Source organism: Tardiphaga sp. 215_C5_N2_1 (genome assembly GCF_052076055.1).
Classification (GTDB): Bacteria; Pseudomonadota; Alphaproteobacteria; order Rhizobiales; family Xanthobacteraceae; genus Tardiphaga; species Tardiphaga robiniae.
The window spans coordinates 1,929,934-2,043,208 of record NZ_CP197240.1 but is presented as its reverse complement, the minus strand read 5'-3'; the positions used below and the strand labels follow the sequence as shown (position 1 = coordinate 2,043,208).

Genomic DNA, 113,275 nt, shown 5'->3' with positions numbered 1-113,275 from the left:
ATCGACCCAGTGGATGTCCTCGATCAGGATGAGCAAGGGCGTCAACCGTTCCTGCGAGAAGACGAGCGTCTTCATGGCGTCGATGACTTTGTTGCGTCTTTCGGATGGCTCAAGCTTTTTCCAGTCTTCGTCCTCGCTGTTGAGATCCAGGAGCGAGAGGATGGCCGGAAGATGTGGGGGCAGATTTGGATCGAGGCGGGCAACACGGGTGCTGGTCCGGCTGGCAGCTGAGGCGGGGCTATCCTCGGCGCGTACGCCGAAGAGCTCACGTATCAACGTGCTGACGGGATAGTAGCTGGAGTTCGCGCGTTGAGAAGCGCAGGTCGTCTGCAGGACGAGCCATTCTTCTGGAACGCTGGCGATGAACTCATGGACCAGACGCGATTTGCCGATCCCGGCAGGGCCGACAATGGTCACCGCGCGTCCGTGTCCCGCAGCGGCGTTATCCAGCAGTTTCTTGAGGAAATCTAATTCTGTCCGACGTCCGATCAGCGGACTGAGGCCGCCGGATGAGCGAGCCTGCCAGCGGGTGCGCGGCCGCATCGACACCAGTTCATAGGTCTCCACCGGCTCGGCGACCCCTTTGGCTTGTTCGGGCCCGAGCTGCAATGCGCTGATGAAGCCCTTCGCGAGTTGGAAGGTGTCGGACGACAATTTGATCGAGCCAGGGGAGGCAAGCGCTTCCATTCGGGCGGCGAGGTGAACCGTTTTTCCAACGGCGTCATAGTTCATCGCCAGATTGTTGCCGATCGAATGAATGATGACCTGTCCGGAATTCAGGCCAATTCTGATACTGATCGAGCGCTGATGCAGACGATTGAATTCGATGATCGCATTTCTCGCAGCCAGTGCTGCGCGGCAGGCCTGGACGGCGTGGTCTTCGCTCGCAATGGGAGCGCCGAAGAGCGCCATAATGCCGTCACCGCGCGTCTGATTGACCAACCCATCGTGCTCATGCACGGCGTCCATCAGCCGCTTGAGCACTGGGCCAATAACTTCCAGCGCTTCTTCTGGGTCCAACTGGTCGATGAGTTCGGTCGACCGCTGGATGTCGGCAAACAGGACGGTGACACGTTTGCGCTCGCCCAGCATGGATGTGCCGGACCGCATGATACGCTCAGCGAGTTCTGGCGGGATTTGCGATTGCAGGAATGAGAGTGCATGAACGCCAAGCGCAGTTGGAGCAGCCCTTGGCCGCCCGCAGCCACCGCAAAAGCGTGCATCCAATTGCATCGTGAACCCGCAATACGCGCATTGGTTCGCGGAATCGTCCAATAGGTTGTGCCCTTCTTTGGATGCCACCTTTCACCCTTTCCGGCGGAGCAAGCAATCTATCCAATTGCGCGATCATGGCAATGTCGGGAGCTATGTCTCAGGCCAGGGTGAGCGCGGTGTGATCTGGAAAGCGTCGGCCAGTTGCGCCTAGTACCAAATCGGACGGTTCGCCCGATTTGGATGGGGACAGCGCAATAGGCGCGCCATGCTGCAAGCGTCGACGAACATATGAGTGACAGCAATTGGCGCAAGGCGGACGCCCCACAGCGACGGCTCACAGGGATGCAAAATCCGGAGGGGCGATCTCGCCGGTCCGATGGCAGGCGATGAAGTGCTCCTCGGCCTCGACCTGAAGGATCGGCAATTCGTCACGGCACCGCTCCACCACGAACGGGCAGCGCTGCACGAAGCGGCAGCCGGGCGGTGGATCCACCGGACTCGGTGGATCGCCCGTGACCAGATAGTCCTTCTTCAGCCGGTCGCGCAGCGGGCCGGGCGGTGCGGCGGCTGATATCAGCGACCAGCTATAGGGATGCGAGGGTGCCGAGAAGAACACCTGCGCCGGCGCCTGTTCGACGATGCGTCCGAGATACATCACCGCAATCTCGTCGCAGAAATGCTGGATCACGCCGAGATCGTGCGAGATGAAGATATAGGTCAGGCCGCGCTCGCGCTGCAGCTTCTTCAGCAGGTTCAGGATCTGCGCCTGGATAGCGACGTCGAGTGCCGAGACGGCTTCGTCGCAGACGATCAGGTCGGGTTCGGGCGCCATCGCGCGTGCGATGCAGAGGCGCTGGCGCTGGCCGCCGGAAAACTGATGCGGAAACAGATCAGCCGCCTGCGGCGGCAGGCCGACTTCCTCCAGAAGCTGTTTGACCCGGACCTCGCGCTCGCGTGGCGAGCCGATGCCGAGCAGATCGAGCGGTTCGCGGATCAGATCGCCCGCGCGGCGCCGCGGATCCAGTGCCGAGAACGGATCCTGGAACACGATCTGGAATTTGCTGCGCGCCAGCCGCAGTTTCTCGCCGCGGAAGTCTGCGATGTTCTCGCCGCCGAACACGATCTGGCCGGAGGTCATCGGGATCAGCCGCATCACCGCCTGCGCGGTGGTTGATTTGCCGGAGCCGCTTTCGCCGACGATGCCGAAGGTGGTGCCGCGGCGGACGCGAAAACTCACGCCGTCGACCGCGTGGACCTTCGAGGGTGGACCGAACATGCCGCGGCGTCCGGCCGGGAAGTGCACCACGAGATCGTTGACGTCGAGCAGGACGTCTGCGGGCGCAGATATATTCAAGCCATCGCTCACGGTGTGATCTCCTGATGACGCCAGCACGATACGGCGGCACCGGCATCGATGCGATCGAGCGGCGGCTGCGGCTGTGCGCGACAGATCGCGCCGGCAAAGGCACAGCGCGGCAGGAAAGCGCAGTCCGGCCCGCGTGCGCCGAGCGGCGGCACCATACCCGGGATTTCGTCGAGCTCGGCCGAGGCATGGTTGCTCATGCGGCCGAGCTGCAGATGCGGCACGCAGGCCATCAGCCCGCGCGTATAGGGATGCCGCGCACGGGCGATGATCTCGTGTGCGGCGCCCTGTTCGATGCAGCGGCCGGCATAGAGCACGGCGACATCGTCGGCGAGTTCGGCGACGGCGCCGAGATCATGGGTGATCAGCACGATGGCCGTGTCGGTGTCGTCCTGCAATTCGCTGAGCAGGTCGAAGATCTGCGCCTGCACGGTGACGTCGAGCGCGGTGGTCGGCTCGTCTGCGATCAGAAGCTTCGGCTTGCAGGCCAGCGCCATGGCGATCATCACACGTTGCCGCATGCCGCCGGACAATTGATGCGGATAGGCATCGACGCGTTTGTCAGCCGCGGGGATCTGCACCGCCTTGAGAAACTGTATCGCTTGCGCATGGGCATCGCGGCGGCTCAGTCCGCGGTGCTGACGCAGCACCTCGCCGATCTGGTCACCGACCGTGTAGAGCGGGTTGAGCGCCGTCATCGGCTCCTGGAAGATCATCGACATCTTGTCGCCGCGCAGGCTGCGCAACTCCTTGGGTGATGCCGATAGAACCTCGACGCCATCCAGCAGAATGCTGCCGGAGGTGACGCGAAAGTCTTCGGGCAACAGCTGCATGATCGCGAGCGCGGTCATGCTTTTGCCGCAGCCGGACTCGCCGACCAGCGCCATGGTCTTGCCTTGCGCGACGTCGAATGACAGATGCTCAAGCACCGGCACCATGCCCTTGGTGCCGTTCATCGAGACGCTGAGATCCTTGACGGAGAGAACGGGGGGCATCGCTCAGCCTCGCTTCCGCAGGCGCGGATTGATGGCGTCATTGACGCCGTCGCCGATCAGGCTGATGGCGAGCACCGCGATGAAGATTGCAGCACCGGGAAACGCCACGGTCCACCAGGCATTGAGCACATAATTGCGGTTCTGCCCAAGCATAAGGCCCCAGCTCATGGTGTTGGGATCGCCGAGGCCGAGGAAACTCAATCCGCCTTCGAACAGGATGGCCACGCCGATCGCGAGCGTCGCTGAGACGATGATCGGCGGCAGCGCATTGGGCAGCACGACGCGCAGGATGAGGTGACCATTGCCCGCGCCGGCGGCGCGCGATGCCTTGACGAAATCGAGATTGCGCAAGCGCAGGAACTCCGCGCGGGTCAGGCGCGCGGCAGACGGCCAGCTCACCACGCCAATCGCGATGGTCACGGTGGTCAGCGTCTGCCCGAACAGAGTGACCAGTACCATGGCAAACAGCAGCGGTGGCAGGATCTGGAAGAACTCGGTGATCTTGGTCAGTGCCGTGTCGATGGGGCCGCCGAAGAAGCCGGCCAGCGAACCGATGGTGACGCCGATCACGATGGTGATGATCGCTGCCACGCCGCCGACAGTCAGCGTGGCACGGCCGCCCTGCAGCAGCCCCGCCAGGATATCGCGGCCGAGATAGTCGGTGCCGAGCCAGGTGTCCGCATCCGGCGGCGTGAAGGGCGCGCCGGCAATGTCGAGCGGATCGACGCCGTAGATCGACGGCCCGAACAAGGTGGCGAGCATCAGAAACAGCAGCACAACCGCGCCGACGACGCCCGCCGGGCTGCGGGCAAACTGGCGCAGCGCGGCCATCGTGGGCGACGCCGCGGCGCTCACGGGCAGCGCGGTCCTATCGGGCTTGATGGCGGTGGATTCGATTGTGGTCATCGGGCCCCCGAACGGATGCGCGGATCGACCAGGCGATAGACCAGATCGGTGATGATATTGGCGGCCATGACCAAGACTGCCGAGAAGAACAGCACGGCGAGCAGGGTCGGATAATCTCGGCGCAGAATGGATTCGAACACCAGCCGTCCCATGCCGGGCCAACTGAACACCGTCTCGACCAGCACGGCGCCCGCGAACAGATGGCCGAATTGCAGCCCGGCGACAGTGACAATCGGGATCAGCGTGTTGCGCAGCGCATGTTTGCCGATCACGATAAATTCTGGCAGGCCCTTGGCGCGGGCGGTCCGCACGTAGTCAGCCGTCAGCGCATCGATCATGTTGACACGGGCGAGCCGGCTATATTGCGCGATGAAGACGAGTGCGAGCGTGGTCGCGGGCAGCGCGAGATGCTGCAATATATCCACGACATGCGCGAAGCCGACCTTGGGCCGCGCGACGTCGGTCATGCCCGTCACCGGCAGGATCGGCCACACCGATCCGAACAGCAGCAGCAACATCAGCCCGGTCCAGAACACCGGCGCGGCATAGCCCGCAAGCGAGATGATGGTGACGCCCTGGCTGAACAGCCCGTTCGGCTTGCGGGCGCTGACGACGCCGAGCAGCGTGCCGATCACCACCGAGATCGCCAGCGCCGACAGCACCAGATACAGCGTCGCCGGAATGCGCTGGGCGATCAGGCCGGTCACGGGGGCATTGAAATAATAGGAATAGCCGAAGTCGCCGGTGGCGACGCTGCCGAGATAGGTGAAGAGCTGTTCGAGCAGGCTCTTGTCGAGGCCGTATTTGACCCGCAGTGCAGCGATGACGTCGGCCGACGCACCGCCCATCTCGCCCGCGATCACTAGAACGGGATCGCCGGGCGCAGCATGGATCAGGCAGAAATTGAGGACCAGCACGGCGATAAGGAGGCCAACTGCATTGGCCACCTGACGCAGAATGTGAAGAGCGAGGTTCATGGTGCTGGACCGTCAGAGTGAGCCGAAGACCATCAGGTCTTCGGCGGCACTTCCCAATAAAGCTCGTCGAGCGGCGACATCATGCCCCAGATCGACGTCGGCAGACCGCCGAGGCCCTTGCCGAAGGCGTTGCGATAGGGCGCTCCGTTGATGAAATAGATCGGCACGTCGTTAACGACGATCTTCTGGAATTCCGAATACAATGCCTTGCGCTTCTCGGGCGACGTCTCCTGCGCGCCTGCGGCGAGCAGCTCGTCGACCTTCGGGTTGCTGTATTGCTGGGTGTTCGACCAGATGATGCCCTTGCGGATGTTGCTCGAAAGGTACGTGCGGTTGACGCCGATCACCGGATCGCCCCAGTTGAACACGTTGTCCATCGTCAGGTCAAAATCCCAATTCGAGACCCGCTGCGCCCAGGTCGGGAAGTCCGGCGCGGCACGGACTTCCAGATTGATGCCGACGCGCTTGAGCTGCGAGCGCAGATATTCGGCGACATTGCGCTGCTGTTCCTCGTCACCGGGGATGTAGTCGATGGTGAGGCTCATGCGCGTGCCGTCGGCAGCCTTCGGATAGCCGGCGTCGTCGAGTAGCTTCGCCGACTTCGCGAGATCGAGCTTGTACATCTCGACGCCGGGCTCCAGCAGCAGCGATCCCGGGGCGATCGGGCTGGTGGCGGTCTTCGCCTTGCCGCCCATCAGCTTGCCGGTGATGAATTCGCGGTTGGCGGCAAAGGCGATGGCTTGGCGCACGCGCACGTCATCGAGCGGCTTCTTCTTGGTGTTGAAGGCGAGCCAGTTGATCGGGCCGACGCCGGCAAAGCCCTTGTCGGTGATGGTGACGTTCGGCATCTTCTCGATGCGCTCGATGTCGCGAGTGTTTGAGACGAACGGCAGCACGTTGACGTCGCCGCGCTCAAGCGAGACCACAGCGGCATTGGAATCCGATACCAGCTTGACGACGATCTTGTCGAGCTTGGGCTTGCCGGTGATGAAGAACTTGTCGAACTTCTCCAGCGTGTAATATTCGCCCTGCTTGTATTCGGTGAGGCGATAGGGGCCTGAGCCGACCGGCTTCAGATTGGCGGGATGCGCCTTGATGTCCTGGCCGTCGCCATAGACGTGTTTCGGCAGGATCGGCATCAGTGCAGGCGACATCGCCAAAAGCAGCGCCGGGTGCGGATGCTTCAGGCGGATGATAGCGGTGAGCGGGTCGGGCGTATCGACCTTATCGACGGCGGCCAGCATGCTCTGAAATGGATGGTTCGCCTTGATGGTCATGATCGAAAAGGCGACGTCCTCGGACGTGACCGGCTTGCCATCGTGGAACAGGGCATTGTCGACCAGCTTTAGCGTCACCGAGAGGCCGTCCGGCGCGACCTCCCATGACTTTGCGAGATAAGGCTGCGGATTCCAGTTGTCGTCATAGCGCAGCGGACTGGCGAAGATTTGCGTGGACGGCATCGCGGTGGCGAGGCCGGACTGCACGGCGCCGTTGAAGTGGCGTGGCACCTGCGTCGAGGCGATCACCAGCGTGCCGCCGTCGGCGGCAAGTGCCGGCTTGACGCTTGGCGCGATGGCGGTTGCGACGAGGGCAAGGCCCAGAGCGCAGGCCAGAAGAGACGCTTTCAGCGAACGGGGTCGTCGTGACCAGATCGAAGACATCTTGTCGGTCCTTCTCTCAGAGGGTGAATGCAGCGTGCCGACGGTTGAGGTCCGCCGTTGTCGGGTGTGTTTGTGAAACCTGGATCAGCGCGCCATCGAGAATGGCATCAAGCGCGGCGGCATCGGGCAGAGCGTCGGTGCCGACGCCGACCAGCATGATGTCGTTTTGAGCCGTCATATCGGCGGGAGCGGGTGTCAGCGCCCAGTCTTGCCCGACCATCTGCAGCAGCGCTGGCGACGCATCACCGGCGATCCGGCATTGTCCTTTGAGGCGCAAAAGCTGCGGCGGCAATGCGGCTAGTGCTGCTGTAAGCTGGCCACGATCGAACGTGCCGCTGCGCCGATACGACCAGCGGTGGAACGCGCTTTCATGATCGACGCTGTCGTTCACGGCGGTCGCGGCAAAGCGCGATGTCGCTTTGACCTCGCCGTCCGGCAGGACCGGCAGCGTATCTTCCGTCGTCTCGATGATCTGGATGTCGGGACGCAGCGCCGCGACCGTGGCGCGGGCCGCATCGGCGGCGGTGCGGTTTAGCAGGTCTACCTTGTTGAGCAGCACGAGACTGCAGCGATCGAACTGGCCGCGCACGGTGTCGCCGACGTGACTGTCGATCAGCAGTTTTGAAATGCGGGATGCATCCGCGACCACGATCACAGCATTCAGGCGCAGGCTCGGCTCCACCAGTGCGATCTCGGCGATGCGCCAGGGATCACCGACGCCCGACGCTTCGATGATGATGTGATCGAACGGGATGGCGTCGTCGAGGATCCGGCCCAGCGTATCCAGAAAGCCGCCGCCGATGCTGCAGCAGACGCAGCCATTGGTCAGCGTCATGGTGGTGCCGTCGTGCTGGGCAATCAGGCCGGCGTCGATGTTCACCGCGCCGAAGTCGTTGACCAGCACGGCATAGCGGGCGGAGCCGGTGCGAAGGAGGTGATTCAGATAGGTCGTCTTGCCGGCGCCGAGAAAGCCGCCGACCACCGTCACGGGAATTTTCGCTGATGACGCTGCCGTCATGCCCGTGGCGCCTCCCGCACGTGGCCACCGACCACGGTACCCCAGATGGCAATATCCTTGAGCTTCTCCGGCGCGACTTCAAGCGGATCTTCATCAAGTACCGCGAAGTCCGCATATTTGCCGGCCTCGATGCTGCCGACGATGTGATCGAGCTTCAGCGTATAGGCGGCGTTGATCGTGATCGCGGCAAGCGCCTGTTCGACGGTCAGCGCTTCGGTCTCCTTGCCGAGCACACGTCCGCTCGACGACACGCGGTTGACGGCACACCAGGCGGTGAACAGCGGGCTCAGGGGCGTCACCGGGGCGTCGGAATGGATTGCGAAGGGAACGCCGACGCGCAGCGCGGTACCGGTGGCGTCGAGTCTGTTGGCGCGTTCCGGACCCATGGTCAGCTCGTAATGCGAGTCACCCCAGTAATAGATGTGATTGGAAAACAAGTTGACACACATGCCGAGCGATTTCATGCGCTTGAACTGCGCAGCATCCGCCATCTGGCAATGCTGCAGCGTATGGCGGTGATCGGGCCGCGGCTTTGCGATCTGCGCGGCCTCGACGGCATCGAGCGCCACTTCGGTGGCTTCGTCGCCATTGGTGTGGATGTGCAGCTGGATGCCCGCATTGTGGTAAGCTGCAACGATGGACGGCAGTTCTTCCGGCGCGATGTACCACAACCCGTTGGGCGCTCCGTTGTGATAGCCCGGCCAGCGCAGCCGCGCGGTAAAGCCCTGAATCGAGCCGTCGACCACCAGCTTGACGATGCCATAGTGAAGCTTGTCATTGTTCGACGCCTTCAGTGTCTTGATCTTCTCGACGCCCTGTTCCGGGCTGTGCGACACCGAGGCCATGGCCGGGACCAGGCGCACCGAGAAATCATCGCGCCGACTTGCGGCGCGATAGACCTCGATGGTCAGGTCAGCAAGATCGTTGTGCAGGTCGGTGATGGTAGTCACGCCCTGAATGCACGACGATGCCGCGTAGCGGTTGACGTCATCGGCTGTGAGATTGCCAGACAGGGGATTAGTGCCGAGCACGCGGAACACGCGAAACCGAGCGGCAATGCCCTGGACTTCGCCGGATGGTTCGCCGTCCTTGCCCATCACCACGCCGGAAATATTGGTGGTGCGATCGAGCTCGGCGCGCTGCAGCACGATAGTGTTGACGTTGCTGATGTGGAACGATGCATGCACGACCATGATCGGCCGCGTGGTCGATACGCGGTCGAGATCCTGCCGCGTCAGGGACACGCTGCCGATATGCAGGGGATCGAAGCCCCAGGCGAAGAGCGGTGCCTCGGCATCGGTCATCGCTGCCTCGGCTTCCTGCAGCCGCGCGACGATGGCATCGATATCCGGCAGGCCCTGGACGAGTTTGCCTTCGGGCGAGCGGCGGTCGAAGGCGCCGACATAAGGCAGCGACCACATCATGCCTTCCATGATGTGGCTGTGGCCTTCAACGAAGCCGGGCAGCAGCACCTTGTCCTTGAAACGGTCGTCGACCTTGGCGCCGCTGGTAGCGACGATCTCGTCGAAGCTGCCGACTGCGACGATCCGGCCGTTCTGCACTGCGACATGCGTGGCGGATGGGCGTGACGGGTTCATGGTCACGATCTTGCGGGCCGAAAAAACAATCGTATCCTGGCTCAATGGACCACCCTCAAAATTCCGTCATCGAAGCGTGAGGCCTCGCATCGCTCCGAGCCAGCGCCAGATCGGATGCACGAATGGGGCCAGTCCCGCGGTGCCGACGGTCCACCTTGGCGCGGCTTTTGCTTAGTATCCTGTTAGGCCCGAAGACGGGTGCGGCTTTGGTTTCGGGATGAGTGTGGAGGGCGCGATGGGTAATCCCGGAGGTTCAGTGAAAGCCGCCCGTGCAGACGGGCGTCCTGCAGCGTCTGGCATTGGGGATGCGCTGTTCTGGGGATCGCTGTTCCAGGGGCTGGACCGGCGCGGTCCCTTCCTGCAGCTCCAGATCCGCCAGTTGATCTGTACCGCCATCGAAGAAGGCCGTCTGGCGCTTGGTGTGCGCATGCCGTCGAGCCGCGAACTGGCCACACTGCTCGAAGTGTCGCGTAATACCGTCGTGATCGCCTATGAGCAGCTGGTCGACCAGAATTTCCTCATTTCGCGCGAACGCAGCGGCTTCTTCGTGGCCGGCCTCCCCAAGCATCTCGGCACCCAGCGCGACGACCGCGCGGCGCCCGACGAGGCCGGCGCCGCGCGCTGGGCCGGGCGCTTCGCAGTGCGGCCGTCGGCCAACCGGAACATCGTCAAGCCGCTCAACTGGCAGGACTATCCGTATCCCTTCATCTTCGGGCAGTTCGATCCAAGCCTGTTTCCGACCAATGACTGGCGCGAAAGTGCGCGCGCCGCACTTAGCGTGCCCGAGATCAACAACTGGGCCCGCGATCTGATCGACGAGGACGATCCGGCGCTGATCGAGCAGCTCCGGCTGCAGGTGTTGCCGCGCCGCGGCGTTCGCGCGCGGCCGGACGAGATCATGATGACCATCGGCGCCCAGCATGCGCTGTATCTGATCGCCCGATTGTTCGTGAAGCAGGGCACCCGGGTCGGCATGGAAGATCCCGGCTATCCCGACGCCCGCAACATTTTCGGTATGCAGACCGACAATATCGTGCCGCTCGCAGTCGACGGCGAGGGCATGGTGCCCGATGCGAACTTCGAGAGCTGCGATCTCGCTTACGTCACCGCAGGTCATCAATGCCCGACCACGGTGGCGATGCCCGAGCAGCGCCGTCTCGAAGTGCTGCGCAAGGCAGAGGAGAGCGACATCATCCTGATCGAGGACGATTATGAGAGCGAGCTGATCTCGGAGGGGCCGGCACTGCCGCCGCTAATGAGCCTCGATCGCAACGACCGCGTGCTTTATGTCGGCAGCCTGTCGAAGGCGCTCGCGCCCGGCCTACGGCTCGGCTATGTCGCCGCACCAGCGCCGGTGATCCGTGAATTGCGCGCGCTGCGGCGCCTAATGCTGCGGCATCCACCGCTCAACAACCAGCGCGTTGCGGCGCTGTTCATCGGCCTTGGCCATTACCGCTCGCATCTGCAGCGCGTCTCACGCGTGCTACTGGAGCGCGCACGCATTCTCGATCAGTTGCTGCCCAAGCATCTCGCCGGTTGCGATTTCGTGCGCGGCGTCGGCAGCACCAGCTATTGGGTGACATGTCCGGCGGCCTGCGATGCCACCGAACTTGCCACGGCCGCGTTGGCAGAAGGCGTGGTGATCGAGCCGGGCGACGTATTCTCGATGACGAAAGGTACCCATGCCAATTGCTTCCGGCTTGGCTTCTCGTCGATCCGCAATGACCGGATCGAACCGGGCATTGAACGTCTCGGTCGCATCATCGCACGCATGAGCTGACGCGGCTCAGGTCAGCTCGCTCACGCCCTTGACGGCGCTGACGAGGGCAATCGCGCCGAGGCTGATGATCGAGACCTGGCGATGCATCGCGTCGTTGCCGCGCCGGAATGCGATTTCGCCGAGTCTGGTGCCGAGCCACATCACCGGCAGGCCGAGCAACGACAGGCCGATGGTGTGAGCGTTCAACAAGCCCACGCTGACGAAAGTGATCGTTGCCGTGATCGAGGTCATCAGGAAGAACACCATCAGCGACGCGCGCGTTGCCAGGCGTGGCAGCGGAACCGACATATAGTAAGCGATCACCGGCGGTCCGGGCATCGCGGCGAGCCCGTTGAACAGGCCGGAGAAGAAACCGGCGATCGACGTCACAGGGCGTGGCGGGATCACGGGCAACGCGAAGCCGCGGCCCAGCGCGAACACCGCCAGCAGCGTGACCGAACTGATAATCAGACGCGAGATCGCCGCCGGGATTTCCGTCAGGATCAGGGTTCCCAGCGGCGATCCGATCAGTGCGCCGATCATCAGCCAGCGCAGCGACGGCCAGTCGCAGCTCCGCGATGCTGTGCGGAAATCGAGCAGGCTGCCGGCAAGCTGCAGTCCGATCGCCACCGGCACGGCCTCGGTCGGCGCCATGAACAGGCCGAGCAGTGGCACGGCCGCAAGGGCAAAACCAAAGCCGGTAAAGCCGCGCAGCACCGCGGCGACGAAGATCGAGGCAATCGACAGCAAAACCAGTTTTGGCGTTAGCGCGGCACCGAGATCGCCGATCGCGATCGTCAGGTCATGCATGTCGCGTCGGTCCGTCGCTTCGTCATGCCGCCACCATGGCGACATCCGCCAGCCCGGGGAGGGCCAGCCCGCGTCAATCTTTGGGCCAGATCGCCGGCGTGAACCGCTCGGCTCTGGACGGGTGCTTCGCCGCAACTGGCCCTAATCGCGCGGCACGGCCGCTGGCAATTTCGCGGCCATGGCTGGCCACCGTGCCGGCCGTTGTTGAAATGATCGAGAGAGTCTTGCAATGTCCGAGCAGCAGACCCAGCGCCACCAGCTTCTCGTTACGCTATTCGAGGCGTTCAACCGTCACGACGTTGACGGCGTCATGGCCTGCATGACCGATGACGTGGTGTTCGATACTGCCGTCGGTTCGGAACTGTACGGCAACCGCATCACCGGCACCGCCGATGTCAAGGAGGCCTTCGAGAAGGTCTGGGGCGGGATGCCGGATGTGAGCTGGACCTGTACATCGCACAGCGTGTTCGGCGACCGCGGCCTATCTGAATGGATTTTCCGCGGTACAGCAGCCAACGGCACGCGGATCGAGGCCGAGGGGTGCGATCTCTTCACGTTCAAGGGCGACAAGCTCTCGCGCAAGAGCGCATTCCGCAAGGACCGCCCGCCGCTACCGGCTCAGTCTTGATCGCACCGTGATAGAGGCCGCGCCGATGTCGATTGCTCCCTACGATCAGCACTACGATCCCCTGGTGTCCCCCGGTCCCGGCACCCACCGCGACTACGCCCCGACTTATTGGGCCGCCACGGCAGGAACACCGCCGGACGATGATGGCCCGATCTCCGGCGACGTCGATGCCGACGTCGCGATCGTCGGCTCGGGCTATACCGGGCTCGCTTGTGCGATTTTTCTGGCGCGCGAATTCGGCATCAAGGCCGTGGTGCTGGAAGCCAATCGCGTCGCCTGGGGCTGCAGCACACGCAATGGCGGGCAGGGCCAGAACGCGTCGGGCCGGCTGTCGCGTTCGCAGTGGATCGCGCGCTGGGGCCGCGATGTGGCGCTGCGGCTGCACGCGGAAATCCAGGACGGCTTCGAGACCTTCGAGGATCTGATCAAGACCGGAAATATCGATTGTGAACCGCAGCGCGGCGGCCACCTCTATCTCGCGCATCGCCAGCGGATGTTCGAGAAGATCGCAGCCGAGTCGAAAGTCCAGAACGAGGTGTTCGGCTACAAGACACGCGTGCTGTCCGCCGAGGACGTACGCCGCGACTATGTGAACGAGGCAGAATGTGTCGGCGCTGTACATGAGCCGCTGGGCACTGGTGTCCATCCTGCCAAACTCGCTTTCGGCTATCTGCGCATGGTGCGCGAACTCGGCTCCAAGGTGCATCCCGGCAGTCCGGTGCTGGAGATCACGACGCGCAATAGTGTGCATCATCTGCGCACGCCCAGCGGCACCGTGCGCGCCCGCGCGGTTGGCATCGCTACCGGCGCCTATACGTCGCTCGGCCTGACGTCGATGCTGCGTGGCCGCTGCATGCCGATTATGTCCAACTCGATTGTGACGCGGCCGCTTACCGAAGCAGAGCTGGAGGCGACCGGCTTCAAGACCACCGAAGTCATCACCGACACCCGCACGCTGCGCTTCTATTATCGCCGGCTGCCCGACAACCGTGTGCAAATCGGTAGCCGCAGCGCCATCACCGGCGCGGACGCTGCAAATCCGCGGCATCTGCAGCTCCTGATCGACGGGCTGCACCGCAAGTTCCCGGCGCTCAAGGGAATCCAGATCGACTATTCCTGGTGGGGCTGGGTCGATGTCAGCCACGACATGATGCCGCGTATCTTCCGGCCCGATCCTTCGCAAACTCTGTTCTATGCGCTGGGCTACGGTGGCAATGGCGTGTCTTATTCGGCGCAGGCCGGCCGTCGCATGGCCGAGATGATCGCGGGCAAGAACTTCAAGGGGCAGGACCTACCGATCTTCACGTCGCCGCTGCCGACGCATCCGTTCTCGCCGTTCCGGCGTATCGGGCAACGCATGCTTTACAAGCTCTACCAATCGCGCGACGAAGCCGCGTAGGTCTTTCTAGCGGTCGCCCAGACGTTGATTGTGAGCTCATAGATCACGGGGCACGCAGGAACAATCGATGTCCGCTGTTGGCGCAAAACCGCCATCCAGGCGTATCGTTCTCAATCTTAGCTTGGTCCAGATCATGTTAGATGAGGCAGCGCTTCGAACTCTGTATGCGTGCATCCAAATCTCGTGTGCAGCAGCGACGATCTGCACAGAAATTGGTCTTGAAGACAGAAGTAGTCTAGGGCGATCTATGCGTGCACGTCCTTGGGAGGCCACCGGGCAACCACCCGCCGTCTCGCCATCCACGTTGCGCAAGCGCAGTCGGTGTCGAAACCGGCTGCGTTTTTATTAGAACTGAGCTCATGCAAGCCCGTCGACGAATTTTCGGACAAATTGACGGCGGCTGTCATGTTACTAGTAGCGACCACCGGTGCTTCGTTCAACATCACGGGCGTGCTCGCCGGCAGGCCGAGAGTGTTTCGCACGAAGTTGATGCGGTCGCGATTGCATCGGGAGCGGCCCTTCGCTGCGCGATCACGTGACAGGGGCAGTCTGCCACTCGGGTGATCAGGTTAGCACGTCTGAGGCGAGAATAGTCACGCGAACGCGTCCCGGGGGGAAGCCGCCGTCAATTCGACTTGGTGGCCCGCGGCCCTAGTCGTTCTCGCGATGCGAAGGGGAGGCAGAGGATCCATTCTCAGGCGACCAAATCGCTTGATACGTGTTTCGCGCGCCGCCTTCGGATTGAGGATGGCTCGCGTCGTACTCGGCTGCGATAAGATGGCCGTAGGACCATTCAAGCACCCGTGAAACATTGAGCTTCCACGATGACCAGTTTGGCGAGCGCATGTCGCGTTCCATTCGGTTGGCGGTTGAAGCATCCAACGAGTGCAAGCAAAGGATATGCCACTACTTCCTAGTGTTGCTCCCAGTGCCCATATAGAGAAGCACTTTCCCTCGTGTATTTACCCACTGCTGGCCGCGAAAGGCGCCAGTGTTCTTCGGAATTGCGTGCGCGCCGCACAGTGCAAGCGCTGTCTTTGCGCAGCAATCACGGCGTGGGTCGTCGAGAAAGAACTCGACAGCATGTGAAGTTTGTGTACGGCCAACTCGGTTGAGGCGCCAGCTCCGTCGGGAATTCAACCGAAGCCTCTGTAGAAACAGCGGGCAACGCACGTCGGCTCCGGTTTAAAAGCGCGCCGATCGATGCACGCAATACGCCAGACAAACCGGTTGCGTCGCACAGGCGCCCGCGATCGCTTAACGGCTCATTTGGATCTCCTTCACGACCACGTCACCATTGATCACGACGGGCTCGCCGTCGAGCAACAACGAGCAATTGCGCATCGGAATGTCCAGGTGGCAGGCGGTGTCGTTGGGGCCGCCCAGCTCGCTATTCGGGCCTGTCGAGAACATGACGTTGCCATAGAAGCTGCGCGGCTCCATTCCCATTCCGCCGGGGAATTCGCCCGGCACGAAGTTGTGCCACCTGGCTTGCGGGTTCATACCCCAGCCGACGTGGCTCATGCCGAAGCCGCGCTTGTCGTTGAACGAAGCCATATAGGCTTTGACGATTTCGGCCTCGAGCCCGCCACGGATGTCGGTGACCCAGCCCTTCTCGATGGTGTAGGTGATCGGTTCACGAACCATGATGTTCTGCGGAAGCAGGATATCGCCGGTCGCGACTACAATCTGGCCATCGACCCCGTCATCGTCTCCGCCGGTGAAGACGAAGCCCGAGGGCCAATGATCCCAACGGCCGGGCGTGTCGTTGCAGGCGTATTCCGCTATCGTATTGTAAGTATTTAGCTTGTAGGTCACGTCGGTACCGCTAGGCGACGTGATGCGCATCATCTTCGCCTTGTCGAGAAGGCCAGCGGCAATTTCGACCTTCTCGCGCAATTCCGGATAGGGGAGCATTCGGGCAAGCAACGCCGGCGGCTCGACTGCGGTGAGGATGCGAGTGCCGGCGGCTTGGATCGCAAACTGTTCGGGCGAGAACAGCAGGAAAATGCAGTCGATCAGCATGTCGCAATTCTTCAGCGCTTCGACTGCATCGGGCAGAGCGGCCAGGCCGGTCACGCCGACGTTCCAGCCCGCGGTCGGCATCGGCGCGGGAAGGCGCATGTGATACATCCTGGCGCCGAGACGCTGGCCCGCGGCCATGAAAGCGTCGGCATATGACAGGCGATCGCTACCCTGAGTCAGAACGACAAGACGCTCGCCTTCGCGAACCCCGGACATCTTGAGCTGATGCAGGCAGATTTCAGTGAAGCTGGCGTGATCCATCACTCTTCCTCTCGTTTAAATCTGAACTCGGCTTCTCGCAGCCTTCTTTTTATGGATACCAACAGCCTTCGTCGGCTCGCGGCACATGCCGCCGGTGATGAAGGCGACAGTCTCGGCCATCAATCTGGAGCCGTCTTTCGGATCGTACGACTCGGGCACCATGTCCTCCATGCGGTTCGTATCGGATAGAGCGTAAAGATAAGTGCCGATCATGAGCGTCATCCGCCAATGCACGTCGAGCCGTGAAAGATGTGGCAACGCCTTGTGCAGCGCATCGATATAGAGATGCGTGGACTCGTCATAAGCCGTCTTGCGCAGCTCGTAAGAGAGGTTGGGTGGTTCGGTATGCAGCCTGGCGTGGAGCCGCAAGAAGGCGGGCCCTTGCTCGGTCGCACGGAGGTCCAGGACCGGCCGAAGGAAGGCTTCGACGATGGCGACGACGTCCGTTGCCTTTCCATCGGTCTGCAATCTCGCCAAGCTTTCGATCCGCGCATCTGCGATCGGCGTCGCACGTCGAAGAAATGTTTCGCTGAAGAGGTCGAACTTCGAGCCGAAGTAGTAAGTGATCAGCGCCTGTGTCACTCCGGCGAGCACGGAAATCTCCCGTAGCGTGGTGCCCGCATATCCCTGATTGGCAAACACGACCTCGGCGGCATCCATTATGCCCTCGCGCATCGCTCCCTTGCCGCCTTCGGGCCGCCCAGGACGTTTGATCGGTGGCTCAGCGGACAAGACGCCTCGCCGGCCGGACACGCGGTTCATGCTGGCCTCCTCATGAATCCGATGCCGTGGCAGCAATTCGAGCACAAAGGCGCACAAAATCGGTGCAGCCGATGTGGCGAAGATAGAAAAGATAGCATTGTGGACCCCTGAGGCGTCGATGCCGATGCCGTTTCCCGCCGTTTCATGGGATGGCACGAGGATTGCTACCAGAAATTATATAGCCGGCCAACCAAACAATTATATGGCCGGCTAATTAATGTAACTAGCTGCGGCCAATCTTGAGGAGCATCAATGTCCGTCACGACCTTATCGGCCCAGCGGCCGATCACCGCGCAGGATGGCTGTCAGGATCCGGTTTTGCTCAACGACTGGCATGTCGTCGGCTATTCCTCCGATTTCGCCTCCGACAAAATCCATCCCGTTCGCTTGCTCGAGCGCGACTTGATCGTCTGGCGCTCGGCAAACGGCGATATCCATGCCTGGGAAGACCTCTGCATTCATCGCGGCGCCCGGCTGTCGAGAGGCTGGATCAAGAACGATCGCGTCGTTTGCCCCTATCACGGCTGGGAGTATGACCGCGGCGGTCGCTGCACCCTCATGCCTGCTGCTCCCGACGAGACGCCGATGAAAAAGGCGCGCGCCTTCCCCTATCAGGCAGTCGAGCGCTATGGCTTCGTGTGGGTATGTCTCGGCGAGCCGACGGCCGACATACCGGTGTTCCCGCAATGGGATGATCCGAGCTTTCTGAAGGTCCATAGCGGCCCCTATATGTATTCGGCCAATGGCTTTCGCTCGATCGAAAACTTCATCGATGCCAGCCACTTCCCGTTCGTCCATGCCGGCCTGAACGGCGTCATGGACAATCCGGATCGGCTTGAGCCCTATGACGTGTATGAGGTCGATACCGGCCTCTGCTCGTCGGAAATAAAGGTGTTTCAGCCGTGGGGCGATGCGCGCGGCATTCCGCTGATGGCGTTCTACACCTATCACACGTTCCGTCCGCTGGTGGCCTACTTCTCGAAGCGAACCCAGCAGGCGGACAAGTCGGGCAATATCGTTTCCGACAAGTCCGATATCTTCGGCACCTTCTTCGTCTGCCAACCGGTCGATGAGAAAACGACTATCGCGCGCGTTTGCGCAGCGATGAACGTGAATCCGCATCCCGATCCGAAAGTCGTGCGTGATCGGGCGGACGTGGTCTTCAATCAGGATCGCGAGATCGTCGAGTCGCAGCGACCGGAGCGCATTCCAACGGAGCTGCGCTACGAGTTGCATCACCGAACGGATCTGATGGGGCAACGCTACCGGAGCTGGCTGCGCGCCAAGGGCATCACCTATGGCGTCATCTGACCTCGGTTTGAGGTTGCGGCTGGTCGAAGTGCGATACGGAGCGCCGGGGATCAATCTCTACCGGCTTGCTTCGTTCGACGGCGCGACGCTGCCGGCTTTCGAGCCCGGCGCTCACCTCGATCTCGAGGTGGCGCCCGGACTGATGCGGCAATACTCGCTGCTTTGGCCGCAGCCAGCTTCGGACTGCTACGAGATCGCGGTGCAGGAGGCGTTCGACGGAAGAGGGGGCTCGCGTGCCTGGCATCGGCAGTCGGTCGCAGGGGACATCTATCAGAGTTCGATCCCGCGCAATCATTTCCCGCTCGGCGCTACCAATGAGACGACACGTTACCTGTTCGCTGGCGGCATCGGCATCACGCCGATCGTCTCGATGTATCGCAAGCTTGTCGCCGATGGTCAGCCGGTACAGCTGCACTATTGGACGCGCAGCCCCGAAGCGACCCTATTTCATGCCGAGCTTGCCGCCATCGCCGACGGTAGCGTGCGGATTCATCACACCAGTGGACCAGCGCCACGTCTCGCCGATGTCCTTGCGGATACGCCCATGGAGGCGCCGCTGTATTGTTGCGGGCCGACGCGCATGATCGATGCCTTCGACGAACTGACTGAGCGGCGTTCGATCGACCTCGTGCATCGCGAGCGTTTTGCCGTGGCGCCGGCGGATACCGGCCCCGCGGGCAGCTTCACCGTTCGTCTGGCGCGCTCGGGGCGCACGCTCGATGTCGGGGCACAGGAGACAGTGCTCAGCGCCTGCCTCGCTGCCGGAATCGATCTCTCCTACTCATGCGAGGAAGGCGTCTGCGGTGCTTGCGAAGTCCGCGTTCTCTCGGGGCGCGTTGATCATCGCGACCAAGTGATTGCGCCCGCGGCGAGAGCGTCTTCCAACACGATGATGGCCTGCTGCTCGCGCGGGCTGACCACACTCGAGCTGGACCTTTAATTCACGTGACGTCCTGTGATCGGAGACAACATGAAACATAATTTCCAAGTAGCCATCATTGGCGGCGGTATCGGCGGCGCGGCACTGGCCCGCAGTCTGGACCGGCTCGGTATCGACTATCACATGTTCGAACGCGCTTCGGCTTTGAGCCAAGTGGGTGCCGGCGTGCAGATGACGCCCAACGCCGTCAAGGTGCTTGAAGCGCTCGGCCTAGGACCGGATTTGATCGCAACGGGCTTCCTGCCGGAGGCTATGGTGGGTTGGAATTGGCAGAGCGGCGAAGAGCTGTTTCGTACGCCGCTCCGTGAAGTATGTCCTCGTGTTTTCGGGGCCGAATTCTACCACGTTCATCGCGCCGACCTGCACACCATGTTGGCGAAAGATATCGCACCTGAGCGCGTCACGTTCGGTGTGTCCTGCACTGGGCTGCGTCAGCAGGCCGGGCGCACAATCGCTTGCTTTGACGACGGCAGCGAATATGCGGCCGATCTGGTGGTCGGCGCGGATGGCGTTCGTTCGGCTGTTCGTGCTGCGCTCTGGGGACAGGAGCCGGCCAGCTACACAGGCCATATGTGCTGGCGCGCGCTGGTTCCGGTCGAACAGTTTCCACTGCCTTTCGTCACGCCGACGTCTGCCTTCTGGATGGGACCGAAGGGGCACGTGGTGACCTATTACGTCAAGGGTGGCGCAATGGTGAACATCGTTGCCGTCAATGAGAATCACGATTGGGTCGAGGAGTCCTGGACCATCAAGAGCAGCCGGCAGGAACTGCTCGATGGGTTCGCGGGCTGGAACGACAACCTGATCCGTCTGTTCGAGCTCACCAATCCCGATCAGATCTACAAGTGGGGGCTGTTCGATCGCGATCCGATGCAACGCTGGTCGCGCGGTAATGCCACGCTGCTCGGCGATGCCGCGCATCCGATGCTGCCTTTCCTGTCGCAGGGCGCAGCCATGGCAGTCGAAGACGGCTATGTTCTCGCGCAGGCACTGAGCCATTTCGGCCCTGGCGATCTCGGCGCGGCGCTCGATGCCTATGAGGCCGAGCGCCGTCCGCGCACCACGCGTGTTCAGCTCGAGGCACGTGAGCGTGGCCGCACATATCATTTGTCTTCTCCCGAAGAATCGAAAGCGCGCGACCTCGCATTCAAGCTCGAGCAGGCGAAGAACCCCAACGCGGTCGGGATCAAGGCTGAGTGGGTCTACCAATACGACGCTCGCACCTGCCGTGATCGCTTCGGTAAATCCCCAGCCCTGAGCGCTGCTTCCTGAGCTGCGCCCAGTCAGACGGCATGCTCCAGATCGGCATTTGCCTGTTCGGCACGGTCGATCGTCGGGAGCCGCCACCACGTTGTTCCAAGCAACCACAAGCGTTTCACGATTGCATCACCCACCGGAGAAGGTAAGTCATGACCAAGCAAGTGAGTTTTAGACACGTCCTACTGTCTGGCCTGGCGACGATTGCCATTGGAGCCTCGGTCCCGGCCAGGGCCGAAGACACCATCAAGATTGGCGAGATCAACAGTTACAAGTCCCAGCCGGTCTTCACCGACGGCTACAAGAAGGGCATGATGCTCGCCATTGATCAGATCAACGCCAAGGGCGGTGTGGCCGGGCGCAAGCTCGAGCTCATCACCCGCGATGACAATGCCAATCCGGGCGAAGCGATCCGCCAGGCAGAAGATCTGGTCACCCGCGAAAAGGTCGACATCCTTGCCGGCGCCTTCTACGCGCACATCGGTACGGCATTGACCGACTATGCGAAGCAGAAGAAGCGCTTCATGCTGATCACCGAGGCGCTGAGCGATAACATCGTCTGGGCCGTCGGCAACAAGTACACATTCCGCCTCGACTCCTCGACCTATATGCTGGTTTCTTCGCTGGTCGACGAAGCGGTGAAATTGAAGAAGAAGCGCTGGGCACTGATCTATCCGAACTATGAATTCGGGACGTCGGCCGCATCAGCCTTCAAGAGGTTGATGAAGGAGAAGCAGCCGGACGTCGAGTTCATCGCCGAACAGGCGCCGCCGTTCAACAAGATCGATGCTGGAAGCGTGATCCAGGCGCTCTCCGACGCCAAGCCCGAGGCCACGTTCAACGCATTGTTCGGCTCCGATCTCGCTCAGTTCATCCGCGAGGGCAATACGCGCGGGTATCTCGGCGACCAGATGCCGGTGTTCAGCATCATCACCGGTCAGCCTGAATATCTCGAACCGCTGCGCGATGAGATCCCCAAGAACTGGATGGTGACCGGTTATCCCTGGTACAGCATCAAGACGCCAGCCCATCAGGAATTCCTGACCGAGTACCAGAAGAAGTACGGCAAGGAGAATCTGCGGTTCGGTTCGATCATCGGCTATTCCACGATCAAGGCCATCGAGGCGGGTGTCGCGGCATCCGGCGGAAAGACCGACAGCGATTCGCTCGTAGCGGCGTTCGAAGGGCTCCAGTTTGATACGCCGGACGGCAAGACGAGCTTCCGCAAGATCGATCACCAGGCGACCTGGGGACTCTATGTCGGCAAGCTTGCCGTCGAGGACGGCAAGGGCGTGATGGTCGACTACCATTACGCGCCGGGCGAAAAATTGCTGCCGTCGGACGACGAAGTGCGCAAGCTGCGTCCTGCCGACTAACCTGATGCCGGGCGCCCTCCTGTCGAGGGCGCCCGGTCGCGTTTGGATGCCACATCTGTCCCGAGCGAGACTGCCATGGATCTGTCTGCCCTCTTGGCTCAACTATTGAACGGCTTGGCCGGGGCGTCGTCCCTGTTCCTGGTAGCGACCGGCCTGTCGCTGATTTTTGGCGTCACCCGGATCGTCAATTTTGCCCATGGCTCGTTCTTCATGCTTGGCATGTATGTGAGCTATTCATTGATCGAACGTATCGGCGTGGGGCCGTGGCGAGCGGTTGGCTTTTGGGGCGCGCTTGTGCTCGCAGCACTGGCTGTCGGACTGCTCGGCGCGCTGGTGGAAATTCTGCTGCTGCGTCGGATCTACAAGGCGCCCGAGCTGTTTCAGCTGCTCGCGACATTCGCGCTGGTGCTCGTCTTTAACGATGCCGCGCTATGGATCTGGGGGCCGGAGGATTTGCTCGGTCGTCGTGCACCAGGACTGGAGGGCGCTATCCAGCTCTTCGGTCGTGCCTATCCGAGCTACAATCTGTTCCTGATCGTGATCGGCCCTGCGATTTTCGGCCTGCTCTGGATGCTGCTGACCAAGACGCGCTGGGGCGTCATGGTGCGTGCGGCAACACACGACCGCGAGATGCTGGGCGCGCTCGGCGTCAATCAGGCGTGGCTGTTCACCGGCGTGTTTGCACTCGGCTGCATGCTGGCGGGACTCGGCGGAGCGGTCCAGCTTCCGCGTCAGCCGGCGAGTCTCACCGTCGATATCTCGACGATCGGTGATGCGTTCGTCGTCGTGGTGGTGGGCGGCATGGGCTCCATCCCCGGTGCCTTTCTGGCGTCGCTCCTGATCGCCGAGGTGAAGGCGATTTGTATCGGCATCGGTACGGTTCATCTCGCGGGGATCGAGATCTCGTTCTCCAAGCTCACTCTGGTGGTCGAATTCCTGATCATGGCGGTAGTCCTTGTGATCCGGCCGTGGGGGCTGTTGGGGCGACCGCAAGCGACCAGTCGTAACTCGGCGCCGGTCGAAGCACCGTTGAAGCCGGGTTCCAACTGGTTTCGCATGACGGTCATCGGCGTTTTCCTGTTGATGGCGGTGTTGCCTATGCTCGATCAATCGCTACCCTATGCGGTGGTGCTCGGTCAGGACATTCTGGTCGCGGCGCTGTTCGCGGTCAGTTTGCATTTCATGATGGGACCGGGCGGGATGCATTCGTTCGGACATTCCGCCTATTACGGCCTTGGCGCCTACGGCGCTGCCATCCTGGTCAAACTGGCATTCATGCCCATGCCGCTCGCGATGCTGGTCGCTCCCCTGGTGGCTGGTCTTGGCGCCTTGCTGTTCGGCTGGTTCTGCGTCCGGCTGTCGGGCGTCTATCTCGCGATGCTCACGCTCGCCTTCTCGCAGATCGTCTGGTCGGTCGTGTTTCAATGGGATGCGGTCACCGGCGGCTCCAACGGCATGGTGGGCATCTGGCCGGCCGAGTGGCTGAGCGGAACGCGCTACTACTACCTCACCCTCATACTGGTCGGGCTCTCGGCCTACGCGCTGCGGCGGTTCGTTTTTGCGCCGTTCGGTTATGCGATGAGGGCCGGACGGGATTCATCGCTGCGTGCCGAGGCCATCGGTATCGATGTGAAGCTCGTGCAGTGGCTGGCCTTCACGATCGCCGGCGTGTTCGGGGGATTGGCCGGCACGCTCTACATCTTCTCCAAGGGCAGCGTTTCGCCGGATGTGATCTCGGTCAGCAAATCGGTCGACGGGCTCGTCATGGTTCTCTTGGGCGGCATCCAGTCACTCACGGGGCCTGTGATCGGTGCGGCGGTGTTCGGCGTGCTGCAGGACTGGGTGATGCGCGCCACGGATTACTGGCGGGCCTTGTTCGGCGGCATTATTCTGTTTCTGGTGCTCGCCTTCCCGGAGGGACTGGCGGGTATCTCGCGCCAGATCGAAACCTTATGGCAGCTGTATCGTCCAGCCGTGGGCGTTGTCCGACGGGAGAAGCTGACATGAGTGGCGCGCTGCTCGAGGTCCGCGATCTCCATATGGCCTTCGGCGGCGTCCGTGCCGTCGATGGAATCACCTTCGATCTTCGTCCGGGCGAGTTGCTGGCGCTGATCGGCCCGAACGGCGCCGGAAAATCCACCACCTTCAATATGGTCAACGGCCAGTTGCGCGCCTCGGGCGGCTCCGTGCGTCTGGCCGAGCAGGAGCTGGTCGGAATGAAGCCACGCGCGATCTGGCGCCTGGGCGTCGGACGCACATTCCAGATCGCTGCCACATTCGCATCCTTCACGGTCGTCGAGAACGTGCAAATGGCGGTGATGTCCCATCAGCAGCAGATCTTTTCGCTGTGGCGTTCCGCCGCAAGCCGTTATCGCGATGAGGCGCTGATGCTGCTCGAGCAGGTCGGCATGGACGCGCAGGCTGACCGAGCTTGCAGCGAACTGGCTTATGGCGACATCAAGCGCGTCGAGCTCGCCATGGCCCTGGCGAACAATCCCAGGCTGCTGCTGATGGACGAGCCGACCGCCGGGATGGCGCCACGCGAACGCAACGAATTGATGGCTTTGACCAAGCGGCTGGTGATCGAGCGCGGCATGGCCGTGCTGTTCACCGAGCACAGCATGGATGTCGTCTTCGCCCATGCCGACCGCATCATCGTGCTCGCCCGCGGCAAATTGATAGCGGAAGGGGACGCAGACGAAATCCGCAGTCATCCCAAGGTCAAGGAAGTCTATTTCGGCAACGGCCTGACTTTCGAACATCCGCCGGAACTGGCCGTCGCGGCAAGGATACCCGCATGACTGCATTCGTGAATCCGATCCTGCTCGACGTCTCCGGCCTGAACGCCTGGTATGGCGCAGCTCACATCCTATTCGACGTTGCGCTCAACGTGCGCCGTGGCGAAGTCATATCGCTGATGGGGCGCAACGGCGCCGGCAAATCCACTACGCTCAAGGCTATCATGGGCCTGCTGTCGCGGAGCGAGGGGCAGATCAATTTCCTGGGGCAGGACATCGCTGGCAAGGCGCCTTTCCAGGTGGCGCGCATGGGGCTTGGGTTCGTGCCCGAGGATCGGCGTATCTTTCCTGATTTGACGGTGACCGAGAATCTGGAAACCGGCAGGCAGGCGCCGCGGCAGTGGGCGGATGGAAGTGCCGCACTCAACTGGACGCCCGACGCGCTCTACGAGCTCTTTCCCAATCTCGGCCGCATGCAGGATCGGCGCGGCGGCCAGATGAGCGGCGGCGAACAGCAGATGCTCACGGTGGCCCGTACGTTGATGGGCAATCCGCTACTGGTCCTGCTCGACGAACCGTCGGAAGGCGTCGCGCCGGTGATCGTCGAGCAGATGGCGCATATGATCCTGTCGCTCAAGGCACGCGGAGCAAGTATCCTGCTGTCTGAGCAGAATTTTCATTTTGCGCGCCTGGTATCGGACCGGGCTTACGTGCTCGAGAAAGGCCAGATCGTGTATGAAGGGTCGATGCAGGATCTGGCGCACAACGACGAGATACAGCGCGCCTACCTCAGCGTCTGACGCTCGAAACTCTTGTGGCGCGATTCGAAGCAGGTTCGTCCGTGGACCGCGCATGCAGGTCTTTTCGACCGGTTCGGCGCTGACCGATCGGTCCGGTGCAGAAGCTTCAACTCGGCCGCCAGCCGCAGACTGCGCTTGCCTGTCAGTGCCGTAGCTTCCCAAGCCGCGCCGATGGCGTCACAGCGACCGGAAAAGCCGATGCTGACTTCGTGACCGCCGAAGATAAAGGCACATCTCGCCGTGACGTCGGCTTTTGGCGCAAAGCGGCCATTTTCTCGTTCGGGCGACGTGTCACAGGGAAACAAGACGTGTCACAGGGAAACAAAATCTGGTCGATAGATCTCGCCGGTCCGGTGGCACGCGACGAAGTGCTCGTCGGACTGGATATTCAGGATCGGCAAGTCGTCGCGGCAGTGCGCGACGACGAAGCGGCAGCCAGGCGGTGGATCCATCGGGTTCCGCGGATCGCCCTTGACCAGATAGTCCTTCTTCAGCGGGCCGGGCGGTGCGGTGGCTGGTATCAGCGACCAGCTATAGGGATGCGAGGGGGCCGAGAAGAACACCTGCGCGGGCGCCTGTTCGACGATGCGGCCGAGATACATCACCGCAATCTCGTCGCAGAAATGCTGGTTGACGCCGAGATCGTGCAAGATGAAGATATAGGTTAGCCCGTGTTCGCGCTGCAGCTTCAGTATGCAATCACCCCAACAGATTTCAATGAGATTGTGTTCGCTGCGTACTTATTCGGCACTGAGTTAGCAGCGAAGCTGCCTTCTGGGCTCGAATAATATAGCCGGCCGTCGAACCGACCAAGATGGCGGCACGAAAATCCCGCCGAGCATTCGCGTCTCGATAGCTTGCCGCGACTCCCTATCCGATCAATAAACGGGGCGTATTGTCCAAAGCGAGCTTGAATTCTCCATGACTGAACAACGTTATTTCCCGGCCGGCGGAAACGCTTGGGACAAGGTCGATCCGCAGCAGGCTGGTTACGCGCCGGACAAGCTCGCTGCAGCGGTGGCGTTTGCGCAGGCGAATGAAACGCCGTGGCCGCGTGGCTTTTATTACGACGACGGCCGCTATGCGCCGAATGTGGACTGGAATGAAACCGGGCCATGGAGCGCGGTGCTGGGTCCCGTGCGTGAGCGCGGCGGGTCGGCGGGCCTAGTGCTGCAGAATGGTCGCATGCTGGCGTCGTGGGGCGAGATCGCGCGGGCGGACATGACCTTCTCCATCGCCAAGAGCTATCTCGCCGTGCTGACGGGACTGGCTGTTGATGACGAGCTGATCGGGGATATCGACGAGCCGGTGGCCAAGCGCGTGCCCGGGCCGCTGTTTGCGGATGTGCATAACGCCAGGGTTACCTGGCGGCATCTGCTGGAGCAGACCAGCGAATGGCGCGGCGAGTTGTTCGGCAAGCCGGACCAGATCGATCACAACCGTCTGGTCGCGCCGAATGCCGACAACAGCCGCAAGGGCGAGCTGCGCGAGCTGCAAACGCCGGGCAGCTTCTACGAATATAACGATGTGCGCGTGAACCTGCTGTCGCTCTGCCTGCTGAACCTGTTCAAGCACCCGCTGCCGGAGGTGCTGCGTGCGCGCATCATGGATCCGATCGGCGCGTCCAGGGACTGGGAGTGGGTCGGCTATGACAATTCCTTCGTCGAGATCGACGGACGGCGGATGCAGTCGGTGCCGGGCGGCGGCCATTGGGGCGGCGGCATGTTCATCGGCGCCGAGGACCACGCGCGCTTCGGCCTGTTGATGGCGCGGGGCGGCGACTGGAATGGCCAGCGACTGCTCTCGCAGAGCTGGGTCGATGCGATGTGGACGCAGTCGTCCCAGCAGCCGAATTACGGCTTCCTGTGGTGGTTGAACCGCGGGCCGCATGCCAACAAGAGCGCGCCGGACACCGCCGTCTATGCGCTCGGCGCCGGCGGCAACATGATCTGGATCGACCGCGACGCCGAGATGATCGCGGTGACGCGTTGGCTGCCGAGCGCGAAGGCGCCGGAGTTCATCCGGCAGCTGATCGCGGCGCGGAGCTAGGACGCTTCCGTTCGGACGTGGAGCTTTAAAGCTCGCACCTTGGCGGTGCCGCGCAAGGGAGGCAACGCAGGCGGGGGTGTTGCGGGATAGCGCATTCTTCCGCTTCCGGATGAGCCGCTGCTCGGCTTCCGCGTCGCTTTATCTCAAGCCGATTCCGGTCGTGAGATAAACGGCGATCAGGAAGGCGCAACCTGCCAGTGGCAGCGCAATCAAACGTAAAATTTGTGCTTCCGAAATCATCTGAGGCACCTATGTCGGCAGCTTCGATGGGAAGATGGCAGTTTATGCTTAATGCGCGGTAAATAGCTCTCCGGCCAGTCGTTGTGTCCGGCATCGAGCAGGGCCCGTATCAACCCGTCATCTCGTCCAGCAGTGCCTGCGCCAGTCCCTTCTGCGCATCCGGCCGTCCGCGATTGCGCGCCGCCTGTTCAGCGCGAAGGCGCCGGAGTTTATCCGTCAGCTGATCGCGGCGCGGATCTAGGACGCTCCCATTCAGAACGCAGACGTCGCCTCCCATGCAACGGATTGCACGGGGCCGCGTTGGCATGCACAGGGAGGCACCAGCATGAATGTTCGCAAGCCAGCGGAGCGGGCCCCGGAAGGTCCGGGCGAAAAGCCGGACCCGCTCACGATTCTCGGAGATCACCCCGCTCCGGAGGATCAGTTCGGCGGCGGCGACATCTGCTCGCCGGAGGCAGAGCCTCCGACCGACGACGACAAGCCACTCGACTGATCCTCCTGTGCGATGCGGATATCGCACCGTCAGGCTAGTTTACATCGGCGGCACGACGCCATTGGTGCCGGCGACCACGTTGCCGGTGGTGAGCGTTCCGTCATCCGCCTTCTGCGACGGCACGAACACCGTCATGCCGGGCTTCAGGTCAGCCTGCGCGGCAGCCGCAAAGGTCACGACTGTCGTGTCATCCGCGACCGAGATGGTCTTTTCCTTGCCGTGGAAGGTCACCGTGATGTTGCGGCCGTCGACGTCCTTGACGGCGTTGGTGACGGTGGCGTTGGTCATGGTGCTGTTCGGCTTCAGATCCCAGGGATAGCTGCCTTCGCCGGTGCCCTTCATGCCCGCCGGAAAGATCAGGACCTCAAGGGCGCCGTCGCCGCCGCGGGACTTGGGCAGCGAGGCGATGCCGACGAAGTCGCCGGGCTTGATGTCGTTGAGCGAGGCCTTGGCCACGCCGGTGACTTTCCAGTTGTCGTTCAGCTTGATCGCGGTCGAATTGCCCTCGCGGGTTTTGACCGTCAGCTTCGCGCCGTCGACACTCTCGACCGTGCCGCGCACGCGAACCGTCTCGGCTGCGCTTGCGGCGGAAATGGTGGCTGCACTCAGCAGGGCAATGCCCAGCCCGGTGACTGCCGCATAAAACGCTCTCATATTTCGTCCTTTCACGTAACGCTTTGGCGTGGTGCCGTGAGAGTTACGTTCGGGGATCGCGATGATTACGTGGGCGAGGATCACGGTGCGGTGATCGGGAACACTGGTGCGCTCTCGCAGCCTCGTTCCATGTGCCATGTGATTATCGGAACGATTTTGCCTTGCGCTGCTTGCTCAGGTCGGAGAGGTTCGAACTATGACCATCATGTCAAAGAAAGCTGCGCTGCTCATCCTGGCTGCCGTTGCTGAACTCGCGCTCGCTGACGCGGCATCTGCCCGAGGCGGTGGCAGCAGCTTCATGAACTCGCCGGGCTATCAGCGCCGGCTGCAGGAATCGCGCGGCTACGTCACAAACCAATCGGGCTCACTCGTGTCGCAGCCGGCTGCGCCTGCGCCAGTCCAGCACTCACGCAAATCGCGGCGCCGATAGCCGGTGGCGGGGAGGGCGTCAGCCCCTGGATATAAACGTAGACTCGCGCGACGAAGGGACGGGAATACTCATCGATCATGTCGGCTGTTGGTCGTGAGCGGGGTCGCGCATTCGCCATCACGAACCGGCATGGCGCTTAGCTTCCGGCGCAGGCCCTGCGATGGTTCCCATCTCGTCCAGCAGCGCCTGGGCCAGTCCCTTCTGCGTATCGGGCAGGCCGCGATTGCGCGCTGCCTGTTCCAGCGCGAAGGTCGCTTCCATGTGAATGCGGAAATGCGCGGCGTTCTGTTCGACGCCGGTGCCCTCAGGCACGTCGCCGAACACCACGTCGTGGCAGCGCGCCACCGAGCGCGAGGTGAAGGCGCGGCAGGTCAGCGGGCGGACCTCATAGACCGTGCAGCGATTGTCCGATCCGAGCAGCGCGCAGCGCATGCGAAGTTTCATGACGTCGGGGGCATCGCGCGCGGCAGCCGCGGCGACTTCGAGGCGGGTGCGCAGTGCCGCCTGTTCGTCCGGCGTGAAATGCGCGGCGATATGCTGCGCCATCACAATCGCCGTGCCGGGGGGCACCTGGACATAGAGATGACAGCAGGCCGCGCAGCCGCTGGTGCAGGCATTGCCCGGCTGGTTCGGGATGTTGTCGCGAATGGCTGCGGTGGCGGCATCCGCGATGGCGGTCGCGTCGCGCGCGGCGTCGGCGATGCTGTCCGCCTGTTCGAAGGCGACGCCATAGGCGGCGCGCAGATTGCCGAAAATGCCTTCATAGCGGCCGGACAGCGAGCGCATCAGCGTGCCCACTTCCGCAATGTTGTCCGACACGAAGTCGATGGCGTCCTGTGCGCTCATGATGCGGTCCCGATCCGCTCCCGTCCTACGCCGCGAATCGGCGGGACGTCACGAGCAATCTGAAGCGGAACCGGGCTTTACCGTTCAGGCGCGCGCTTTCGCTTTGGCCGGTTCCTTCTGCGCGGCCTTGGCCGGTTTCCCCGTCAGCGCCATGACCGCGACTGCAACCACGCGGTCGGTGATCGCCTGCACATCGTTGAGGTCGCACAGCCCGTCGGATATGCGCGTCAGGCGTTCGCTGTCGCGGATGGTCTGGTGCGCCATGGCCAGCGCAAAATGCAGCGCCCAGAAGATATCCGCGGGGTCCTGATCGGGCAGGGACCGGCGCATCGCCGCGGCGAAGCGCTTGAGGTGATCGACCTCGCGGTTCTTGATCTTGCGGATCGGCGGCACGGATTCGATCGAGGCGCGGATCATGAAGCGCGCGGCGTCCGAGCGCTGTTTCTCGGGGCCGAGGCAGCCGCGCAGCGTCGGGCCGACGAGGGCGGCAAAGATCGCATGGATGTCGGCGCGGCCGTCGCCGGCTTCCTCCGCCGCCTTCAATTCGCGCAGGCGCTCGCGATTGGTGGCGAGGCTGCGCGTCACGAACAGTTCGGCGATCAGCTCGTCCTTGCTGCCGAAATGATAATTTACCGCCGCGAGATTGACGTCCGCTGCGGCGACGATGTCACGCATGGTCACATCCGCAAAGCCGCGTTCGGCATAGAGCCGTTCGGCTGCGGTGATGATCGCCGTCCGTGTGTGGTCTGCTGCCATGCGATCGTCCTGATCAAAACGGTCCTTTTGCAACATGGCCCCATGCGATTGGCGCGGATCGGGGTCATTGCATTTCAAACGCGTGTATGAAACTATCGTTTGAGCGTCGGGAAATGTCAATGTGCGCCTGATGGCATATTGCATCTGCTCAACGCCATCGCCCCCGCGCGGATCTGTGCCGCATCAGCAGAGACAAATTTGCTCTTGCGGTGATCCAGCGACGGGACAACAGTGCCGCCAACAATTCTAAAAAACGCGAGGATCGCCCCATGGATTTCAATATGTCGGACCGCCAGCGCGAATGGCTCGAGCGCGTGTCCTCCTTCATGACCAAGCATGTCCGCCCCGCCGTGCCGATCTATCGTCAGCAGGACGAAGCGGGCGAGCGCTGGAAGGTGATCCCGATCGTCGAGGAATTGAAGAAGAAGGCGAAGGCCGAAGGCCTGTGGAACATGTTCATGCCGCCGTCGTCGCATGAAGACGACGAATTCCACGGCGCGGGACTGAGCAATCTGGAATATGCGCTGCTCGCCGAACAGATGGGCCATATCGGCTGGGCCTCGGAAGTGTTCAACTGCTCGGCGCCTGACACCGGCAATATGGAAGTGTTCATGCGCTACGGCTCGAAAGAGCATAAGCAGAAGTGGCTGAAGCCGCTGATGAACGGCGAGATACGCTCCGCCTTCCTGATGACCGAGCCGGATGTCGCATCGTCGGACGCGACCAATATCGAGACCTCGATCAAGCGTGACGGCGACGAATACGTCATCAACGGCACCAAGTGGTGGTCGTCGGGCATGGGCGATCCGCGCTGCGCCGTCATGATCGTGATGGGCAAGACCGATCCGAGCGCGGCGAAGCACCAGCAGCAGTCGCAGATCCTGGTGCCGCGCGATGCCAAGGGTGTGACGATCGAGAAGATGCTGCCGGTGTTCGGCTTCGACGATGCACCGCATGGCCATGCGCGGGTGAAGCTGGACAATGTCCGCGTTCCCGCCAGCAACATCCTGCTCGGCGAAGGCCGCGGCTTCGAGATCGCGCAGGGCCGTCTCGGTCCCGGCCGCATCCATCATTGCATGCGCACCATCGGCAAGGCCGAAGAGGCGCTGGAGAAGATGGTGCGCCGGCTGTCGTCGCGCACCGCCTTCGGCAAGAAGATCATCGAATATTCGATCTGGGAGCAGCGCATTGCTGAAGCCCGCACCGATATCGAGATGAACCGTCTGCTCTGCCTCAAGGCCGCCGACATGATGGACAAGGTCGGCAACAAGACCGCCCAGCTCGAAATCGCGATGATCAAGGTCTCCGGCCCCAACATGGCGCTGAAGATCATCGACAATGCGATCCAGGCTTACGGTGCCGCCGGCGTGTCCGACGATGCGGGTCTCGCCCGTGACTACGCGTCGATGCGCACCATGCGTCTCGCCGACGGTCCGGACGAGGTGCACAACCGTGCCATTGCGCGGCTCGAACTGCGCAAGTATGCCAATGAGTCGAAGCACTAAGAAACGCTAAGCGGAGACTGACGTGACCGATGGTGTGAAGCGCGACGACGAGTATAACGGCACGAGGCCAGTGGAGGAGCGGCATCGCTTCGACGAGATGAGCCTCGAAGCCTGGATGCGCGAGCATGTGGAAGGCTATGAGGGACCGCTGACCGTCCTGCAATTCAAGGGCGGACAAAGCAACCCGACCTATCGGCTGAATACGCCGAAGCAATCCTACGTGATGCGGCGCAAGCCGTTCGGCAAGCTTTTGCCATCGGCGCACGCCGTCGATCGCGAATACAAGGTGATCGCGGCATTGGGCAAGCAGGGCTTCCCGGTCGCCAAGGCCTACGCACTCTGCACCGATGACAATGTCATCGGTTCGGCGTTCTACATCATGTCGATGGAAGACGGCCGGATCTTCTGGGATCCGGCGCTGCCAACGGTGCCGAAGGAAGATCGCCGCGCGATCTTCACGGCGAAGATCGAGACGCTGGCGCAACTGCACAGCTACGATCCCGAAAAAATCGGGCTCGGCGACTTCGGCCGTCCCGGTAATTACTTTTCCCGTCAGGTCGATCGCTGGACCAAGCAGTACCGCGCCTCGGAGACGCAGCTCATTCCGGAAATGGAACGGCTGATCGAATGGCTGCCGACGTCGGTTCCAGAGCAGGAGCGGGTGTCGGTGGTGCATGGTGACTACCGCATCGACAACATGGTGTTCCATACGACGCAGCCGAAGGTGCAGGCGGTGCTCGACTGGGAACTGTCGACATTGGGCGATCCGATGGCCGACTTCACTTATCTTTTGATGCAGTGGATCATGCCGGGCCTCGACGGGCTCGACTTCAAGGCGCTCAACATCCCGACCATGGACGAGGCCGCCAAAATCTATTGCGACAAGGCCGGCCGCAAGAGCGTGCCGGATCTGAACTGGTACTATTGCTACAACCTGTTCCGGCTCACCGGCATTCTGCAGGGCATTGCCGGTCGTGTTCGCGATGGCACCGCGTCGTCCGCCAAGGCGATGGAATCCGCCAAGCGCACGGTGCCGCTGGCGCAGGCGTCGTGGAAATATGCGCAGCTCGCGGGCGCGAAATAAACGATTGAAGAGGCGCGACCGACTGGGGATCGCGCCTCTTTCATGATCGCTTCAGAGATGCCCCGCCAAGAGGGCCGGCCGCAGCAAGTGCTGCTGCGTCGATCGACCTGGAAACGCACTTGTCTTTCTCTCCCAGTCTTCGCGGCAGCGTGCTGATGGCCACGGCCATGGCCGGCTTCAGCCTCAACGACGCGCTCACGAAATTCCTGACGCTGCACATGAACTTCGGCCAGGTGATGCTGGTGCGCGGTCTGTTCGCCGTCGTGCTGATCGGCGCGCTCGCCACCCAGCGGAAGGCCCTGCGTCCGCTGCGCATCCTGTTCGTGCCGTCTGTGGCGCTGCGCGTATTCGGCGAGATCGGCGGCACCGTGACTTTTCTGGCGTCGCTCGCACATCTGCCCCTTGCGAACGTATCGTCGATCTTTCAATCGTTGCCACTCGCGATCACGCTCGGTGCGGCACTCATCTTCGGTGAGCAGGTGGGCTGGCGGCGCTGGCTGGCGATCGCCGCGGGCTTCGTCGGCGTTCTCATTGTGGTCCGGCCCGGCGTGGAAGGATTCAACCAGTTTTCGCTGCTGGCGCTGTTGTCGGTCGCGTTCTGTACCGTGCGCGATCTCGCGACCAAGCGCATTCCGACCGAAATCCCTTCACTGTTCGTCACGTTTTTGACGACGATCGTCGTGACGATCGTTGGCGCCATCCTGCTCGTTCCGCTGGGCGGCTGGACACCGCCATCGAACGGCGCGTTGGCGCTGTTATTGCTCGCCGCTGTGCTGGTGCTGATTGGATATCAGTGTGTGATCCTGGCGTTGCGCGCCGGCGATATCTCCGCTGTTGCGCCGTTCCGGTACTCGCAACTGCTGTGGGCCATGTTGCTTGGCTACCTCGTGTTCGGCGATGTGCCGGACGGCCCGATGGTTCTCGGCGCGTCGGTGATCGTGCTGTCCGGTCTTTATGCGTTCCATCGCGAGCGTGTTCGCAACCGGTTGCCGGCGGCCAGTGCGCCGAGCATGCCGCCGGATGGGTTGTAGGCTTGGCGCCCGGCCATCAGTCCGGCGCGCAGTGAATGGCAGGGACGCGTGAGCCATCTGGCTCGCACGTCCGTCTTCGTGCACATGAGGCGCAATCATTTGGCCTGAGTCTTGCTCTGTTCGGAGCCTGTCTGCTCCGACCGTAACTCACTCAGGATTGTTTTGCCTCTCTCTCCCAATCTACGCGGCAGCCTGCTGATGGCTGTCTCCATGGCAAGTTTCAGCGTCAACGACGCGATCGCTAAATTTCTCACCGTGCAGATGCATTTCAGCCAGGTGATGATGCTGCGCGGGCTGTTTGCCAGCGTGATGATCGGTGCGCTGGCGGTGCATCAGGGCGCGCTACGGCCGCTGCGGTTGCTGTTCGTGCCGTCGGTGGCGCTGCGTATCTCCGGGGAGATCGGCGGCTCGGCGCTGTTCCTAGTCGCGGTCAGCGCGCTGCCGCTCGCCAATGTGACCGCCATCGTTCAATCGCTGCCGCTGGTGATGACCTGCGGCGCCGTGCTGATCCTGGGCGAGCCGGTGGGGTGGCGCCGATGGTTGGCGATTGCCGCGGGCTTCATTGGCGTGCTGATCATCGTGCGGCCGGGCGCCGAGGGGTTCAGCCAGTTCACTTTGGTGGCGCTGCTATCGGTGTTGTTCTACGCCACGCGCGATCTCGTCACCAAACGCATCCCGGCCGAAATTCCCACGCTGTTCGTGACCTTTCTCACCGCCGTTGCGGTGACCCTGGCAGGGGCAGTGTTCACCCTGCTGCACGGGGACTGGACTGCGCTATCGTTTTATTCGCTCGCTTTGCTGGCGCTGGCGGCGGTGATGACGCTGATCGGATTCCAGTGCGTCATCCTCGCATTGCGCGTCGGTGACGTCTCATCGGTCGCGCCGATGCGCTATTCGCAGATGCTCTACGCGATGCTGCTGGGCTATCTGGTCTTCGGTGACGTGCCCGACGCCATGATGGTGCTCGGCGCGAGCGTGATCGTACTGTCCGGCATCTACACGTTCCACCGCGAGCGCGTCCGCGACCGTTTGCTGGCGACGAATTCGTCGAACGCTCCGCCTGACGGATTGTAACTGTCTGCGTTATTTCTTGACCGCCATCCGATACGCAGCGATGGCATGGCGCCGCAATCATAGGTAGCGTTCTATGGGGACGCATTGAGCGCGGCGGTGGGGAAATGCAAACGCATGCGATGGCCGAGACCGATCCGGCTGACGAGACGTCGTTGCGCTATATGGGCTGGCGGATTGTTGCCGCCCTGTTTCTGGTCCAGATCTCGATCTTCGGTTTCGGCCTGTACGGGCAGGGCATCTATGTCGCCGAACTCCGCCGCCTCAACGATTGGCCGACCGGGTTAATCGCAACGGGAAGTACGCTCTGCCTCGTACTGGGCTCCCTGCTATCGATGTTCGTCAGCGATCTGTTGCGCTGGATCGGGCCGCGCAGCCTGGTCCTTGCGGGTATCGCCGCGCTTGCGACAGGTCTTGTGTTGCTGGCATCGGCGGACTCCCTGCTGCATCTCTATGCGGGCTTTGTCGTGCTCGCGCTGGCCTGGGTCGGCCTCGGGACGATCACCGCTGCGGCGATCGTCGGTGCGTGGTTCGACCGCAAGCGCGGCCTGGCGATCAGTCTCACCTTCACCGGGGCGACGTTCAGTGGCATCTTGTTGATGCCCGGTCTGGTCCTGCTGGTCGAAGCGACCGGATTTCGTCACGCGCTGGATATCGCCGCCGCCGTGTTGGCGATCGTGCTCGTGCCGGTCGTGGCAATCATGGTTCGATTCCCGCGCGCAGGGGAACGGCGGATTGCCGAAGCTGTGCATGCGGCTCCGCCATTGTCACGTGCAGACCTCCTGCGCGATCCCGGGTTCTGGAGCTTGACCGCACCATTCGCGTTCGCGATCCTGGTGCAGGTTGCGTTCATCGTGCATCAGATATCGATCCTGACGCCGGTAATCGGATTTCAGTCGGCGGGCGGCGCGGTCTCGCTCACAACGGCCATGTCGCTGGTCGGGCGCATTACGCTTGGTCTCGTTGCCGACCGCGTCGACCCACGCCGCGCTGCCGCGGTATCGATCTTCAGCCAGGCTGCGGCACTGAGCGTATTGGGATTCTCGACCAGCACGACCGGGCTATTCCTTGCCTGTGCGGTGTTCGGCTTTTCGATGGGCAATCTGATCACGCTGCCGGCGCTAATCGTTCAGCGCGAATTCCCGTCGAACGCGTTCAGCGTTGTGCTCGGGCTGTCCATCGGGATTGCCGGCGTGATCAATGCCTGTGGGCCGGCAACCATGGGGCTTCTGCGCGACCTTACGGGCGGCTACGCGACACCGATTTTCATCGGCGTCGCCATTCAGGTGGCCTCGGCGCTTGCCGTATTGGCCGCACCGCGAGGAGGCCATGCAGCAGTTGTTCTGGATCGCAGGATGAGTTGAGCGAAGCCAAACCCATCCCGCGTTCCGTCTTAGATTGGTTTGCCCGCGTAAGGCATCGACGCCGTGAGGCCGCCGTCCACCGGGATCGCCTGGCCATTCACATAGGACGCTTCGTCGCTCGCCAGAAACAATCCCATCGCCGCGAGTTCATGCGGTTGGCCGGCGCGCTTCAGCGGATTGAGCTGGCCGATCTTGCCCTGCGTGCCGCGCTCCTTGGCATTGTCGAAGATCGGCTTGGTCATGCCGGTCTCGATCAGGCCGGGGCACACCGCATTGATGCGCACGCCGGTGCCGGAGAGCGAATAGGCCGTGGTCTGCACCAGGCTGATGACGCCGGCCTTGCTCGACGCATAGGGATGGCCGGAGGCGCCGGACTTCAGGCCTGCGACAGAGGCGGTGAGGACGATGGAGCCGTGCCCCTGTTTCACCATATGCGGCATGGAATGCTTGATTGCGAGGAACGGCCCGATCAGATTGATGCGCAGGATCTCTTGCCATTGCTCGACGGTCTGCTCTAGCAGCGGCACGAGGCCGCCTGATATGCCGGCATTGGCCCAGATCGCGTCGAGCTTGCCGTATTTTGACAGTGCCTTCTCGACATAGGCTTTCACATCGCTCTCGGAACCGGCATCCGCCGTGATCGCTTCAATGGTGCCGCCGGCATCGCTCACAAGTTTGGCTGTCTCATGCACGCTCTCGCTGCGGTCGACGATGATGAGCTTCGCGCCTTCCAGCGAGAACAATTGCGCTGCGGCGCGGCCGATGCCGCTACCTGCGCCGGTGATGATGACGGATTTGCCTGCGAGGCGGCCCATAACTCTCTCCCTGTATGTTTTTTGTGCGGCGTGCCGCCATATGGAATTCAATGATGCGTGCCAAGCTGCGAAGATGCTTGAGGCGCTTCGCGCTCTGACGTAGGACGGATGAAACAGTATTGAAGGGTGGTCACGATGTCCAACGCCGAGAAACCGTTCGTGGCGCAGCATACAGTCCCTCAAGGCGTGACGGCGACGCGGTGGTGGTGGGTGCGACACGCCCCGGTGCGGAGTGACGGCGGCAACATCTATGGCCAGAAGGACATGGACTGCGACTGCAGCGACCGCGTGGTGTTCGATGCGGTCGGCAAGATCCTGCCGCGCAATGCTGTCTGGGTCGCCAGCAATCTCAAGCGCACACATCAGACGGCGAGTGCGATCTGGGCCGCGGGATTTCCGAAGCCCGACGCGATGCCGCATGAAGCGGATTTCGCCGAACAGCATCTCGGCGACTGGCAGGGCATGAACCGCGCCGCGTTCTTCGCCAGCCGTCCCATCAATGTCGGCAGCTATTGGTTCGCGCCGATCGACGAGCCATCGCCGAATGGCGAAAGCTTCATGGATCTCTACAACCGCGTCCGCCGTGGCATCGAACGCATCAATGCCGAGCACGCCGGCAAGGATATCATTGCGGTCGCGCATGGCGGCACGATCAAGGCGGCCATCGGTCTTGCGCTCAACGATCAGCCGGATCGCGGCCTCGCTTTCACCATCGACAACTGCTCGGTGACGCGGCTCGATCATCTCGCCAGCGACGGCCACAGTGGCTGGCGCATTCCGATGGTCAACCAGCAGCCATGGATCGCCGATCCGTCGCATGCAGCGATGCATCAGCCGGCGGGGCCGGAAGTGACGCCGACGAAACTGGCTTAGTCATAGCCGTCATTGCGAGGAGCCTCTTGGCGACGAAGCAATCCAGTTCTTTTCGTCAACAAGAAGGACTGGATTGCTTCGTCGCTTCGCTCCTCGCAATGACGGAGGAAAACTCAAACAGAAAAAAACTAGGGAGAAACACACATGAACCTGTTCGACATGACCGGAAAAGTTGCCGTCATTACCGGCTCGACGCGTGGCATCGGCCGCGCCATTGCCGAGCGCATGGCGGAGCACGGCGCCAAGGTGGTGATCTCGTCGCGCAAGCAGGATGTCTGCGACGAGGTGGCGAAGGAGATCAACGCCCAGTTAGGCAAGGGGACTGCGGTGGCGATCGCCGCGAACATCTCCAGCAAGGAGAACCTGCAGAACCTCGTCGACGAGAGCAAGAAGGCGTTCGGCAAGATCGACGTGCTGGTGTGTAACGCTGCGTCGAATCCGTATTACGGGCCGCTGGCTGGTATCTCCGACGATCAGTTCCGCAAGATTCTCGACAACAACATCGTCGCCAACAACTGGCTGACCAGCATGGTCGTGCCGGACATGATCGAACGCAAGGATGGCTCGGTGATCATCGTGTCGTCGATCGGCGGGTTGAAAGGCTCGACGATCCTGGGCGCCTATGCGATCTCGAAAGCCGCCGACATGCAGCTCGCGCGCAATCTCGCCTGCGAATACGGCAAGTTCAATGTCCGTGTGAACTGCATCGCGCCCGGCCTCATCAAGACCGACTTTGCGAAAGCGCTGTGGGACAATCCGGAGAACCTCAAGGCCTCCACCGCACGCTCGCCGCTGCTGCGCATCGGCATCCCCGATGAAATCGCAGGCGCTGCAGTGTTCCTGGGATCTGCAGCCGGGAATTTCATGACCGGCCAGACCATGGTGATCGACGGCGGCGCGACGATTAGCTGAGATCAATCTCGTCATTCCGGGGCGAGGACGCCGCAAGGCGGCGGCCGCGAACCCGGAACCTCGACATGGGAGTCTCCGACAGCGCCAGGCCATGTCGGGATTCCGGGTTCGTGTCCGGCAATTGCCGGCCACGCCCCGGAATGACGACTACGTCGTCACTCCACAGCCGCGTAGACCAAACTCCGGATCAGTGTCCTGAAATACTCCCGCTGCCCCGGCCCCTGCGACATGAACACTGCGAACAGTTCTTCCTGCGGATCGATCCAGAAGAACGTGCCGGCGACGCCGCTCCAGAAGAATTGCCCCTTCGATCCCGCATAAGGCGCGTGACCATCGTCCGTGCGCACGGCGAAGCCGAGGCCGAAGCTGTGGCCGGGCGGCACGAGATGTGTCTCCAGCTTCACATTGGGGCTGAGGTGATTGGACGCCATCAGGTGCAGCGTGCGGCTGCCGATCACTCTGACGCCGTCCAGCGTGCCGCCATTGAGCAGCATCTGGCAGAAGCGCGCATAGTCCATGGTCTTTGATACCAGTCCGCCGCCGCCGGATTCCATCTTCGGAATTTCGAGCGGATCGAACAGCGCGACTTTCTCGCCGGTCCAGGGATCGGTGGGGAAGGGGTGCGCGATGCGATCCTTGTTGGATGCCGCGGTGTGGAAGCCGGTCTCCGCCATCTGCAGCGGTGCAAGAATATTCTCGGTGAGATAGCTGCCCAGCGACTTGCCGGACACGACCTCGATGACGCGGCCGAGAATATCGGTGGAGCGGCTGTAGTTCCACTCGCTGCCGGGCTGGCAGATCAGCGGCAGGCCGGCAACGATTGTCGCGTGTTCTTCATTGGTGATGTTGCGATTGCGCAGATTCGACTTCTGGTACATCCGCTGCACCATGCCGTTGCCGGTGATCTCATAGGAGATGCCCGAGGTGTGGCGCAGCAGGTCCTGGATCGTGATCGGGCGCAGCGGCAGCGCCAGTTCGAGCGCGCCATTGCGCTCGACGCCGACCTTGGTCTCGGTGAATGCGGGGATGTATTTCGCCAGCGGGTCGTTCAGCAGGATGTGGCCGTTCTCGACCAGCTGCATGATGCCCAGCGAGACGATCGGCTTGGTCATCGAGAAGATGCGGAACAGGCTGTCCTTCGACATCGCAGTGGCGCCGTCCGGGGTCTGCTTACCGAAGGCCTCGAAATAGCCGATCTGGCCGCGGCGGGAGACCAGCATGGTGACGCCCGGCGTGGTGCCCTTGTCGATCTCGCGCTTGAACGCGTCCGACATGATTTGAAGACGGTTTGATGACAATCCCAGCGTTTCCGGCTGGGCCTGCGGCAGCTCGGGGGTCTCGAGGGAAATGGCGTGTTTTGCGGCAGTTTGGGCGTTCATGTGGGCTCCCGATAGTGCTTTGATTGATCTTGTCATTTGCCGACTTACATAGGGGGCTCGCCGGCATGGTTGGACGAGCTTGGCCCAGAAGTTCGGGCTTGAACAGGGCCGTTTTCCCTTGTAACCAGCCGCCGGTTTGGTGCTGCGCACGGGCGTGGCTTAACAGGTGGATCTATGGCCAAAGCAAAATTTGAACGTAACAAGCCGCACTGCAATATTGGTACGATCGGTCACGTTGACCACGGCAAGACGTCGCTGACGGCGGCGATCACGAAGGTGCTGGCAGAGACGGGCGGTGCCACGTTCACCGCTTACGACCAGATCGACAAGGCGCCCGAGGAAAAGGCCCGCGGCATCACCATTTCGACCGCGCATGTCGAATACGAGACCGCCAACCGCCACTACGCCCACGTCGATTGCCCCGGCCACGCCGACTATGTGAAGAACATGATCACCGGCGCCGCGCAGATGGACGGTGGCATCCTGGTTGTGTCGGCCGCTGACGGCCCGATGCCGCAGACCCGCGAGCACATCCTGCTCGCCCGCCAGGTCGGCGTGCCCGCCCTGGTCGTGTTCCTGAACAAGTGCGACATGGTCGACGATCCGGAGCTGCTCGAACTCGTGGAAATGGAAGTCCGTGAATTGCTCTCGAAGTACGACTTCCCGGGCGATGACATTCCGATCATCAAGGGTTCGGCGCTGGCCGCTCTCGAAAACTTGGATCAGAAGCTCGGTCACGACGCCATTCTCGAACTGATGAAGAATGTCGACAGCTACATCCCGCAGCCGGAGCGTCCGGTTGACCAGCCGTTCCTGATGCCGGTGGAAGACGTGTTCTCGATCTCGGGCCGTGGCACGGTCGTGACCGGCCGCGTCGAGCGCGGCATCGTCAAGGTCGGCGAGGAAATCGAAATCGTCGGTATCCGCGCCACGCAGAAGACGATCTGCACCGGCGTTGAAATGTTCCGCAAGCTGCTCGATCAGGGCCAGGCCGGCGACAACATCGGCGCACTGCTGCGCGGCACCAAGCGTGAAGACGTCGAGCGCGGCCAGGTGCTGTGCAAGCCGGGTTCGGTGAAGCCGCACACCAAGTTCAAGGCCGAGGCCTACATTCTGACCAAGGAAGAGGGTGGCCGTCACACGCCGTTCTTCACCAACTACCGTCCGCAGTTCTACTTCCGCACCACCGACGTGACCGGTGTGGTGCATCTGCCGGAAGGCACCGAAATGGTGATGCCGGGCGACAACATCGCCATGGAAGTGCACCTGATCGTGCCGATCGCGATGGAAGAGAAGCTGCGCTTCGCCATCCGTGAAGGCGGCCGCACGGTTGGAGCCGGAGTGGTTGCATCGATCATTGAATGATCGACGCAACAACTCCGAAAGGTCCAACCGAAAGAAAATATGCCCAAGTGCGGTATACCGCACTTGGCTGCGGTGCAGGCGTCGTCGCTAGCATCATCGAGTAATCGATACAGGCGGCGGGCAGGGGACAGTTCCCTTGCCCGCCGTTTTGATTCCGGCGGGATTTGATTTCGGAGGGGGCGCTTCGCCTCTTGCAAATCAGGCGTCGCATATGCTTCAAACGGCGCGGAAATGACGGTGCGCCGTTTTCCTGTAGGGGTGTAGCTCAGTTGGTAGAGTACCGGTCTCCAAAACCGGTTGTCGTAGGTTCGAGCCCTACCGCCCCTGCCATTTTAAGCCTTTGAAATATCTATATATTTTAGCCTGAGCGCGCTTTGCAGGCGGGCCTCCGATTGCCCCTTCAGCTGAACTGCCGCTTTTGCGGCGCGGCCACCACGCGGTCGCGGCCGGTATCCTTGGCTCTGTAGAGCGCGAGGTCGGCGCGCGCCAAAATGTCTTCCGGCGTATCGTTGGGCCTGATGGCGCTGATCCCGGCGGATATCGTCAGAGTCAGATCCTGCGCAATCGCTGACCAGTTCAGTTCCGTGATCAGGCCGCGCAATCGATCCAGCGTCTGGATCGCAAGATCAATGTCGGTGTCCGGCAGGATCAGCAGAAACTCCTCGCCGCCCTGACGGCCGAACCTGTCGATAGTGCGGATATTGGCGAAGACCGAGATGGCAAAGGCGCGCAGCACTTCGTCGCCGACGGGATGACCAAAGCAGTCGTTGATCTTCTTGAAGTGATCGAGGTCGATGATCGCGATGCAGCAGGTTGTGGCGTTGCGCTGAGCCTTGGCGATCTCGTCGTTCAGGCACTTCATGATGTAGCGCCGGTTCAATGCGCCGGTGAGTTCGTCCAGTTGGGCGAGTTCCTCGATCCGCGCATTGGCGGCCGCGAGGTCGTTGCTGCGACGATACAGCAGTTCACGCATCGAGCTGCCGTAGAGGCCGGCGCTGGCACAGCGGCCAAGTGCGCTGACGAAACAGGCCAGCGCCAGAGCGCGCTCTGTCGCGGTTGCCATGGGAATGCCGATCGGCTTGTCGGTCATCAGGAAAAGCAGTGCGAGGCCCAGCGTTGCGGTCGACCAGACGATGCCGGTCTGGCGCGCGCTCATGCGGAGTGCGGCGAAGCCGAGCACGACGAAAATGATGGAGATGAAGTAGAAGCCGATCTGCGGCACGAGATAGATCGCGCCGATCTGGACGATGATGCTGACGATGGAGAGAGGGACCGTGAGGTACGGGTCCTTGAAACGGTCGTTGACCTGGATCTCCGAGAGATAGGCAGCGATGCCGACCACAGCGAGCCTGATGGCCAGATACACGACCCCCGTCGCCACGGTGGTCACGCCGATCACGGCGTAGAGCAGCAGGATCGCGGCATCGATCAGATAGCTCGACGCCTGCGCGATATAGGCGGTTCGCCGCCGCGCGATCCGCAATGCCGAATCCTTGCGGAGGTCCCTCGTGGAGGCGTCGGTTCCCTCGGACAGGGTGGTGATGCTGGTCATTCGCTGATGCCCGTCGCATTGCCGATCAAACAAGCAATCTGCCGATCAAAACATTTAGGTCTGCTAATACATCCACTTACTGGAGTACCTGGGTAGCTTCTCGCGTTTTAGTCTGGCCGCGGGGTTAATGGAATCTGACGATCCGCGGGGCAATTGGCTTAATGGGCTGATGGCCATGTCCGACATCGGCTTTGCCAATCATGCGCGATCGTGCTGCTCCCCGCGTTTCCGTTGCGCTGCGTCCCTGCGGCGTGCGGTCGCGGCGATGAACCTGGCTTGCCGCGCGCGCGACACACCCGTTGGGAATTCAGCTGGAAGTCGAGAATGAAATTACTTGTGACGTTCGTCGTGGGGGCCACGACGTTGCTGTTGTCGTCCTTTGGACATTTGTCATTGAGTCATGGTGCTTATGCCGCCGATCTGCTCTGGCAGGTGGAAAGTCCATTTCGCTTCTTCAAGAATGCCGCATCCTTCGCGATGTATGAGCGCGGCTATCCCGCTGCGCGCAACGAGATGGTGCTGCCGCCCGCCGATGTGGTGTGGCGCACCGAGCGGCGGCTGAACGATCCCGATTGCCGCGACATGACCAGCCCGACCAGTTGCGCAGACACCGCGCGGGCGCGCTACGATCGCTCGCGTCTCGGCTGGGCATCGCAGACCATCGACGCCGTCTGTTACGACAGCCGGCAGGGCCGCTATCTCGCGAGTTGCGACCGGCGTTATTCGTGGGGCACGGCCAAGGAAGATTACGTGCTGCCGGATGCGCATACGGTGCTGATCCGGCTGTCGCCCGAGCGCATTGCCGAAGCCGGCGCATATGATTGCGTGTGGAGCTGGACGCCGCGGCGGCCGGGCAGCAGGACCGAGACCACAACGCAATCCTGCGCGACACCGCTCAAGATCACGCGCCTGCCTTATGCCGTCGATCGCAGCCTGTCCGGTGCATCGGTCCAGGTCAAATTGCCCGACGGTCGTACGTTGAACGACCCGCAGGTCGTCGTCGAGGATCTGTTCATCGTGGCGCTCGGCGATTCCTTTGCCTCGGGCGAAAGCAATCCGGACGTTCCGGTGACATTCAGCGCCGTCCGCGAGATGGTCTACGATCCCACCCTGATGCGCGAGGAGATGGCGACGCGCAGCACCGCCAAGTCGCTGCAGAAACTGACCCCCGCTGCACCGGTGGGAAGTTTCGACTACAAGAACCTGCCACGGCGCAAGCTCGCCGACGAGGAGCAGGAGCTTTATTTCCCGCTCGCATCGGCGCAGTTCGACAAGGCGTTCAATGCCGCCAATCCGCGCTGGCTCAGCCCCGATTGCCACCGCTCGCAATACGGCTATCCGTTTCGCGTCGGGCTGCAACTCAGTTTGGAAAATCCGCACCGGTCGATCACGCTGGTCAGCCTGGCCTGTACCGGCTCCGAGGTGACCGAAGGTCTGTTCCTCGAGAAGAAGGCGCGTGAGGGCGCGGGCAACGCGATGGTGCGTTCGCAGCTCGATCAACTCGCCGATCTGATCTGCAAAAGCCCCGCGGGCCGCACGCAGCGTGCGACCTACAATCTGCCGACCTATGCCAGCGGCAGCGTGCAGGTCGCCAATATGCCGGTGACAAAATCCTGGTGTGCGCCGAATGAGCGCAAGCGTCCGATCGACACACTGCTGCTGTCGATCGGCGGCAACGATGTCGGCTTCTCGCCGCTGATGGTCTATGCGATGACCGAATCCGCCGGCGATCTCGCACCGATCGCGAACCTGCTCGGCAAGCAGATCCGGTTCTCGCCGCAAGTTTCGCGCGCTTACATGGAGCAGCTCGACGAGCGCATGGTGGCGCTCCGCGATGCCTTGCGCGACGGTTTTGGCGTGGCGCCCGCGAAGGTCCTGCAGACGGCTTACGAGCCGATCCAGTTCGACGAGACGGGCGCGCTGTGCGGCGCGCAGCCGACGCTCGGCCTCGACGTCCACAAGAAGCTGGTGCTGTCGCGCGAACGGCTGGCCGAGACGGTGAGCTTTCTGAACGATTTCTTCGCCCGGACCGCTTGCATCACCAACGGACGGGGCGGGGGCTGCCCGGCGCTGGCCACCGGCGCCGGAACCGGCTTCCAGCTCATCACCGATCACCAGAGCGAATTCGCCAAACGCGGGCTCTGTGCGCGCGATCCGAAGCGGCCGCAGGCGGACGGCGAGGCGATGGCGATGCCGCGACGCTGGATCGGCAAGGAGGAGTTTACGCCGTATTCCCCGGCGGCCTATCTGCCCTATGCGTCCCGCTGGCGCCTGTTCCGGACCCCGAATGACGCGTTTCTGACCGCAAACGTCCATTCGCCGGGCTTTACCCAGTTCGACATCCTGCAGCCGGTCTATGCGGCCATGTATAGCGGCGCGGTGCATCCTACCGCAGAGGGCCACGCCATCGTCGCCGATCATGTCGTCCGGCACGTCCGTGCCGCGGTCGGCAAACCGTCGCCGGGGGTGGGCGGACGCTGATCCAGGTGGTATCCGGTGGCGGGAAGGGTTCCCGCCGGTCCGGCCCGGATACCTTGACCTTTGGTCCGGTCCGAAGTAGGAAGCTGCACTCGCTGTCGGCCCGGTGACCGGATATCCGACGCGGCAAATCCCCGAACGAACGAGCCCGCTTGGCGGCTCATCCTTGAATAAAGGGTTGGGCGCAAGAGGGCTGTTCGGATTCTGAAACCAATTCAATCGTCTCACGACGGATGCGGATCACATAACGATGGCGTTCAGCCCGTTCAAATTCCTGCAGGAAGTGCGCACCGAGACCAACAAGGTCACGTGGCCCTCGCGACGCGAGACGACCATCACGACCATCATGGTTTTCGTCATGGTGGCGTTGTCGTCGATCTTCTTTTTTGCGGCGGATCAGGTCATCCGCTACCTCGTCGCCTTTTTGCTCACGATGCACTGACGGAACAGAATTATGAGCATGCGCTGGTACATCGTTCACGCCTATTCGAATTTCGAAAAGAAGGTGATGGAGTCGATCAAGGAACAGGCCAAGCAGCGTGGCCTGGAAGACCTGTTCGAACAGATTCTGGTTCCGGTCGAGAAGGTCACTGAAATACGTCGCGGTCGCAAGATGGACGCCGAGCGCAAGTTCTTCCCGGGCTACGTGCTGGTGAAGATGCAGCTCACCGACGAAGCGTTTCATCTGATCAAGAATACCCCGAAGGTCACGGGCTTCCTCGGCGCGGAAAACAAGCCGATGCCGATTTCGGAAGCTGAAGCCATGCGCATTCTGCACCAGGTGCAGGAAGGTGTGGAGCGCCCGAAGGCGTCGGTGTCGTTCGAGATCGGCGAGAACGTGAAGGTGGCCGATGGTCCGTTCGCGTCGTTCTCCGGCGTCGTCGAGGAAATCGACGAAGCACGCTCGCGCGTGAAGGTCGCAGTGTCGATCTTCGGCCGCGCCACGCCGGTCGAACTGGAATTCGGTCAGGTCGAAAAGGTCTGATCGCAATAGCGCGAGGTTCGCCTCGCGTTTCTAAGGCCGTGGGAGGAAGAGGGCGGTTGCCAACCGCTTGTCGACCGAACCACGAAACCTGAAACAGCCGGTCGATGACCGGCACAACAGGAGTGACACATGGCAAAGAAAGTGACCGGATACCTGAAGCTTCAGGTGCCGGCCGGTGCGGCGAACCCTTCGCCCCCGATCGGTCCCGCGCTTGGTCAGCGCGGTTTGAACATCATGGAATTCTGCAAAGCGTTCAACGCGCAGACGCAGAAGGAAGAAAAGAACACCCCAATCCCGGTGGTGATCACGATCTATGCCGATCGTTCGTTCACCTTCGCCCTCAAGACCCCCCCGATGTCCTTCTTCATCAAGAAGGCCGCCAAGCTCACCTCCGGCTCCAAGCTGCCGGGTCGTGACAAGGCCGGCGCGGTGACCAAAGCGCAGGTGCGCGAGATCGCCGAAGCGAAGATGAAGGATCTGAATTGCGACACCATTGAATCGGCCATGAAGATGGTTGAGGGCTCTGCCCGTTCGATGGGTGTCGAGGTCGCGGGGTAAACGGTCATGGCAATTGGAAAACGTTTGAAGAAGGCCCGTGAGGGCATCGACCGCGAGAAGCTCTATCCGGTCGCCGAGGCCATCAAGATGGTCAAGGAACGCGCCAAGTCGAAGTTCGATGAGACCATCGAAATTTCGCTGAATCTCGGCGTCGATCCGCGTCACGCCGACCAGATGGTCCGTGGCGTCGTCACCCTGCCGAACGGCACCGGCCGTACGCTTCGCGTCGGCGTGTTCGCCCGTGGCCCGAAGGCTGAAGAAGCCAAGGCTGCCGGTGCAGACGTCGTCGGTGCAGAAGACCTGTTCGAGAAGGTTCAGGCCGGTCAGATCGATTTCGATCGCTGTATCGCAACCCCCGACATGATGCCGCTGGTCGGTCGCCTTGGTAAGGTGCTCGGTCCGCGCGGCATGATGCCGAACCCGAAGATCGGCACCGTGACCATGGACGTCACCGGCGCAGTCAAGGGTGCCAAGGGCGGTTCGGTCGAGTTCCGCGTCGAGAAGGCCGGCATCGTGCAGGCTGGTATCGGCAAGGCATCTTTCTCGGAAGAGAAGCTCGTCGAAAACATCAAGGCTCTGGTCGATGCCGTCTCCAAGGCGAAGCCGGCTGGCGCGAAGGGCACCTATCTGCAGCGCGTTGCTGTGTCTTCGACCATGGGCCCCGGCGTCAAGGTTGAGACGGGCACCGTGCTCGGCTAAGCCGGAACAAGGCTTGCAAGAAACCAGGGCGGAATCGGGCAACCGGTTCCGCCCTTTCTTTTGTCTTCCGCTCTTTCACCCAGCAGGAATGTCCCGATGGCCGAGAAGGTTCTGATCTATTCGCGTTTCCCAAAGTCCCAGATGGTGCGCATCGGCGAGCACTTCGATCTTCTAGACGCTGCAGGCAAGCCACCGCTGCAGACCTTTTCCGCTGACCAACTGAAAGACGTGCGCGCGCTGATCACCGCGGGCGGTCAGGTGCTCAAGGCAGACGTGATGGACATGATGCCGGCGCTCGGCGCCATCATCTGCTACGGCACCGGCTATGACGGCGTCGACTTCAAGGCTGCGGCCGAGCGCAAGATCGTGGTCGGCAACAGCCCGGGCGCGAATGCGGCCTCGGTCGCCGATCTGGCACTCACGCTGATGCTCGCGGTGACGCGGCGCTTGCTGCCTGCGGATCAGTATTTGCGCGAGGGTGGCTGGTCGTCGGCAAAGCCGTCGCCGCTGATGTCGCCGCAGCCCGGCAATCCCGGCCGCAGAGTGGGCGTCTATGGCATGGGCGAGATCGGCCGCAAGATCGCATCGCGCGTCGCGGCCTTCGAATGCGATGTCGCCTATCACAGCCGCAGCAAGCATGATGTGCCGTATCGCTATGAGCCAAGCCTCGAAGCGCTGGTCGAATGGTGCGACGTGCTGATGATCGCCGTGCGGGCAGGGGCCGATACCAACCGCATCATCGATGCCGCGATGCTGAAGAAGCTCGGCGCCAATGGCGTCGTCGTGAACATCTCGCGCGGCTCGGTGATCGATCAGGCTGCGCTGACAGCGGCGCTGACGGACAAGACCATCGCCGGCGCCGGCCTCGACGTGTTCGAGAAGGAGCCCCACGCGCCCGACGCACTCACGGCTTTGCCGAATGTCGTGCTGACGCCGCATATCGGTGGTCACACGCTCGATTCGCACACGGCGATGCAGGACTGCGTCATTGCCAATCTCGACGCGTTTTACGCGGGCAAGGGGCTGCCCTACGCGGTGGCGGTTTAGGGCAGCTATTCGGTGATCTGAAAGCTGGTGAACAGGTCAACCACGCTCTGAGGCGCGTTGTCGTTGAAGAACAGCTTCAGATTCCGGTCAGTCTCCGCGGCAACAGACGCGCTGCGGGGAAAGAGCTCCGTTTCATAAGCGACAAGCGCGGCTTCCACATCGTCTGGATGAGCGGCGAGAGCGAGCCCAAGTTCAGCACCGTCGAACATTGCGAGATTGGCGCCTTCGCCGGCGAATGGTGACATCAGGTGCGCGGCATCGCCGAGCAGCGTGACGCCGGCTACGCGATCCCATCGGTGTTCGATCGGCAGCGCATAGATCGGGCGAAGCACAGGGGCGGCCTGACTGTTGGTGATGAGCGCTGTCAGTTCCGGAGCCCAGTCGTCGAATTCTGCGGCGATGCGGGCGAGGGCATTCGTCCAGTTCGAGAAGTCGATGCGGGCAATCCAGTCCTCCGGCCTGTTCAGGGCCACGTAGCCCTGCAGTGTTCCATCGGCGTGTCGGTGCGCAAAGATTCCCTGGCCCGGTGCAATCGCCATCAGCGTGCCGCCGCCAACCGCTTCCGCGCTGGCCTTGTGACGGGTGTCGGCGTTGAAAAGAAACGTCTCGATGAATGACGTGCCGACATAGACAGGCTTCGCTGTTGAAAGAAGCGGACGAACGCGTGACCACGCGCCGTCGGCACCTATGAGGAGATCGGTCGTTGCCGTTGAGCCGTGGGAGAACGTCAATGCGTGCCGCCCGCCGCCGAGTGGAGACACGGAGGTGAGTTTGTGTCCCCAACGGATCGTGTCGGCAGGAAGGGAATCGAGCAGAATCTGGCGAAGCTCTCCTCGATCCACCTCAGGTCGACTGCCGTTGCCCGCGTCAGGCCTGTCAAACAGCAGCTTGCCGTCCTTGTCGCGTATGCGCTTGGCATCGGCACCGACGATGACGATGTCGCGGAAAGCTTCGAACAATCCCGCCGCCTTAAGTGCGAGCTGCCCGTTGTATTCGTGAATATCGAGCAGGCCTCCTTGTGCCCGCGAGTCGGCGGAGGCTTCAGCTTCATAGATCGTCGCTGCGATACCGTGAACATGGAGCACGCGGGCAAGTGTCAGGCCGCCGAGCCCCGCGCCGACAATCGCCACATGAGTATTCATCTCGCCACCTTTGCAGTCACAGGCGGGCCCGGGACATTCTCCAAGGCCTCAATGGAATGGCATTCCATTCTATTGGAACGGTGTTCCATTTATGTCAAGGTGGGGGCATGGCCAAGAAAACTCGCAGCAGCCCACGACGCGAAGACTCGCTCACCCGGGATCGCATCATCGAAGCGTCGATCGCGATTCTGGACGGCAGCGGGGAAGATGGTCTGACATTCCGCGCTCTGTCGGAGCGGCTCGCCACGGGCCCCGGGGCTATTTATTGGCACGTGCCCAACAAGGGCGAGCTGCTGACCGCCGCCTGCGACGCCATCATCGCCCGCGCGATGAACGCGCCCCTGGTCGTCGCGACGCCTCAGGCCATCATTCGCACCCTCGCGCTGGGCATGTTCGACGCGATCGACGCGCATCCGTGGGTTGGGTCGGCGCTCACACGGGCTCCCGGGCAGTTGCCCATGGTGCGAATACTCGAACGCATCGGCCGGCAGGTTCGCGCCCTTGGCGTGCCGGACGAGGAACAGTGGGCGACGGTGGGTGCGTTGCTGAACTACATCCTTGGCGTCGGTGCGCAGAACGCGGCCAATGGGCAGCTCGGCCGGACGCGAGGAATCGACAGGTCTGACTTTCTGGACGCGGTCGCAACCACCTGGTCTCAGCTCGATCCGGACGCGTATGCATTCACCCGCAGCATGGCTGCACATTTGCGGGGGCACGACGACCGCAGGGACTTTCTCGCCGGAATCGATCTCATCCTGAGCGGCATCGAAGCGTCGCGGCGCCTCTGAAAAGCTGACGACTGGTCTGAAGGGCCGTTTCGCAAGAACCAATTTCGTTCCCGCGCGGTACAAAAATAATTGAATGGGTTATTCCGCAATGCGGATGTAGATGTCGGCTGTTTAGAACAACTCGAATGTAGGCGTACATTCGACGACATAGGACATCAGCGATGGCTGCGTTCACTCTCAAGATCAACGGTCAGGCCCGTCAGGTCGACGTCGATCCCAACACACCTCTGCTCTGGGCAATTCGAGATGGGGCCGGTCTCACCGGCACCAAATATGGCTGCGGGGTCGCGCAATGCGGCGCTTGCACGGTCTATGTGGACGGCCAGACCGTCCGCTCGTGTTCAATGCCCGTCTCGGCCATCGGCACCAGCGAAATCACTACCATCGAAGGGCTCGACTCCAAGGAAGCCAAGGCAGTGCAGGCGGCCTGGGTCGCGCTTGACGTGCCGCAATGTGGCTACTGTCAATCCGGCCAGGTGATGAGCGCCACCGCGCTGCTCAGCGTCAATCCGACCCCCACCGACAACGATATCGATCTGGCGATGAACGGCAACATCTGCCGCTGCGCCACCTATGTCCGCATCCGCGCCGCCATTCATGGCGCCGCCAAATCTCTGGAGGGTTGAGCCATGACCGTTCATGACACCAAACTCTCCCGTCGTACGCTGCTCAAGGGCAGCGCTGGCCTCGTGCTCGGCGCTTACGTTGCCCGTGCCGACAAGTTGTTCGCGCAGGCGGCGGCAAAGCCGTCAGTCAATATCGCGCCGAACACCTTCCTGATCATCAAGCCCGACAGCACCGTCACGGTGCTGTGCAAGGGCATCGAATTCGGGCAGGGACCGTTCACCGGCATGGCGACTTTGGTCGCCGAAGAACTCGACGCGGACTGGGCGCAGATGCGTGCCGATCACGCGCCGTCAAATCCGCAGCTGTACAAGAATCTGGCGTTCGGCATGCAGGGCACCGGTGGCTCGACCGCCATCGCCAATTCCTACATTCAGATGCGACAGGTCGGCGCCGCCGCGCGCCAGATGCTGGTCGCGGCTGCTGCCGATGCGTGGCAGGTGCCGGCAGGCGAGATCACTGTCGATAATGGTGTGATCAAGCATGCGTCAGGCCATGAAGGTCGCTTCGGCGAGTTCGCCGACAAAGCGATGGCCATGCCGGTGCCGGCTGATCCGAAGCTGAAGGACCCGTCGCAGTTCAGGTTGATCGGCAAGGAAGGCGTCGTGAAACGCCTCGACAGCGCCGACAAGACCAATGGCAAGGCCTTCTACACGCTCGATATCAACGAACCGGACATGCTCACGGTGGTCGTGGCGCGTTCGCCGAAATTCGGCGGCAAGGTCGCATCCTTCGATGCGACGGCTGCGAAAGCCGTGGCTGGTGTCGTCGACGTCAAACAGGTGTCGAACGGCGTCGCTGTCTATGCCAAGGGTTTCTGGCCCGCGAAGATGGGCCGCGACGCGCTGAAGATCACCTGGGATGACAGCAAGGCGGAGAAACGTGGCAGTGCCGAACTGCTGCAGCAATTCCGTGGGCTGTCTAAGACGGCCGGCAAACTCGTCAAGGCCGAGGGCAAGTTCGAAGAGTCTATGGCCAAAGGTGGCCGCGTGATCGAGGTTGAATACGTCTTCCCGTATCTGGCCCATGCCGCGATGGAACCGCTCAACGCCTATCTGAAATGGGACGGCGACACCGCCTATGCGCGCTACGGCTGCCAGTTTCCGACGCCGGACCATATGGCGATCTCCAAGGTGCTCGGGCTGCCGATCGAGAAGGTGAAGATCGACGTTCTTCTGGCCGGCGGCAGCTTCGGCCGCCGCGCACAGCAGAGCACGCATCAGGCCATCGAGCTCGCCGAAGTCGCGAAAGCGATCGGACCGGGCAAGCCGGTCAAGCTGGTGTGGACGCGCGAGGACGATATGCGCGGTGGCTATTATCGGCCGTATTGCATCCACCGCATGCGCGGTGCGGTGCGCGACGGCAAGATCGAGGCGTGGAGCGACACCATTGTCTCGCAGTCGATCATGAAGGGCTCCTTCTTCGAGTCCATGATGTTCAAGGACGGCCTGGACCCGACGTCCTATGAAGGCTCGAACGAAATCCCGTACGACGTCGAGAACTTCCGCTGCGACATGCATCAGGTTGATGTCGGCGTGCCCGTGTTGTGGTGGCGCTCGGTGGGCCACACCCACACCGGTTATGTTGTCGAAGCCTTTGTCGATGAACTGCTCGAGGCCGCCGGCAAGGATCCGATCGAAGGCCGGCTTGAACTCCTGAGCAAGAAACCGCGCCATGCGGGCGCGCTGAAGGCCGTCGCCGAACTCGCCGACTGGAAGAACTACAAGGTGCCGGCAGGCCGGGCTCGCGGCGTTGCGGTGGTCGAGAGCTTCAATACCTTCGTCGCGCAGGTGGTCGAACTCTCCATGACCGACGATGGTCCGAAGGTGCACAAAGTGTGGTGCGCGGTGGATTGCGGCGTCGCCGTGAACCCCGACATCATCCGCGCGCAGATGGAAGGTGGCATCGGCTTCGGCCTCGGTCACATCCTCTATGCGGAACAGACGCTGGATGCCGGCGCGCCGGTGTCCGGCAATTTCGACACCTATCGTTCGCTGCGCATCAACGAGATGCCGGAGATCGAAGTGGTCATCGTGAAATCGACCGAGAAGCCATCGGGCGTCGGCGAACCGGGCGTGCCTCCGCTCGGGCCTGCCGTTGCCAACGCGCTGGCGAAACTCGGAGTGGGAAGACCGCGGCAGTTGCCGATCGTACCAGGAGCCTCAGCATGAGCTTGTTTAAGAACTCGATGTTGGCACTGGTCGCCGGCGGTCTCGCGGCGAGTCTCCTCGCATTCGCGGAGCCGAGCTTCCAGGAGGCCGATGCAGCGGTCAGCAATCCGACCAAGCTGCAGTCGGTCTCGGCCTTCGCCAAGATCAAGAACAAGAACGAGCGTGCGGTGGCGCTGTTTACGGAGGCCGGCAAGGTCATCCAGTCGCCGCGCTGCATGAATTGCCATCCGGCCACCGAACGCCCGACCCAGACCGACCGCATGCGGCCGCATATCCCGCTGGTCGTGCGCGGCGAGGGCGGTGTCGGCGCGGCCGGTGGTCTCGCTTGTGCCACCTGTCACCACGAGAACAACTTCGATGCCGCCAACGTCCCCGGCAATCCCAAGTGGGCGCTGGCGCCCATCGAGATGGCCTGGCAGGGCAAGACGCTTGGCCAGATCTGCACCCAGATCAAGGACAAGGAGCGCAATGGCGGCAAGGACATGGCCGCACTTGTGAAGCACATGGCCGAAGACGAACTGGTCGGCTGGGGCTGGCATCCCGGTGGCAACCGAACCCCGGCGCCGGGCACCCAGAAGCAGTTCGGTGAACTGATCAAGGCCTGGGCCGATGCGGGAGCGGCCTGCCCGAAGGGGTAATGTAATCAGAAGTGGAGCCGGTTCAGCCGGTTCCACTTTTGCGCTCTGGGCGCCCTGAACGGCCCCCTTGCAGAAAAGATGCCACATCGGCATTTCGCGCTTGGCAACACGAAAAAGACTCGTTAAACAACCGTTTCCGGGCGTGCTGGCTGGTAGCTGGCGCGTCTGTGTTCGCACTCCGACAACCCACATCGCAGGAGACTTTTCCTTTCAGGCTGTCCATACGGATCGCTCGACGGGGATGGGACGCGCGACGCGGATTTGAGGAAGGCGGGCAGGGGTCACCAATAGGCCGGATGATGGCTTATCGATGATCCTGAATCCTGTCCGAGACTGCTGGCGCCTTAGATAAACGCAAGTTTCATCAACGGCTTAATCGTAAAACTTGATGCAGCCAGCATAGACGGGTGAAGACTGGATTTCGCCAATGTCGTTTTGTGCGACATGACGCGTATTTGGTTCGAACCTCGACACCCCGCGCCAATGCTGGTTCGCCAGGACGGTTCGGGAGGGCAGGCTATCATATCGTCTCGCCCGACGTGTCTTTAGACCATGTGTTTTAACGAGCATGGGTCTTGAGGTCAGGTTCAGGTGGGACGGTGGGTGTAACCCGGCGGTCCTATCTCGATAGAGGCCGCCAACCGGAGAGAGCTTGCTGTGGAAAGAGCGGCTAAAAAGGACGCGGTCGACGCGCTGAACGGGGTCTTCAAGACCACCAGCGTTGCGGTCGTCGCCCATTATTCCGGCCTCACCGTTGCCCAGATGCAGAACCTGCGTTCGCAGATGAAGCTGGCTGGCGCCTCGGTGAAGGTCTCGAAGAACCGTCTCGCCAAAATTGCTCTTGAAGGCACGGATGTTGCTGCCATCGGTTCCCTGTTGAAGGGCCCGACTGTGATCGCCACTTCGGACGATCCGGTAGCTGCGCCGAAGGTTGCCGTCGAATTTGCCAAGGCGAACGAGAAGTTCGTCATCCTTGGCGGCTCGATGGGTAAAACCGTCCTGAACGTCGACAGCGTCAAGGCCTTGGCCGCGCTGCCCTCGCTCGACGAACTGCGCGCGAAGATCCTCGGCCTCCTTGTGGCGCCGGCGACCAAGATCGCTCAGCTCTCGACAGCTCCCGCGGCGAAGCTCGCGCGTGTTGTTCAGGCCTATGCCTCAAAGAGCGAAGCGGCCTGACGCCCTTCGCATTCAAACCCTGGTTCGAACCAAATACGCTTAAGGAAATAGACAATGGCTGACCTACAGAAAATCGTTGACGATCTCTCGAGCCTGACCGTGCTCGAAGCTGCCGACCTCGCCAAGATGCTCGAAGAAAAGTGGGGCGTTTCGGCTGCTGCTGCTGTTGCAGTTGCTGGTCCGGCTGCTGGCGGCGGCGGTGCTGCTGCTGCTGAAGAAAAGACCGAGTTCACAGTCGTTTTGGCTTCGGCCGGCGACAAGAAGATCGAAGTCATCAAGGAAGTCCGTGCGATCACGGGTCTTGGCCTCAAGGAAGCCAAGGACCTGGTCGAAGGCGCTCCGAAGCCCGTCAAGGAAGGCGTTGCCAAGGACGAAGCCGAGAAGATCAAGGGGCAGCTCGAGAAGGCTGGCGCGAAGGTCGAACTCAAGTAAGGCCCTTTATGGGTTCCATCTGGAGGGCGGCCATTTGGTCGCCCTCTGGGCCGGAACTCGATGGACTACACAGGAATGTGTGGGGATGCGCTGGGAACCACCCTCGAATCTCCATGATTGCCATCCCATATCGGGACGGCAGCACGAAAAACACGGTCTGACAGCGGAAACGGCGACGTTTCCGGTTAAGCCGTTGGGAGATGGGCAATTTTCGGGCTTTTCGGTCCGTAGCTAGACGGTTTGGACGGGCGAGATGCAGTCGGGCATCGCGCACGTCGTTTTGCGTTCTGCGATTCAAATGCTCGGGGGAGGGATTTTGTTCCTCACATTGGGCGCTGAATTCGGAACGTTCTTGGAAATTCAACCCGGAGGCGATGGCAGTCGCGCTCTGGAAGGTTCGCCCCTTTCGGGCGACGCAATGAGAGGCCACGATGGGTCAGCAGACGTTCACAGGTCGCAAGCGCGTTCGCAAGTTCTTCGGTCATATTAAAGAAGTCGCAGAGATGCCGAACCTCATCGAGGTTCAGAAGGCGTCCTACGACCAGTTCCTGATGGTCGATGAGCCGACCGGCGGTCGCCTCGACGAAGGTCTGCAGGCTGTTTTCCGTTCGGTGTTTCCGATCTCGGATTTCTCGGGCACCTCGATGCTGGAATTCGTGCGCTACGAATTCGAGCCGCCGAAATATGACGTCGATGAGTGCCGCCAGCGCGGCATGACCTATGCTGCGCCGCTGAAGGTGACGCTGCGCCTGATCGTGTTCGATATCGACGAAGAAACCGGCGCCAAGTCCGTCAAGGACATTAAGGAGCAGGACGTCTACATGGGCGATATCCCGCTCATGACCATGAACGGCACCTTCGTCGTCAACGGCACCGAGCGCGTCATCGTCTCGCAGATGCATCGTTCGCCGGGCGTGTTCTTCGACCACGACAAGGGCAAGACCCATTCGTCGGGCAAGCTGCTGTTCGCTGCCCGCGTGATCCCGTATCGCGGTTCCTGGCTGGACATCGAGTTCGACGCCAAGGACATCGTGTTCGCGCGTATCGACCGTCGCCGCAAGATTCCGGTGACGTCGCTGATGTTCGCGCTGGGTCTGGACGGCGAAGAGATTCTCTCGACGTTCTACAAGAAGATCCAGTTCAAGAAGATCAAGGAAGGCTGGCGCGTTCCGTTCGACGCCACCCGTTTCCGTGGCTACTCCACCGTCAACGACCTGATCGATGCCGACACCGGCAAGGTCGTGCTCGAAGCCGGCAAGAAGCTCACCGTGCGCGCTGCCCGTCAGCTCGCCGAGAAGGGCCTCAAGGCGCTGCGTCTGACCGACGAAGAGCTGGTCGGCAACTATCTCGCCGAGGACCTCGTCAACGTGAAGACCGGTGAAATCTACGCCGAAGCCGGCGAGGAAATCACCGAGAAGTCGCTGAAGGCGCTGAACGAGGAGGGCTACAAGGAACTCCCGCTGCTCGACATCGACCACGTCAATATCGGTGCCTATATCCGCAACACGCTTTCGGCAGACAAGAACCTGACGCGTGAAGACGCGCTGTTCGACATCTATCGCGTGATGCGTCCGGGCGAGCCGCCGACGCTCGAATCCGCGCAGAACATGTTCCAGTCGCTGTTCTTCGACAGTGAGCGTTACGATCTCTCGGCCGTGGGCCGTGTGAAGATGAACATGCGCCTCGAACTCGATGCGCCGGATACCCATCGCACGCTGCGCAAGGAAGACATCCTCGCCGTCATCAAGACGCTGGTGGACCTGCGTGACGGCAAGGGCGAAATCGACGACATCGACCATCTCGGCAACCGCCGTGTGCGTTCGGTCGGCGAGCTGATGGAAAATCAGTATCGCGTCGGCCTGCTGCGCATGGAGCGCGCCATCAAGGAACGTATGTCGTCCGTCGACATCGACACCGTGATGCCGCAGGACCTGATCAACGCGAAGCCCGCGGCTGCCGCTGTGCGCGAGTTCTTCGGTTCGTCGCAGCTGTCGCAGTTCATGGACCAGACCAACCCGCTCTCGGAAATCACCCACAAGCGTCGCCTTTCGGCGCTTGGCCCGGGCGGTCTGACCCGCGAGCGCGCCGGCTTCGAAGTCCGCGACGTGCATCCGACCCATTACGGCCGTATCTGCCCGATTGAGACGCCGGAAGGCCCGAACATCGGTCTGATCAACTCGCTCGCCACCTTCGCGCGCGTCAACAAGTACGGTTTCGTCGAGACCCCTTACCGCAAGGTCAAGGACGGTCGCGTCACCGATGAGGTCGTGTACTTGTCGGCGATGGAAGAGGGCCGCTACTCGGTCGCGCAGGCGAACGTGTCGCTCGACGCCAAGGGCAAGTTCACCGAAGACATGATCATCTGCCGTCACGCCGGCGACGTGTTGCCGCTGCCGGCTGACAAGGTCGACTACATGGACGTGTCGCCGAAGCAGCTCGTTTCGGTCGCTGCGGCGCTGATCCCGTTCCTCGAGAACGACGACGCCAACCGCGCGCTGATGGGCTCGAACATGCAGCGTCAGGCCGTGCCTCTGGTGCGCGCTGAAGCGCCGTTCGTCGGTACCGGCATGGAGGCCGTCGTGGCCCGCGATTCCGGTGCTGCGATCGCTGCCCGCCGCTCGGGTGTCATCGACCAGATCGACGCAACCCGCGTGGTTATCCGCGCGACCGAAGATCTCGATCCGACCAAGTCGGGCGTCGATATCTATCGTCTGATGAAGTACCAGCGTTCGAACCAGTCGACCTGTATCAACCAGCGTCCGCTGGTGAAGGTTGGCGACATCATTCGCAAGGGCGACATCATTGCCGACGGTCCGTCGACCGATCTCGGTGAACTCGCACTCGGCCGTAACGTGCTCGTCGCGTTCATGCCGTGGAATGGCTACAACTTCGAAGACTCGATCCTCCTCTCGGAGCGGATCGTGAAGGAAGACGTCTTCACCTCGATCCACATCGAGGAATTCGAAGTGATGGCCCGCGACACCAAGCTCGGCCCTGAGGAAATCACCCGCGACATTCCGAACGTGTCGGAAGAAGCGCTGAAGAACCTCGACGAAGCCGGCATCGTCTATATCGGCGCTGAAGTCCGCGCCGGCGACATCCTGGTCGGCAAGATCACGCCGAAGGGCGAAAGCCCGATGACGCCGGAAGAAAAGCTTCTGCGCGCCATCTTCGGTGAGAAGGCGTCGGACGTTCGCGACACCTCGCTCCGCGTCCCTCCGGGCGTGCAGGGCACGATCGTCGAAGTCCGCGTGTTCAACCGGCACGGCGTCGACAAGGACGAACGTGCGCTGGCGATCGAGCGGGAAGAAATCGAACGTCTCGCCAAGGACCGTGACGACGAACAGGCCATCCTGGATCGTAACGTCTACGGCCGTCTGGCTGATCTTCTGGAGAACAAGGTCGGCATCGCCGGTCCGAAGGGCTTCAAGAAGGACGGCAAGATCACGCGCGCCGTGCTCGACGAAAATCCGCGGTCGCAGTGGTGGATGTTCGCCACCGCGAACGACAAGCTGATGACCGAAATCGAAGCGATGCGAAAGCAGTACGACGAATCGAAGAAGGGCCTTGAACAGCGCTTCCTCGACAAGGTCGAGAAGCTGCAGCGTGGCGACGAACTGCCGCCAGGCGTGATGAAGATGGTCAAGGTCTTCGTCGCGGTGAAGCGCAAGATCCAGCCCGGCGACAAGATGGCCGGACGTCACGGCAACAAGGGCGTGGTGTCGAAGATCGTTCCGATCGAAGACATGCCGTTCCTTGAAGACGGTACGCATGCGGACATCGTGCTGAACCCGCTCGGCGTGCCGTCGCGCATGAACGTCGGTCAGATCTTGGAGACGCATCTCGGCTGGGCCTGCGCAGGCATGGGCAAGAAGATCGGTCAGACCATCGACGCCTACTACCAGAAGCAGGATCTGAAGCCGCTGCGCGACACCCTGAAGAAGGTTTACGGCGAAGACGAAGTCATCAAGTCGCTGAACGACACCGAGCTGCTTGAACTGGCGCGTAACCTGAAGCCCGGCGTGCCGATTGCGACGCCGGTGTTCGACGGTGCGAAGGAAGCCGACATCGAAGAGATGTTGAAGATGGCTGGCTTCGACGCATCCGGTCAGTCCACCGTCTATGACGGCCGGACCGGCGACCAGTTCGATCGCAAGGTGACCGTGGGCTACATCTACATGCTCAAGCTTCACCATCTCGTGGACGACAAGATCCACGCGCGTTCGATCGGTCCGTACTCGCTCGTCACGCAGCAGCCGCTGGGTGGTAAGGCGCAGTTCGGCGGCCAGCGCTTCGGTGAAATGGAAGTGTGGGCGCTCGAGGCTTATGGCGCGGCGTACACGCTCCAGGAAATGCTGACGGTGAAGTCGGACGACGTCGCAGGCCGTACCAAGGTCTACGAGGCGATCGTGCGCGGCGACGACACGTTCGAGGCCGGTATCCCGGAATCGTTCAACGTGCTGGTCAAGGAAATGCGCTCGCTCGGCCTCAACGTCGACCTGCACAATTCCAAGCTGCCGGGGCCGACCTCCGAAGCTGCCGAGTAAGAACAAGCGTTACGCCCGGCCTGATGGCCGGGCGTCCGCACCCAGCCGGGACGTGGGGCAGGGTGTGTGGCTCTAAAGAATTTCGAATTTGCTGCTGATGGCGATCGGCACGCGAGGAGAAGACGATGAACCAAGAAATTATGAATCTCTTCAATCCGACGACTCCGGCTCAGGTCTTCGACCAGATCCGGATCTCGATTGCGTCCCCGGAGAAGATTCTGTCGTGGTCCTACGGCGAGATCAAGAAGCCGGAAACCATCAATTACCGTACCTTCAAGCCCGAGCGCGACGGCCTGTTCTGCGCCCGCATCTTCGGGCCCATCAAGGATTACGAGTGCTTGTGCGGCAAGTACAAGCGCATGAAGTACAAGGGCATCATCTGCGAGAAGTGCTCGGTCGAAGTGACCCTGTCGCGCGTCAGACGCGAGCGCATGGGCCACATCGAACTGGCTGCTCCGGTCGCGCACATCTGGTTCCTGAAGTCGTTGCCGTCGCGCATCGGCCAGTTGCTGGACATGACGCTCAAGGATCTCGAGCGCATCCTGTATTTCGAATACTACGTCGTTCTCGAGCCGGGTCTCACCGCGCTCAAGGACCGTCAGCTGCTGTCTGAAGAAGAATATCTGAAGGCGCAGGACGAATACGGCCAGGACTCGTTCACCGCGATGATCGGTGCCGAGGCGATCCGTGAACTGTTGAAGGGGCTGGAGCTCGAGAAGCTCGACGAGCAGCTGCGCGTCGAGATGAAGGAGACCGAATCCGACATCAAGCACAAGAAGCTCGCCAAGCGCCTGAAGATCGTCGAGGCTTTCCGCTATTCCGGCAACAAGCCGGAATGGATGATCCTCACGGTGGTGCCGGTGATCCCGCCGGATCTGCGTCCGCTGGTGCCGCTCGATGGCGGCCGCTTCGCGACGTCGGATCTGAACGATCTGTATCGCCGCGTCATCAACCGTAACAACCGCTTGAAGCGTCTGATGGAGCTCCGCGCGCCGGACATCATCATCCGCAACGAAAAGCGCATGCTGCAGGAGGCCGTCGACGCACTGTTCGACAACGGCCGCCGTGGCCGTGTCATCACCGGCGCCAACAAGCGTCCGCTGAAGTCGCTGGCCGACATGCTGAAGGGCAAGCAGGGTCGTTTCCGTCAGAACCTGCTCGGCAAGCGCGTCGACTATTCGGGCCGTTCGGTCATCGTCGTCGGTCCGGAGCTGCGTTTGCATCAGTGCGGCCTGCCGAAGAAGATGGCGCTCGAACTGTTCAAGCCGTTCATCTATTCGCGTCTCGACGCCAAGGGTCTGTCCACCACGGTGAAGCAGGCGAAGAAGCTCGTTGAAAAAGAACGTCCCGAGGTCTGGGACATTCTCGACGAGGTCATTCGCGAGCATCCCGTGCTGCTGAACCGCGCGCCGACGCTGCATCGTCTGGGCATCCAGGCGTTCGAGCCGGTGCTGATCGAAGGCAAGGCGATCCAGCTGCATCCGCTGGTCTGCTCGGCCTTCAACGCCGACTTCGACGGCGACCAGATGGCCGTGCACGTTCCGCTGTCGCTTGAAGCGCAGCTGGAAGCGCGCGTCCTGATGATGTCGACCAACAACATCCTGCATCCTGCGAACGGTCAGCCGATCATCGTGCCGTCGCAGGACATCGTGCTGGGTCTGTACTACCTATCGACCATGCGTGCGGGTCTCCCGGGCGAAAACAAGCTGTATCGTGAGATGGCGGAGATCGAGCATGCGCTGCATGCAAAGGTCATCCACCTCCACACCAAGATCAAATACAGCTGGTCCGGTCTCGATGCGGACGGCAAGCCGGTCACGCGCATGGTGGAAACCACTGCCGGTCGTGCGATGCTCGGTCAGGTTCTGCCGAAGTCGCCGAAGATGCCTTTCGACGTCATCAACAAGCTGATGACCAAGAAGGAAATCTCGGGCGTCATCGATCAGGTCTATCGTCACTGCGGTCAGAAAGAGACCGTGATCTTCTGCGATCGCATCATGGCGCTCGGCTTCTACAACGCGTTCAAGGCCGGCATCTCGTTCGGCAAGGACGACATGGTCGTGCCGGGTTCGAAGTGGAAGATCGTCGACGCCACCCGTGCGTTCGCGAAGGACTTCGAACAGCAGTACAATGACGGTCTGATCACCCACGGTGAGAAGTACAACAAGGTCGTCGACGCCTGGTCGAAGGCGGGTGAAGAAGTCGCCAAGGAGATGATGAAAGAAATCTCCTCGGTGAAGAGGAATGCGGCGGGTGAAGAAGCCCAGATCAACTCGATCTACATGATGGCGCATTCCGGTGCCCGTGGTTCGCCGGCCCAGATGCGTCAGCTCGGTGGTATGCGCGGCCTGATGGCCAAGCCGTCGGGCGAGATCATCGAAACGCCGATCATCTCGAACTTCAAGGAAGGTCTGTCGGTTCTCGAATACTTCAACTCGACCCACGGCGCTCGTAAGGGCCTCGCGGACACCGCGTTGAAGACCGCGAACTCGGGCTATCTGACCCGCCGTCTCGTCGACGTGGCGCAGGACTGCATCATCACGCAGACCGATTGCGGCACCAATCTCGGCATCAAGATGCGTGCCATCATCGACTCAGGTTCGGTGGTCGCATCGCTGGCGTCGCGTATCCTCGGTCGTTCGGCCTGCGAAGACATTCGCGATCCCGCGACCAACAAGGTGCTGATCAAGCGCAACACGCTGATGGAAGAGAAGGACGTCGATCTGCTCCAGCAGGCCGGCATCCAGGAAGTGAAGATCCGTTCGGCTCTCACTTGCGAACTGGTCAACGGCATCTGCGGCACCTGCTACGGCCGCGATCTGGCCCGTGGCACGCCCGTCAACCACGGTGAGGCCGTCGGCGTCATCGCGGCGCAGTCGATCGGCGAGCCCGGCACGCAGCTGACGATGCGTACCTTCCACATCGGCGGCGCGGCGCAGCTCAACGAGCAGTCGGTGATCGAGTCGAACTTCGACGGCAAGATCACGATCAAGAACGAGAACATCGCCAAGAACGGCGAAGGCCACATGGTTGCAATGGTGCGCAACATGGTCATCGCCATCTCTGACGCCGATGGCACCGAGCGTGCGACGTATCGTATCCAGTACGGTGCTCGCGTTCACGTGGCCAACGGCGACATGATCAAGCGTGGCCAGCGTATCGCGGAATGGGATCCGTATTCCCGTCCGCTGCTGACTGAAGTCGACGGCACGATCGGGTTCGAGGACCTGATCGACGGCCAGTCGATTACGGAAACGCTCGACGAGTCCACCGGTATCGCCAAGCGCGTCGTTACCGATTGGCGTTCGTCGCGTGGCGGTGCGGACTTGCGTCCGGCTATCGTCATCAAGGGCAAGGACGGCAAGGTCCTCAAGCTCGCACGTGGCGGCGACGCCCGTTACATGCTGTCGCCCGACGCCATTCTGTCGGTCGACGTCGATGCCAAGGTGACCTCGGGCGACATTCTTGCCCGTGTCTCGATGGAAAGCGCGAAGACGCGTGACATCACCGGCGGTCTGCCGCGGGTGGCCGAACTGTTCGAGGCGCGCAAGCCGAAGGACGCAGCGATCATCGCGGAAATCGGCGGCACCATCCGCTTTGGACGCGACTACAAGAACAAGCGTCGCATCTCGATCGAGCCGCTCGACAAGAACGAGGAGACCCGCGAGTACCTCATTCCGAAGGGTAAGCAGATCCATCTGCAGGACGGCGACATCGTCGAAAAGGGCGATTACATCGTCGAAGGCAATCCGGCGCCGCACGACATTCTGGCGATCAAGGGCATCGAGGAACTCGCTGCCTATCTGGTCAACGAAATCCAGGAAGTTTACCGGTTGCAGGGCGTGCTCATCAACGACAAGCACATCGAAGTGATTGTCCGTCAGATGCTGCAGAAGGTCGAGATTACCGATCAGGGCGAGACCGACATGATCTCGGGCGAGCAGATCGACAAGATCGAGTTCGACGCGCTGAACCTGAAGGCGAAGGAAGAAGGCAAGAAGATCGCGACCGGAAACCCTGTGCTGCTGGGCATCACCAAGGCCAGCTTGCAGACCCGTTCGTTCTTCTCGGCAGCGTCGTTCCAGGAGACCACGCGCGTGCTCACCGAAGCTGCCGTCAACGGCAAGGTGGACCCGCTCGAAGGCCTCAAGGAAAACGTCATTGTTGGCCGCCTGATCCCGGCCGGTACTGGCGCCTCGATGGCGAAGATCCGCGAAGTCGCAATGAAGCGCGACAAGATGATCCTCGACGAGCGCGAGAAGCAGGCGGCGATCGTGCCGTCGGCTCCGGCAGAAGAACCGCTGATGCTGCCGTCGGCCGAGTAATCGGGCCGGGCAGACTTAAGAAACGAAAGGGCCGGCGCAAGCTGGCCCTTTCTCGTTTTGATCTGTTCATTCGGTTGGAAACAGAGAGCGGTCAGATGACATGCGATATTCGGCCGGCTCAAGCCGGCGATGCGGCAGATATCAGCCGCGTCATCATCCGCGCGCTGCGTGAAACCAATGCGAAGGATTACACGCCCGATATCATCGCGCGCGTTGAACTCAGTTTCAGCTCGGCGGCTGTCGAACGATTGATCGACCAGCGCGATGTGTTCGTTGCCGAGATGGACAATCGTGTTGTCGGCACGGCGAGCCTGGATGGGCAGACCCTGCGGACCATGTTCGTCTTGCCGGACGTGCAAGGGCGCGGCATCGGCCGTTTGCTGGTGCAGCGGATCGAGAGGGTCGCCCGCGAACGACAGCTTGCGATTCTGACGGTTCCGGCGACGGTCACCGCAGAGGCTTTTTACGCGAGACTGGGCTTCACGGCCGTTCGCGAGGCCTATCACGGTGAGGAGCGGACCATCGTCATGGAGCGTGTCTTGTCGCCGACCAACTGACCTGCCACTGCAGATCACATCAATGCCATGGAAAAGGCCGGCGAAAGCCGGCCTTTTTCGCGTCTGACGTGTGTTGCGGCGCACTACATGCTTTTGTTCATCTTTCCTTCAGCTGAAAAATGTTTTCACTTGGAGGGGGTTAGCGCGAGTCGACGGGGTCGACGGGCCAGCCTTGCAGCGTCAGCGGATTCCGCTTTGGCTGGGAATACGTTACATCGACCGTTGCCGGATATTGCCGCCGGCAAACACGACGCGTGAAAGAAACCTATGCTTGATCTTGCAATTGTTGGTGGTGGTCCAGGCGGCCTGATGAGCGCCTGGTATCTCAAGAAGAAGCTCGGCGATCTCTGTCGTGTCACCATCTACGAGGCGTCCGACCGCGTCGGCGGCAAGATTCTCACGCGCAAGTTCGATACAGCGCCGGCCATGTACGAAGCTGGCGTTGCGGAAATCTACGATTACTCGATGACGGGGCCGGATCCGCTGCGCGAGTTGATCCAGCATTTCGGCCTGCAGACCATTCCGATGGATGCCGAGCAGGTGCAGCTCGACGGCGAGCTGCTCAACGACGTGCCGGGCATGCGCAAGAAATACGGCGCCAAGACCGCAGCCGCCATTGAAGCCTTCCGCAAGAAGTGCGCGAGCATGGTGTCGCCGATCGAATATTACGAAGGCGTCGGTTCGCACGACAACGAACACCCATGGGCATGGATAAATGCCGAGGAGCTGCTTGATAAGGAAGTCAGCGATCCCATTGCCAAGCGCTTCCTGAAGGTGATGGCGCGCTCCGACATCGCGACCGAGACGCACAACACCAACGGCCTCAATGCGCTGAAGAACTTCGTGATGGATGTCGATGGCTATATCGGCCTCTATTCGATCCAGAACGGCAACGAGCAGCTGATTTCCTGCCTGCAGTCGGAAGTCGATGCCGACATCCGGCTCAATCACCGTGTGCTCAAGGTCGGCAAGACCGAGCAGGGCCGCTATCAGCTCGACATGATGAATGGCAAGGGGCCGGACACCCGCGACTTCGATCTCGTGGTGATGTGCCTGCCGCATTCATGGCTGGCGACCATGCGCTGGGACGGCGAGCAGCTGCGCAAGTCGATGGTCAAGCACGTCGCTTACTTTGACCGCCCGGCGCATTATCTCCGGATCTCGCTGCTGTTCGACACGCCGTTCTGGGGCGAGCAGATTCCCGGCGCCTGGTTCATGTCGGAAGCCTTTGGCGGCTGCTGTGTCTATAACGAGGGCGCCCGCCACGATGTAGGCAAGCACGGCGTGCTGAACTGGCTGGTGCCAGGCTCCGACGCGCTGGCCTTTGCCAACCTCACAGACGATGAGTTGATCGATGCCGCGCTGAAGTCGTTGCCGGTCTCGTTTGGCGATGCGCGCGAGCATCTGCTGGAAGGCAAGATCCATCGCTGGCTGTCGTCGGTCAATGCGATCCCCGGCGGCATGCCGGTGCGCGACGTCATGACCAATCACCGGCCGGAGCCGAAGGATCATCCGGGCCTCGTTGTGGTCGGCGACTATCTGTTCGACTCGACGCTGAACGGTCTGCTCGACTCCTCGGATGCGGCCACCGACATCATCCTCACCGAGATGATGCGCCTGCGCCGCGCGCAGGGTCAGAATGGTACGACGATCTCCGACAAGATCGATCGCGACTATTTCCAGAATTATCGCGGCGTCGGTCCCTACAGCGAGGTCTGGAGCCAGTTTACCGACCCGGCCTATCTGACAAATCTCATCAAGATCGTCTGGGGCCGCGCCAAGGGCTACAAGCTGCTGGTCGCCGGCTCGGCATCAGGCGAACTGGTCGGCGCGCTGCGTGCCAGGGGCATCGACGCCTGGGGTGTCGAGAACAACAAGGCGATCCACGCCAGGACGCCAAAGGCGCTGCAGAAGTTCAACAAACTCGGATCGATCACCGATCTGCCCTTCAAGGCTGGGCAGTTCGATTTCGTATTCGAGACCAGCCTGTGTCACGTGAGCGACAAGCAGGTGGTGACGGCCGTGCAGGAGCTCAACCGCGTCGTGAAGACCGGCCTTGTCTTCGGCTCGGTCACGTCTGACATGGCGCCGGCGGTGATCGATCGCTACGACCTGCTGCGCGGCGTCAAGAAGCTCGGCACCTGGTGGGAGTGGTCGGAACTGTTCTTCGGCAATGGCTTCGACCTGTCGATGCATCGCCGCGACTGCACCGAGGCGGTGTGGGAAGCCACACTGGCCGCCGGCAAGGGACCGGGCCACTGGTATGCCGACGCGGACAGCCTGCGTTACTCGTTCTTCGACAAGGTCGATGCCGAGGATTGATCTTTGGCATCGGCCTTCGGTTGCTTTGCCGAGGACATTCTGATCGCATAGGATCATTGCCGTGGCTGTCCGGGCCGCTTCATTGATTCTTGCGGTCGAAGGACCGTGCAGCAACGGTTCGTTCCATGGCGTCGAAGCCACCTCCAAAGCCTCCATCTGACGACAAGAACGCGGCCGAGCCGGCCACGCCGCTCGATGACAAGTTCGCGCTCCCAGTTGGCGCTGCCGCCGCTTCGGTTCCCAGCACGAAGCCGCCGGCCGTCGAGAAGACGGCAAAAGCCAAGCCTGCCGTCGATGATGACGACGAGGACGAAGACGACGAACTCGATGACGATGATGACGAGGAACTCGTCGTCTTCACCGCGCGCGAGGCCGCCGGCGCCTTCGGGACGGTCTATCGTTTCACGCGGCCGTTGCTCGGCAAGTACCGCAAGCTGCTTGGCTTCGTTGGCTTCGGCGTCCTGGTCGAGACGCTGTTCAACGTCATCATGCCGCTCAGCCTCAAATATCTGATCGACGACGCGCTCGGCGAGGAGGATTTCGACGCGCTGTTCAAGATCCTGTCGGTGCTGGCCGTCGCCGGCATTGTCACGTCGATCGTTGCGATCTGGTACGAGCGCTGGGACGCCAAACTGGCAGCCTCGATCATCACGGATGTTCGCTCGCGTCTGTTCGATCACGTGCAGGATCTGCCGTCGGCCTATTTCGCCCGCACCAAGCGCGGCGAGATACTGTCGCGCTTCTCGATCGATCTGTCGTCTTTCGAGACGGCCATCAAGAGTTTTGCCAACAGCGCATTGCTGCCGTTCCTCGAACTGATCGCCGGCATCGGGCTGATGCTGTATCTGAACTGGCAGCTTGCCGCTGTCGCGCTATTGATTTTCCCGATCACACTGATCGGCCCGCGCATCCTGACGCCGAAGGCCGTGCAGGCCAATTACGACCAGAAGCTCAGCGAAGCATCCGTGCTCGGCATGGTGCAGGAAAACATCGCAGCGCAGGCGGTGATCAAGGCCTTCAGCCTGCAGCGGCGTACCATGGGCTGGTTCCGGCTACGCAACAACGAAACGCGCGACAGGATAGCGGCGGCGACCTTCCTGTCCACGATGGTCGAGCGCTCGGTCACCGTCTCCGTATTGCTGTTGCATTTGGTGGTGCTGGCGATCGGCGCCTATCTCGCCACCAAGGGCCAGATCACCGTCGGTACCTTCGTCACCTTCGAAAGCGCGTTCTGGGAGGTGTCCTATAACATCGCCCACGTGATGCATTTCATCCCGGTGTCGATCCAGGCAGCGGCCGCCGTGCGGCACATGGAGGAGATGCTCGACGAGCCCACCCGCGGCGCCGACAAGCCCGGCTCACCGGAGCTGCCGCGCATCGTCAACGACATCACGTTCGATCGCGTCTCGTTCAAGTATGAGAACAGCCAGCAGCCGGTGCTCGACAATCTCAGCCTCAAGATCAATGTCGGCAAGACCGTCGCCATTGTCGGTCCGTCCGGTTCCGGCAAGAGCACGTTGCTGAACCTGATCCTGCGGCTCTATATGCCTGACGAGGGCAGGGTGACCATTGACGGCGTCGATATCCGCAAGATCACGCGCGAGTCCCTACGCGGACACATGGCCGTGGTGTTCCAGGAGAACATGCTGTTCAACATGTCGATCCGCGAGAACATCCGGCTCGGCAAGGAAGGCGCCACCGACGAGGAAGTCGAGCAGGCGGCGCGCAAGGCCGAGATCCATCGCTACATCATGAGCCTTCCGGACAAATACGACACCCAGGTTGGCGAGCGCGGCGATACGCTATCCGGCGGCCAACGCCAGCGCATTGCGATCGCGCGGGCCGTCGTCCGCAATCCGTCGGTGCTCCTGCTGGATGAGGCGACATCGGCCCTCGACCAGACAACCGAGGCGGCGCTCAACAAGACGCTGTTCAAACTCGCCAAGGGCCGTACCCTGATTTCGTCGACGCACCGGCTGGCCGCCGTGGTGGATATGGACGAAATCATCGTCATCAATGGCGGCAAGGCGATCGAGCGCGGCTCGCACAAGGAGCTGCTGGCGCTGAACGGTACCTATCGCCAGCTCTGGGACGACCAGCGGCACAGGTCATCTGCTAACGACGATGATGATGACGAGGATGACGACGAGTGAGCGCATCTGAAGATGTGTGAGGCGGTCATCCCGCCATTCGCAGCAAGCCCGCCGCGAGCTGGCGGAAAACCTCGACAGCTTTCGTAAGGACCGCGTGGGGATCATCCGCGGCAGCGATCCAGAGGGCGGCGTTGAGCGCCGCGCCATTGATCAGGCGGGCCGCTGCTTCGGCATCGACAGGCTTGACCGTTCCATCGTCGATCAGCCGTTGAATCGCCTGTGTTGTCGTGCGCAGACACGCCGTCTGGTTCGGCCATTGCGAGGGATCGCCGAGCACGGCGGGGCCATCCAGCAGCATGATGCGCTGGATCTCCGGCTCGAGGGACATTTCGATATAGGCGACGCCCTCGTTGAGAAACCCGTCCCATGCGGTGTCCGCCTGACCGCGGGCAGCGCGCATGCGCGCCAACATTTCCGCGTCGATCTGGTCGATGACGGCCTGCAGCAAACCCTTTTTGTCGCCGAAGTTGTGATAGAGCGCGCCGCGCGTCAGGCCGGCTTCGGCGGTCAGATCGTCCATCGATGCCGCAGCATAGCCTTTGGCGGCGAAAGCCGTCCTGGCTGCCCGGATGAGTTTGGCCCGGGTTTCCTCCACCATTTCCGCTCGTCGTCTCGCGACCACTGTCATCTCCGCAAAATAACATACGCGCTGTATGTGTATTGACATACGTGGCGTATGTCAGATTATGCTGACATACGGGGCGTATATAATCTCTGAACAAGGACTGACACCATGACCAAACGCGACGCGATTTTCCCGGCCGGCCGGCAGGCGCTTTACGAGATCAACCGGTATTCGGCGGCGATACGATCGGGCGACCTCTTGTTTGTCTCCGGCCAGGTTGGCAGCCGGGAAGACGGCTCGCCGGAGCCGGTCTTCGAAAAGCAGGTCCAGCTGGCATTCGATAACCTCGCGGCCGTGCTGAAGGCTGCAGGTTGCACATTCGACGACGTGGTCGACGTCACCACCTTCCACACCGACCCGGCCACCCAGTTCGCGGCGGTCAATGCCGTCCGATTGGCCGTGATCGGTGAACCGCCTTACCCGAACTGGACCGCGGTCGGGGTCAACTGGCTCGCGGGCTTCGATTTCGAGATCAAGGTCATCGCACGCCTCCCTGCATCCGCCTGATTGGCCGACCGTGGGCGTCGAATGAGCGGCGGCGTACCGCTCCACTCGACGCTCCGGTAATATTTGCTGCTGATCGGCGCTGCCCGGTGTGCCGATTCGGGACGCGATACGGCTTGCGTCGGATGCGAGTCGGCGGGGCAGGGCGCAAAAATTCCGCAACCCAGGCGATTCTCTTTCATCAAACTGCAACGAATCCGAGTCGCAGATTCTTTCGTGGATGACATGGCGGGCGTCGAAATCGCGTATGTTCTGTCATGATCCACATGCTAGAAGATGCAGTGCGAGAAGCGTTTCTTTCATCGCGCTTTGTTGTTGACTTGGGTATCCCCTGCGGATACAACCCGGCCATTCAACGACAGGCGGTGAGCTTCGCCAGTGTCGGAACGGATCACCCAATCGGCTTTTCGGAGTTAATCGGGCACCAACCTCGACCAAGAAGCTCAAACGCTGTCGCTATATCAAGGCAATGCCAAAACGACGTTTGTCTCCTGAGAGGCTTCTCTCTTGAGATTAAATTCGAATGCATGACCTCGGTGCAGACCTAAAGACGTAAGTCTGGCGGTCATGATCGCGGTCCTCTGTGGCGTTAAGCGCTTTCCGTTCAGCAATGAATGGTTGGCGTGATTTCGTTTTGCGTGAAGCTTTTCACGTGATGCGAACCGTGGGGCAGGTTGCTCCGAGTGATTTTGAGGAAGCCGTTACGGCTTCGAGCGAACTAAAGGGTGAAGGCTGACATGCCGACGATCAACCAGCTGATCGCTACTCCGCGCGCAATTCAGAAGTCGCGCAAGAAGGTTCCTGCGCTGCAGCAGTCGCCGCAGAAGCGCGGCGTTTGCACGCGCGTCTACACGACGACTCCGAAGAAGCCGAACTCGGCGCTTCGTAAGGTTGCCAAGGTGCGTCTGACCAATGGCTTCGAAGTCATCGGTTACATTCCGGGTGAAGGTCATAACCTTCAGGAGCACTCCGTGGTCATGATCCGCGGCGGTCGCGTCAAGGATTTGCCCGGCGTGCGTTACCACATTCTCCGCGGCGTGCTGGATACCCAGGGCGTCAAGAACCGTAAGCAGCGTCGTTCGAAGTACGGCGCGAAGCGTCCGAAGTAAGCCGGGGTCTGATCGATGTCTCGTCGCCATTCAGCTGAAAAGCGTGAAGTTAACCCGGATCCGAAGTTCGGGAACGTCATCGTCACCAAGTTCATGAATTCGATCATGTATGACGGCAAGAAGTCTGCCGCCGAAACCATCGTTTACGGTGCTTTCGAAATGATCGAAGCGAAGACCAAGCAGGGTCCGCTCGGCGTGTTCGAGCAGGCTCTGGAAAATGTGATGCCGACGATCGAAGTTCGTTCGCGTCGCGTCGGTGGTGCCACCTATCAGGTGCCGGTTGAAGTCCGCAGCATTCGGCGCCAGGCGCTGGGCATTCGCTGGCTGATCACCGCTGCGCGCGCTCGCAACGAGAAGACCATGACCGAGCGTCTTTCGGCTGAGCTGCTCGATGCGTCGAACAACCGTGGTAACGCCGTGAAGAAGCGGGAAGACGTGCACAAGATGGCGGAAGCCAACCGTGCATTCTCGCATTATCGCTGGTAACGGCGAAACTCCGGAATTTAAGGAACATCCCATGCCTCGCGTACATGCCATTGAGGACTACCGTAACTTCGGTATCATGGCGCATATCGATGCCGGTAAGACGACAACGACCGAGCGCATCCTCTATTACACTGGCAAGAGCCACAAAATCGGCGAAGTGCACGAAGGTGCCGCGACGATGGATTGGATGGAGCAGGAGCAGGAGCGTGGCATCACCATCACGTCCGCTGCCACCACTGCATTCTGGAACGGCCATCGCCTGAACATCATCGACACCCCCGGCCACGTCGACTTCACGATTGAAGTCGAGCGTTCGTTGCGCGTGCTCGACGGCGCCGTGTGCGTTCTCGACTCCAACCAGGGCGTCGAGCCGCAGACCGAAACCGTCTGGCGTCAGGGCGACAAGTACAAGGTTCCGCGGATCGTTTTCGCGAACAAGATGGATAAGACCGGCGCTGACTTCTACAAGTGCCTGCAGGACATCATCGACCGTCTCGGCGCGAAGCCCGTTGCGATCCAGCTGCCGATCGGCGCTGAGAACGACTTCGTCGGCATGGTCGATCTCGTGATCATGAAGGCCTATATCTGGAACAACGAGGCCCTCGGCGCGAAGTATGAGACCGTCGACATTCCGGCTGACCTGGTCGAGAAGGCCAAGGAATATCGCGAGAAGCTGCTCGAAGCCGCCGTCGAACTCGACGATGAGGCGATGACTGCTTACCTCGACGGCACCGAGCCGGACGAGGCGACCCTCAAGCGTCTGATCCGTAAGGCCGTGTTGACTGGCGCGTTCTACCCGGTTCTCTGCGGCTCGGCCTTCAAGAACAAGGGCGTGCAGCCTCTGCTCGACGCGGTTGTCGATTATCTGCCGTCGCCGGTTGACGTTCCTGCCATCAAGGGCACGGACGAAGACGGCAACGAGATCCTCCGCAAGGCGGACGACAAGGAGCCGCTGGCTCTGCTCGCATTCAAGATCATGGACGATCCGTTCGTCGGCACCATCACCTTCTGCCGCATCTATTCGGGTGTTCTGCAGAGCGGCACCGGTGTCGTGAACTCGACCCGTGAGAAGAAAGAACGTATCGGCCGCATGCTGCTGATGCATGCGAACAACCGTGAAGACATCAAGGAAGCCTTTGCCGGCGACATCGTCGCTCTGGCTGGCCTCAAGGAAGCCCGCACCGGTGATACGCTTTGCGATCCGGACAAGCAGGTCATTCTCGAGCGCATGGAATTCCCGGAGCCGGTGATCGAAATCGCGATCGAGCCGAAGTCCAAGGCCGACCAGGAAAAGCTGGGCGTCGCTCTGGCGAAGCTCGCTGCAGAAGATCCGTCGTTCCGCGTGTCGACCGACCACGAGTCCGGCCAGACCATCCTGAAGGGCATGGGCGAACTCCATCTCGACATCAAGGTCGACATTCTGCGCCGTACCTACAAGGTCGATGCGAATATCGGCGCACCGCAGGTGGCGTTCCGTGAGAAGATCACGAAGCGCGCTGAGGTCGACTACACCCACAAGAAGCAGACCGGTGGTACTGGCCAGTTCGCCCGCGTCAAGTTCGTGGTCGAGCCGGGCGAGCCGGGTTCGGGCTTCGTGTTTGAATCCAAGGTCGTCGGTGGTTCGGTTCCGAAGGAATACATCCCCGGCGTCGAAAAGGGTCTCAACAGCGTCATGACCTCGGGCGTGGTCGCGGGCTTCCCCGTGGTCGACGTTCATGTCCAGCTGGTTGACGGCGCCTATCACGACGTCGACTCGTCGGCACTGGCCTTCGAAATTGCTTCGCGCGCGGCACTCCGCGACGCGCTGCAGAAGGGCAAGTCCGTTCTGCTCGAGCCGATCATGAAGGTCGAATGCGTGACCCCGGAAGACTACACCGGTTCGGTCATCGGCGACTTGAACTCGCGGCGCGGTCAGATCCAGGGTCAGGACATGCGCGGCAACGCCAACGTCATCAACGCGATGGTGCCGCTCATGAACATGTTCGGTTACGTGAACACACTGCGCTCGATGAGCCAGGGTCGTGCAACGTTCTCGATGTCATTCGATCACTACGCGGAAGCGCCGGCCAATGTGTCGGCAGAAGTCCAGAAGAAGTTTGCCTGATTGTCGTTAGCGACAGTTGACGACTAAACGGAGAGAGTCATGGCCAAAGCAAAATTTGAACGTAACAAGCCGCACTGCAATATTGGTACGATCGGTCACGTTGACCACGGCAAGACGTCGCTGACGGCGGCGATCACGAAGGTGCTGGCAGAGACGGGCGGTGCCACGTTCACCGCTTACGACCAGATCGACAAGGCGCCCGAGGAAAAGGCCCGCGGCATCACCATTTCGACGGCACACGTCGAATACGAGACCGCCAACCGCCACTACGCCCACGTCGATTGCCCCGGCCACGCCGACTATGTGAAGAACATGATCACCGGCGCCGCGCAGATGGACGGTGGCATCCTGGTCGTGTCGGCCGCTGACGGCCCGATGCCGCAGACCCGCGAGCACATCCTGCTCGCCCGCCAGGTCGGCGTTCCCGCGCTGGTCGTGTTCCTGAACAAGTGCGACATGGTCGACGATCCGGAGCTGCTCGAACTCGTGGAAATGGAAGTCCGTGAATTGCTCTCGAAGTACGACTTCCCGGGCGACGACATTCCGATCATCAAGGGTTCGGCGCTGGCCGCTCTCGAAAACTCGGACCAGAAGCTCGGTCACGACGCCATTCTCGAACTGATGAAGAATGTCGACAGCTACATCCCGCAGCCGGAGCGTCCGGTTGACCAGCCGTTCCTGATGCCGGTGGAAGACGTGTTCTCGATCTCGGGCCGTGGCACGGTCGTGACCGGCCGCGTCGAGCGCGGCATCGTCAAGGTCGGCGAGGAAATCGAAATCGTCGGCATCCGCGCCACGCAGAAGACGATCTGCACCGGCGTTGAAATGTTCCGCAAGCTGCTCGATCAGGGCCAGGCCGGCGACAACATCGGCGCGCTGCTGCGCGGCACCAAGCGTGAAGACGTCGAGCGCGGCCAGGTGCTGTGCAAGCCGGGTTCGGTGAAGCCGCACACCAAGTTCAAGGCCGAGGCTTACATTCTCACCAAGGAAGAGGGTGGCCGTCACACGCCGTTCTTCACCAACTACCGTCCGCAGTTCTACTTCCGCACCACCGACGTGACCGGTGTTGTGCATCTGCCGGAAGGCACCGAAATGGTGATGCCGGGCGACAATATCGCCATGGAAGTGCACCTGATCGTGCCGATCGCGATGGAAGAGAAGCTGCGCTTCGCCATCCGTGAAGGCGGCCGCACCGTCGGTGCAGGCGTCGTCGCTAGCATCATCGAGTAAGGACGCGAACAGGAAGTCGTGAGTAGCGGGTCTCGCTACTCGCTACTCGCAACAACCATTCGCTTTCAAAGAAAGACACGGCAATGAACGGCCAGAATATCCGCATTCGTCTCAAGGCGTTCGATCATCGTATCCTCGATGCATCGACCCGTGAGATCGTAAGCACCGCGAAGCGCACGGGTGCACAGGTCCGTGGACCCATCCCGCTGCCGACGCGCATCGAGAAGTTCACGGTCAACCGTTCGCCGCACGTCGACAAGAAGAGCCGCGAGCAGTTCGAGATGCGCACTCATAAGCGTCTTCTCGATATCGTCGATCCGACCCCGCAGACAGTCGATGCTTTGATGAAGCTCGACCTGGCCGCCGGTGTCGACGTCGAGATCAAGCTCTAAGTATTTAGGTCCCGTCCGGTCAAACGGACAGAAAGAACAGGAAGCACGCCGATGCGCTCCGGAGTGATCGCACAAAAGGTCGGGATGACCCGGGTCTTCACAGACGCCGGTGAACATATCCCTGTGACCGTGCTCAAGCTGGGTAACTGCCAGGTGGTTGGCCACCTCACCAGCGAGAAGAACGGTTACGTCGCGCTGCAGCTCGGATCGGGCTCGCGCAAGACCGTGTATTTGCCCAAGGCTGAACGCGGCCAGTTCGCGGTCGCCAAGGTTGAACCCAAGCGGAAGGTCGCGGAATTCCGCGTGTCGGAAGACGCGCTGATCCCGGTCGGCGCCGAGATTCAGGCAGACCACTTCGTGGTTGGCCAGTTCGTCGACGTCACCGGCACCTCGGTCGGTAAGGGCTTCGCCGGTGGTATGAAGCGCTGGAATTTCGGCGGTCTTCGCGCCACGCACGGTGTGTCGGTTTCGCATCGTTCGATCGGTTCGACCGGTGGTCGTCAGGATCCCGGCAAGACCTTCAAGAACAAGAAGATGCCCGGTCATATGGGTGTCGATCGTATCACCACGCTCAACCTGCGCGTCGTGCAGCTTGATGTCGAGCGCGGCCTGATCCTCGTCGAAGGTGCCGTTCCCGGCTCCAAGGGCGGCTGGATTTCGGTTCGCGATGCGGTGAAGAAGGCTCTGCCGAAGGACGCGCCGAAGCCCGGCAAGTTCAAGCTGGCAGGAGAGGGTGCGACCGTTGAAGCACCTGCGGCCGAGCAGGAAGGAGCGTGAGATGAAACTGAACGTCACCACGCTTGAGGGCAAGGACGCCGGCTCGATCGAGCTGTCGGATGCCATCTTCGGTCTCGATCCGCGGGCCGATATCATCCAGCGTTGCGTCAACTGGCAGCTCGCAAAGCGCCAGTCGGGCAACCACAAGGCCAAGGGTCGCGCCGAAATCTGGCGCACCGGTAAGAAGATGTACAAGCAGAAGGGCACCGGCGGTGCTCGTCACGGTTCGGCTCGCGTTCCGCAGTTCCGCGGCGGCGGTCGTGCCTTCGGTCCGGTCGTTCGCTCCCATGCGTTCGATCTGCCGAAGAAGGTCCGTGCACTCGCGCTGAAGCATGCTCTGTCGGCGAAGGCCAAGGACGGCGGCTTGATCGTGATCGAGAACGCCAACCTGGAAGCCGCCAAGACCAAGGCTCTGCTCGGTCACTTCTCGGGTCTCGGCCTGACCAATGCGCTGATCATCGACGGCGCCGAGGTTCATGTCGGTTTCGCTCAGGCGGCCCGTAACATTCCGAACATCGACGTGCTGCCGATCCAGGGCATCAACGTCTATGACATTCTGCGTCGTCAGAAGCTGGTTCTGACCAAGGCGGCGCTTGATGCGTTGGAGGCGCGCTTCAAATGAAGAACATCGACCCGCGCCATTACGACGTGATCGTCGCCCCTGTGGTGACGGAAAAGGCCACTGTCGCTTCTGAATTCAACAAGGTTGTTTTCAAGGTCGACGGCAAGGCCACCAAGCCGCAGATCAAGGAAGCCGTCGAAAAGCTGTTCGACGTCAAGGTAAAGAGCGTGAACACGCTGGTTCGCAAGGGCAAGACGAAGATCTTCCGTGGCAACCTCGGTTCACAGTCGAACGTCAAGCGTGCGATCGTGACCCTCGAAGAGGGCCACCGCATCGACGTTACGACCGGACTGTAAGGGCGATCAACGATGGCACTTAAGACATTCAACCCAACGACACCCGGCCAGCGTCAGCTAGTCATGGTGGATCGTTCCGCGCTGTACAAGGGCAAGCCTGTCAAGGCTCTGACCGAAGGCAAGCACTCGGCTGGCGGTCGTAACAACACGGGTCGCATCACGGTGCGCTTCCGTGGCGGTGGCCACAAGAAGTCCTATCGTATCGTCGACTTCAAGCGTTCCAAGGTCGACGTTCCGGCCGTGGTCGAGCGTCTGGAATACGATCCGAACCGCACCGCGTTCATTGCGCTGATCAAGTATACCGATGGCGAGCAGGCTTATATCCTGGCGCCGCAGCGTCTGGCCGTTGGCGATACCGTCATCGCAGGCAGCTATGTCGACGTGAAGCCGGGCAATGTCATGCCGCTCGGCAACATGCCGATCGGCACGATCATCCACAACGTCGAGATGAAGATCGGGAAGGGCGGCCAGATCGCTCGTTCCGCCGGCACCTATGCCCAGCTTGTCGGTCGTGACCATGATTACGTGATCATCCGTCTGAACTCGGGCGAACAGCGCCTGGTTCACGGTCGTTGCACCGCCACCATCGGCGCTGTGTCGAACCCGGATCACATGAACATCTCGATCGGCAAGGCCGGTCGTACCCGCTGGCTCGGCTGGCGTCCGCATAACCGCGGCGTCGTCATGAACCCGATCGACCATCCGCACGGTGGTGGTGAAGGTCGTACCTCGGGTGGTCGTCACCCGGTTACGCCCTGGGGCAAGCCGACCAAGGGCAAGAAGACCCGGTCGAACAAGTCGACCAACAAGTTCATTCTCATCAGCCGCCACAAGCGGAAGAAGTAAGGATCGCCGGACATGGTTCGTTCAGTCTGGAAAGGCCCGTTCGTCGAGGGTTCGCTGCTCAAGAAGGCAGATGCCGCTCGTTCGTCTGGTCGTCATGATGTGATCAAGATCTGGAGCCGTCGCTCGACGATCTTGCCGCAGTTCGTGGGTCTCACCTTCGGCGTTTACAACGGCCAGAAGCATGTACCTGTCGCTGTGAACGAGGAAATGGTTGGTCACAAGTTCGGCGAATTCTCGCCGACCCGTACCTTCCATGGCCACGCCGGCGACAAGAAAGCCAAGAAGGGCTGAGGACTAAGTCATGAGCAAGCCAAAGCGCGAACGGAGCCTCCCGGATAACGAGGCCAAGGCGATCGCCCGCATGTTGCGCGTGAGCCCGCAGAAGCTGAACCTGGTTGCGCAGATGATCCGCGGCCGCAAGGCCTCGGCTGCGCTCGCCGACCTGCAGTTCTCGCGCAAGCGGATCGCGGTCGACGTGAAGAAGTGCCTGGAATCGGCGATCGCTAATGCCGAGAACAATCATGACCTCGACGTTGACGCACTGATCGTCTCCGAGGCGCATGTCGGCAAGGGCATCGTGATGAAGCGTTTCAGTCCGCGCGGCCGTGGCCGTTCGGGCCGTATCTTTAAACCGTTTGCGCAGCTGACGATTGTCGTTCGTCAGGTCGAAGCAGAAGCAGAAGCAGCAGCGTAAGCAGGCGCAGGAGAATAAGATGGGTCAGAAGATCAATCCAATCGGTCTGCGTCTTGGCATCAACCGTACGTGGGATTCACGTTGGTATGCCGGCAAGAACGAATACGGCAAGTTGTTGCACGAAGACGTCAAGATCCGTGAGATCCTGCACAAGGAGCTCAAGCAGGCTGCCGTCGCCAAGATCATCATCGAGCGCCCGCACAAGAAGTGCCGCGTCACGATCCAGTCGGCTCGTCCGGGTGTCGTGATCGGCAAGAAGGGCGCTGACATCGACAAGCTTCGCAAGAAGGTTGCCGACATCACCTCGTCAGACGTGGTGATCAACATCGTCGAAATCCGCAAGCCGGAGCTCGATGCGACCTTGGTCGCCGAGTCGATCGCACAGCAGCTCGAGCGCCGCGTTGCGTTCCGCCGTGCGATGAAGCGGGCAGTGCAGTCGGCCATGCGTCTCGGCGCCGAAGGCATTCGTATCAACTGCTCGGGTCGTCTGGGCGGTGCGGAAATCGCGCGTATGGAATGGTATCGCGAAGGTCGCGTGCCGCTGCACACGCTGCGTGCGGATATCGATTACGGCGTAGCCACCGCGTTCACGACGTTCGGCACCTGCGGCGTCAAGGTCTGGATCTTCAAGGGCGAAATCCTCGAGCACGATCCGATGGCTCAGGACAAGCGCATGGCCGAGGGTGACAATTCCCGGCCGCGTCGCGACGCTGCTTGAGCGTTTAATTAGAAGGTTTGAGGGCGTAAGCCATGATGCAACCAAAGAAGACCAAGTTCCGGAAGGCGCATAAGGGCCGGATCCACGGCGTTGCGACTTCGGGCGCCACGCTGGCTTTCGGTCAGTTCGGCCTGAAGGCAATGGCGCCGGAACGTCTGACCGCGCGTCAGATCGAAGCTGCCCGTCGCGCGCTGACCCGTCACATGAAGCGTGCCGGCCGCGTCTGGATCCGGGTGTTCCCGGATCTTCCGGTTTCGAAGAAGCCCGCTGAAGTCCGAATGGGCTCCGGCAAGGGTACCCCGGAACTGTGGGTTGCGCGCGTCAAGCCAGGCCGAGTGATCTTCGAGATCGACGGTGTCACCACGCAGATTGCCAAGGAAGCGATGACCCTCGCTGCCGCCAAGCTGCCGATCAAGACGCGTTTCGTTACGCGCATTGCGGAGTAGAGCCATGGCCGAAATGAAAACCAGCGATATCCGCGCAATGAGCCCCGATCAGATGGACGACGCCGTCCTCAATCTGAAGAAGGAGCGTTTCAACCTGCGCTTCCAGCGCGCCACCGGGCAGCTGGAAAACACCTCTCGCCTTCGTGAGGCGCGTCGTGATATTGCACGAATCAAGACCATCGCCGCGCAGAAGCGCGACGGTAAGTCGAAGTAAGGGGCCGAACATGCCGAAACGTACTCTGCAGGGCGTGGTCGTCAGCGACAAGCAAGCCAAGACGGTTGTTGTTCGCGTTGACCGTCGCTTTACGCACCCGATCTACAAGAAGACCATTCGCCGTTCGAAAAACTACCATGCCCACGACGAGAACAACGAGTTCAAGCCGGGCGACATGGTGTGGATCGAAGAGAGCAAGCCGATGTCGAAGCTGAAGCACTGGACGGTTGTCCGGGGCGAACAGAAGAAGACTGCCTAAAAATCGCGCATTAGCGCATAAACAGAGGACGAGGTGCATCAATGATTCAGATGCAGACCAACCTCGACGTGGCCGATAATTCAGGCGCACGCCGTGTCATGTGCATTAAGGTGATTGGTGGATCCAAGCGCCGTTATGCATCCGTTGGCGACGTAATTGTCGTATCGATCAAGGAAGCCATCCCACGCGGGAAGGTGAAGAAGGGCGACGTCATGAAGGCGGTCGTCGTGCGCGTCCGCAAGGACATTCGCCGCCCGGATGGCTCTGTCATCCGCTTCGATCGCAACGCTGCCGTGCTGATCAACAATCAGTCCGAGCCGATCGGTACCCGTATCTTCGGGCCCGTGCCGCGTGAGCTGCGCGCCAAGAACCACATGAAGATCATCTCGCTTGCGCCGGAGGTGCTGTAATGGCTGCCAAAATTCGCAAGGGTGACAAGGTCATCGTGCTGAACGGTCGCGACAAGGGCCGTACCGGCGAAGTGTTTGAAGTGCGCCCGACCGAGGGCAAGGCGCTGGTTCGCGGCGTCAACCTGGTCAAGCGTCACCAGAAGCAGACCCAGGCACAGGAAGGCGGCATCATCTCGAAAGAGGCGCCGATCCAACTGTCCAACATCGCGATCGTCGGCAAGGACGGCAAGCCGACTCGCGTTGGTTTCAAGATCCAGGCTGATGGCACCAAGGTGCGTATCGCCAAGCGTTCGGGAGCAGAGATCGATGTCTGAGACCGTCTACATTCCGCGCCTGCGCGTCGAATACGATAAGTCCATTCGTGCCAAGCTGACTGAACAGTTCGGCTACGAAAACGTCATGCAGGTTCCGCGCCTCGACAAGATCGTCCTGAACATGGGCGTTGGCGAAGCTGTGAACGACCGCAAGAAGGCCGAAACCGCTGCCAGCGACCTGTCGCTGATCGCCGGTCAGAAGGCCATCGTGACCTATTCGCGCGTTGCTATCGCGACCTTCAAGCTGCGTGAAAACCAGCCGATCGGCGCCAAGGTGACTCTCCGCAAGACGAAGATGTACGAGTTCATTGATCGTCTGGTGAACGTCGCTCTGCCGCGCGTGCGAGATTTCCGTGGCCTGAACGCCAAGAGCTTCGACGGCCGTGGCAACTACTCGCTCGGTCTCAAAGAGCACATCATTTTCCCGGAAATCGATTTCGACAAGGCCGGGGATACGCCGCTGGGCATGGACATCACGGTGTGCACCACTGCGCGCACCGACGACGAGGCCCGCGCTTTGTTGACCGCTTTCAATTTCCCGTTCCGGCAGTGAGTAGCTGAAAAGCTTCTCAAACGCGGTAACCCAGGAGCCAAGCATGGCAAAGAAGAGTTCGATCGAGAAGAACAACCGTCGGAAGAAGATGTCCGCGAACGCTGCGCCGAAGCGCGCGCGTCTCAAGGCCATCATCGCCGACAAGACCAAGCCGATGGAAGAGCGGTTCGCCGCAACGCTGAAGCTCGCCGAGCTTCCGCGCAATTCATCGCCCGTTCGGATTATGAACCGTTGCGAAATCACCGGTCGTCCGCATTCGGTCTATCGTATCAACAAGCTCAGCCGTATCGCGCTGCGTGAACTCGGCTCGAAGGGCCTGGTTCCCGGGCTCGTGAAGTCCAGCTGGTAAGGGGGGCGGAACATGTCGACCCACGATCCAATCAGCGATCTCATCACCCGTATCCGCAATGCGCAGATGCGTACCAAGTCCAAGGTTTCGACCCCGGGCTCCAAGATGCGCGCCAACGTGCTCGAAGTGCTGAAGAACGAAGGCTACATCCGTGGCTTCGCCAGCGTCGAGCATTCGTCGGGCCGTTCGGAACTCGAGATCGAACTCAAGTATTTCGATGGCGAACCGGTCATCCGCGAAATCGAGCGTGTTTCGAAGCCAGGACGTCGCGTTTACGTCTCGGTGAAGAACCTGCCGCGCGTGAAGAACGGCCTCGGTATCTCCGTTTTGTCGACGCCCAAGGGAATTATGGCCGACCACGACGCGCGCGACGCGAATGTGGGCGGTGAAGTTCTCTTCACGGTGTTCTGAGGAAGGATCAGTCATGTCACGAGTTGGCAAGAAGCCAGTGGCGGTGACCGCGGGAGTTACCGCGTCCGTCGAAGGCCAGACCGTCAAGATGAAGGGCCCCAAGGGCGCTCTTCAGTTCGTCGTGCACGACGACGTGGTGGTGAAGATGGAAGAGGGCGCAATCAAGGTTGCTCCTCGCGTCGAAACCAACCGCGCCCGAGCACTGTACGGTACCGCTCGCGCGCAGATCGCGAATCTGCTCGAAGGCGTTACCAAGGGTTTCGAGAAGAAGCTCGAGATCACCGGCGTCGGTTATCGTGCGGCCCTGCAGGGCAAGAACCTGCAGCTGGCGCTCGGTTACAGCCACGATGTCGTCTACGCGATCCCGGAAGGCATCACCATCACGGTGCCGAAGCCGACCGAGATCAACGTCGCCGGCAACGACTCGCAGCGCGTCGGTCAGGTAGCCGCGGAGATCCGCAGCTATCGTCCGCCAGAGCCCTATAAGGGCAAGGGCGTACGTTATTCCGACGAGTTTATCTTCCGCAAGGAAGGCAAGAAGAAGTAACGGAGCCGGTCATGTCGAAACTCAAGATTACGAATGCCCGGCGCAAGCAACGCGTGCGGCTCTCGCTCCGCCGGACTGCCAATGGCCGTCCGCGCCTGTCGATCTTCCGCTCGTCGAAGCACATCTACGCGCAGGTCATCGACGACCTGAAGGGCGAGACGCTCGCTTCCGCGTCGTCGCTGGAGAAGGCGATGCGCGAAACCGGCAAGACCGGTGCGGACGTCGATGCGGCGCAGGCTGTCGGCAAGCTGCTGGCAGAGCGCGCGGTCAAGAATGGCGTCAAGGAAGTGGTGTTCGACCGTGGTCAGTATCTGTACCACGGCCGCGTCAAGGCGCTGGCAGATGCGGCTCGCGAAGGCGGGCTCAGCTTCTAAGCGATTTCACTTTCGTTGATTTGCAAGTTGCAGATTTGAACGGACACAGGGTTAGAAGCGAAAGCTTCGCAAGGATTGGAAAACACCATGGCAGGTGAACGCGAACGCGGCGGACGCGACCGGGGCCCCCGGGAAGAGCGTGATAGTGAGTTCGTCGACAAGCTCGTCCACATCAATCGTGTGGCGAAGGTCGTCAAGGGCGGTAAGCGCTTCGGCTTTGCAGCTCTGGTCGTCATTGGCGACCAGAAGGGCAGGGTCGGGTTCGGTCACGGTAAAGCCCGTGAAGTTCCGGAAGCAATCCGCAAGGCAACCGAGTCGGCCAAGCGCAACCTGACGCGCGTCGCTCTGCGCGAAGGTCGCACGCTGCATCACGACATCGCTGGGCGTCATGGCGCGGGTCGCGTGTATCTGCGTGCCGCTCCGGCTGGTACCGGCATCATCGCCGGCGGTCCGATGCGCGCTGTGTTCGAAACGCTGGGTATCCAGGACGTGGTGGCCAAGTCGATCGGTTCGTCGAATCCCTACAACATGGTTCGCGCCACTTTCGACGCGCTGAAGCATCAGGATTCGCCGCGTTCGGTTGCTGCTCGCCGCAACATCAAGGTGTCCACCCTGCAGTCGCGCCGCGTTGGCGGTGACGCCGAGCTGGTTGCCGAATAACAGGCATGATTCGGAAAAGTGGATCTCCACTTTTCTGATAAGGATCATGCCCTCTAAAAAGACTTTTTGGAGTTATCACGATGGCCAAGGCCGCAAAGATGATCAAGGTCGAGCAGGTCGCCAGCGCAATTCGCCGGCACCACTCGCAGCGTTCTACGCTGATCGGCCTCAAGCTCAACAAGATCGGTCGCGTCAGCGAATTGCAGGACACTCCTGAAGTTCGCGGCATGATCACCAAAGTGCAGCACCTCGTCCGCGTGGTCGAGGATAAGTAAGTTCACGTCGTCTCACTGCGGCCGCCAGGTTGCCGCAGGGATGACACTGTTGACCTTCGAGGTCCGGATCTGCCGGTAAGCCTCGGGAAGACAGGGCGAAACAGGGAAAAGAACGATGAAGCTCAGCGATATCGCCGATAACGCCGGCTCCCGTAAGAAGCGTATGCGCGTCGGCCGTGGCATCGGCTCCGGCAAGGGCAAGACCGCGGGCCGCGGCGGCAAGGGCCAGACCGCACGTTCGGGCGTCCGTATCAAGGGCTTCGAGGGCGGCCAGATGCCGTTGCATCGTCGTCTGCCGAAGCGCGGCTTCAACAACATCTTCCGTCTCGATTACGCCGAGATCAACCTGGACCGCCTCCAGGACGCGATCGATGCGAAGACCATCGACATCAAGGCCGTGATCAACGCTGAATCGCTGGTGAAGGCTGGCGTTCTGCGCCGCTCGAAGGCTGGTGTGCGTGTTCTCGGCCGTGGCGAGATCAAGGCCAAGATCAACATCGAAGTGCACGGCGCCACCAAGACGGCGATCGAAGCCATCGAGAAGGCCGGCGGTTCGGTGAAGATCATCGCGCCGAAGAAGGCCGACGGCGAAGCTGCGTAACATCTGCGGCATCGCCTGCGTCTGTGGGCGGCCTTGCGTGATGTGGCAGTAGATTTTATCAATGCCGAGCACCAAATAATGTCCGGCCTCCGCTGCATGCCCCGCTCTTTCGGGGCATGATGGCGAAAGGGGCGCGGGAGAAAGCCAAACATGGTCTCTGCAGCAGAGCAATTAGCAGCAAACCTCAACTTTTCGGCCCTCGGCAAGGCCGATGAACTGAAGAAGCGCATCTGGTTCACACTGGGTGCGCTGCTTGTTTATCGGCTCGGCACCTATATTCCGCTGCCCGGCATCGATCCGGCCGCGTGGGAGCAGGTGTTCAAGCAGCAGGCCGGCGGCATCCTCGGCATGTTCAACATGTTCGCGGGCGGCGGCATCAACCGCATGGCGATTTTTGCGCTGAACATCATGCCGTATATTTCGGCATCGATTATCATTCAGCTGCTGACCACCGTGTCGCCCCAGCTCGAAGCTCTCAAGAAAGAGGGCGAGGCGGGCCGCAAGACGCTGAACCAGTACACCCGTTACCTGACTGTCATCCTCGCTGCATTCCAGTCCTATGCCATTGCGGCGGGTCTGCAGGGCGCCGGCAATGTCGTCAGCGAACCCGGCATGTTCTTCCTGATCTCGACCTCGGTCACGCTGACCGGCGGCACGATGTTCCTGATGTGGCTGGGTGAGCAGATCACTTCGCGCGGCATTGGTAATGGCATCTCGCTGATCATTCTGGCTGGCATCGTGGCGGAGCTCCCGTCGGCGATCGCCAATATGCTCGAACTGGGTCGTCAGGGCGCATTGTCGACCGGTCTGATCCTGGTCGTCATCGTGATGGCCGTGGTCGTGATCGCCTTCATCGTGTTCATGGAGCGCGCCCAGCGCCGCCTGCTGATCCAGTATCCGAAGCGCCAGGTCGGCAACAAGATGTTCGAGGGCCAGTCCTCGCATCTGCCGCTGAAGCTCAACACCTCGGGCGTGATCCCGCCGATCTTCGCGTCATCGCTGCTATTGCTGCCCGCGACCATCGCGAGCTTCAACGCAGGCAAGGGGCCGGAGTGGTTCCAGTGGCTGACCACGCAGCTCAGCCATGGTCGTCCGCTGTTCCTGATCATGTATGTATCGTTGATCGTGTTCTTCGCGTTCTTCTATACGGCGATCGTGTTCAACCCGACCGAGACTGCCGATAATCTGAAGAAGCATGGCGGCTTCATCCCAGGCATTCGCCCGGGTGAGCGGACCGCAGAATACATCGACTATGTGCTTTCGCGTATCACTGTGCTCGGCGCTGCCTATCTCGCCGTGGTCTGCTTGATCCCCGAGATCCTGATTTCCTACGCCTCGGTGCCGTTCTACTTCGGCGGCACGTCGCTGCTGATCGTGGTCAGTGTCACCATGGACACTGTGGCGCAGGTGCAGGGCTATCTGCTGGCGCACCAGTATGAAGGTTTGATCCGCAAGTCGAAGCTGAGGGGCCGGCGCAAATGAGGTTGATTCTTCTCGGGCCGCCGGGGGCGGGCAAGGGAACTCAGGCACATCGTCTTGTCGAACGTCACAACATCGTTCAGCTGTCCACCGGTGACATGCTGCGTGCTGCCGTGGCCGCCGAGACCGAAGTTGGCCTCAAGGCCAAGGACATCATGGCCGCTGGCGGCCTGGTGCCCGATGATATTGTGATCGGGATCATCTCGGATCGCATTGAGCTGCCGGATGCCGCCAACGGCTTCATCCTCGACGGCTTCCCGCGTACCGTGCCGCAGGCCGAAGCGCTGGATGCACTGCTGAAGTCCAAGGGGCTTCATCTCGATGCTGCCGTTGAACTCCGCGTCAATGAGAGCGCGCTGTTGCAGCGTGTCGAAGCCCGTGTCGCGCAGATGATGGAGCGCGGCGAGACCGTGCGCATCGATGATACGCCGGAAGTGCTGTCGAAGCGCCTAGCGAGCTACCGCACCTCGACCGAGCCGCTGGTGCATTATTATTCGGAGAAGCGGAAGCTGGTGACCATCGATGGCATGATGACCATCGAAGAGGTGACGGCTGAAATCAACCGCGTGCTGGCAGCGATTCTCGCCGCCGATGAGTCGGCGAAGAAGTCGGCTCGCAAGCCCGCCAAGAAGGCCGCTGCCGCCAAGCGTGGATCTGTTCCGGCCAAGAAAGCGGCCAAATCGGCCAAAAAAGCTGTGAAGGCCGTCAAGAAGGCCAAGAAGGCGCCGGTAAAGGTCGCCAAGAAGGCAAAGGCGGCCAAGAAAGCCGTAAAGAAGACTGTCAAGAAAACGGTCAAAAAGGCGGTAAAAGCAGCCAAAAAGGCTGTAAAATCGGCTTCGAAGGCCAAAACCAGCAAGTCGGCTAAAAAGCCAGCCAAGAAGGCCGGTAAAGTGGCCAAGAAAGCCGGCAAAAAGCGCGTCAAACGCTAGAGCAGGTTGACGAAACGAAGTCGAATACTTTAATAAGGCCCTCATCCAGTCGGAAGATTCCAACGATGCCGGGCCCCACTGAAATCCAGGGGACGGGCGTCGTGTTCGCGTTTGTGAATACCCGCCCGACAAATGATGATAATGCCGGTTCGTGATGGACTGGTGACAGGAGAGAAGTTGTGGCCCGTATCGCCGGTGTAAACATCCCGACCAACAAGCGCGTGCTGATCGCGCTGCAGTACATTCATGGCATCGGCCAGAAGAACGCCGCCGATATCATCGAGAAGGTGAAGATCACTCCTGAACGCCGCGTCAATCAGCTCAGTGACGCGGAAGTTCTGCAGATCCGTGAAGTCATCGACCGCGACTATCTGGTCGAGGGCGATCTTCGTCGCGAGACGGGCATGAACATCAAGCGTCTGATGGACCTCGGCTGCTATCGCGGCCTGCGTCATCGTCGCGGTCTGCCGGTTCGTGGCCAGCGCACGCATACCAATGCGCGCACCCGCAAGGGTCCGGCCAAGTCGATCGCCGGCAAGAAGAAGTAAGCTTTCGAATACGAGTTTGCGGAAGCGGATGATCATCCGCTTCTGCAATTATTTTTTGGTGTAGCCGCTGGCATTACGGCGGCGTTGAGATCCTCAGAAAGGTTAGAGATGGCAAAGGAAGCCGGACGTATTCGTCGCCGCGAGCGCAAGAACATTGCATCGGGCATCGCGCACGTGAATTCGTCGTTCAACAACACAACCATCACCATCACCGACGCGCAGGGCAACACGATTGCCTGGTCGTCGGCTGGCACGATGGGCTTCAAGGGCTCGCGTAAGTCGACCCCGTATGCAGCGCAGGTTGCTGCTGAAGACGTGTCGAAGAAGGCGCAGGAACACGGCATGCGCACGCTGGAAGTCGAAGTCGGCGGTCCGGGTTCGGGTCGTGAATCGGCTCTCCGCGCTCTGCAGGCCGCGGGCTTCACGGTCACCTCGATCCGCGACGTGACCTCGATCCCACACAACGGTTGCCGCCCGCGCAAGCGTCGGCGCGTTTAATACTTTTTGATCGCGGGTGGCTCGGCTGCCCGCGATCGCTTTTGCGATGCGACTTACGCGGACTGATCCGCGATCTCCAACGCCAGTGAGTTTGATGGCATGGGTGACACAGTGACGATCCAGAAAAATTGGCAAGAACTTATCCGGCCGAACAAGCTGCAGGTAACCCCTGGCAGCGATCCTACCCGTTTTGCGACCCTGGTTGCCGAACCGCTCGAGCGCGGTTTCGGTCAGACCCTCGGTAACGCACTCCGCCGCATCCTGCTGTCCTCGCTGCAGGGCGCTGCCGTGCAGTCGGTGCACATCGACGGCGTGCTGCATGAATTCTCCTCGATCGCCGGCGTGCGTGAAGACGTCACCGACATCGTGCTGAACGTGAAGGACATCTCGATCAAGATGCTGGGCGAAGGCCCGAAGCGCATGGTCGTGAAGAAGCAGGGCCCGGGCGTCGTGACAGCCGGCGACATTCAGACTGTCGGCGACGTGACCGTTCTCAATCCCGACCTGCAGATCTGCACCCTCGACGAGGGCGCCGAGATCCGCATGGAATTCACCGTTGCCGGCGGCAAGGGCTACGTCGCTGCCGAGCATAACCGTCCGGAAGACGCGCCGATCGGCCTGATCCCGATCGACAGCCTGTACTCGCCGGTTCGCAAGGTGTCGTACAAGGTCGAGAACACCCGTGAGGGCCAGATCCTCGATTACGACAAGCTGACGATGACGATCGAGACCAACGGCGCGTTGACGCCGGATGACGCGGTCGCTTATGCCGCGCGCATCCTGCAGGACCAGCTCAACGTGTTCGTGAACTTCGAAGAGCCCCGCAAGGAAGTTGCTCAGGAAGTCATCCCGGATCTCGCTTTCAACCCGGCTTTCCTCAAGAAGGTCGACGAACTCGAGCTCTCGGTGCGTTCGGCAAACTGCCTGAAGAACGACAACATCGTTTACATCGGCGACCTCGTTCAGAAGTCGGAAGCAGAAATGCTCCGCACTCCGAACTTCGGCCGCAAGTCGCTGAACGAAATCAAGGAAGTGCTCGCCCAGATGGGTCTGCACCTCGGCATGGAAGTGCCCGGTTGGCCGCCGGAAAATATCGACGAGTTGGCCAAGCGCTTCGAAGATCACTACTGAGCATCACGAGCGGCGTGGCCGGGTTGTCCCGGCCATGTCGTTATGGGCGAACGCAGGCAGCCCACCTGCAACATGATGTCCGACGAACCGTCGCGGCAAACTGAAATATAAGGAATATTCCAATGCGTCACGGCAAGGTTCATCGCAAGCTCAACCGCACCGCAGAACATCGCAAGGCGATGTTCGCCAACATGTGCGCGTCGCTGATCAAGCACGAGCAGATCATCACCACGCTTCCGAAGGCCAAGGAGCTCCGCCCGATCGTGGAGAAGCTCGTCACCCTTGGCAAGAAGGGCGGCCTCCACATGCGTCGCCAGGCTATCAGCGAGATGAAGGATCAGGATCAGGTTCGCAAGCTGTTCGACGTGCTGGCCAAGCGCTACGCTGATCGTCAGGGTGGCTACACCCGCATCATCAAGGCCGGCTTCCGCTACGGCGACAACGCCCCGATGGCGCTGATCGAATTCGTCGATCGCGACGAAGACGCCAAGGGCAAGGATTCGGGTCCGGTGCAGGGCGCGTCCGAAGCGGCGTAAGCCACTTCACATCAGAATTTAGGGAAAGCGGCGCTTTGTGCGCCGCTTTTTTGTTGTGCTTTCGTCTTTTGGATGCAGTTGCATCTTTCAATCCGCGTTCCGATATCAGCTCCGTCATTCAAACGGGAGTACGCATATGAAGATCGATCTGACGGGCAAGACGGCACTCGTGACGGGCTCGACCTCGGGCATTGGTCACGCCATTGCCAAGGGCCTGGCCGCCACTGGCGCTCAGGTTGTTGTGAATGGCCGCAGTCAGGGCAAGGTGGACGCGGCAATCGCCGCGATCACCAAGGCCGTGCCCGGGGCCAAGGTGACAGGCGTCGCTGCGGACGTGTCGACAGCGGAGGGCTGCAACGCGCTCGCCTCGGCACTCCCCGAGGTCGATATCCTCATCAACAATGCCGGCATCTTCGAGCCCAAGGGTTTCTTCGACATTCCCGACGAGGACTGGACGCGCTTCTTCGAGGTCAATGTGATGTCGGGCATCCGTCTGTCGCGCGCCTACATGCAGAGTATGCTGAAGCGCAACTGGGGCCGTATCGTTTTCATCTCATCGGAATCCGGACTGAACATTCCCGGCGAGATGATCCACTACGGCATGACGAAGACAGCGCAGCTCGCGATCTCGCGTGGCCTCGCGGAGCTCACCAAGGGCACGGCTGTGACGGTCAATTCCGTGCTGCCCGGACCGACCATGTCGGAAGGCGTGGAGACCTTCGTCAAGGATCTCGCCAAACAGAATGGGCAATCGGTCGAAGAGGCTGCTTCCAACTTCGTCAAGCAGCACCGTTCGACGTCGCTGATCCAGCGTTTTGCGACCGTCGAGGAGATCGCGAACATGGTCGTCTATGTCTCGTCGAAGGAGGCATCGGTCACCAACGGCGCAGCGTTGCGCGCGGAAGGCGGGATCGTCCAGACCATCGCATAAGCCTACGCCCCGCAAAGATAAAAGGCGGCGCCGAAGCGCCGCCTTTATTCGTTGAGGACGTCATGCCGCGAGACCGCGGAGACGATGCGTGCGCTTAGAAGGCCACCTGAGTGCGCATCGCGAACGCGTCATAGTCGGCACCGGTGTTCACGTTGCTGTTGACGGCGAACTTGTCGACGGTGCCGTGGATCCAGTTGAACATGAAGCGCATGTTCTGGTTCACATACCAATTTACGCCAACCGTGGTGTTCTTCAGCTCACCGCCGCGAATGACGCCGTCATTCAGGCTGGCATAGCTGTAGCGCACCGCCAGTTCCCACGCACCGAGATCGCCGGTTGCGAAGTTGACCGGGCGAGCCGGGTTGATGCCGCCGAACGCACCGGCCGATGTGTTGTACTTGTGCTGTTCGCCGGTGATGACGTAGCTGGCCTGGCCGTAACCGCCATTGAAGCTCAGGTCGGACAGACCGTTGCTGCGCTGGATGTTGTAGTCGAAGTATTCGCCCGACGCCATGAAGCTGCCGAACTTGACGGCGGCTTCACCGCTCAGCACACGGGCATTGTTCACGAAGTTCATGGTGCCGGTGTTAAGCAATGCGTTAGTCGCCGGATCGACGCGAACTTCGATGCGATCGGACATGCCGAGCGTGTTGTTGGTCACACCACCGGTCTGGGCGAGATACAGCGCGTCGAAGCCGACGAGGACGGTGCCGACTTCGTTGTTGATCGGCAGGCCGACGGCGCGGAAGGTGGCACCGAGCGGCTGCGGCTGGCTGTGATTGACGTTGAGACCAGTCGTCGGACCGGTCACGTAAGCGCCGACCCAGTATTGATCGCCGAATACCTGACCACCGAACGCTGCGCGGTTGTCGCCCGCCGCGAGGCTGGTCGCGAGAACCTGCGAAGCTGCGCGTTCCATGAACATGATGTTGTTCGAGCTGGTCGCTTCGTCCAGCGTATAAGGGACGTCGATGTAACCGCCCTGGATCAACAGGCCCTTGACGCCCTTATAGGCGACATAGGCGTTGTTGAGAGTGACGTCGCCATCGGTGGTACCGCCGGCATCGACAATCACGCCGTATTCCCAATCCTTGTTGAAGGTGCCGATCAGGCCGAGGCGGGCACGACGGGCGTTGATGCCGTCATTCACGCTCTGCGGGCTGGTGCCGGCGGACTTTGGCGAGAACGAATAGGCGGCGGTGTCGAGGTGCAGACGGCCGGTGATGGCGATGCAGTTCAGACCGTCGTCGGTGCAGAAGGTCGGACGGTTGCCGGGCATCGTCAGGTTCGCGTTGATGAAGGGCACAGCCTTCTTGTGCATGGCCGCGTTGGCATTCGCGAAGTTCTGCTTGACCGATTCCGTCTGCTTCTGGGTGGTGTTGGCCTGCTTCTGAACGTTATCGAGCTTCTTTTCCAGCGCGCGGAGCTGCGCTTTCAATACGGCGATCTCATCATTCGATGACTGCGCATGCGCCGGGCCTGCGGCCAGCGCGCCGATCACGCCGAGCGTGCCCAGGATTTTGTGTGTCGTGAAAGACATGGAGTACCCCTGTAGAAGACAAAATCCAACACGCCCCGCGAATTGCTCCGCAGGTGATGGACGCGTTTGGATCTGTGTTTGTGATCTTGCGAAAGAGAATGTCCGGAGGCTCTCGCCAGGGGGCGTTCTCATTTTTGCAAGCGAGCTACCGTTGAGCTCGCGGGCAACCTAGGCAAGCTTTGCGACAGTTCTGTAAAACCCGCATCGCATTGTGGTGAACGACACCGCGGTGTCGCTTTTCGATCACAAGCAATTTAGATAATTAGCTATCTAAATTAGCTATCATGCGATAAGAGCGCATCCATGGATGCGCTCTGTTGTCGTAGGTGTCTCCAGGCGGGAATTTCGTGGGTAGCAGTTCCGTGATCACCAGCCTTCGAGCACGATCTTGCCGTGCGACTTGCCGGATTCGAGCAGCGCATGCGCGCGCTTGAGATTCGCGGCGTTGATGGTGCCGAAGGTCTTGTCGAGCGTCGTGCGTAGCACGCCCTTGTCGATGAGATCCGCGACATCGTTGAGGAGGTAATGCTGCGCGATCATGTCGGGCGTCTGGAATGACGATCGCGTGAACATGGATTCCCAGTGCACCGAAACGGCCTTGCCCTTGAACGCGGACATGTTGAATTCAACGGGATCGTCGATCAGTCCGAGCTTGCCCTGCGGGGCGATCAGATCGGCAAGTGCCTTGTAGTGCTGCTCCGTCCCCGTGAGGCTGGCGATGAGGGCGACGGGCGGCAGCTTCAATGCGTCGATCTGCTCCTTCAGCGGCTTGCTGTGATCGATCACCGCATGTGCGCCGAGATCCTGGCACCACTTGATCGTCTCGGGTCGCGATGCCGTTGCCACAACCGTGAGGCCGGTGAGGCGGCGTGCGAGTTGGATCAGGATCGAGCCGACACCGCCGGCACCGCCCATGATCAGCAGCGTGCGCGGATCGAGGCTCTTGCCGGGTGCGACGCCGAGCCGATCGAACAGCAGTTCCCAGGCGGTGATCGCGGTGAGCGGTAATGCCGCAGACTGTGCGAAGGAGAGCGAGGAGGGCTTGCGGCCGACAATGCGCTCATCGACCAGATGGAACTCTGCATTGGTGCCCTGGCGCTGGATCGAGCCGGCATAGAACACCTCGTCGCCCGGCTTGAACATCGTCACATCGGGGCCGACAGCATCGACGACGCCGGCAGCGTCATAACCGAGGATCTTGGTTTCGCCGGCCGGCGGCGCCGCGCGTTTGCGCACCTTGAAATCGACGGGATTGGCCGAGATCGCCTTTACCGATACGCGGATATCGCGACCGGTCGGTTCGGGCTTCGGAACCTCGAAATCGACCAGCGCGTCAGCGGCGTCGATCGGGAGGGATTTGGTGTAGCCGACTGCCTTCATTGGGTGCGCTCCATGCTCCTGGCGGGAATGTCCCGAAGAGGTGTCCCGAGGCGACAATAATTGCAAGTACTGTCATTTCAGGGATATAGTCACCGAATGGATACTATTGGGTATTTGCGATGAAACGGCGTGATTTCGGCAATGGGCCGGGCTGTCCGGTCGAGGTGACGCTCGATCTGATCGACGGCAAATGGAAGGGCGTGATCCTGTATCATTTGCAGCAGGGGCGGCTGCGTTTCGGCGAGCTGCGCAAGCTGATGCCGCGGATCACCCAGCGCATGCTGACCAAACAGCTGCGCGCGCTCGAGGAGGATGGGCTGATCGTTCGGACGGTCTATGCCGAGGTCCCGCCGCGGGTCGAATATGCACTGTCGGAAACCGGGCTCGGATTGCGCCCGGTCATCGATGCCCTCAAGGCGTGGGGTGATGCGCACAAGATGCGCCAGAAGTCGGCCGCGGTCGCGGCGCCCCAGCCGCGCAAAAAAGCGCTGGTGGAGAAGGATGTGCCGGCGGACGCAAGCTAGTCCCCGCCCTTCTATTGCCCCGCTCAGCAGCCTATATTCGCCGCGATTTCCTCAAAGAGGCCCCGATGATCCCATTTTTCCGCAACGCTGCGACCGCTTCCGCTCTGTGCGCCATTGTTCTGTCGTCCGCGCTCGCGCCGGCTGTTGCACAAGATCGCCGGGTCCCGACATCGCCCACGGAAATGAAGCTGTCCTACGCGCCGATCGTGCAGCGGGTGCAGCCGGCCGTGGTGAACGTTTATGCAGCCAAGACGGTGCAGAACCGCAATCCGCTGCTGGACGATCCGGTGTTCCGCCGCTTCTTCGGCGGCCAGGGTATGCAGCCGGAGCAGATGCAGCGTTCGCTCGGTTCGGGTGTGATGGTCGACGCATCGGGCCTCGTCGTTACGAACAATCACGTCATCGAAGGTGCCGACCAGGTGAAGGTGTCGCTGGCGGACAAGCGCGAATTCGAGGCCGAGATCGTGCTCAAGGATAGCCGCACCGATCTGGCGGTGCTGCGCATCAAGGATACGAAAGAGAAATTCCCGACGCTGGATTTCTCCAACTCCGATGATCTGCTGGTTGGTGATGTCGTTCTCGCCATCGGCAATCCGTTCGGCGTCGGCCAGACCGTGACCCACGGCATCGTGTCGGCACTTGCGCGCACGCAAGTCGGCATCACCGACTATCAGTTCTTCATCCAGACCGATGCTGCGATCAATCCCGGCAATTCCGGTGGCGCGCTGGTCGACATGACCGGCAAGCTGGTCGGCGTGAACACCGCAATCTTCTCGCGCTCCGGCGGCTCGCAGGGCATCGGCTTTGCGATCCCGGCGAACATGGTGCGCGTCGTCGTTGCCTCCGCCAAGAGCGGTGGCAAGGCCGTGAAGCGTCCGTGGCTCGGCGCGCGGCTGCAGAACATCACGCCTGAAATTGCCGAGACGCTCGGGCTCAAGACGCCGTCTGGCGCGCTGGTCGTCAATGTCACGGCGAACAGCCCGGCTGCGAAGGCCGGTCTCAAGGTCTCCGATCTCGTGACTGCCATCGATGGCCAGGCCATCGAGGATCCAAATGCGTTCGAATATCGCTTCGCGACGCGGCCGCTCGGCGGCACTGCGCAGCTCGATGCGCAACGCAGTGGCAAGCCGGTGAAGTTGACCGTTGCGCTCGAGGCTGCGCCTGACACGGGCCGCGATGAGATTACGCTGACGGCGCGTTCGCCATTCCAGGGCGCGAAGGTTGCCAATATCTCGCCGGCCGTTGCCGACGAGTTGCGGCTGGATTCCAGCACCGAAGGCGTTGTCATTACAGAGCTGACCGACTCGGCCACTGCGGCTGGCGTCGGCTTCCAGAAGGGCGATCTCATCGTCGCAGTTAACGGCACCAAGATCGGCAAGACCAGCGATCTCGACAAGGTGACGCGCGAGGGCGCGCGGCTGTGGCGCATCGTGGTGGTGCGCGGCGGTCAGCAGATCAACGTTACACTCGGCGGATGAGCCCGAAACAACCCACGCCTTCTGCAAACCTGTTTGCCGCAGCCGGGCTGGAGCAGGACGCGCCGCGTCCGCTCCCGGAGCGGTTGCGGCCGCGCGTGCTGTCCGATGTGGTCGGGCAGGATCACATCCTCGGGCCCGATGGTGCGCTGACGCGCATGCTGGAAACCCGCACGCTGGGTTCGCTGGTGTTCTGGGGACCGCCGGGCACCGGCAAGACCACCGTCGCGCGCCTGCTGGCCGATGCCACTGAGTTGCAGTTCGAGCAGATTTCAGCGGTATTCTCCGGTGTTGCCGATCTGAAGAAAGTGTTCGAAGCCGCGCGCGCCCGCCGCGAGATGGGCAAGGGCACGCTGCTGTTCGTCGACGAGGTGCATCGCTTCAACAAGGCGCAGCAGGATTCTTTCTTGCCGGTGATGGAAGACGGCACCGTGGTGCTGGTCGGCGCCACCACCGAGAACCCGTCATTCGAACTCAACGCCGCTTTGCTGTCGCGCGCGCGCGTGCTGGTGTTCCAGTCGCTGGATGCTGCGGCGATCGAGAAACTGTTCGCACATGCGGAGAAGGTCGAAGGCCGCCCGCTGCCGCTTGATGATGAGGCGCGCGCCGTGCTGGTGCGGATGGCCGATGGCGATGGCCGCGCCGCGCTGACTTTGGTGGAAGAAGTCTGGCGCGCTGCGCGGACCAATGAAGTGTTCAACGCCGCGCAGTTGCAGGACATTCTGCAGCGTCGCGCGCCGATCTACGACAAGTCGGCCGATGGCCATTACAATCTGATCTCGGCGCTGCATAAGTCGGTGCGCGGCAGCGATCCCGACGCAGCGCTGTATTACCTGTGCCGCATGCTCGATGCTGGCGAGGATCCGCTGTTCCTGGCGCGCCGCGTGGTGCGGATGGCCGTGGAGGACATCGGTCTTGCCGATCCGCAGGCGCTCGTCATCTGCAACGCCGCCAAGGATGCCTATGATTTTCTCGGCCATCCCGAAGGCGAACTCGCCATCGCACAGGCGGTGATCTACATCGCCACCGCGCCGAAATCGAACGCTGCCTATATGGCCTACAAGGCCGCGATGCGGGCTGCGAAAGAGGGCGGCTCGCTGCTGCCACCGAAGCACATCCTGAACTCGCCGACCAAGCTGATGAAGTCAGAAGGCTATGGCGACGGGTACCAATACGACCACGACACGCCCGAAGCTTTCTCTGGCCAAGACTATTTCCCGGAAGCCTTGGGACGGCAGACCTTCTATGATCCGCCGGAGCGCGGGTTCGAACGCGAGATTCGCAAGCGGCTGGATTACTGGACCAGACTGAGGAACGAGAGACAATCATGAGCCGTCGCGACAAGAAGCCTCTCGCCAAGCGTGGTCCCGGTGGTGAGCGCAGCAAGGCGCCGCGGAAGGGTGCGGCCCCGAAGGGCGCTACCTCCAAAGCCGCCCCGTCGAAGGGCGAGCGGCCGTCATTCGGCAAGGCTGGCCGCGTGAGCAGCGATCGCCCGATGAGTGCGCGTCCGCCACGTGCGCGTGCCAGTGAACGCTCGGAGTGGGCCGAGCGGCCGGAACGTGCCGAGCGATCCGAACGCCCTCAGCGTGCCGAACGAGCCGAGCGCTTCGATGCGCCGCAACGGTCCGAGCGTCCGGCCGGCAAGCGTCCACCAAGCGCGCGTCCTTCCGGTTCGCGTCCGGGCGGTAAGGCCGCGCCGCGTTATGGCAATGCGCCGCTGCGTGAGCCGCGGATGCCCGCGCCTTATCTCGATGAAGAACCGGCGAAGCCGGAAGTCGCGCCAGCGCCGCTGCCTACCGCCGTGCAGAACGTCATCGTCACGCCTGACGAGAACGGCATGCGCGTCGATCGCTTTCTCGAAGCGCATTTCCCCGGCCTGTCCTTCTCCCATATCCAGCGCATCGTCCGCAAAGGCGAGCTGCGCGTGAACGGCAAGCGAGCCGACAGCAAGGATCGGCTGGAAGAGGGGCAGACTGTCCGTATTCCGCCGCTGAAGCTCGATGCGCCGAAGGTCGTCGGTGAACTCTCCGAGGCTGCCAACAAGACTCTGCAGGCGCTCAAGGAGATGACGATCTACGAGGACGCCGACGTCATGGTGCTGAACAAACCCGCAGGCCTTGCCGTGCAGGGCGGTTCGGGCATGACGCGTCACGTCGACATGATGCTGGAGGTGATGCGCGACGCCAAGGGACAGAAGCCGCGCCTGGTGCACCGTCTCGACCGGGAAACGTCGGGCTGCCTGCTGATCGCCAAGACGCGTTTTGCGGCGACCAAGCTCACCGGTGCGTTCCGCGAACGCTCAGCACGAAAGATCTATTGGGCGCTGGTTGCCGGCGTGCCGAAGCCGAAGCAGGGCCGTATCTCGACCTACCTGGCGAAGGAAGAAAACGAAGAAGACACCATCATGCGCGTCGCCAAGCATGGCGACGAAGGCGCGAGCCATGCGGTGACCTATTACGCCGTGGTGGAGACGTCAGCGCAAAAACTCGCCTGGGTGTCGCTGAAGCCGGTGACCGGGCGTACGCATCAGTTGCGCGCGCATATGGCGCATATCGGCCACGCGATCGTCGGCGACCCGAAATATTTCAACATCGAGAACTGGCAGTTGCCGGGCGGCATTCAGAAGCGTTTGCATCTGCTGGCGCGCCGCATCGTGATCCCGCATCCGCGTGGCGGCGTGATCGACGCCACGGCGCCGCTGCCGCCGCATATGCTGCAATCGTGGAACTTGCTCGGTCTCGAACACGACCGGTTCGATCCGATCGAGAACGCACCGGAAGAGTAGGGCGTTGTCGGGCTCCGACAACATCCCGTCCGCGACGTCGGCAACCGCCGACGTGCCCGATTTCGACGCCGCGTTTCGCGCGCGTCTGCATGATCTGTTTGTGTGGCGCCGCGATATCAGGCGCTTCAAGTCCGATCCACTGCCTGCGGGCTTTCTCGATCGCCTGCTCGATACCGCGTGCCTGGCGCCTTCGGTGGGCCTGAGCCAGCCATGGCGCTTTGTCATCGTCGACGATGCGTCACGTCGTCAGGCGGTGCTGGAGAATTTCAGCGCCTGCAATGCCGAGGCGTTGAGCGCCTATACCGGCGAACTCGCGCAGAGCTATGCGACGCTCAAGCTCGCCGGTCTGCGCGAAGCGCCATGCCACCTCGCGGTATTTGCAGACCACGCGACGGATGTCGGCCACGGCCTTGGCCGCCGCACCATGCCGGAGATGGCGGACTATTCGGTGGTGACGGCGATCGCAACCATGTGGCTCGCTGCGCGCGCTGAAGGCATCGGCATGGGCTGGGTCTCGATCCTCGATCCTGCTGCGATTGCCGTGACACTCGATATACCTCGTGACTGGCGGTTGATCGGCTATTTCTGCATCGGTTATCCGGAGATCGACGACGATCGGCCGGAACTCGAGCGCGCCGGATGGGAACGCCGTCATTCGGCAGCGGATCACATTGTCCGGCGCTGACACTTGATGTGATGCGGGATCGTGACAACATGAGACCAATGAGACATCGCTCCATCCCATTCGCTCTGTTGGTCGCCGTTGCGGCGGCGCTCTCTGCTGCGCCTGCGGTCGCGCAGGTTATCGGAGTGCCCGGCAACCCGGCCTTGATCACGCCACTGCCGCCCGCACCGCCACCGCCGCGGATCGAAGTACCTGTCGTGCCTCAGCTCGGCGATCTGCCGCGGCAGCAGAATGTCCCGCAGGCGCGGAGGTCCTTCAGCGATCGTATCACCGACTGTTTGCAGGATGGCGCCGCTGCGGGTCTCGGCCCGAATGATCGTGCGACCTATTCGCGAGCCTGCGCCAATCGCTGATACGAGCGATTTGGTCTCGCGTGGCGCCCGTCTGTCGCGTAAATTGACGGCTGGCGAACAGGAATTGAGACCATCGATGCGTGAATTGTTTGACGAAGTGTACGGCCAGTCGCAGCTCGATCCGCAAGAGGCGGTGCGACGGTCGACGCGTGGTCCACAGCGCAAGCGTTTCTACAAGACCGTCGGGTTGAGCGAAACACCGGACGGCTATGCCATCATGCTTGACGACAAGACCGTGCGCACGCCATCGCGCCATCCGCTGGTCATTCCCAAGCGCGCCATTGCCGAGGTCATGGTCACGGAATGGGATGCGCAGCAGGATGTCATCGATCCCACGAGCATGCCGGTGACACGCCTGGCCAATAGCGTGATCGACGCGATCCGCGACGAGGCGCAGACCCAGGCAGTGGCTGACGATATCACCAAATACTTCAGCACCGATCTGCTGTTCTATCGCGCCGGCTATCCCGAGGCGCTTATCGCGCGCGAGGCTGCGGCATGGGACCCTGTCTTGTTCTGGGCTGCCGATGATCTCGGCGCGCATTTCATCCTGGCCGAGGGCATCGTGCATGTCAGCCAGCCCGAACAGGCCGTCGCATCTGCCCGCGCGGCGCTGCCGAGCGATCCATGGGCGATCGCCGCGCTGCATCTGGTGACGACGATCACCGGCTCGGCGCTGCTCGCGCTGGCGCTGCTCCATGGCCATCTGAATGCCGATCAGGTCTGGACCGCCGCCTTTGTCGACGAGGACTGGAATATCGAGAAGTGGGGCCTCGACGAGGAAGTCGCTGCGCGGCGCGCGGCGCGGCAGGTGGATTTCAAGGCTGCCGTGCTGGTGCTGAAGGCGGTCACGCCGTCAGCGGGTTAATCGGAAGTTAACGACCGTTAACTAGCGTAGCTCCACCATTGTCCGGTGCCGCTCACCATGCCGACTCCCGTCAACTCGATCTTACCGGTTGTCTCCGCGCAGGGCGTGGCGAGCGAAGTCGCGTTTCAGCCCGGCAGCGTGATTGCCGGCCGCGTGCTCTCGGTCTCGCCAGACAATCAGGTTCGTATCGCCATCGGGCACAGCACGATCGACGTGCAATCGCAGGTGCCGTTGCAGGCCGGGCAAGTGCTGCAATTCGCAGTGTCGAAGACGGACAACGGCAATGTCCAGCTTGCCGTCGTCACCCCGCAGAATACAGGCGCGGGGCAGGCGGGCGGTACGTCCTCCGGCGACGTGACCCTCGCGCCAGATCTGCCGATCAATCTCGCCAATGCTATCGCGACCTCCAAGATCCAGCTGACATCGCTGGAAGCGCAGGCCGTCTCCACTGCTACGCAAAGCGCCGTGACGCAGCAGGCGAGCCTTGCGACGCTATTTGCCAATCTCGGTGTCGCCACTTCGTTGAAGGGGCTGCCGCAGCAGTTGCAGCAGGCGGTCGCGCAGGTACTGGCGCAACGCCCGCCGCTCGACAGCCAGCTCACCGGCGAGGAAGTCAAATCGGCGTTCCAGAATTCCGGCCTGTTTCTGGAATCATCGCTGGCCAAGGGATCGCTGCCGCAAGGCGGGCTGCCCGATATGAAGGCGGCATTGATCGTGTTGCGCCAGGCGTTGGCGACGACGCTCGCCACAGCGAGTCCGACCCAGAGTACATCGCCAGCGACGGCGAATGCAGCGACACCTGAGCAGCCTGCATCGGCATTGGCAAACGCGCTTCCCAGTGTCGTGGCGCAGGTCGCCGCACAGCAGGCGCAAACTGCTGCAGCGACAGTGGTCATGCTGCCCAAGACCGGCATCAAGAACGATCCGCTGCAGCAGGCTGGACTTCTCGCCGCAGACGAGCCCGTGCTCGATGTTGTGGCTCAGACCGCACCGGCCGTGGCAAAAGCTCCCGAAGCGGCTGCACGCTTGGCTATCAATGGCGCAGCGCTCAACCTGCTTCGGGAAGCGCTGCAGACGGCTCCCAAGGGCATGGGAAGCGCAGCATCGCTGGTGTTCGACGACAGCATGATGATGGATCTGCTGCCCGCTACGAAGGCGCCAGCGGGCCAGCCGGGTGCCGAAACGAACATCGCGCGCAACACCCTTCCGCCGCCGCCGTTACGCGGCGCGCTGCCGACGGCACAGCCGATGGCTTTGCCGACACTCCCGGCAAATGCGCCGCTGGGCACCACCGTGCATCATCTGCTCGCGGATACCGATGCGGCGCTGGCGCGCCAGACCCTGCTGCAGGTCGCATCCTTGCCGGATCGTGCGGACGGACTTGCGACGCCGCGGCTCGATCAGGCATCGCCGCGCTGGAGTTTCGAAATTCCATTTGCGGTGCCCGCCGGCACGGCCATGGCGCAATTCGAAATTTCGCGTGATGGCGGCAATGGTAGTGAGGCTGAAGCGGCCAAGCAGGTCTGGCGTGCGCGCTTCTCACTCGATGTCGAACCCGCTGGCCCGGTCCATGCGCTGGTCTCGCTGACCGGCGACAAGACGTCGGTGCGGATGTGGGCCGAGCGTCCGGCGACGGCGTTGCAGTTGCAGGCCGGTACGGCGCAGCTCAATCAGGCGCTGATCCGCGCCAATCTGCAGCCCGGGGATATCGTGGTCCGCGAGGGCGCACCGATGCAGCCCGCGCCGGCATCGGCGGGGCATTTTCTGGATCGCGCGCTATGATCGTGCAGCCCAAAAGATCGCTCGCTGTCGCGCTGCATTACGACAAGACCGGCGCGCCTGTTGTCACCGCGAAAGGCAAGGGCGCGATCGGTGAGAAAATCATCGAGGTTGCCAAGGCTCACGACATTCCCATCGAGGAAAACGAAGTGCTGGCCGGTGCACTCTCCAACGTCGAGCTCGGCGACGAGATTCCAGCCGAGCTCTACAAGGCTGTCGCGGAAGTGCTGGTCTTCGTTCTCAGGCTGTCGGGCCGCGCGCACTAGCCTCGTCATTTGACTGCGATACATGTCAGATCGTTGAGCTGTTCTGCAGCGACCTTTCGAGGCTGGTGATCTTGCATCCGCGAGCTATCAACCCGCAGTCCGCCCGTTATGAATGTAGATTTGTTGCAGCGCATTTCCTATCGCGCACAAGCTGATGCTTGCCAAGTTCCAGCTTTGTGCAACTATGAAACCCGGGAGAGGCTAGTGCTCGCCTGACGCTGTTGGAATGGGGGATCACGTGAGCGAGACGCTGCATCCGAACGCTCCGCATCATCTGCCTGGCTTCATTACCGCTCCCGGTGAGACTGACACGCTCATGGTTGTGGTCGGAATCGTTCTGATCGGCTCCATCATGATGGTCGGCAATCTGTACCTGCGCCTGCACAGCATGCCGGAGCGCATGGCGCACAAATCGCAGAAGCTGCAGTTTGAAATCGTCGCCGTGTTGGGCCTGATCGCATTGTTCACCCATAACCATCTGTTCTGGATAGTCGGGCTGTTGCTGGCGATGATCGATCTGCCGGATTTCAGCACGCCATTGCGCAGTATCGCAGGATCGGTGCGGAAGATTGCCGACGGCGATGCTACCAGCGAAACCACCGAGCTGTCCGGTGAACCACCACCGCTCCCTATCGCGGCAGAAACATCGAGCCGTCCCGGCGAAGCCGGAGGGCACGGTCATGCTTGAGCTTCTCCTCTGCTCGCTGCTGACGGTTTTTCCGGATTATCTCTATCGTCGCTATGGACAAGGCAAGCGACTGGGGAGGGAGATCACGTTTTATTCGGTGTGGTTCGAACTCAGATGGGGAATCACGGCCTGCGTGATGCTGACCGTCGCTCTGATCACCGTCATCTTCTATTTTCATCCATCGACGACAAGTGCGACCTTGTTCTATCGGACCGTGCCGATCCTGCCCGAGGTCAATGGCCGGGTGGCGGAGGTGCACGTTCAGTTCAGCGCGTCGGTCAGGAAAGGTGACGTGATCTTCCGGCTCGATAACGCCAAGCAGGAGGCGTCGATGGAGACCGCGCGGCGCAAGATTGCCGAGGTCGATGCGGCCATGCTGGCGGCGCAGGCCGATATTCTGAAGGCCGAAGGGCAGGCGCAGGAGGCCAAGGGTTCCTATCAGCAGACCTCGGACGAACTCGATACCAAGCGTGAGTTGCAGAAGCGCAATCCCGGCATGGTGCCGCAACGCGACATCGAAAAACTCGAGGTGCTGCTGACTGGCCGCCAGGGGGCGCTTGATGCGGCCATGGCCGCGCGACAATCCGCGATGACGCGTATCTCCGCGCTGCTGCCGGCGGAGAAGGCCAGCGCGCAGGCGGCACTTGCGGAGGCGCAAGTCGATCTCGACAAGACGTTCATTCGCGCAGGCGTGGACGGGCGCGTCGAGCAGTTCACGCTACGTGTTGGCGATGTCGTCAATCCCGTCATGCGATCGGCAGGCATTCTCATTCCCGAGAATGCGGGCCGCGTGCTCTCGGCAGGATTCGGGCAGATCGAAGCGCAAGTGATGAAGGTCGGCATGGTTGCCGAAGCGACCTGTATTTCGAAGCCGTGGACCGTCATCCCGATGGTGGTGACCGGCGTCCAGAACTATATCGCGGCCGGTCAGTTTCGCGGCGGCGAGCAGTTGGTGGAAGCGCAGCAAGTCCGCGCGCCGGGCACCATCCTCACATTCCTGGAGCCAATCTATCAGGGCGGTCTCGACGGCGTGACGCCCGGCAGCAGTTGTATCGTCAATGCCTATACCAGCAATCATGACGCCATCGCTGCGAAGGGGATCGGTTCTTTCAAGTGGCTGGCGCTTCATGCCGTCGATGCCGTTGGGGTCGTCCACGCGATGCTGCTGCGGATCCAGGCGTTGTTGCTTCCTGTCAAGACGCTGGTGATGAGCGGTCACTGAGCTCCGCGCATTCTGCGGGGCGAGGCGATCGTTCTGGGACGCTCCGGAACTGGCGCTGTCATGCCCGTTGAACTAGCCTTCGTGAACAAGAAAAAAGCTCACGGAGGAAATCATGAAGTTCCCATCGCTCTGGATGTCGTCCATCGGACTGTCGTCGCTCGCGCTTGCGGCGGCCAGCGGCTGGTTCGCCGCCACCATGTTTGCCCAGCCCGCCACCAGCAAGGAGCCGCGGTTTCCGCAGCTCACCATGGATCAGCTCGACGCGAGGCAGAAGCCGCTCGGCGAGCAGGTGATGAAGGTCTCAAGCGTGGGGCTCGCCGGTCCCTACAATCCGATGATGCGCAGTCCGGTGCTCGGGCAAAAGCTGTTCGACCTGTTCGCCTATCTGCGCTGGGATACGTCCGTTCCCGTCAAGCTCAACGAATTCGCGATCATCATCATCGGGCGGCAATGGCGCTCGCAGGTCGAATGGTTCGCCCATGCGCCGCTCGCGCAGAAAGCGGGGTTGTCGCCCGATATCATCGCCGATCTCAAGGCCAACAAGCGGCCCGCCAACATGGCTGAGGATGAGGCGACGGTCTACGACTTCGTCACCGAGCTCACGACCACGCACAAGGTCTCCGACGAGACCTATGCGCGCGCCAAGAAGATCTTCAACGATCAGCAGATCGTCGATCTCACGGCCGTGGCCGGCAATTATGTGATGGTGGCGATGTTGCTGGCGATGGCGGAGGAAAGCACACCGCCCGGCAAGGAAGCGCCGTTCAAACCCGGCGAGCCGTGAGGCCGCGCGTCAGGCAGCCTTGATCGGGTTGCCGGTTGTCGGGTTTTCCGCCGTGGCCGGTGCGGTCGCATCCTTGCCGATGCGGCCGAGATGGGTGAAGCGGAAACCGGCGTCGTATTTGAGGCCGTAGCCGAGCGCGCGGTCGAAGCCGATATGGGCGAACCAGACCAGTGCGATCGAACCGGCGATCGGCTCGGCGGTGGCGATACCGGCCAGCGCGAGCAGCAGGGGCGCGATGGTCGCATGCACCAGATTATAGACGCCCGCGCCGATCCGCGGGCCCGCCAGATAGGCCAGCATGCTGAGGTCCGGGACGAAGAAAAACAGCGCATAGATCTGCCAGGGCCCACCCGAGATCCAGTAGAACAGCGTCATTCCGACAAACAGCGCCGCGCCTTCCCAGCGCAGCAGGTCACGCACGCCACCCGTGGCTGCGCCACTATTTTCATTGATCACGATATTGGTCATCCGGCGCTCTCCCCTGTCTGACCCGATATAGGCAGGATCGTCGCCGGCGCCATGCGATTTTGGGGGATTCAGCCCTTCCTGATGGGCGTTTCCACCGCCGAAAACCCCATGCTAGAACCTCGCCCAAACCCTGCGGCTGCCGCGGGCGATAACACGTGACATTGACGGGCTGGAGCACATGAAAGACATCCTGGACACCCTCGAAGCGCGTCGTGCAGGCGCCAAACTGGGCGGCGGCGAGACGCGCATCGAGTCGCAGCACAGCAAGGGCAAGCTGACCGCCCGCGAGCGCATCGAGCTTTTGCTCGACAAGGGGTCCTTCGAGGAATTCGACATGTTCGTCGAACACCGCTCCGTGGAATTTGGCATGGATAAGTCCAAGATTCCGGGCGACGGCGTCGTCACCGGTTGGGGCACCGTGAACGGCCGCAAGACCTTCGTCTTCGCCAAGGATTTTACCGTGTTCGGCGGCTCGCTGTCCGAAACCCACGCGCTCAAGATCACCAAGCTGCAGGACATGGCGATGAAGGCGCGGGCGCCGATCATCGGCCTCTACGACGCCGGTGGCGCACGCATCCAGGAGGGCGTCGCGGCGCTCGCGGGTTATTCCTATGTGTTCCGCCGCAACGTCCAGGCCTCCGGCGTGATCCCGCAGATCTCCGTCATCATGGGACCCTGCGCCGGCGGCGACGTCTATTCGCCGGCGATGACCGACTTCATCTTCATGGTGAAGAACACCAGCTACATGTTCGTCACCGGTCCCGACGTTGTGAAGACCGTGACCAATGAGGTCGTCACCGCCGAAGAACTCGGCGGCGCCAGCGTACATGCGACGAAATCCTCGATCGCCGACGGCGCCTTCGAGAACGATGTCGAGACGCTGCTGCAGATGCGCCGGCTGATCGACTTCCTGCCGGCCAACAACACCGAAGGCGTGCCGGAATGGCCGAGCTTCGACGACATCGAGCGCACCGATTTGTCGCTCGACACGCTGATCCCCGACAATCCGAATAAGCCCTACGACATGAAGGAGCTGATCCTGAAGGTCGTGGACGAGGGTGACTTCTTCGAGATCGCCGAGACCTTCGCCAAGAACATCGTCACCGGCTTCGGTCGCATTGCCGGCAAGACTGTGGGCTTCGTCGCCAACCAGCCGATGGTGCTGGCCGGCGTGCTCGACAGCGACGCCTCGCGCAAGGCCGCGCGCTTCGTGCGGTTCTGCGATGCCTTCAACATTCCGATCGTCACCTTCGTCGACGTGCCGGGCTTCCTGCCGGGCACCGCGCAGGAATATGGCGGCCTCATCAAGCACGGTGCCAAGCTGCTGTTCGCCTACAGCCAGTGCACCGTCCCCTTGGTGACCGTGATCACCCGCAAGGCCTATGGTGGCGCGTTCGACGTGATGGCCTCGAAGGAAATCGGCGCCGACATGAACTATGCGTGGCCAACGGCGCAGATCGCCGTCATGGGCGCCAAGGGCGCGGTGGAGATCATCTTCCGCCAGGACATCGGCGACGCCGACAAGATCGCCGCGCGCACCAAGGAATATGAAGACCGCTTCCTGTCGCCCTTCGTCGCCGCCGAGCGCGGCTATATCGACGACGTGATCATGCCGCACTCCACCCGCAAGCGCATCGCCCGCGCGCTGGCGATGCTGAAGGACAAGCATCTGGAAGTGCCGATGAAGAAGCACGACAACATGCCGTTGTAGTTTAGCAGATCATTTTTGGACCAAGCTTAGGTCAAGCTGGTCCTTGTGATGCAAGACGTGACTGGACAGATAGGGGTGCCGTTTAACGACGCCTTCGGCGTACTTGAACGCTGTCTTGTGCAGGTCGGGAAGATGCTTCAGGGCTTTCCGGTATTGAGATGAATTTTGTAGTTCTGCGTCGAAATAGAAGAATAGGGGAGCATCCATACTGGCTCTCTCTTCAGCGGTAAGGCCCGCGTAAAGGTATGCGTTTGCATATCCGTAGCAATAAGAGGCGTCATCAAAGCGTCTTATTTTTCGATAGCGTTCGGCATAGCCGTGATACGCTCTGAATGAATGTGAAATCTGATGGAGATCTGAGTATCTGCCTGTGGCTCTCAGTCTCAATATTCGTTCAAGCGCATGCTTCAAGCCATCTTGGTACCATGAGCAGAAAAGTATCTGTGGGTACTTTTGCGCGTTGTAATGGTCGTGAAGCCACGAATGCGCCTCTTCAACTGAAACGAGCAGCTTGATGACGTCGTCATACATGTCGTCGGGGGCGATGCATCTGTGCTTCGTTGAGTGCCCTTTTAACTGAGATAGAAAGAAAGTGCCGTCTGTCTCGATAAGGAAAAGGTTCATCGCCGTCAGTCGCGAGCGGTCATCTGCACTAATGTCAGGTGATATGAAATAGGCCTGTCGATGGAAGTCGCTCAGTGATTCTCTGACGGAATCGTATACTTGTAAGAAATCGTCGTCTTTTAAGGAGTACCCTACAAAAACGGTCGAGCGCGTTGCTAGTAGCGATTTTAGGTGCGCTCCCAATAGTCCTTTCTTGAGCCTCTCATTACAGGCTTCATAATCTGTAGTGGTTGCGACGATGGAGCCAAAGTTTGAGATTGATCCGTGAATCTTAAGAACTTTGCGGTCAGCTACTTCCCAAAGGGCGATGTCCCGATCCTCGATAAATGGCGTTGCTGCGCAGATATCTTCGAAGTATGAATCCCAATTGGTAGTTACTATCGTGTCTATCGGAAAGAAGGTTGCAAGCTCCCGATGGAAGCGCGTGGCGTCCTTATAGATTGATAAATGCGCATAGGCGTAGTCGAAATGATCCTTTATCCTTTGTATCAATCCGACTTTGCCTGAGGGCGAAGAGCAAAATTGCTGCATTACCTCTGGAAACGTCGCGTTTTCGTCGGATACTCCGACTATGTGCTTTATCTCGTTATAGAAGCTGTTCGGCATTACGCCTTTTGCTTCGGTGCTTATGCCCGCGCCTGCAAATAGGACGACGTTTCCGTCCATAAACAGATCTATCAATTCGGAAGGTGCCTCAAAGCTCTTGTTTCTTTTGCAGAACTCGCACTGGCAGTTCTGCGAAGTTATCTCGGCCGAGAATGCTACATTCTTTCTGGGCTGCGCGTTCGTCTTCATAAAGCCTCTCTATGCGCGTGCGACTGAAGATGTTCAGTAATAGCTATAAATAGGTGATGCCGTCTCGCGAGAGGCGAGGAGAGTTACCGATCTTTTAGTAGGATTCTCAACATTCGGCTCGAACTGATAACTTTTCCATGGAGAAGCATGTGATCAATGTCCATACGATCTCAATCGTCGGTGCTCTGTCGCTGCTCTGCTTCGCAAGCAGCGCCGCCCGCGCCGACGAAACCGTCACTGTCGGCGGCTCCCGCGCTGTACTGATCAAACCCGCATCGCCGCGCGCCAGCGTGATCCTGATGCCGGGCGGCAGTGGCGCCATCAATCCGGGCGAGCACGGTGAGATCAACGGGCTGAGGGGCAATCAGCTCGTGCGCACCCGCAGCGCCTATGCGGCGCGCGGTCTGGCGGTGCTGGTGGTGGATGCTGGGACCGATCTGTCCAACGCGGTGCAATATATGGCGGCGATCAAGCGGCCGGTGACGGTGGTGGCGACCAGCCGCGGGACGCAGCGTGCCGCCGAGGGGATTGCGCGCGGCGCCCGGCCAGATGCGCTGGTGCTGACCTCGGGTTTTCTCAGCGCGGAGTCCGGCAGCGGCAGCAATGTCATGTCGATCATCGGCTCGCCATCGGCGTTGCCGCGCACGCTTGTCATCCATCATCGCAATGACGGCTGCAAAGTCACTGCGCCGGCGGGCGTCGATCCCTTCGTGAAATGGTCGGCCGGGCGCGCCCGCGTGGCGTGGCTGAGCGGCGGACGCAATGATGGCGATCCGTGCGAGGCGCGGGGATATCATGGTTTCAACGGCCTCGATGGTCAGGTGGTCGGGCTCGCTGCAGGTTTTCGATAACGGCGAGATGCCGAATGTGCGAGTTCCCGCGCGCATTCAGTTTCCATTCATGCCGCGGGTCCGATCCTGATGCCCTCACGGATATCAGGAGGGATCGCGATGGAACGCCGTCATTTTCTGAAGATCGCCTTCGGCTTTGCCGCGGGTGTCGGCTTGGCCGCTCAGGCCATCACGCAGGCTCAGGCCGCGCCGCTGCTGCCGGCCAATCCGCTCGATAACCAGAAACCGGACACAGAACCTCAAGCCGCGGTGGCGTCGCAGGACGACGTCGATCGTCTCCAGCCTGAGCAAGTCCAGTGGCGTCGCCGCGGCTGGCGTCGGCGTCGTTTCTGGGGTTATCGCCGCCGGCATTGGGGCTGGCGTCGCCGTTATCGGGTCCGTCGTCGGTACTGGCGCCGCCGGTACTGGTAGGGCAAGCCCGCTTGTGCTGACGCTCAGTCTCTCCAGGGCGTCAGCGGTTTGGTCTGGCCGGGTTCAATGCCGCTCAGGTGGCGACGCACGTTGTCATAGCTGCGATCGCCGGGGGCAAAGGTCTGCGAGCCGTCAGCCGGCTTGCCGTCCACCGTGCGGGTGAAATGCAGCACCAGGCTGTCATCGGCATTCATGGTGGCGCTGCCGTAATAGGGCATCGACAGCCGCGCGTCCTCCGCCATGGCCGCGCCAGCCATGAGTAGAATGGGGAAAGTGAGAAACAGACGGGTCATGACACCTCCTGCTGTGAGGTTGTGATGGAGGCTCAGGAAGATGGCGGGGATTTGTCCGCCGCCGGTCACCGCATGCACGGATTTGTGTTACAGGTCGCCGTCATCCGCTACCGACGAGTCCCATGCCCCATACCGAAGCCCTGCTGTTTCCGCTCGCCATGATCGCGCTCGTCGCCGAGGCGATGACGGCTGCGCTCGCGGCCGGGCGGCGCAAGATGGACTGGCTCGGCGTCGCCATGCTCGGTTGCATCACGGCACTCGGCGGTGGTTCGGTGCGCGACATGCTGCTCGGGCATTATCCGTTGTGGTGGGTGAAGAGCCCTTATCTGCTGCTGCTGACCGGCGGTGCGGCGCTGCTGACCATCGGGCTTGCGCGCGTGGTGCATCGCTTCCACGCGCTGTTTCTGGTGCTCGATGCCATCGGCCTCGTGGTCTTCACCATCATGGGCTGCAACATCGCGCTCGCCATGGATCAGCCGCTGCTGATCGTGGTCGTGGCCGGAATGATCACCGGCTGCGTCGGCGGCGTGCTCCGCGACGTGCTGTGCAACGACGTGCCGCTGCTGTTTCGCGCCGAACTCTATGCGAGCGTCTCGATCGTCACGGGGCTTCTCTATATCGGCGGCATCAAATACGGATTCAGTCCCGATCTGGTGACGCTGGTTGCAGCTGCAACCGGACTGGTGTTCCGCCTGCTGGCAATCCGGCTGAAGCTGGAGATGCCGAAATTCATCTATGACAGCGACGCCAAATAGCGCTCTGCATCAGCGCAGCCCCATGCAGCTGGCATAGAACGTCGTCGTGGCCGGCCAATCGGAAAAGACACCGCGCACGCCGACATCCTTCGCCAGCACGTCCAGCACCGTCAGCGTGTCGCCGTCGCGGTCGATGGCGGGTTTGACCGAGCGATGGAAGAAGCCCCCGCCGTTTGCGAGCGGCCCGTCGCGCTCCAGCGACCAGGTGATCAGATCGAGCCCGGCGTCGCGCGCCGCTTTGGCATATGGGGAGGGGACGATCTGACCGCTGCCATCGAGCGTCAGCAGCA

General features: G+C 61.5%; 113 protein-coding genes and 1 tRNA gene (2 of these 114 running past the window's edge). 88 read left to right on the top strand and 26 right to left on the bottom strand.

The genetic code is table 11. The features are described from left to right. The 8 genes from AB7828_RS09720 to AB7828_RS09685 form a co-directional block, all read right to left on the bottom strand. Positions 1–1,302, bottom strand: the beginning of a protein-coding gene (locus tag AB7828_RS09720; protein WP_441230018.1) for an ATP-binding protein. The gene continues 1,893 nt to the left of window position 1, outside the view; the window shows 1,302 of its 3,195 coding nt (coding positions 1–1,302); it begins with the start codon at positions 1,300–1,302; the stop codon falls past the left edge of the window. A gap of 247 nt (positions 1,303–1,549) precedes the next feature. Beyond that, positions 1,550–2,581 carry an ABC transporter ATP-binding protein gene (locus tag AB7828_RS09715; protein ID WP_441230017.1) on the bottom strand — a complete coding sequence of 344 codons (1,032 nt, stop codon included), beginning with the start codon at positions 2,579–2,581 and terminating at the stop codon, positions 1,550–1,552. Then, positions 2,578–3,573, bottom strand: a complete 996-nt coding sequence (locus AB7828_RS09710; protein WP_439057457.1) for an ABC transporter ATP-binding protein — start codon at positions 3,571–3,573, stop codon at positions 2,578–2,580. The genes AB7828_RS09715 and AB7828_RS09710 overlap by 4 nt, the downstream gene beginning before the upstream one ends. Before the next feature lie 3 nt (positions 3,574–3,576). Beyond that, positions 3,577–4,479 (bottom strand): ABC transporter permease, encoded by a 903-nt coding sequence (locus AB7828_RS09705; protein WP_089266329.1) that lies wholly within the window; start codon positions 4,477–4,479, stop codon positions 3,577–3,579. Beyond that, complete coding sequence (locus tag AB7828_RS09700) at positions 4,476–5,456, bottom strand: ABC transporter permease (RefSeq protein ID WP_441230016.1); 981 nt, start codon at positions 5,454–5,456, stop codon at positions 4,476–4,478. Before AB7828_RS09700 ends, AB7828_RS09705 begins: the two co-directional genes overlap by 4 nt. Before the next feature lie 32 nt (positions 5,457–5,488). Further along, a complete protein-coding gene (locus AB7828_RS09695) occupies positions 5,489–7,117 on the bottom strand; it encodes an ABC transporter substrate-binding protein (protein ID WP_441230015.1) in 1,629 nt (542 codons plus the stop codon). Positions 7,118–7,133: 16 nt separating this feature from the next. Next, the gene (locus AB7828_RS09690; RefSeq protein WP_175366951.1) at positions 7,134–8,135 is read right to left on the bottom strand and encodes a CobW family GTP-binding protein; all 1,002 of its coding nucleotides are present in this window, start codon (positions 8,133–8,135) and stop codon (positions 7,134–7,136) included. Continuing rightward, positions 8,132–9,733: an amidohydrolase gene (locus AB7828_RS09685; RefSeq protein WP_439063108.1), complete on the bottom strand. Its 1,602-nt coding sequence runs from the start codon at positions 9,731–9,733 to the stop codon at positions 8,132–8,134. The genes AB7828_RS09690 and AB7828_RS09685 overlap by 4 nt, the downstream gene beginning before the upstream one ends. A 235-nt stretch (positions 9,734–9,968) precedes the next feature. On the opposite strand from AB7828_RS09685, the gene pdxR reads away from it, so the two are divergent. Further along, entirely contained in the window at positions 9,969–11,513 is a 1,545-nt protein-coding gene (gene pdxR, locus AB7828_RS09680; RefSeq protein WP_120288722.1) for a MocR-like pyridoxine biosynthesis transcription factor PdxR, read from the top strand. A gap of 6 nt (positions 11,514–11,519) precedes the next feature. Here the strand turns inward: pdxR and AB7828_RS09675 are convergent, their stop codons facing one another. Beyond that, positions 11,520–12,302: a sulfite exporter TauE/SafE family protein gene (locus AB7828_RS09675; RefSeq protein ID WP_441230014.1), complete on the bottom strand. Its 783-nt coding sequence runs from the start codon at positions 12,300–12,302 to the stop codon at positions 11,520–11,522. A gap of 229 nt (positions 12,303–12,531) precedes the next feature. Here AB7828_RS09675 and AB7828_RS09670 point away from each other — a divergent pair, with 229 nt between their 5' ends. Continuing rightward, positions 12,532–12,930 (top strand): nuclear transport factor 2 family protein, encoded by a 399-nt coding sequence (locus AB7828_RS09670; RefSeq protein ID WP_441230013.1) that lies wholly within the window; start codon positions 12,532–12,534, stop codon positions 12,928–12,930. Between the two features lie 25 nt (positions 12,931–12,955). Further along, positions 12,956–14,329 carry an NAD(P)/FAD-dependent oxidoreductase gene (locus AB7828_RS09665; RefSeq protein WP_120288724.1) on the top strand — a complete coding sequence of 458 codons (1,374 nt, stop codon included), beginning with the start codon at positions 12,956–12,958 and terminating at the stop codon, positions 14,327–14,329. A gap of 1,257 nt (positions 14,330–15,586) precedes the next feature. Here the strand turns inward: AB7828_RS09665 and AB7828_RS09660 are convergent. Both AB7828_RS09660 and AB7828_RS09655 read right to left on the bottom strand, forming a co-directional pair. Then, positions 15,587–16,615 carry a leucyl aminopeptidase gene (locus tag AB7828_RS09660; protein ID WP_441230012.1) on the bottom strand — a complete coding sequence of 343 codons (1,029 nt, stop codon included), beginning with the start codon at positions 16,613–16,615 and terminating at the stop codon, positions 15,587–15,589. A 15-nt stretch (positions 16,616–16,630) separates the two neighbouring features. Further along, positions 16,631–17,533 carry a TetR/AcrR family transcriptional regulator gene (locus AB7828_RS09655; protein WP_441230011.1) on the bottom strand — a complete coding sequence of 301 codons (903 nt, stop codon included), beginning with the start codon at positions 17,531–17,533 and terminating at the stop codon, positions 16,631–16,633. Between the two features lie 96 nt (positions 17,534–17,629). Here AB7828_RS09655 and AB7828_RS09650 point away from each other — a divergent pair, with 96 nt between their 5' ends. The 7 genes from AB7828_RS09650 to AB7828_RS09620 all read left to right on the top strand — a co-directional run bounded on the left by AB7828_RS09650 (position 17,630) and on the right by AB7828_RS09620 (position 25,799). Continuing rightward, entirely contained in the window at positions 17,630–18,688 is a 1,059-nt protein-coding gene (locus AB7828_RS09650; RefSeq protein WP_441230010.1) for a Rieske 2Fe-2S domain-containing protein, read from the top strand. Continuing rightward, the gene (locus AB7828_RS09645; protein WP_441230009.1) at positions 18,675–19,628 is read left to right on the top strand and encodes a PDR/VanB family oxidoreductase; all 954 of its coding nucleotides are present in this window, start codon (positions 18,675–18,677) and stop codon (positions 19,626–19,628) included. Before AB7828_RS09650 ends, AB7828_RS09645 begins: the two co-directional genes overlap by 14 nt. Positions 19,629–19,658: 30 nt before the next feature. Beyond that, entirely contained in the window at positions 19,659–20,900 is a 1,242-nt protein-coding gene (locus tag AB7828_RS09640; protein WP_092149707.1) for an FAD-dependent monooxygenase, read from the top strand. Between the two features lie 137 nt (positions 20,901–21,037). Then, positions 21,038–22,261, top strand: a complete 1,224-nt coding sequence (locus AB7828_RS09635; protein WP_441230008.1) for an ABC transporter substrate-binding protein — start codon at positions 21,038–21,040, stop codon at positions 22,259–22,261. A gap of 75 nt (positions 22,262–22,336) precedes the next feature. Next, a complete protein-coding gene (locus AB7828_RS09630; RefSeq protein ID WP_441230007.1) occupies positions 22,337–24,268 on the top strand; it encodes an ABC transporter permease in 1,932 nt (643 codons plus the stop codon). After that, positions 24,265–25,062 (top strand): ABC transporter ATP-binding protein, encoded by a 798-nt coding sequence (locus AB7828_RS09625; protein WP_441230006.1) that lies wholly within the window; start codon positions 24,265–24,267, stop codon positions 25,060–25,062. The genes AB7828_RS09630 and AB7828_RS09625 overlap by 4 nt, the downstream gene beginning before the upstream one ends. 17 nt (positions 25,063–25,079) lie before the next feature. Further along, the gene (locus tag AB7828_RS09620) at positions 25,080–25,799 is read left to right on the top strand and encodes an ABC transporter ATP-binding protein (protein WP_441232216.1); all 720 of its coding nucleotides are present in this window, start codon (positions 25,080–25,082) and stop codon (positions 25,797–25,799) included. Positions 25,800–26,110: 311 nt separating this feature from the next. On the opposite strand, the gene AB7828_RS09615 is transcribed toward AB7828_RS09620, so the two are convergent. After that, entirely contained in the window at positions 26,111–26,449 is a 339-nt protein-coding gene (locus AB7828_RS09615) for an oligopeptide/dipeptide ABC transporter ATP-binding protein (RefSeq protein WP_441230005.1), read from the bottom strand. Between the two features lie 271 nt (positions 26,450–26,720). Between AB7828_RS09615 and AB7828_RS09610 the strand changes: the two genes are divergently transcribed. Both AB7828_RS09610 and AB7828_RS09605 read left to right on the top strand, forming a co-directional pair. Next, positions 26,721–27,848: a serine hydrolase domain-containing protein gene (locus tag AB7828_RS09610; protein WP_441230004.1), complete on the top strand. Its 1,128-nt coding sequence runs from the start codon at positions 26,721–26,723 to the stop codon at positions 27,846–27,848. Between the two features lie 565 nt (positions 27,849–28,413). Next, positions 28,414–28,581, top strand: coding sequence for a hypothetical protein (locus tag AB7828_RS09605; protein ID WP_158596884.1), 168 nt, complete (start codon positions 28,414–28,416; stop codon positions 28,579–28,581). A 39-nt stretch (positions 28,582–28,620) separates the two neighbouring features. Here AB7828_RS09605 and AB7828_RS09600 read toward each other — a convergent pair whose 3' ends face one another. After that, entirely contained in the window at positions 28,621–29,235 is a 615-nt protein-coding gene (locus tag AB7828_RS09600) for a hypothetical protein (RefSeq protein ID WP_441232215.1), read from the bottom strand. Between the two features lie 196 nt (positions 29,236–29,431). On the opposite strand from AB7828_RS09600, the gene AB7828_RS09595 reads away from it, so the two are divergent. Then, complete coding sequence (locus AB7828_RS09595; protein WP_093762152.1) at positions 29,432–29,665, top strand: hypothetical protein; 234 nt, start codon at positions 29,432–29,434, stop codon at positions 29,663–29,665. Positions 29,666–29,782: 117 nt separating this feature from the next. Here the strand turns inward: AB7828_RS09595 and AB7828_RS09590 are convergent, their stop codons facing one another. Together AB7828_RS09590 and AB7828_RS09585 are read right to left on the bottom strand one after the other, a co-directional pair. Further along, entirely contained in the window at positions 29,783–30,511 is a 729-nt protein-coding gene (locus AB7828_RS09590; RefSeq protein WP_441230003.1) for a YkgJ family cysteine cluster protein, read from the bottom strand. A gap of 84 nt (positions 30,512–30,595) precedes the next feature. Then, positions 30,596–31,267 (bottom strand): TetR/AcrR family transcriptional regulator, encoded by a 672-nt coding sequence (locus AB7828_RS09585; RefSeq protein WP_441230002.1) that lies wholly within the window; start codon positions 31,265–31,267, stop codon positions 30,596–30,598. A gap of 269 nt (positions 31,268–31,536) precedes the next feature. Between AB7828_RS09585 and AB7828_RS09580 the strand changes: the two genes are divergently transcribed. From AB7828_RS09580 to AB7828_RS09560, 5 genes are all read left to right on the top strand, one after another. After that, positions 31,537–32,772: an acyl-CoA dehydrogenase family protein gene (locus AB7828_RS09580; protein ID WP_068731553.1), complete on the top strand. Its 1,236-nt coding sequence runs from the start codon at positions 31,537–31,539 to the stop codon at positions 32,770–32,772. A gap of 22 nt (positions 32,773–32,794) precedes the next feature. Next, positions 32,795–33,856 (top strand): phosphotransferase family protein, encoded by a 1,062-nt coding sequence (locus AB7828_RS09575; RefSeq protein ID WP_068731551.1) that lies wholly within the window; start codon positions 32,795–32,797, stop codon positions 33,854–33,856. A 119-nt stretch (positions 33,857–33,975) separates the two neighbouring features. Next, positions 33,976–34,887: a DMT family transporter gene (locus tag AB7828_RS09570; RefSeq protein WP_441230001.1), complete on the top strand. Its 912-nt coding sequence runs from the start codon at positions 33,976–33,978 to the stop codon at positions 34,885–34,887. A 111-nt stretch (positions 34,888–34,998) separates the two neighbouring features. After that, positions 34,999–35,961, top strand: coding sequence for a DMT family transporter (locus AB7828_RS09565; protein ID WP_441230000.1), 963 nt, complete (start codon positions 34,999–35,001; stop codon positions 35,959–35,961). Positions 35,962–36,065: 104 nt separating this feature from the next. Next, positions 36,066–37,322, top strand: coding sequence for an MFS transporter (locus AB7828_RS09560; protein WP_441229999.1), 1,257 nt, complete (start codon positions 36,066–36,068; stop codon positions 37,320–37,322). Positions 37,323–37,351: 29 nt separating this feature from the next. Here the strand turns inward: AB7828_RS09560 and AB7828_RS09555 are convergent, their stop codons facing one another. Continuing rightward, positions 37,352–38,137 (bottom strand): SDR family NAD(P)-dependent oxidoreductase, encoded by a 786-nt coding sequence (locus AB7828_RS09555; RefSeq protein WP_120293134.1) that lies wholly within the window; start codon positions 38,135–38,137, stop codon positions 37,352–37,354. A 135-nt stretch (positions 38,138–38,272) separates the two neighbouring features. Between AB7828_RS09555 and AB7828_RS09550 the strand changes: the two genes are divergently transcribed. Next, complete coding sequence (locus AB7828_RS09550; protein ID WP_309945066.1) at positions 38,273–39,010, top strand: histidine phosphatase family protein; 738 nt, start codon at positions 38,273–38,275, stop codon at positions 39,008–39,010. Between the two features lie 144 nt (positions 39,011–39,154). Next, entirely contained in the window at positions 39,155–39,922 is a 768-nt protein-coding gene (locus tag AB7828_RS09545) for an SDR family NAD(P)-dependent oxidoreductase (RefSeq protein ID WP_309945069.1), read from the top strand. A 155-nt stretch (positions 39,923–40,077) separates the two neighbouring features. Here the strand turns inward: AB7828_RS09545 and AB7828_RS09540 are convergent, their stop codons facing one another. Beyond that, positions 40,078–41,301, bottom strand: a complete 1,224-nt coding sequence (locus AB7828_RS09540) for a serine hydrolase domain-containing protein (RefSeq protein WP_441229998.1) — start codon at positions 41,299–41,301, stop codon at positions 40,078–40,080. Positions 41,302–41,475: 174 nt separating this feature from the next. Between AB7828_RS09540 and tuf (AB7828_RS09535) the strand changes: the two genes are divergently transcribed. Beyond that, positions 41,476–42,666 (top strand): elongation factor Tu, encoded by a 1,191-nt coding sequence (gene tuf / locus AB7828_RS09535; RefSeq protein ID WP_441229997.1) that lies wholly within the window; start codon positions 41,476–41,478, stop codon positions 42,664–42,666. Positions 42,667–42,920: 254 nt separating this feature from the next. After that, a tRNA-Trp gene (locus tag AB7828_RS09530) sits at positions 42,921–42,996 on the top strand. 70 nt (positions 42,997–43,066) lie between these two features. On the opposite strand, the gene AB7828_RS09525 is transcribed toward AB7828_RS09530, so the two are convergent. Continuing rightward, positions 43,067–44,218, bottom strand: coding sequence for a GGDEF domain-containing protein (locus AB7828_RS09525; protein WP_441229996.1), 1,152 nt, complete (start codon positions 44,216–44,218; stop codon positions 43,067–43,069). A 324-nt stretch (positions 44,219–44,542) separates the two neighbouring features. On the opposite strand from AB7828_RS09525, the gene AB7828_RS09520 reads away from it, so the two are divergent. The 6 genes from AB7828_RS09520 to AB7828_RS09495 all read left to right on the top strand — a co-directional run bounded on the left by AB7828_RS09520 (position 44,543) and on the right by AB7828_RS09495 (position 49,985). After that, positions 44,543–46,699 carry a hypothetical protein gene (locus AB7828_RS09520; RefSeq protein ID WP_441229995.1) on the top strand — a complete coding sequence of 719 codons (2,157 nt, stop codon included), beginning with the start codon at positions 44,543–44,545 and terminating at the stop codon, positions 46,697–46,699. 247 nt (positions 46,700–46,946) lie between these two features. Beyond that, positions 46,947–47,138, top strand: coding sequence for a preprotein translocase subunit SecE (gene secE / locus AB7828_RS09515; RefSeq protein WP_068731532.1), 192 nt, complete (start codon positions 46,947–46,949; stop codon positions 47,136–47,138). Positions 47,139–47,150: 12 nt separating this feature from the next. Next, positions 47,151–47,681, top strand: coding sequence for a transcription termination/antitermination protein NusG (gene nusG / locus AB7828_RS09510; RefSeq protein WP_068731530.1), 531 nt, complete (start codon positions 47,151–47,153; stop codon positions 47,679–47,681). Positions 47,682–47,810: 129 nt separating this feature from the next. Further along, positions 47,811–48,239: a 50S ribosomal protein L11 gene (gene rplK / locus AB7828_RS09505; protein ID WP_068731528.1), complete on the top strand. Its 429-nt coding sequence runs from the start codon at positions 47,811–47,813 to the stop codon at positions 48,237–48,239. A 6-nt stretch (positions 48,240–48,245) separates the two neighbouring features. Beyond that, entirely contained in the window at positions 48,246–48,938 is a 693-nt protein-coding gene (gene rplA, locus AB7828_RS09500; RefSeq protein WP_089268281.1) for a 50S ribosomal protein L1, read from the top strand. Between the two features lie 96 nt (positions 48,939–49,034). Continuing rightward, positions 49,035–49,985, top strand: coding sequence for a 2-hydroxyacid dehydrogenase (locus AB7828_RS09495; RefSeq protein WP_093762203.1), 951 nt, complete (start codon positions 49,035–49,037; stop codon positions 49,983–49,985). Between the two features lie 5 nt (positions 49,986–49,990). Here the strand turns inward: AB7828_RS09495 and AB7828_RS09490 are convergent, their stop codons facing one another. Further along, positions 49,991–51,127, bottom strand: coding sequence for an FAD-dependent oxidoreductase (locus AB7828_RS09490; protein ID WP_441229994.1), 1,137 nt, complete (start codon positions 51,125–51,127; stop codon positions 49,991–49,993). A gap of 107 nt (positions 51,128–51,234) precedes the next feature. Here AB7828_RS09490 and AB7828_RS09485 point away from each other — a divergent pair, with 107 nt between their 5' ends. The 11 genes from AB7828_RS09485 (at position 51,235) to AB7828_RS09435 (ending at position 70,860) form a co-directional block, all read left to right on the top strand. Then, positions 51,235–51,915, top strand: a complete 681-nt coding sequence (locus tag AB7828_RS09485) for a TetR/AcrR family transcriptional regulator (RefSeq protein ID WP_441229993.1) — start codon at positions 51,235–51,237, stop codon at positions 51,913–51,915. Positions 51,916–52,076: 161 nt separating this feature from the next. Continuing rightward, positions 52,077–52,541 carry a (2Fe-2S)-binding protein gene (locus tag AB7828_RS09480; protein ID WP_068731522.1) on the top strand — a complete coding sequence of 155 codons (465 nt, stop codon included), beginning with the start codon at positions 52,077–52,079 and terminating at the stop codon, positions 52,539–52,541. A 3-nt stretch (positions 52,542–52,544) separates the two neighbouring features. Next, positions 52,545–54,710, top strand: coding sequence for a molybdopterin cofactor-binding domain-containing protein (locus tag AB7828_RS09475; RefSeq protein ID WP_439083233.1), 2,166 nt, complete (start codon positions 52,545–52,547; stop codon positions 54,708–54,710). Further along, the gene (locus AB7828_RS09470; protein ID WP_441229992.1) at positions 54,707–55,348 is read left to right on the top strand and encodes an Isoquinoline 1-oxidoreductase subunit; all 642 of its coding nucleotides are present in this window, start codon (positions 54,707–54,709) and stop codon (positions 55,346–55,348) included. Before AB7828_RS09475 ends, AB7828_RS09470 begins: the two co-directional genes overlap by 4 nt. A 657-nt stretch (positions 55,349–56,005) precedes the next feature. Beyond that, on the top strand, positions 56,006–56,524 hold the full coding sequence (gene rplJ / locus AB7828_RS09465; protein ID WP_089268275.1) for a 50S ribosomal protein L10: 519 nt from the start codon (positions 56,006–56,008) through the stop codon (positions 56,522–56,524). 54 nt (positions 56,525–56,578) lie between these two features. Further along, positions 56,579–56,956, top strand: coding sequence for a 50S ribosomal protein L7/L12 (gene rplL / locus AB7828_RS09460; protein ID WP_089268274.1), 378 nt, complete (start codon positions 56,579–56,581; stop codon positions 56,954–56,956). A gap of 431 nt (positions 56,957–57,387) precedes the next feature. Beyond that, on the top strand, positions 57,388–61,503 hold the full coding sequence (rpoB, locus tag AB7828_RS09455; protein WP_089268273.1) for a DNA-directed RNA polymerase subunit beta: 4,116 nt from the start codon (positions 57,388–57,390) through the stop codon (positions 61,501–61,503). 125 nt (positions 61,504–61,628) lie between these two features. Beyond that, positions 61,629–65,828 (top strand): DNA-directed RNA polymerase subunit beta', encoded by a 4,200-nt coding sequence (rpoC, locus tag AB7828_RS09450; protein ID WP_093762211.1) that lies wholly within the window; start codon positions 61,629–61,631, stop codon positions 65,826–65,828. A 95-nt stretch (positions 65,829–65,923) separates the two neighbouring features. Continuing rightward, entirely contained in the window at positions 65,924–66,385 is a 462-nt protein-coding gene (locus tag AB7828_RS09445; RefSeq protein WP_175365588.1) for a GNAT family N-acetyltransferase, read from the top strand. Positions 66,386–66,652: 267 nt separating this feature from the next. Further along, entirely contained in the window at positions 66,653–68,707 is a 2,055-nt protein-coding gene (locus AB7828_RS09440) for an FAD-dependent oxidoreductase (protein ID WP_175365589.1), read from the top strand. Positions 68,708–68,832: 125 nt separating this feature from the next. Next, positions 68,833–70,860, top strand: coding sequence for an ABC transporter ATP-binding protein (locus tag AB7828_RS09435; protein ID WP_441229991.1), 2,028 nt, complete (start codon positions 68,833–68,835; stop codon positions 70,858–70,860). A 25-nt stretch (positions 70,861–70,885) separates the two neighbouring features. On the opposite strand, the gene AB7828_RS09430 is transcribed toward AB7828_RS09435, so the two are convergent. Next, positions 70,886–71,458 (bottom strand): TetR/AcrR family transcriptional regulator, encoded by a 573-nt coding sequence (locus tag AB7828_RS09430; protein ID WP_439058852.1) that lies wholly within the window; start codon positions 71,456–71,458, stop codon positions 70,886–70,888. Positions 71,459–71,593: 135 nt separating this feature from the next. Between AB7828_RS09430 and AB7828_RS09425 the strand changes: the two genes are divergently transcribed. From AB7828_RS09425 to AB7828_RS09265, 33 genes are all read left to right on the top strand, one after another. After that, on the top strand, positions 71,594–71,992 hold the full coding sequence (locus AB7828_RS09425) for a RidA family protein (protein ID WP_175365590.1): 399 nt from the start codon (positions 71,594–71,596) through the stop codon (positions 71,990–71,992). A 734-nt stretch (positions 71,993–72,726) separates the two neighbouring features. Then, positions 72,727–73,098, top strand: a complete 372-nt coding sequence (rpsL, locus tag AB7828_RS09420; protein ID WP_068731626.1) for a 30S ribosomal protein S12 — start codon at positions 72,727–72,729, stop codon at positions 73,096–73,098. Positions 73,099–73,113: 15 nt separating this feature from the next. After that, positions 73,114–73,584, top strand: coding sequence for a 30S ribosomal protein S7 (gene rpsG, locus AB7828_RS09415; RefSeq protein ID WP_068731502.1), 471 nt, complete (start codon positions 73,114–73,116; stop codon positions 73,582–73,584). A gap of 31 nt (positions 73,585–73,615) precedes the next feature. Next, the gene (gene fusA, locus AB7828_RS09410) at positions 73,616–75,688 is read left to right on the top strand and encodes an elongation factor G (RefSeq protein ID WP_089268268.1); all 2,073 of its coding nucleotides are present in this window, start codon (positions 73,616–73,618) and stop codon (positions 75,686–75,688) included. Positions 75,689–75,727: 39 nt separating this feature from the next. Further along, entirely contained in the window at positions 75,728–76,918 is a 1,191-nt protein-coding gene (gene tuf / locus AB7828_RS09405; RefSeq protein ID WP_184517871.1) for an elongation factor Tu, read from the top strand. Positions 76,919–77,001: 83 nt separating this feature from the next. Then, positions 77,002–77,310, top strand: coding sequence for a 30S ribosomal protein S10 (rpsJ, locus tag AB7828_RS09400; RefSeq protein ID WP_013166261.1), 309 nt, complete (start codon positions 77,002–77,004; stop codon positions 77,308–77,310). A gap of 51 nt (positions 77,311–77,361) precedes the next feature. After that, complete coding sequence (gene rplC, locus AB7828_RS09395) at positions 77,362–78,087, top strand: 50S ribosomal protein L3 (RefSeq protein WP_068731496.1); 726 nt, start codon at positions 77,362–77,364, stop codon at positions 78,085–78,087. Position 78,088: 1 nt separating this feature from the next. Then, entirely contained in the window at positions 78,089–78,709 is a 621-nt protein-coding gene (gene rplD, locus AB7828_RS09390) for a 50S ribosomal protein L4 (RefSeq protein ID WP_120291944.1), read from the top strand. Further along, complete coding sequence (locus tag AB7828_RS09385; RefSeq protein ID WP_068731492.1) at positions 78,706–79,005, top strand: 50S ribosomal protein L23; 300 nt, start codon at positions 78,706–78,708, stop codon at positions 79,003–79,005. The genes rplD and AB7828_RS09385 overlap by 4 nt, the downstream gene beginning before the upstream one ends. Before the next feature lie 12 nt (positions 79,006–79,017). Beyond that, a complete protein-coding gene (rplB, locus tag AB7828_RS09380; protein ID WP_068731490.1) occupies positions 79,018–79,851 on the top strand; it encodes a 50S ribosomal protein L2 in 834 nt (277 codons plus the stop codon). 12 nt (positions 79,852–79,863) lie between these two features. After that, entirely contained in the window at positions 79,864–80,142 is a 279-nt protein-coding gene (gene rpsS, locus AB7828_RS09375) for a 30S ribosomal protein S19 (protein WP_089268170.1), read from the top strand. 10 nt (positions 80,143–80,152) lie between these two features. Then, the gene (rplV, locus tag AB7828_RS09370; RefSeq protein ID WP_441229990.1) at positions 80,153–80,545 is read left to right on the top strand and encodes a 50S ribosomal protein L22; all 393 of its coding nucleotides are present in this window, start codon (positions 80,153–80,155) and stop codon (positions 80,543–80,545) included. Between the two features lie 19 nt (positions 80,546–80,564). Beyond that, positions 80,565–81,263, top strand: a complete 699-nt coding sequence (gene rpsC, locus AB7828_RS09365) for a 30S ribosomal protein S3 (protein WP_068731624.1) — start codon at positions 80,565–80,567, stop codon at positions 81,261–81,263. Between the two features lie 32 nt (positions 81,264–81,295). After that, complete coding sequence (gene rplP / locus AB7828_RS09360; RefSeq protein ID WP_089268171.1) at positions 81,296–81,709, top strand: 50S ribosomal protein L16; 414 nt, start codon at positions 81,296–81,298, stop codon at positions 81,707–81,709. 4 nt (positions 81,710–81,713) lie between these two features. Continuing rightward, positions 81,714–81,923, top strand: coding sequence for a 50S ribosomal protein L29 (rpmC, locus tag AB7828_RS09355; protein WP_089268172.1), 210 nt, complete (start codon positions 81,714–81,716; stop codon positions 81,921–81,923). Positions 81,924–81,933: 10 nt separating this feature from the next. Beyond that, positions 81,934–82,182 (top strand): 30S ribosomal protein S17, encoded by a 249-nt coding sequence (gene rpsQ / locus AB7828_RS09350; protein ID WP_089268173.1) that lies wholly within the window; start codon positions 81,934–81,936, stop codon positions 82,180–82,182. Between the two features lie 41 nt (positions 82,183–82,223). Continuing rightward, positions 82,224–82,592 (top strand): 50S ribosomal protein L14, encoded by a 369-nt coding sequence (gene rplN / locus AB7828_RS09345; RefSeq protein ID WP_068731479.1) that lies wholly within the window; start codon positions 82,224–82,226, stop codon positions 82,590–82,592. Then, entirely contained in the window at positions 82,592–82,906 is a 315-nt protein-coding gene (gene rplX / locus AB7828_RS09340) for a 50S ribosomal protein L24 (protein ID WP_068731477.1), read from the top strand. Before rplN ends, rplX begins: the two co-directional genes overlap by 1 nt. Continuing rightward, positions 82,899–83,459 carry a 50S ribosomal protein L5 gene (rplE, locus tag AB7828_RS09335; RefSeq protein ID WP_120291946.1) on the top strand — a complete coding sequence of 187 codons (561 nt, stop codon included), beginning with the start codon at positions 82,899–82,901 and terminating at the stop codon, positions 83,457–83,459. Before rplX ends, rplE begins: the two co-directional genes overlap by 8 nt. Positions 83,460–83,502: 43 nt before the next feature. Then, positions 83,503–83,808 (top strand): 30S ribosomal protein S14, encoded by a 306-nt coding sequence (rpsN, locus tag AB7828_RS09330; protein WP_089268175.1) that lies wholly within the window; start codon positions 83,503–83,505, stop codon positions 83,806–83,808. A 12-nt stretch (positions 83,809–83,820) separates the two neighbouring features. After that, entirely contained in the window at positions 83,821–84,219 is a 399-nt protein-coding gene (gene rpsH / locus AB7828_RS09325; RefSeq protein ID WP_089268176.1) for a 30S ribosomal protein S8, read from the top strand. Positions 84,220–84,232: 13 nt separating this feature from the next. Further along, positions 84,233–84,766, top strand: a complete 534-nt coding sequence (rplF, locus tag AB7828_RS09320; RefSeq protein WP_089268177.1) for a 50S ribosomal protein L6 — start codon at positions 84,233–84,235, stop codon at positions 84,764–84,766. An 11-nt stretch (positions 84,767–84,777) separates the two neighbouring features. Beyond that, positions 84,778–85,140, top strand: coding sequence for a 50S ribosomal protein L18 (rplR, locus tag AB7828_RS09315; protein WP_068731467.1), 363 nt, complete (start codon positions 84,778–84,780; stop codon positions 85,138–85,140). A gap of 87 nt (positions 85,141–85,227) precedes the next feature. Continuing rightward, entirely contained in the window at positions 85,228–85,800 is a 573-nt protein-coding gene (gene rpsE, locus AB7828_RS09310) for a 30S ribosomal protein S5 (RefSeq protein ID WP_068731465.1), read from the top strand. Between the two features lie 80 nt (positions 85,801–85,880). Continuing rightward, positions 85,881–86,075 carry a 50S ribosomal protein L30 gene (gene rpmD / locus AB7828_RS09305; protein WP_068731463.1) on the top strand — a complete coding sequence of 65 codons (195 nt, stop codon included), beginning with the start codon at positions 85,881–85,883 and terminating at the stop codon, positions 86,073–86,075. A 115-nt stretch (positions 86,076–86,190) separates the two neighbouring features. Continuing rightward, positions 86,191–86,676: a 50S ribosomal protein L15 gene (rplO, locus tag AB7828_RS09300; protein WP_068731461.1), complete on the top strand. Its 486-nt coding sequence runs from the start codon at positions 86,191–86,193 to the stop codon at positions 86,674–86,676. A 150-nt stretch (positions 86,677–86,826) separates the two neighbouring features. Further along, complete coding sequence (secY, locus tag AB7828_RS09295; RefSeq protein ID WP_089268179.1) at positions 86,827–88,158, top strand: preprotein translocase subunit SecY; 1,332 nt, start codon at positions 86,827–86,829, stop codon at positions 88,156–88,158. Continuing rightward, on the top strand, positions 88,155–89,084 hold the full coding sequence (locus AB7828_RS09290) for an adenylate kinase (protein WP_441229989.1): 930 nt from the start codon (positions 88,155–88,157) through the stop codon (positions 89,082–89,084). Before secY ends, AB7828_RS09290 begins: the two co-directional genes overlap by 4 nt. 179 nt (positions 89,085–89,263) lie before the next feature. Next, positions 89,264–89,632, top strand: a complete 369-nt coding sequence (gene rpsM, locus AB7828_RS09285; RefSeq protein WP_068731455.1) for a 30S ribosomal protein S13 — start codon at positions 89,264–89,266, stop codon at positions 89,630–89,632. A 108-nt stretch (positions 89,633–89,740) separates the two neighbouring features. Then, complete coding sequence (gene rpsK, locus AB7828_RS09280) at positions 89,741–90,130, top strand: 30S ribosomal protein S11 (protein ID WP_068731453.1); 390 nt, start codon at positions 89,741–89,743, stop codon at positions 90,128–90,130. 99 nt (positions 90,131–90,229) lie between these two features. Then, positions 90,230–91,261: a DNA-directed RNA polymerase subunit alpha gene (locus tag AB7828_RS09275; protein ID WP_089268181.1), complete on the top strand. Its 1,032-nt coding sequence runs from the start codon at positions 90,230–90,232 to the stop codon at positions 91,259–91,261. Positions 91,262–91,383: 122 nt separating this feature from the next. Then, positions 91,384–91,797 carry a 50S ribosomal protein L17 gene (gene rplQ / locus AB7828_RS09270; RefSeq protein WP_089268182.1) on the top strand — a complete coding sequence of 138 codons (414 nt, stop codon included), beginning with the start codon at positions 91,384–91,386 and terminating at the stop codon, positions 91,795–91,797. Positions 91,798–91,933: 136 nt separating this feature from the next. Beyond that, the gene (locus AB7828_RS09265) at positions 91,934–92,728 is read left to right on the top strand and encodes an SDR family NAD(P)-dependent oxidoreductase (RefSeq protein ID WP_175368421.1); all 795 of its coding nucleotides are present in this window, start codon (positions 91,934–91,936) and stop codon (positions 92,726–92,728) included. 94 nt (positions 92,729–92,822) lie between these two features. Here the strand turns inward: AB7828_RS09265 and AB7828_RS09260 are convergent, their stop codons facing one another. Then, on the bottom strand, positions 92,823–94,268 hold the full coding sequence (locus AB7828_RS09260; protein ID WP_309945172.1) for an OprO/OprP family phosphate-selective porin: 1,446 nt from the start codon (positions 94,266–94,268) through the stop codon (positions 92,823–92,825). A gap of 366 nt (positions 94,269–94,634) precedes the next feature. After that, entirely contained in the window at positions 94,635–95,648 is a 1,014-nt protein-coding gene (locus AB7828_RS09255; protein ID WP_441229988.1) for a zinc-binding alcohol dehydrogenase family protein, read from the bottom strand. Positions 95,649–95,767: 119 nt separating this feature from the next. Here AB7828_RS09255 and AB7828_RS09250 point away from each other — a divergent pair, with 119 nt between their 5' ends. The 12 genes from AB7828_RS09250 (at position 95,768) to AB7828_RS09195 (ending at position 107,077) form a co-directional block, all read left to right on the top strand. Next, positions 95,768–96,172 carry a winged helix-turn-helix transcriptional regulator gene (locus AB7828_RS09250; protein ID WP_441229987.1) on the top strand — a complete coding sequence of 135 codons (405 nt, stop codon included), beginning with the start codon at positions 95,768–95,770 and terminating at the stop codon, positions 96,170–96,172. Positions 96,173–96,237: 65 nt separating this feature from the next. Beyond that, complete coding sequence (locus AB7828_RS09245) at positions 96,238–97,650, top strand: DegQ family serine endoprotease (protein ID WP_441229986.1); 1,413 nt, start codon at positions 96,238–96,240, stop codon at positions 97,648–97,650. Beyond that, positions 97,647–98,978 carry a replication-associated recombination protein A gene (locus tag AB7828_RS09240; protein WP_441229985.1) on the top strand — a complete coding sequence of 444 codons (1,332 nt, stop codon included), beginning with the start codon at positions 97,647–97,649 and terminating at the stop codon, positions 98,976–98,978. The genes AB7828_RS09245 and AB7828_RS09240 overlap by 4 nt, the downstream gene beginning before the upstream one ends. Further along, positions 98,975–100,432: an RluA family pseudouridine synthase gene (locus AB7828_RS09235; protein WP_441229984.1), complete on the top strand. Its 1,458-nt coding sequence runs from the start codon at positions 98,975–98,977 to the stop codon at positions 100,430–100,432. Before AB7828_RS09240 ends, AB7828_RS09235 begins: the two co-directional genes overlap by 4 nt. A gap of 52 nt (positions 100,433–100,484) precedes the next feature. Continuing rightward, entirely contained in the window at positions 100,485–101,117 is a 633-nt protein-coding gene (gene bluB / locus AB7828_RS09230; protein WP_244628637.1) for a 5,6-dimethylbenzimidazole synthase, read from the top strand. 29 nt (positions 101,118–101,146) lie between these two features. After that, positions 101,147–101,470 (top strand): hypothetical protein, encoded by a 324-nt coding sequence (locus AB7828_RS09225; RefSeq protein ID WP_093761535.1) that lies wholly within the window; start codon positions 101,147–101,149, stop codon positions 101,468–101,470. 76 nt (positions 101,471–101,546) lie between these two features. Further along, positions 101,547–102,338: an ATP12 family chaperone protein gene (locus AB7828_RS09220; protein WP_441229983.1), complete on the top strand. Its 792-nt coding sequence runs from the start codon at positions 101,547–101,549 to the stop codon at positions 102,336–102,338. Positions 102,339–102,395: 57 nt separating this feature from the next. Then, on the top strand, positions 102,396–104,120 hold the full coding sequence (gene fliK / locus AB7828_RS09215) for a flagellar hook-length control protein FliK (protein WP_441229982.1): 1,725 nt from the start codon (positions 102,396–102,398) through the stop codon (positions 104,118–104,120). Beyond that, positions 104,117–104,383 carry an EscU/YscU/HrcU family type III secretion system export apparatus switch protein gene (locus tag AB7828_RS09210; RefSeq protein WP_120291960.1) on the top strand — a complete coding sequence of 89 codons (267 nt, stop codon included), beginning with the start codon at positions 104,117–104,119 and terminating at the stop codon, positions 104,381–104,383. The genes fliK and AB7828_RS09210 overlap by 4 nt, the downstream gene beginning before the upstream one ends. A gap of 238 nt (positions 104,384–104,621) precedes the next feature. Continuing rightward, complete coding sequence (locus AB7828_RS09205) at positions 104,622–105,071, top strand: hypothetical protein (RefSeq protein WP_441229981.1); 450 nt, start codon at positions 104,622–104,624, stop codon at positions 105,069–105,071. Then, positions 105,064–106,293, top strand: coding sequence for an HlyD family secretion protein (locus tag AB7828_RS09200; RefSeq protein ID WP_441229980.1), 1,230 nt, complete (start codon positions 105,064–105,066; stop codon positions 106,291–106,293). Before AB7828_RS09205 ends, AB7828_RS09200 begins: the two co-directional genes overlap by 8 nt. A 112-nt stretch (positions 106,294–106,405) precedes the next feature. Continuing rightward, the gene (locus AB7828_RS09195) at positions 106,406–107,077 is read left to right on the top strand and encodes a carboxymuconolactone decarboxylase family protein (RefSeq protein ID WP_441229979.1); all 672 of its coding nucleotides are present in this window, start codon (positions 106,406–106,408) and stop codon (positions 107,075–107,077) included. A gap of 9 nt (positions 107,078–107,086) precedes the next feature. Here AB7828_RS09195 and AB7828_RS09190 read toward each other — a convergent pair whose 3' ends face one another. Beyond that, positions 107,087–107,545 carry a DUF4260 domain-containing protein gene (locus AB7828_RS09190; RefSeq protein WP_184517839.1) on the bottom strand — a complete coding sequence of 153 codons (459 nt, stop codon included), beginning with the start codon at positions 107,543–107,545 and terminating at the stop codon, positions 107,087–107,089. 178 nt (positions 107,546–107,723) lie between these two features. Here AB7828_RS09190 and AB7828_RS09185 point away from each other — a divergent pair, with 178 nt between their 5' ends. Continuing rightward, positions 107,724–109,256 carry an acyl-CoA carboxylase subunit beta gene (locus AB7828_RS09185; protein ID WP_184517836.1) on the top strand — a complete coding sequence of 511 codons (1,533 nt, stop codon included), beginning with the start codon at positions 107,724–107,726 and terminating at the stop codon, positions 109,254–109,256. 9 nt (positions 109,257–109,265) lie between these two features. On the opposite strand, the gene AB7828_RS09180 is transcribed toward AB7828_RS09185, so the two are convergent. After that, on the bottom strand, positions 109,266–110,675 hold the full coding sequence (locus AB7828_RS09180; protein ID WP_439077545.1) for an SIR2 family protein: 1,410 nt from the start codon (positions 110,673–110,675) through the stop codon (positions 109,266–109,268). A 137-nt stretch (positions 110,676–110,812) separates the two neighbouring features. Here AB7828_RS09180 and AB7828_RS09175 point away from each other — a divergent pair, with 137 nt between their 5' ends. Both AB7828_RS09175 and AB7828_RS09170 read left to right on the top strand, forming a co-directional pair. Further along, on the top strand, positions 110,813–111,526 hold the full coding sequence (locus tag AB7828_RS09175) for an alpha/beta hydrolase (RefSeq protein ID WP_184517831.1): 714 nt from the start codon (positions 110,813–110,815) through the stop codon (positions 111,524–111,526). A gap of 99 nt (positions 111,527–111,625) precedes the next feature. Then, positions 111,626–111,937 carry a hypothetical protein gene (locus tag AB7828_RS09170; protein ID WP_184517828.1) on the top strand — a complete coding sequence of 104 codons (312 nt, stop codon included), beginning with the start codon at positions 111,626–111,628 and terminating at the stop codon, positions 111,935–111,937. Positions 111,938–111,960: 23 nt separating this feature from the next. On the opposite strand, the gene AB7828_RS09165 is transcribed toward AB7828_RS09170, so the two are convergent. Continuing rightward, positions 111,961–112,230, bottom strand: coding sequence for a hypothetical protein (locus AB7828_RS09165; RefSeq protein WP_139285956.1), 270 nt, complete (start codon positions 112,228–112,230; stop codon positions 111,961–111,963). A gap of 122 nt (positions 112,231–112,352) precedes the next feature. On the opposite strand from AB7828_RS09165, the gene AB7828_RS09160 reads away from it, so the two are divergent. Next, the gene (locus tag AB7828_RS09160) at positions 112,353–112,985 is read left to right on the top strand and encodes a trimeric intracellular cation channel family protein (RefSeq protein WP_184517825.1); all 633 of its coding nucleotides are present in this window, start codon (positions 112,353–112,355) and stop codon (positions 112,983–112,985) included. Between the two features lie 9 nt (positions 112,986–112,994). Here the strand turns inward: AB7828_RS09160 and AB7828_RS09155 are convergent, their stop codons facing one another. After that, a protein-coding gene (locus AB7828_RS09155) for a glycerophosphodiester phosphodiesterase family protein (protein WP_441229978.1) crosses the window boundary here: on the bottom strand, positions 112,995–113,275 show its 3' end. 964 nt of this gene lie beyond the right edge of the window; only the last 281 of its 1,245 coding nucleotides appear in the window; its start codon lies off the right edge, out of view — the gene reads right to left on this strand; its stop codon occupies positions 112,995–112,997.

Excerpts from the sequence above, each read along its gene's own strand:
- tuf (WP_184517871.1), top strand. The coding sequence starts at position 75,728 with ATGGCCAAAGCAAAATTTGAACGTAACAAGCCGCACTGCAATATTGGT.
- rpsN (WP_089268175.1), top strand. The coding sequence starts at position 83,503 with ATGGCAAAGAAGAGTTCGATCGAGAAGAACAACCGTCGGAAGAAGATG.
- AB7828_RS09555 (WP_120293134.1), bottom strand. The coding sequence starts at position 38,137 with ATGGGCCGCCTCGCAGGCAAATCCGTCATCATCACCGGCGCAGGTAGC.
- AB7828_RS09705 (WP_089266329.1), bottom strand. The coding sequence starts at position 4,479 with ATGACCACAATCGAATCCACCGCCATCAAGCCCGATAGGACCGCGCTG.
- rpsJ (WP_013166261.1), top strand. The coding sequence starts at position 77,002 with ATGAACGGCCAGAATATCCGCATTCGTCTCAAGGCGTTCGATCATCGT.
- rplV (WP_441229990.1), top strand. The coding sequence starts at position 80,153 with ATGAGCAAGCCAAAGCGCGAACGGAGCCTCCCGGATAACGAGGCCAAG.
- rplA (WP_089268281.1), top strand. The coding sequence starts at position 48,246 with ATGGCAATTGGAAAACGTTTGAAGAAGGCCCGTGAGGGCATCGACCGC.
- AB7828_RS09475 (WP_439083233.1), top strand. The coding sequence starts at position 52,545 with ATGACCGTTCATGACACCAAACTCTCCCGTCGTACGCTGCTCAAGGGC.
- rplO (WP_068731461.1), top strand. The coding sequence starts at position 86,191 with ATGAAGCTCAGCGATATCGCCGATAACGCCGGCTCCCGTAAGAAGCGT.
- rpsK (WP_068731453.1), top strand. The coding sequence starts at position 89,741 with ATGGCAAAGGAAGCCGGACGTATTCGTCGCCGCGAGCGCAAGAACATT.
- fliK (WP_441229982.1), top strand. The coding sequence starts at position 102,396 with ATGCCGACTCCCGTCAACTCGATCTTACCGGTTGTCTCCGCGCAGGGC.
- AB7828_RS09165 (WP_139285956.1), bottom strand. The coding sequence starts at position 112,230 with ATGACCCGTCTGTTTCTCACTTTCCCCATTCTACTCATGGCTGGCGCG.
- AB7828_RS09690 (WP_175366951.1), bottom strand. The coding sequence starts at position 8,135 with ATGACGGCAGCGTCATCAGCGAAAATTCCCGTGACGGTGGTCGGCGGC.
- AB7828_RS09550 (WP_309945066.1), top strand. The coding sequence starts at position 38,273 with ATGTCCAACGCCGAGAAACCGTTCGTGGCGCAGCATACAGTCCCTCAA.
- AB7828_RS09545 (WP_309945069.1), top strand. The coding sequence starts at position 39,155 with ATGAACCTGTTCGACATGACCGGAAAAGTTGCCGTCATTACCGGCTCG.
- rpsS (WP_089268170.1), top strand. The coding sequence starts at position 79,864 with ATGGTTCGTTCAGTCTGGAAAGGCCCGTTCGTCGAGGGTTCGCTGCTC.
- rplF (WP_089268177.1), top strand. The coding sequence starts at position 84,233 with ATGTCACGAGTTGGCAAGAAGCCAGTGGCGGTGACCGCGGGAGTTACC.
- AB7828_RS09480 (WP_068731522.1), top strand. The coding sequence starts at position 52,077 with ATGGCTGCGTTCACTCTCAAGATCAACGGTCAGGCCCGTCAGGTCGAC.
- rpmC (WP_089268172.1), top strand. The coding sequence starts at position 81,714 with ATGGCCGAAATGAAAACCAGCGATATCCGCGCAATGAGCCCCGATCAG.
- AB7828_RS09595 (WP_093762152.1), top strand. The coding sequence starts at position 29,432 with ATGACCATCATGTCAAAGAAAGCTGCGCTGCTCATCCTGGCTGCCGTT.
- AB7828_RS09630 (WP_441230007.1), top strand. The coding sequence starts at position 22,337 with ATGGATCTGTCTGCCCTCTTGGCTCAACTATTGAACGGCTTGGCCGGG.
- rplQ (WP_089268182.1), top strand. The coding sequence starts at position 91,384 with ATGCGTCACGGCAAGGTTCATCGCAAGCTCAACCGCACCGCAGAACAT.
- AB7828_RS09625 (WP_441230006.1), top strand. The coding sequence starts at position 24,265 with ATGAGTGGCGCGCTGCTCGAGGTCCGCGATCTCCATATGGCCTTCGGC.
- AB7828_RS09670 (WP_441230013.1), top strand. The coding sequence starts at position 12,532 with ATGTCCGAGCAGCAGACCCAGCGCCACCAGCTTCTCGTTACGCTATTC.
- AB7828_RS09660 (WP_441230012.1), bottom strand. The coding sequence starts at position 16,615 with ATGGATCACGCCAGCTTCACTGAAATCTGCCTGCATCAGCTCAAGATG.
- AB7828_RS09255 (WP_441229988.1), bottom strand. The coding sequence starts at position 95,648 with ATGAAGGCAGTCGGCTACACCAAATCCCTCCCGATCGACGCCGCTGAC.
- fusA (WP_089268268.1), top strand. The coding sequence starts at position 73,616 with ATGCCTCGCGTACATGCCATTGAGGACTACCGTAACTTCGGTATCATG.
- AB7828_RS09430 (WP_439058852.1), bottom strand. The coding sequence starts at position 71,458 with ATGGTGGAGGAAACCCGGGCCAAACTCATCCGGGCAGCCAGGACGGCT.
- AB7828_RS09245 (WP_441229986.1), top strand. The coding sequence starts at position 96,238 with ATGATCCCATTTTTCCGCAACGCTGCGACCGCTTCCGCTCTGTGCGCC.
- AB7828_RS09640 (WP_092149707.1), top strand. The coding sequence starts at position 19,659 with ATGAAACATAATTTCCAAGTAGCCATCATTGGCGGCGGTATCGGCGGC.
- rplK (WP_068731528.1), top strand. The coding sequence starts at position 47,811 with ATGGCAAAGAAAGTGACCGGATACCTGAAGCTTCAGGTGCCGGCCGGT.
- rplD (WP_120291944.1), top strand. The coding sequence starts at position 78,089 with ATGAAACTGAACGTCACCACGCTTGAGGGCAAGGACGCCGGCTCGATC.
- rpoB (WP_089268273.1), top strand. The coding sequence starts at position 57,388 with ATGGGTCAGCAGACGTTCACAGGTCGCAAGCGCGTTCGCAAGTTCTTC.
- AB7828_RS09540 (WP_441229998.1), bottom strand. The coding sequence starts at position 41,301 with ATGAACGCCCAAACTGCCGCAAAACACGCCATTTCCCTCGAGACCCCC.
- tuf (WP_441229997.1), top strand. The coding sequence starts at position 41,476 with ATGGCCAAAGCAAAATTTGAACGTAACAAGCCGCACTGCAATATTGGT.
- AB7828_RS09665 (WP_120288724.1), top strand. The coding sequence starts at position 12,956 with ATGTCGATTGCTCCCTACGATCAGCACTACGATCCCCTGGTGTCCCCC.
- AB7828_RS09265 (WP_175368421.1), top strand. The coding sequence starts at position 91,934 with ATGAAGATCGATCTGACGGGCAAGACGGCACTCGTGACGGGCTCGACC.
- AB7828_RS09440 (WP_175365589.1), top strand. The coding sequence starts at position 66,653 with ATGCTTGATCTTGCAATTGTTGGTGGTGGTCCAGGCGGCCTGATGAGC.
- rpsH (WP_089268176.1), top strand. The coding sequence starts at position 83,821 with ATGTCGACCCACGATCCAATCAGCGATCTCATCACCCGTATCCGCAAT.
- AB7828_RS09190 (WP_184517839.1), bottom strand. The coding sequence starts at position 107,545 with ATGACCAATATCGTGATCAATGAAAATAGTGGCGCAGCCACGGGTGGC.
- AB7828_RS09200 (WP_441229980.1), top strand. The coding sequence starts at position 105,064 with ATGCTTGAGCTTCTCCTCTGCTCGCTGCTGACGGTTTTTCCGGATTAT.
- AB7828_RS09425 (WP_175365590.1), top strand. The coding sequence starts at position 71,594 with ATGACCAAACGCGACGCGATTTTCCCGGCCGGCCGGCAGGCGCTTTAC.
- rplX (WP_068731477.1), top strand. The coding sequence starts at position 82,592 with ATGGCTGCCAAAATTCGCAAGGGTGACAAGGTCATCGTGCTGAACGGT.
- AB7828_RS09225 (WP_093761535.1), top strand. The coding sequence starts at position 101,147 with ATGAGACCAATGAGACATCGCTCCATCCCATTCGCTCTGTTGGTCGCC.
- AB7828_RS09290 (WP_441229989.1), top strand. The coding sequence starts at position 88,155 with ATGAGGTTGATTCTTCTCGGGCCGCCGGGGGCGGGCAAGGGAACTCAG.
- AB7828_RS09520 (WP_441229995.1), top strand. The coding sequence starts at position 44,543 with ATGAAATTACTTGTGACGTTCGTCGTGGGGGCCACGACGTTGCTGTTG.
- rpsC (WP_068731624.1), top strand. The coding sequence starts at position 80,565 with ATGGGTCAGAAGATCAATCCAATCGGTCTGCGTCTTGGCATCAACCGT.
- rplC (WP_068731496.1), top strand. The coding sequence starts at position 77,362 with ATGCGCTCCGGAGTGATCGCACAAAAGGTCGGGATGACCCGGGTCTTC.
- AB7828_RS09490 (WP_441229994.1), bottom strand. The coding sequence starts at position 51,127 with ATGAATACTCATGTGGCGATTGTCGGCGCGGGGCTCGGCGGCCTGACA.
- secE (WP_068731532.1), top strand. The coding sequence starts at position 46,947 with ATGGCGTTCAGCCCGTTCAAATTCCTGCAGGAAGTGCGCACCGAGACC.
- AB7828_RS09525 (WP_441229996.1), bottom strand. The coding sequence starts at position 44,218 with ATGACCAGCATCACCACCCTGTCCGAGGGAACCGACGCCTCCACGAGG.
- AB7828_RS09250 (WP_441229987.1), top strand. The coding sequence starts at position 95,768 with ATGAAACGGCGTGATTTCGGCAATGGGCCGGGCTGTCCGGTCGAGGTG.
- rplB (WP_068731490.1), top strand. The coding sequence starts at position 79,018 with ATGGCACTTAAGACATTCAACCCAACGACACCCGGCCAGCGTCAGCTA.
- rpoC (WP_093762211.1), top strand. The coding sequence starts at position 61,629 with ATGAACCAAGAAATTATGAATCTCTTCAATCCGACGACTCCGGCTCAG.
- AB7828_RS09675 (WP_441230014.1), bottom strand. The coding sequence starts at position 12,302 with ATGCATGACCTGACGATCGCGATCGGCGATCTCGGTGCCGCGCTAACG.
- AB7828_RS09445 (WP_175365588.1), top strand. The coding sequence starts at position 65,924 with ATGACATGCGATATTCGGCCGGCTCAAGCCGGCGATGCGGCAGATATC.
- AB7828_RS09180 (WP_439077545.1), bottom strand. The coding sequence starts at position 110,675 with ATGAAGACGAACGCGCAGCCCAGAAAGAATGTAGCATTCTCGGCCGAG.
- AB7828_RS09635 (WP_441230008.1), top strand. The coding sequence starts at position 21,038 with ATGACCAAGCAAGTGAGTTTTAGACACGTCCTACTGTCTGGCCTGGCG.
- AB7828_RS09700 (WP_441230016.1), bottom strand. The coding sequence starts at position 5,456 with ATGAACCTCGCTCTTCACATTCTGCGTCAGGTGGCCAATGCAGTTGGC.
- AB7828_RS09195 (WP_441229979.1), top strand. The coding sequence starts at position 106,406 with ATGAAGTTCCCATCGCTCTGGATGTCGTCCATCGGACTGTCGTCGCTC.
- rplE (WP_120291946.1), top strand. The coding sequence starts at position 82,899 with ATGTCTGAGACCGTCTACATTCCGCGCCTGCGCGTCGAATACGATAAG.
- AB7828_RS09585 (WP_441230002.1), bottom strand. The coding sequence starts at position 31,267 with ATGGCAGCAGACCACACACGGACGGCGATCATCACCGCAGCCGAACGG.
- rplN (WP_068731479.1), top strand. The coding sequence starts at position 82,224 with ATGATTCAGATGCAGACCAACCTCGACGTGGCCGATAATTCAGGCGCA.
- AB7828_RS09160 (WP_184517825.1), top strand. The coding sequence starts at position 112,353 with ATGCCCCATACCGAAGCCCTGCTGTTTCCGCTCGCCATGATCGCGCTC.
- AB7828_RS09485 (WP_441229993.1), top strand. The coding sequence starts at position 51,235 with ATGGCCAAGAAAACTCGCAGCAGCCCACGACGCGAAGACTCGCTCACC.
- rplR (WP_068731467.1), top strand. The coding sequence starts at position 84,778 with ATGTCGAAACTCAAGATTACGAATGCCCGGCGCAAGCAACGCGTGCGG.
- AB7828_RS09610 (WP_441230004.1), top strand. The coding sequence starts at position 26,721 with ATGACTGAACAACGTTATTTCCCGGCCGGCGGAAACGCTTGGGACAAG.
- AB7828_RS09600 (WP_441232215.1), bottom strand. The coding sequence starts at position 29,235 with ATGAGAGCGTTTTATGCGGCAGTCACCGGGCTGGGCATTGCCCTGCTG.
- AB7828_RS09260 (WP_309945172.1), bottom strand. The coding sequence starts at position 94,268 with ATGTCTTTCACGACACACAAAATCCTGGGCACGCTCGGCGTGATCGGC.
- AB7828_RS09175 (WP_184517831.1), top strand. The coding sequence starts at position 110,813 with ATGGAGAAGCATGTGATCAATGTCCATACGATCTCAATCGTCGGTGCT.
- AB7828_RS09695 (WP_441230015.1), bottom strand. The coding sequence starts at position 7,117 with ATGTCTTCGATCTGGTCACGACGACCCCGTTCGCTGAAAGCGTCTCTT.
- AB7828_RS09685 (WP_439063108.1), bottom strand. The coding sequence starts at position 9,733 with ATGAACCCGTCACGCCCATCCGCCACGCATGTCGCAGTGCAGAACGGC.
- AB7828_RS09220 (WP_441229983.1), top strand. The coding sequence starts at position 101,547 with ATGCGTGAATTGTTTGACGAAGTGTACGGCCAGTCGCAGCTCGATCCG.
- nusG (WP_068731530.1), top strand. The coding sequence starts at position 47,151 with ATGAGCATGCGCTGGTACATCGTTCACGCCTATTCGAATTTCGAAAAG.
- AB7828_RS09170 (WP_184517828.1), top strand. The coding sequence starts at position 111,626 with ATGGAACGCCGTCATTTTCTGAAGATCGCCTTCGGCTTTGCCGCGGGT.
- AB7828_RS09435 (WP_441229991.1), top strand. The coding sequence starts at position 68,833 with ATGGCGTCGAAGCCACCTCCAAAGCCTCCATCTGACGACAAGAACGCG.
- AB7828_RS09470 (WP_441229992.1), top strand. The coding sequence starts at position 54,707 with ATGAGCTTGTTTAAGAACTCGATGTTGGCACTGGTCGCCGGCGGTCTC.
- AB7828_RS09560 (WP_441229999.1), top strand. The coding sequence starts at position 36,066 with ATGCAAACGCATGCGATGGCCGAGACCGATCCGGCTGACGAGACGTCG.
- AB7828_RS09590 (WP_441230003.1), bottom strand. The coding sequence starts at position 30,511 with ATGAGCGCACAGGACGCCATCGACTTCGTGTCGGACAACATTGCGGAA.
- rplL (WP_089268274.1), top strand. The coding sequence starts at position 56,579 with ATGGCTGACCTACAGAAAATCGTTGACGATCTCTCGAGCCTGACCGTG.
- rpsE (WP_068731465.1), top strand. The coding sequence starts at position 85,228 with ATGGCAGGTGAACGCGAACGCGGCGGACGCGACCGGGGCCCCCGGGAA.
- AB7828_RS09580 (WP_068731553.1), top strand. The coding sequence starts at position 31,537 with ATGGATTTCAATATGTCGGACCGCCAGCGCGAATGGCTCGAGCGCGTG.
- rplP (WP_089268171.1), top strand. The coding sequence starts at position 81,296 with ATGATGCAACCAAAGAAGACCAAGTTCCGGAAGGCGCATAAGGGCCGG.
- AB7828_RS09235 (WP_441229984.1), top strand. The coding sequence starts at position 98,975 with ATGAGCCGTCGCGACAAGAAGCCTCTCGCCAAGCGTGGTCCCGGTGGT.
- AB7828_RS09275 (WP_089268181.1), top strand. The coding sequence starts at position 90,230 with ATGGGTGACACAGTGACGATCCAGAAAAATTGGCAAGAACTTATCCGG.
- AB7828_RS09240 (WP_441229985.1), top strand. The coding sequence starts at position 97,647 with ATGAGCCCGAAACAACCCACGCCTTCTGCAAACCTGTTTGCCGCAGCC.
- AB7828_RS09495 (WP_093762203.1), top strand. The coding sequence starts at position 49,035 with ATGGCCGAGAAGGTTCTGATCTATTCGCGTTTCCCAAAGTCCCAGATG.
- AB7828_RS09605 (WP_158596884.1), top strand. The coding sequence starts at position 28,414 with ATGAATGTTCGCAAGCCAGCGGAGCGGGCCCCGGAAGGTCCGGGCGAA.
- AB7828_RS09385 (WP_068731492.1), top strand. The coding sequence starts at position 78,706 with ATGAAGAACATCGACCCGCGCCATTACGACGTGATCGTCGCCCCTGTG.
- AB7828_RS09185 (WP_184517836.1), top strand. The coding sequence starts at position 107,724 with ATGAAAGACATCCTGGACACCCTCGAAGCGCGTCGTGCAGGCGCCAAA.
- rpsQ (WP_089268173.1), top strand. The coding sequence starts at position 81,934 with ATGCCGAAACGTACTCTGCAGGGCGTGGTCGTCAGCGACAAGCAAGCC.
- rpsG (WP_068731502.1), top strand. The coding sequence starts at position 73,114 with ATGTCTCGTCGCCATTCAGCTGAAAAGCGTGAAGTTAACCCGGATCCG.
- secY (WP_089268179.1), top strand. The coding sequence starts at position 86,827 with ATGGTCTCTGCAGCAGAGCAATTAGCAGCAAACCTCAACTTTTCGGCC.
- AB7828_RS09210 (WP_120291960.1), top strand. The coding sequence starts at position 104,117 with ATGATCGTGCAGCCCAAAAGATCGCTCGCTGTCGCGCTGCATTACGAC.
- AB7828_RS09650 (WP_441230010.1), top strand. The coding sequence starts at position 17,630 with ATGTCCGTCACGACCTTATCGGCCCAGCGGCCGATCACCGCGCAGGAT.
- rpsL (WP_068731626.1), top strand. The coding sequence starts at position 72,727 with ATGCCGACGATCAACCAGCTGATCGCTACTCCGCGCGCAATTCAGAAG.
- AB7828_RS09645 (WP_441230009.1), top strand. The coding sequence starts at position 18,675 with ATGGCGTCATCTGACCTCGGTTTGAGGTTGCGGCTGGTCGAAGTGCGA.
- AB7828_RS09710 (WP_439057457.1), bottom strand. The coding sequence starts at position 3,573 with ATGCCCCCCGTTCTCTCCGTCAAGGATCTCAGCGTCTCGATGAACGGC.
- pdxR (WP_120288722.1), top strand. The coding sequence starts at position 9,969 with ATGGGTAATCCCGGAGGTTCAGTGAAAGCCGCCCGTGCAGACGGGCGT.
- rpmD (WP_068731463.1), top strand. The coding sequence starts at position 85,881 with ATGGCCAAGGCCGCAAAGATGATCAAGGTCGAGCAGGTCGCCAGCGCA.